Raw genomic sequence first — 112326 nt, 5'->3', positions numbered from 1 at the left:
AGCTGGCGGTGGACGGCGGCGGGACGGACGGCCAGATGCAGGCCGTGGTGGTGTCCGCCTCGCGTTCGAATATCGCGGCAGACAAGGCGCCGCAAACCGTGGTCATCATCAGCAAGGCGGAAATCGCGCGGCAGCTGGCCATTTCCGGCAATTCCTCGGATGTCCTGAGCAGCGTGCTGCCGTCCTACACGCCCAGCCGCGGCAAGATGAATGGCTCGGGCGAAACCCTGCGCGGACGCACACCGCTGATCCTCGTCGACGGCGTGCCGCAATCGAATCCCATGCGCCCCACGGGACGCGAAGCCCATACCATCGACTTTTCCATGGTCGAGCGCATCGAAGTGATCCAGGGCGCGAATGCCATCAATGGCCTGGGCGCCACGGGCGGCACCATCAACATCATCACGCGGCGTCCTGAAAAGGGCAGCTTCAACCAGCACATTGACATGCAGGCGACGGCGCCCACGGCGCAAACGGGTTCCGACGTGATGAATTACAAGACCAGCTACCGCCTGGACGGACGCACGGACAAGCTGGAATACCTGCTGGCCGCCTCGTACGAAGACCAGGGGCTGCATCTGGATGGCAAGGGCCGCCCTATCGGCAGCGACAATACGCAGGGCGACCTGATGGATTCGCGCACGTATGACGTGCTCGCCAAGCTGGGCTATGTCATCGATGACAACCAGCGTCTGCAGCTATCCCTCAACCGCTACAAGATCAAGTCGAAGGCCGGCTACCTGGTCGTCGCCGGCGACCGCGCCACGGGCTTGCCCAGCGTATCGGTGAAAGGCGAGCCGCCAGGCATCGCGCCCTGGAACGATGTCTGGACCTCCAGCCTCAGCTACAGCCACGCCAACCTGGCCGGCATGGAACTGTCGGCCATGGTCTTCAACCAGGAATTCGAAGGCTTGTTTGGCGCGGACAATTCCGCCACCTTCCAGGACGCCAGCATCGCTCCCGTCGGCAAGCTGTACGACCAGTCGCGCGCCGTCGCCTCCAAATACGGCAGCAAGGTCGGCCTGAGCCGCTCGGACTTGCTCGATGGCCGCCTGAAACTGACGGCGGGCTTCGACACCCTGTTCGACAAGGGCAAGCAAGACCTGTACGCGACGGGGCGCACCTATGTGCCCGAGTCCGAATACCGCAACCTGTCATTGTTCCTGCAGGGCGAATACAAGCTGACCAGCCAGCTCACGCTGCACGCGGGCGTGCGCAAGGAAAATGCGGACCTGCGCATCGACAGCTATCAGACCCTGGCGCAGTACAAACGCGTCAAGGTGACGGGCGGCAAGCTGAAATTCAATGAAACCCTGGTCAACGCCGGACTCGTCTACACCCCGCTGCAAGACGTCACCGTGTTCGGCAGCTATTCCGAAGGCTTCGGCATGCCCGATATCGGCAGGGTATTGCGCTCGATCAACACGCCGGGCCTCAGCATCGCCAACATGCACAACCTGGAGCCGATACTCACGAAGAGCATCGAAGTCGGCACGCGCGTGCGCAAGGGCGCGTGGGATGCGGACGCCAGCTATTTCCGCTCCGATTCGGATTTCGGCACGCGCATCGTGCCCATCAATGGCGCCTTCATGATGGCGCGTGAAAAAACCCGCATCGAAGGCGTGGAAGCGAGCGTCGGCCTGCGCCTGAACGCGGCCCAGCGCGCCAAGCTCGCCTATTCCTACACCAAGGGCCGCTATGACAGCGACGAGAACGGCAGCCTGGACGCCCGCCTCGACGGCTTGAACGTGGCGCCCAACCGCCTGATCGCCACCTGGTCGGCCGACTGGAACGCCCAGCTGAAAACCTTCGTGCAGGCGCAGCACGCCTTCCGCCAGTCCTTCGACGACCCGGCCAAGGATTTCAGCGGCTACACGCTGGTCGATGCGACGGCCAGCTACCGCCTGCCCAGGGGCGAGCTGCGCCTGGCGGTGGCCAACCTGTTCGACCGCGACTACATCACGTATTACTCGCAAAGCGCGCTGGTCGAGCCCAAACGCTACTTCGCCGGACGGGGACGCACCTTGTCGCTCGGCTACTCCCTGCGCTTTTAAGGGGCCCGCATGACGACGCGCGCACGCGCCAGCATCGCCAGAGTCGCCGCCCCGGCACGCATGCTGCTGCGCGTGACTGGCGCCGTGGCGGGCGGCTACGCCGTCACGGCGCTGGGCGTGACGGCGGCCGGCGCCGTGCTGGCGCGCCTGGGCATGGCCCGTTCGGAAGCGGTGGTGCTGGCGGCGATGCTGGGCTTTATCGTGTATTTGCTGCTGTTGCTGTGGGGCTTTAGCGTGCCGTCGCTGGCACGCCTGTGGCTGCGCCTGGGCGCCAGCGCCACGGTGCTGGCCGTCCTGCCAACGCTGATCACCTAGGAAACGGCCGCATGGAACGCACGTTTGGCAAATCCATGGTCTGGCTGCACAGCTGGGCCGGCGTCATCCTGGGCAGCGTGCTGTTCGCCATTTTCTGGATGGGCACCCTGAGCGTCTTCGACGCCGAAATCGACCGCTGGATGATGCCGCAAACGCGGCTGGCGCCCGCCACGCAGCCGCTCTCCCTCGACCGTATCGCCCGCGCCGTGCTGCCTGCCGTACCGGCCGGCGCCAGCCAGTGGCGCGTCGACCTGCCCACGCCACGCGAACCGACGCTGGGCTTTTCCTATCGCCTCGGCAAGGACAGCGTGGCGCGCCAGCTCGATCCCGCCAGCCATGCCTTCCTCCCCGAGCAGGGAACGGCAGGAGGATCGGGCTTTATCTTTCCGTTTCACTACAGCCTGCACCTCACCTGGCTGGACATCGGCAAATGGCTGGTGGGACTGGCGGCGATGGCGATGCTGGTGCTGCTCGTTTCCGGCGTCGTCATCCACAAGAAAATCCTCGCGCAATTCTTCACGTTTCGCCCCCGCAAGCGGCTGCAGCGCAGTGCGCTGGACCTGCATAACCTGAGCGGCCTGGCGGCGCTGCCGTTTCATTTCCTGATCACCTTGTCCGGATTGATCATTTTCATCACGATCTACTTTCCGCAGGCGCATGAAGCCACGTATGGCCGCGGCGAACAGGCCAAGAGCGCCTTCATGGCGCAAGCCTATGGCCGCTTCAAGCGCGCCAAGACGGGACAGCCCGGCACGCTGGCGTCGATCGACGCCATGGCCAGGCTGGCCGAACGCGAATGGCATGGCGGACAGCCGTATTTCATGCGCGTCTGGCACCCGGGCGACGCCAACAGCTACGTCGAGCTGCGCCGTTCCTATACAGGCGATATCACGATGAACCTGGACCAGCTGTATTTTGACGCCGGCACGGGCGCGCTGCTGCAGCGTTTCCAGGCCGCGCCCGTGATGACGGCGCAGCGCGTCATGTCCGGCCTGCATTTCATCCGCTTCAACCACTGGACCTTGCGCTGGCTGTATTTCCTGGGCGGCCTGTCCGGCTGCCTGCTGATCGCCACGGGCTACCTGTTCTGGCTGGAGGGACGCCGCGCGCGGCACGCCAAACAAGGCTTGCACGGCGTGCGCGTGGTGGAGGGCCTGGCCATCGGCAGCGTGACAGGCATCATGCTGGCCACGCTGGCCTTCTTCGTTGCCAACCGCCTGTTGCCGCTCGACGCCAGCATCGCTGGCATGCCGCGCGCCAGCCTGGAAATGGCGGCCTTCTACGTGGTCTGGTTGGCCGCCTTCCTGCACGCCTGGCTGCGCGCCGGCCATGCCTGGCGCGAGCAGGCCTGGCTGATCGCCGCCATGGCCCTGCTGGCAGCGCTGCTGAACGCGCTCACCACGGGCGACCATCCGCTCCACGCGCTGGCCACGGGCCAGCATGCCGTGGCCGGCATGGACTTGCTGCTGCTGGCGACAGCCGTGCTGGCCGCGGCCAGCGCACGCCGCCTGGGCCGCAAGGCAGGGAAAGGATTACATGCTTGAACTGTTACTGACCTGCGCCGCCGCGGCAGGCACCTATCTGGCGTTTGCCTTGCTTGCGCTATCACAAGAAGAACACTGGGCAGCGAGCGTCGGCGCGCACCGCGCCGCGCCCTCGGCACGGCTGCGCCGCCGCTGGCGCTACGCTGCCGGCGCCGCCCTGGCGCTGAGCGGCGCACTGTGCGTGGCGGGTCACGGCACCGGTTTTGGCCTGCTGCTGTGGATACTGATGATGGGCGCCGGCATCATGGCCGTGGCCTTCACGCTCAGCTGGAAGCCGCATTGGCTGCGCGGCATCGCGCAAGGCGCAGGCAAATTCGCGCCACGCTGAGATCAGCGACGCGGCTAAACCAATGGAAGAAATGAAGCGAGGACAATCTTGGTGCGGCTGGCGGGGATCGAACCCACGACCCTTGGCTTCGGAGGCCCAAATTAGCACTAGCATCCATGGGCCTTAGCGATATATTTCACCTTTATTGGCACAATTTTGGCACACTGTTGCCTCATTTCAATGCTGCCAACAAACACAATGCCCACCATCCGTAAAAAAGGCGAAGGCCAGTACCACGTACAAATTCGCAAGCGCGGCTACCCTACCCAGACCAAGACCTTCACCAAGGAAGCCGACGCCAGGCGCTGGGCAACCATCATCGAATCCGAGATGGAGCGCGGCGTGTTCGTATCACGCACCGAAGCCGAAGCAACACTCGTCAAAGACGTACTGGAACGATTCGCTACCGAGGTACTACCAACTAAGCGCAGCGAGCAATCAGATAAGTCTCGCATCAAAACATTGGCAGAGGCATTTGGAGATTATCGCCTGGCCAGCCTGAACTCTACTCAGGTTGCAAGGTTTCGTGACCAACGCTTGAAGGTTGTCGGGCCACAGTCCGTAATTCACGAAATCAATCTACTGAACCGGGTTCTTAAAACCGCCACCATGGACTGGGGTATCGCTCTACCTGGTGGATTACCAACTGCCCAGGTACGCAAGCCGATCAAACCCCGTGGTCGGGATCGTAGGGTAACGGAAGAGGAAATTACCAAGATTCTCGAAAGCACAGGCTCTGACGAGTTGCGAACGATTGTTACCTTAGCTGTTGAAACAGGCATGCGCCGGAGCGAGCTGGCCTCACTGACTTGGGACGAGGTTGATCTAAAAAAACAAACAGCACACCTACCTAAGACAAAAACAGATGTGCCTCGCACGGTTCCCCTGTCGACAACTGCGGTCAAGTCGCTAAAGAACTTCGGCGCAAAGATCGAGGGAAGAGTTTTTATCTTACAAGCAGAGTCTATGAGTCAGGCCTTTGAACGAGCTTGCAAACCACATAGAGCAAATATTTCAGGCCTACGCTTCCACGATTTACGTCATGAGGCAACTAGTCGATTATTTGAAAAAGGTTTGAATGTAATGGAAGTGGCAGCGATAACCGGACACAAAACCCTAGACATGCTAAAACGATACACACACCTTCGCGCCGAAGACTTGGCAAAAAAAATGGGTTGAATTGACATAATTTTTAAAAAATGAAATTCAACCCATGTTCAATATAAACCATAACCAACGTTAAAATATTAATTACTGACTTAAAACAATTGTGTCTATACCAATCATATAAGCCAAAAAATCATCTACTTTATTCAAAAGATCGTTTAAGGTCACATCAGAAGCACCGTCGTTATGATGAATGATATTATTTCTCTTCGTTACCATAATCTTTATTATATCTTTTTTAGCCACATACTCGGCACAAGTGGACAAATCAATACCTAAATTCCTAAATACATCACTCGTCTTATAAACATTTGCAGAAAGCTCATCAGAAATTTCACGCTTCTCAATTACTATATTTATTGGTGAAAATTCAAAATCTTTTTCTTTATGTTTTTTTGTTGCAAATTTCCAATGCAAAAAATTGTGCGGAATATTGGCGCTTAAAACCCTATCTGTAATTTTCTTACTGTGCTGCAAACATATTTCCTGCAAGTAAGACTCCATGTACGTACACATATTAATCAAATATGCTTTGACAAAAAAATTCATATTATCTATGAAGAAATTATCTGGCGGCGTTGATACTACACGCTGCTGAGATTCGGCAATAATCCCTTTGAGAGCTTCATACATAGCTATATATTTATCACAAACAGCGCTATTAGCCATTTATCACTTCCTGCAAGCTATCATCCCAAAGTTTTCTACGTCTAACTATTGAAGATTGCTTTTGAAGCCCTTGGGAAACAGTTCGTTTGAAAGGTTCTGATCTACATATACTTTTAAACGCGGCCGCAATTTCTTCAGATTTTTCCTCGATAATTTCATCACTTAATGTCCCTACAGTTGGCATCAATAAATCATAGTAGACCAGGCCTTGCTTAGAGCGAGACTTATTTGTATCTGTAAAGACATCATCTTCACCAAATACGGATATACACTTCTCAAGAGCAGAGTTAAATAAATGGCGCATTTTAGAAATTTGCCTTTTAGCCAGCTCTTTATTTTCCTGCATATAGTCATCTAGAAAATTTTTCAAATTCCCCTCGTACTTTTCCATACCATGATAGAAAGCAAAGAAACGTAAAACTTGCTCTTGAGATTCCCTGCTATCTTTTCTTCTAGAAGAATCTTCTGCCATACCAAAATTTGCAATTAAAGGATTTTCTGCTAATTCATCCAATAATTTATCAAAGCTACCTGGGAATAACGCATGACGTACTTCTTGTGGAGAAAGCTGAACAGCCCCTTGATTCAATCTTGAAAATATTTCAGTGATTAGATTTTTTGGGTTTTCTTTTCTTAGGACAATACAACGAATTGTAGTAGCTTCTAATTCGGCTGCATATTTACCAATTTCCGAAAATTTCTTCCCTTCCAAATCCCTAAAGGTTGTCATTCCCTCCAAAGCAAATTCATCATTAAGGAACTTCATAATAGTCGTTAGCCTTTGGACACCATCTATAACAAGATGTCGTCCAGATTCATCTTCTGCAAAATAGCAAGAAGGCAAAGGAATTCGCATTAGACATGATTCAATAAACTTTGATGCACGCTCCCAACCAATTTTATCCCATTTATATTTTCTTTGAAAATCTGGATCAAGTATCAACTTTGATGGCGTGGAATTTATTCTTGCCACCAAAGTTTCAAATGGGTAATCAATAGGGTATAAATTAAGGGTTTTTTCTTCACTGTTTAACATTTTATTTCCAGAACATGCAGAATTTAGAGGAGAACAATTTAACAAAAATTAAATTAAATATTCCATTTATTGAAATTCCTTAGGCATCTCAAAGCGCACCAGCAAACTAAAAACAAATTATCAAGGACTCATGCGAAAATACGCAAGTGAGCTTACTTCACAAAAATCACGTCCGACTATACGCGGAAAGGTTACTTCCCGCCCAGTGTAACGTCAGAACACTCAATAATTTGGCAGCTAAGCCTACTGTCGCACTATCGCATCGATTACGAACCAACAGTTTATTTTCAACAGCTATTAGTGTTTACGCATTATAGACACCTCAAATTTGCAACGAAAGTTAAAAAGCGACTGAAACCGTGGCTTGCGAAAATTGCCGACCAAAAACGCATAGATGCCAGCGAGAGAAAAAAGGTTCTACTTCGCTCCAACCATCCTAGGCCCCAACTCGCTATTTTTACTGCCTCTAGTTAGCAAAGCAAGCTACGCAGTGAAACGTTTAATCTTCCGACGTGGAACTTTGCCTGCAAGATAGAGGTCGTATCGCAGCTGCATTCCTGCCCATAGTTCAGGGCTTGTGCCAAACGCAGCACTGAGACGATAGGCCATGTCGGGTGATATTTTTGCAGCGCCGGTTACGATACGTTGCAACGTGCTACGACTGATGAGAAGGCCAGCGGCGGCTTCCTTCAGAGTCAAGTCGCCAAGGTACTCTTTAAGCACTGCGCCCGGATGCGGCGGGTTATGCATACGGCTCAATACAGGTTCAAACATCACGACTTCTCCTCTAATTTTTCCAGGCCAGCCTGTCAGTGATGCGCATGACGTTTTTTCGCCTCCGCGAAAATTCAGTGCTAGTCCGGTGAAAATCAATCGAAAGACAAAAAAGGGATATTTTTTGTCTTTTAACTGATTTTTGCTTGTCTCACTGAAGACAAATAAACCTCAAGTTTTGTCTTTCAAGAGCCATACGTTGTCTTTCAGCATCAATAAAATGTATCACCAGACTAGTTCGCAAGTATTGTGGCCCCTACTTTTGTGACCTCCAGTACGAGGACAAGTTGAGACTTACTGGTGGTACGGCTCTTAGCCAGCGCGAAAGGTAAAAATGGCAAACCGGAGCTTGAGCTGTCTTGCTTAGAATCCTCCAACCCAGCAATGACTACTACCTCTCCATCCCTGGCAGTTAAGGACGTACGCAACTCCCTTTTGTTCAAGGTAGGTTGACTAGATCCGCCAACATTCAAAAAAGAGGACACCTGTTGAAACAGCTCAAGATCAATGGCCCCCTCGCGGACGGTAGGTGAAATCTCAAGGATAGTACCAGACTCGACTCGATCAAAAGATTGCTGGGTAGACCCATTTTGATTGCTCACAATCGCTCCCAAGATGGACACCTGAGAACCGGAGACAAAGCGCGCGGTCTTACCAGATCGTACCTTGCGTGTATCCGCCAACACATCGTTGCAGAGCATGTAAGGCTGCTTGCTGATCTCTTTTAGGTATAAGGAAATCGCAGTACTCACCTCGATTGACTGGAAATCAAATCCGTCTCCCTCATTTGGAACAGCAGCGTGACAAGATATGCCCGATGCAGATGATCTTGCCTTTGTAGCAGTGTTTCGCCACGTAGTCGTAGATGGCCTGCTCGTTCAGGCCTTCGATGTTAGTGATGATGAAGCGGCCAGCGGCCACTGCGGGCAGCATAACGTGTTCCATCACGCCATAGGTCTTACCGGTACCAACGCCGCCGCCGAACGCGTTAATCGCCATGGCGATGTCCCAACTTGCGCCACACCCAGACAACACAGAAGCCGATCGCGATGATCAGTAGCTGTATCAGCCATTCATCAAACGGCAACGCCGCGAACATAGAGGAAAGGAGGTCGTCAAGCGACATACGGTAAATCGGAATGTAAGGATGCATTGATTATCCAATCACAGGGATACGACGAATGATGAATCGAGTGACATATGCAGATAAGCAAGCAGAAACACCGAAGTTCACCTTGAACATGTCCAGAAAAAACCAGATACCTGGGGCCTGTAACGAAAATGCAGAAGTCAACGAGGTTGCACCAGGTAGCATCGGAATCACGAGTTGCATGAACTCCGTAGTGATGAAAAAGAGCGCGAAGAAGGCAGCAAATTTAACGAGTACCGACCGCAGCAAGAAGGCTAGCGCGCTAAAAAGCGCAGAGAGAACAATTCCAAACATGTTTAGGCCCTTAACACAATGAAGACGGAAGCCAACGTCCAGCAAAGCAACATCGCCGCTTCGATCAGTTGGCGATTGCTCTCAAGCAAAGCACAATGACTGTTGAGAGCATATGTCGCCCCAAAAGCGACGAAGGAAGGGCTAGGACATAAGCCGGAATGTGAGGGGACTGAAAAAGCTTTTAAATCTGGCATCAACCCAAGCAGCGGCCCTAGAATCTGCTGCGCTGTTGGAATTGTCTCTAGGGTTGGTGCTGGTGTATTAGGGTTTGGCCCTAGATCTACCGCAGTTCCAGATCCCGGTGTAGTAGTCGGACCTTCGGCAGGCTGAGCAGCACCGCCAGGATTGACAACAACTGCGTTGGTGTTGGACACCGGGGCAATTGCATCGCTAACAGTTGGAACCATCGTAGGATTTTCGGCACGCCATACCGCGACATCTGCTGGTGTGACTGGATCGCTAGGAGTCCAAGGAAGCCCACCATTGTTCGGAGCCGCTTTCCAGATCGTGTTAGCTGCAGCTGCCAGGAACTGATCTGAAACAGCTTTGTTAAGTTCCGAAGCAGGAATATTTTCTACCGCCGTAGATGGCTTCGCATTACTCACGCTCTCTGACGAAGCTGATTGAAGTGCGAAGCAAACTCCCTTGTCCGCTAGCATGCCATCGTTACAATTTGTTGAGGCACCATTTGCATGAAGGATCATTGAGAAATTTGTGTATATCCTTCCATTGTGCATTACGTTGTAAGGGTAAATAGTAATAGGAAAACCACCGTTTTCAGTGCCCTGGATGATAGGCTGCGCTTGTAACGACGTTCCAGCGCATTGGTCGTATGGCTTACACGATCGTTGCCAGTTGTCCTCCGCCTGCATTCTTGTGTGAGGCGCAGGATAGTGAAGGCTAGAAACAGTCCCCGATACATATTGCCCCCCTTTCACCAGCGTACCGTTTCCCCCACCACCTGACGTAGTGATAGTTCCGTCCGGGTTGAAAAGCCATTTATACAGGGAATCGAAAGCAAGAGTGATCGACCCTGTTACAACTCCTGCGACACCAGCGGCAACCAGAAGCGCGGGCCAGCCCACTGCAGCAACTGCCCCACCAGCAACCCCCACTGCCACGGTTGTTAGGCCAGTTCCGACACCAGCGAAAGTGGCCGTTACTCGCGGATCGTTCGCGGCGAAGCCCCATTTTTTCACCTTGGCTTGTATGACACCTCCAACCGCATTATTCATCTTGCCGTTATAAGCTGGAGCGGTAGCCGCTAACGCCTGTAGCGACACGAAACAGAGGCACACATACACACAAATTACGCTGACAAACCTTTTATAGTAAGCGCCGCACATACCATTCCCCACACAAAGAAAACCAAGTACCAGAACTCGACAGGCATAGCCCATCCTCCAATGAAAAACGGGGCCGAAGCCCCGTTCAAAAGTTAGCCGCCCTTGACCGCGCGCAGGACAAATTTAGCGCCCTTCCAGGTAACGAACAGCGTAATCAGTGTGCCCGAAACAGCCAGAATCGCCAGCGCTACGTCGGCAAAGGACACTGCGGTCGCCAGTTCTGCGACAGTAGTTGGCGCCGCAGCTACAGCGACACCGGACACGGATACAGCAACGATTGCTGCGGACGTGGCCAGCAGCTTTTTCGAACGAATGTTCATGGGTATTACCTTTCAATAGAAGCTCCGGGAAACCGCCCCGGCGCGGTAAAGCGATCATGCTGTTTTCACCATATTGATGATGCGGCCGATGCCCAAAGCAAACAGCCAAACGAACATCGTGGAGGCAAAGGAGAAACCGAAAAAGGCACCCGCTTGCAATACATCAAACGGCTCCGCCATCAAGTCAAAACGGACGGATTCAGAAGGAGCAATTAAATAAGCTTGCGTAACGCTCTGCACCTGAGCGCTAGGGCATGACCCTTGCGTTCCGGAACTACCGGAAATGCAAACGACAACCGTCTGAACAGTGCCAAGCTGTGCCATTACCATCTCCTATTGCAAAACTTCGGTCACGAAATACCCTTCGTGACAATTCAATGCGGCCGTGTCAGCCGCTTCAGCAAAGCCATCAAAACGTCCTGCCTCATGCGCCCAGGGAGTGAAGCCCACATCCCCTTTGCACGGCATTAAATACAAAGATGATTCTTTGTCCTGGACGATGAATTTGACTTCAACTTTATGCGGCCACATTTTTCGTGCCTTGGCCAGATACCTTCGCTGGTTCGATTGGTTTCAGTGAATGAATAATGGTCTTTTGCTTTTGCCCGTTCGTGACAATCTCCATCTCAGCGATGGCCATAAAAGGAAGCGCGTCTACAAGGTGCTTGTACTTCTGGTATTCCTCTGATTTACCCAGTCCATATTCAGCGCACGCGGTGCCCATTGCGGTGTCTTTGCTACTGTCCAGCTCCGTCTCGACATATACCTTTGTGCTGTCAAATTCTGTGCCGTTAAACGCTTGTTACCAGGCAAGCGACAGATAGGAGGAAGAGCACGAGGGTTGCGTGAAGCATCACTACGAACGCTTGCTGAAGACTTATGTATAAGCTTCGCCAAAATCTCCACCGTTAATAATTCGTCCGATCCCACACCTGAAGGATGGTCAAACACCGCAACGTCGCCCATAATTAGTTCCTGAGACACATCAGACCATCAATGATCGTGCATCGGTTTAGATTAGATAATATATCTTACTTGATGCGACATATTATCTTTCCATACGGAAAAGTCAAGCTATGAATGACAATCTGCGTAAAATTTTAGGCAATTTTTCTGATGCGGCCGAGACGACGCTAGTTGAACGTTTCCAAGCAATAATTGACTATGAGACAAGTAAAAATCAAAGATGGAAAGAACTGGAAGAGATTTCAGGTATTTCGACGCATAGCTGGCAAAAGGCTTACCTAGGCAAGCAAAGGCCTACTAGTGAGATGCTAGAAGCGGTGGCGAAAGAGTGGCCGCAGTACGCGTTCTGGTTGATGTGCGGAATCACATCATTAGATGCAGGCAACGTCTGCCCGCCAGGTGCCGATCCATGGCCTAGTGCGCGAGAAGAGTTGGAAGATCCTCCAAAGAGCAATATCAGCTGGGCAAGATTGATAAAGGTAAAGCCGCATCTGAAGCGTTACCTGAAAGAGGAAGCGTTAAGCAAAACTGAAGAGGAAATGATTGGGAAGCTGCTGTATGACTTAGATGCCGCTTTGGTAGTTTCGACCATCTATAGTCAAGCGCTTGTCATGAACGAAATAAAAAAGGGGAAAGAAGCAAAAGATAGTGCTGACAACTCGACGAGAGGCTGACTGACGCGGTAGGTCAACTACTAAGTGAAAATCAGTGGCACAATTTTGGCACAGTGAGTGTGCCAAAAAATGCAAAATAACGCATTACATCGCAAACAAATGCAATGGCTAAATACTTGATTTGTATAGAGGAAATCTGGTGCGGCTGGCGGGGATCGAACCCACGACCCTTGGCTTCGGAGGCCAATACTCTATCCACTGAGCTACAGCCGCGTAGGGGGAATTTCTGAAGTGATGCGAAGGATACCGTTTTTCTTTACCTACGTCTACGGAAACTGTCGTATCGCTGGCAATTGCATGTCACTGCTCAATTTTTGTGCCTATAATTGTGGGTTTCATAAAGGTTTACATACAAGCATGTAAAAATGCTACCTTACACGGCCATCAGTTTCAAATCTGGACTAAGGACATCATGAGCGACGCACATAACGAACAACAATCAGCGATCAAAACGCCTAAACAATTGCTTGCCGCCGTAGCGGGCTTCTTCCTCGTCACCGTCATCGGCATCATCTTGCTGGTGCAGTTCGTCACGGCGCAAAAACTGACGGGCGCCGGTACGGACAGCCAGTCGCCGGAAGCCATCGCCGAGCGCCTGAGCCCCGTCGCCAACGCCGGCTTTACCTTCAAGGATGCCAGCGGTCCGAAAGTGCTGCAAAGCGGCGAAGCCGTCTACACGGCCACCTGCGTGGCTTGCCATGGCGCCGGCGTGGCCGGTGCACCGAAATTTGGCGACGCGGGCAGCTGGTCGGCCCGCCTGGCCCAGGGCTACGATACGGTCCTGAAACACGCGATCGAAGGCTTGCGCGCGATGCCGGCCAAGGGCGGCAATCCCGACCTCGACGATGTGGAAGTGGCGCGCGCCGTCGTCTACATCGCCAACGCGTCGGGCGGCAAGTTCAAGGAACCGGAAGTGCCGGCACCGGCCGCTGCCGCTGACGGCGCCGCCGCACCGGCCGCGGAACCTGCCAAGTAAGCAGCGCAGCACCCGTCTCCAGGAACCGCCCGCATGGGCGGTTTTTTTTCGCCCGGAGTTTGCGCCAGATCATGCGACGTAAAAAAGCCGCCCGGCTTGCGCGGGGCGGCGGCAACTTACGCTGTCAACAACCGTCTTACCACATGATGACGCGGTCTTTCGGTGGCAGGTACATCTTGTCGCCCGGTTTCACGTCAAACGCCTGGTAGAAGCCGGGCTGGTTGCGCATGGTGCCGTTGGCGCGGAACTGGCCTGGCGAGTGCGGGTCCGTTTTCAGCAAGACCAGTTGCTGCGCTTCGCGCATCTTCATGCGCCAGACCTGGGCAAAGCCCGCGTAGAAACGCTGCTCGCCCGTGAAACCGTCGATGACGGGGGCTTTCTTGCCGTTCAGCGACAATTTGTACGCCTTGTACGCGATCGCCACGCCGGAGTTGTCGGCGATGTTCTCGCCCAGAGTCAGCTCGCCGTTGACGAAGTGGCCAGGAACGGGGCTGAAGCTGTTGTACTGCGCCACCAGCTGCTTGGTTTTCTTGGCGAAGTTTTTATGGTCGGCCTTGGTCCACCAGTCGCGCAGGTTGCCATCGCCGTCGTACTGGGCGCCCTGGTCGTCGAAGCCGTGGCTGATTTCATGGCCAATCACGCCGCCGATGGCGCCATAATTGACGGCGTCGTCCGCGTTGGCGTCGAAGAACGGCGCTTGCAGGATGGCGGCCGGGAAGACGATTTCGTTCAGTTCCGGGTTGTAATAGGCGTTCACGGTCTGCGGCGTCATGCCCCACTCGTCGCGGTCGATAGGCTGGCCCAGCTTGTTCAACTCGCGGTTGTAGTTGAGCAGGTGCGAACGCTGGATGTTGCCGATCAAGTCGTCCGGCGCCACCGTCAGGCCCGAGTAATCGCGCCATTTGTTCGGATAGCCGATCTTGGTGGTGAACTTGGCCAGTTTAATTTGCGCCTGTTTCTTGGTGGCAGGGCTCATCCAGTCGAGCTTGTCGATGCTTTGCTTGTAGGCCGTCATCAGGTTTTTCACCAGCGCTTCCATGCGCACCTTGCGCTCGGCCGGGAAGTATTGCTCGACGTACAGCTGGCCCACGGCTTCGCCCAGCGCGCCTTCGACGGCGCCCACGCCGCGTTTCCAGCGCGGACGCATTTCCGTCACGCCCGTCAGGGTGGTGCCATAAAAGGCGAAGTTTTCATCGACATACGCTTTCGGCAGGTAGCCGGCGTTAGCGTGCAGCAAGTGCCACTGGAAATACGCTTTCCACGTCTCCAGCGGCGTCTTGTTGGCGATCTCGGCAAAGCCTTTCAGGTAGCTGGGCTGGCTGACGATCACATAATTGACCTTGCCGGCGATGCCCGTATCCTTCAGGTAGCGGGCCCAGTCATAGCCTGGCGCCACGGCGTCCAGTTTCGCCAGCTCCACCTTGTTGTAGGTCTTGACGGGGTCGCGGTTCTGCACATTGCTCCATTGCGCCTTGGCCAGTTCCGTTTCCAGCGCGAGGATAGCCTTGGCGTTGGCAGCAGCATTCGCGTCGCCGGCCAGGCTGAGCATTTTTTCCACGTGGGCCAGGTATTTGGCGCGCGTGTCGGCCTTGCCTGCTTCCAGGTAGTAATCGCGGTCAGGCAAGCCCAGGCCGCTTTGCACGATGTCGGCCACGTATTTGGTGGAATCCTTGGCGTCCTGGTGGATGCCGAAGTCGTACGGCGAGGTCACGCCCAGCTTGCTGAAGTGGGCGATCACGCCCGGCAACTCGGCCTTGTCCTGCAGCGCGGCGATCTTCGCCAGCTCCGCGTTCAAGGGGGTCAGGCCCAGGCTTTCCAGCTTGGCTTCATCCATGAAGCTGTTGTAGAAATCACCGATCTTCTGCGCATTCGAGCCGGCCGCGCGGGCCTTGTCGGCCGCCGCGCCTTCGACGATGCCGCGCAACTGCGTTTGCGTATCGTCGGCCAGCTTGGCGAAGCTGCCCCAGCTCGACTTGTCGGCAGGAATCACCGTTTCCGCCAGCCATTTGCCATTCAGGTGCTGGAACAGATCGTCTTGCGCGCGCACGGCAGGGTCGACGTATTCGATGGCGATGCCGGAGGTCAGCGCCGCGCCGGCGACGGCCGTGGCGGGAGCGGCGGCGGCTTTCTTGGCCGTATCAGCGGCGCCAGCCATACCGGACACGCCGGCCAGCAAACTCAGGGTCAATGCACTTAACAAATAACGATTCACGGTTGTCCTCTATATTGTATTGTGTGGAATATAAGGGTCAGAAGGCCCAAGGCTTCTGGCCCGGTTTTTGACTGTAGCATACCGGCCGAAATGACAGAAAGAACTTTGGCCAGAATGCAAAAAAGACCACGCAAGGTGGTCTCTTTTGTTGCTACAGGATTACGTTTTCATCACGACAGGGCTTACCAGATGATGACGCGGTTTTCCGGCGCCACATACATCTTGTCGCCCGGTTTCACGCCAAACGCTTCATAGAAGCCAGGCTGGTTGACCATGGTGCCATTCGCGCGGTACTGGCCCGGCGAATGCGGATCGGTCTTGATCTGCACGATCTGCTGCGCTTCGCGCATCTTGCTGCGCCACACCTGGCCAAAGCCCATGTAGAAGCGCTGGTCGCCCGTCAAGCCGTCCAGCACCGGGGCCGGCTTGCCGCCCAGCGAGATTTTATAGGCTTTATAGGCGATCGCCACGCCCGAGTTGTCGGCGATGTTTTCGCCCAGGGTCAGGGCGCCATTGACGTGGTAGCCAGGCAAGGGGCTGTAGCCATCGTATTGCTTGGTCAGCGCATCGGCCTTGGCCGCGAAATTCTTGCGGTCGGCCGGAGTCCACCAGTCGCGCAGGTTGCCGTCTCCATCGGACTGGCTGCCCTTGTCGTCGAAGCCGTGGCTGATTTCATGGCCGATGACGGCGCCGATGGCGCCATAGTTGACGGCGTCGTCCGCGTTGGCGTCGAAGAACGGCGGCTGCAGGATGGACGCGGGGAAGACGATTTCATTCATCGTCGAGCTGTAATAGGCGTTCACCGTCTGCGGCGTCATGCCCCACTCTTCGCGGTCGATCGGTTTGCCCAGCTTGGCCACCTGGCGGGCGGAGCCGAAGTTGGCGGCACGCATCATGTTGCCCACCAGGTCGCCCTGGACGATTTGCAGCTTCGTGTAATCGCGCCATTTGTTCGGATACGCGATCTTCGGCGTGAACTTGGCCAGCTTGGCTTGCGCTTCCTTCTTGGTTTCCGGGCTCATCCAGTCCAGGGTGTCGATGCTGTCCTTGTAGGCGGCCAGCACGTTTTTCACCAGTTCCTGCATGTGCGCCTTGCGCTCCGCGGGGAAATATTGCGCGACATACAGTTTGCCGACGGCTTCGCCCAGCACGCCTTCGACGGCGCCCACGCCACGCTTCCAGCGCGGCTGGTTTTCCGTCACGCCGCTCAGCACCGTGCCATAGAAGGCAAAGCTTTCATCGACGAAGTTTTTCGACAGGTAGCTGGCATAGCTGCGCAGCAACTGCCATTCGAAGTACGCTTTCAGGGTATCCAGGTCGGCAGACGCGAGCACCTTGTTGTAGCCGGCCAGGTAGCTCGGCTGGTTGACGATGACGTAATCGACCTTGTTGGCGATGCCCAGGGCCGCCAGGCCGGACTTCAGGTCGTAGCCGGGAGTCAGGTCGTTCAGTTTGCTGAGGTCGGTCTTGTTGTAGCGTTTCACCGGGTCGCGGTTCTCGACCTTGGTCCATTGCACTTCGGCCAGGGCCGTTTCCAGGGCGACCACGGCCTTGGCGCGGGCGGCGGCGTTCTTGTCGCCCGCCATGGCCAGCATTTTTTCCACGTGCGCCTGGTATTTTTCCTTGACGCCAGCCTGCTTGGCTTCCAGGTAATAGTCGCGGTCCGGCATGCCCAGGCCGCTTTGGCTGACGTACGCCGCATATTTGGTCGACGCGCGCGCATCCTGGCCCACGTAGACGGCATACGGGGTCGACACGCCCGTCTGGCTCAGGTGGGCGATCAGGGCGGGCACGCCCTTCTTGTCGCGCAGCGAACGGATGCGGTTCAGCTCGCCGGCCAGCGGCTTCGTACCCAGCGACTCGAGCTTGGCTTCATCCATGTAGCTGGCGTACAGGTCGGCGATTTTCTGCGCTTCGGAACCGGCCTTCTTGTTTTTATCTTGTTGCGTGGCTTCGATGATGCCGCGCAACTGTGGCGTGGTGTCATCGCGCAGCTTGGCGAACGAACCCCAGCTCGACTTGTCGGCCGGAATCTCGGTCGTGGCCAGCCACTTGCCGTTCAAATGGGTGAAGAAATCGTCCTGCGCGCGCACGGCAGGGTCGATGTACTGCACATCGATGCCGGAAACGACGCCAGCGGCGGAAGGTGTGACACTGGGCGCCACGGTCGGTGCGGCCACGGCGGAGGCGGGTTCGGCGGCATGGGCAAACGCAGCCAACAGGGTCAGGGTCAGACTGCTTAAGAGATAGCGATTCACGAATTGTCCTTATGGGGCATGTCAAAAAGACCGGGCAGATAGCTGCGGGCGGATAGCCCGCCGCGCCAGGCGCTGCAGGAATGTAGCACGCGACCATGCCATTTGACCATCCTTGCCCGGGGAGTGGCCCCTCAGTTGCCGGGCAGCGTCATGCCGGCACCGCCGCTGCCCATGCTCACGCCCGCGCCGCCCATGCCCCCCTTGCCGCCCTTGCGCCCGCCATGTTCGCCACCGGGCGCGCCACGCGATTCGCCGCGGGGCGCGGCGGCATCCATCACGCGCGCCATCTGGCCGGCGATGAACTGGGCCACCATCTGGCGCTGGTTCTCGTCCAGGGCATCGTTGACGCTCAGCCACCACTCGCGCAGCTGCTTTTCTTCGGCCAGGCTCTGCGTGCTTTCCATGTCCAGGCCGGCGAGCAAATCACGCAGCTCCAGCTGCGGTGCCTGCAAGCCCTGCGTCACGCCCGCTTGCAGCCGTTCGCGGCGCGCCTTGCGTTCGCGCAAAAGTTGGCGCGATTTCCCTTCCACCTGCTGCCACAAGGTGCTTTGATTCGCATTGAGTTTCAATTCCGCCTTGAAATCGGGCGCCATCGGCAGCAAGTCTTCCAGGCGCATCTCGGCGATAGGCACGGCCGAAGCGGTCAAGGCGGTCGCGCCCAGCAGCAAGGCCAGGGCGAGACGGCGCACGGTGGGGAGTAAGGTCAACGAGGTCATGCGGGCTCCGGATAAAAAAAAGCCTGCGTCCGAAGACGCAGGCAAAACCACTTCGGGTCGAGAATGCGAGTCCACTATAGGGCCGCCGCACACGCTTTTTTTCGACTCTTACAAATGCTTACTCCCCTCAAGAGTAACTATACATCGCATACAAAACCGCAACATATGGCAAGCTGGAGAGCCCGTTTTCGCGCGTAGACTGAGCCCAGGCACGCTTTTTCCACGGCCGGCCCACGCCGGCAGAGATTCAGGTCTATACTTTCAGGAAAGCGCCGCTCCACGGGGACTGGCGCTGATGCAAGACACGCTAGCTGCAAAGGTGCAATGATGGGCAAACTCAAAAATACCGGCTTGATCGGCCTGGGCGTGGTGGCCGGCGTCGCCGTGTCGCTGCAATTTTCCGCCATGGCGCAAAAAACCGTCGAGCCGCCGCTGCCGCTGGAAGAGCTGCGCCAGCTGGCCGATGTGTTTGGCCTGATCAAGTCCGATTACGTCGAGCCGGTGGAAGACAAGAAACTGCTGGAAGACGCCATTTCCGGCATGGTCGCCTCGCTCGACCCCCATTCCGCCTACCTGGACAAGAAAGCCTACGCCGAACTGCGCGAAGGCTCCGAAGGCAAGTTCGTCGGCCTGGGCATTGAAATTGGCCTGAGCGAAGACGGCTACATCAAGATCGTCTCGCCCATCGAGGATTCGCCCGCCTACCGCGCCGGCATCAAGTCCGGCGATCTGATCACCCGCCTCGACGGTCAGCCCGTGAAAGGCGTCAGCCTGGACGACAACGTCAAGCGCATGCGCGGCGAACCGGGCACCAAGGTGTCGCTGACCATTGCCCGCAAGGATGAACCGCAGCCGCTGGCCTTCACCATCACGCGCGAGGAAATCCACCAGAAGAGCGTGAAGGCGAAGATCGTCGAGCCGGGCTACGCCTGGCTGCGCGTGTCGCAATTCCAGGAACCGACCGTCGACGACATGGCCGCGCAGATCACGGCACTGTACAAGCAAGACCCGAACCTCAAGGGCATGGTGCTGGACCTGCGCAACGATCCGGGCGGCGTGCTGCAGGGCGCCATCGGCGTCTCGGCCGCCTTCCTGCCGAAGGACGCTGCCATCGTCTCGACGAATGGCCAGTTGCCGGACTCGAAACAGGTGTTCTACGGCCGCGCCGAATACTATACCTTCCGTTCGGAAGGCGATGCCCTGGCGAAATTGCCAGCTGCCATCAAGAAGGTACCGCTGGTGGTGCTCGTCAATACGGGTTCGGCCTCGGCCTCGGAAATCGTCGCCGGCGCGCTGCAGGACTACAAGCGCGCCACCATCATCGGCACGCAAACCTTCGGCAAGGGTTCCGTGCAAACCATCCGCCAGTTGACGGCCGACACGGCCGTCAAGCTGACGACGGCCCGCTACTACACGCCGAATGGCCGCTCGATCCAGGCCAAGGGCATCGTGCCCGACCTGCTGGTCGACGAGAATGCGGACGGCGACGGCTTGAACGGTTTGCGCATCCGCGAAGCGGACCTGACCAAGCACCTGAGCAACGACCGCGACCAAGGGATTGCCAACAACGGCGCCAAGGTGGCCCCCGTCAATGACGAAATGGAAGAGCAGCTGCGCATCATCGCCCTGGAAAAGACCCGCAAGCCGCTGGAATTTGGCAGCAAGGATGATTTCCAGCTGCATCAGGCGCTGAACCACCTGAAGGGCTTGCCGGTACAACTGGCCAAGGCCGAACCGGTGGTGGTGCAAGCCGACGTCAAGAAGGAACAGAAGAAGTAAGTAAGTAGCCAGGGCGGGGGGCGCCATGCCCCCCGTTTGCCCGTCCCCGCGACAAAAATCAATCTTCCGCCACACTTCGCCCTGCCCCGCAACACGAAACTCTCTACGGTCGAGCTCGTTTGTGTAAAATTTGCTTCACTTATCGGCATCGCGCCGATTGCCAAATTTGAAAGCTTAACCATGAAACAAGTCGTCATCAGCGGTACCGGACTGTACACGCCGCCATTTTCGATCTCCAACGAAGAGTTGGTCACCTGCTTCAATGCCTATGCGGAAAAGTTCAATGCCGACAACGCCGACGCGATCGCCGCGGGCACAGTGACGGCGCTGGACCTGTCGAGCGTGGCCTTCATCGAAAAGGCGTCCGGCATCAAGTCGCGCTTCGTGATGGAAAAGGAAGGCATCCTCGATCCGGCCCGCATGGTCTCGCGCATCCCGGAACGGGGCGATGACGAACTGTCGCTGCAGGCGGAAATGGCCGTCGCCGCCGCGCGCGACGCGCTGGCCCGCGCCGGCCGCACGCCGGCCGATATCGACATGGTGCTGGTGGCCTGCAGCAACATGCAGCGCGCCTACCCGGCCATGGCCGTGGAAGTGCAGGATGCGCTGGGCATCGATGGCTATGGTTTTGACATGAACGTGGCGTGCTCGTCCGCCACCTTCGGCATCCAGCAAGCCGTGGCCGCCGTGCAAAGCGGCCAGGCGCGCGCCGTGCTGGTGTTGAACCCGGAAATCACCAGCGGCCACCTGAACTGGCGCGATCGCGACAGCCACTTCATTTTCGGCGACGCCTGTACCGCCATCATCGTCGAAGGTAAAGACACGGCCGTGTCGCAGCACCAGTTCGAGATCATCGGCACGGAACTGAAAACGCGCTTCTCTAACGCCATCCGCAACAATTTCGGCTTCCTCAACCGCTTCGACGAATCCGGCGTGGGCAAAGCGGATAAATTGTTCCGCCAGCAAGGCCGCAAGGTCTTCAAGGAAGTGTGCCCGATGGCCGCCGAGATGATCAAGACGACCCTGACCAAGGCCGGCGTGGAAGTGGCGCAAGTCTCCCGCTACTGGCTGCACCAGGCCAACCTGAACATGAACTTGCTGATCGCGCGCCTGATCCTGGGCCGCGACGCGGAAGCGAACGAAGCGCCCGTGATCCTCGATACCTACGCCAACACCTCGTCGGCCGGTTCCATCATCGCCTTCCATAAATATCAGGATGACATGGCGGCAGGCAGCACCGGCGTCATCTGCTCGTTCGGCGCCGGTTATTCCATCGGCTGCGTGATCGTGCGCAAGGTGTGAGCATCTGGGGTGGCATAGGGTGGAGTCCTTGAATTAGGCGAAGATCCGGGTGGATGGCATGCGTTCGTGGCCACGTGGACGAAGATAGTGCACAGGTTTTTTTGCAATAAAGCCGCAGGAACATTCCGGCAGGGGCTTTGATGCGTTTATACTTGGTCGCTGAGCAACATCTTTTTCCATCCGCACGTCCCCATAAGGAACCCCACACGCATGCCCCATGACATCAGCCTGATCACCACCATCGCCGCCGCCCTCGGGTTCGGCCTCATCTTCGGCTTCATCGCCGCGCGCCTGAAACTGCCGGCCCTGGTCGGCTATCTGGCCGCCGGCATCATCATCGGACCGGCCACGCCCGGTTTTGTGGCGGATGCGGAAATAGCGGGACAATTGGCGGAAATCGGGGTGATGCTGATGATGTTTGGTGTCGGCCTGCACTTTTCCATCGAGGATTTGTGGGACGTGCGCAAGATCGCGCTGCCGGGCGCCATCCTGCAGATCGGCGTCGCCACGGCGATGGGCATGGGCCTGGCCCATTGGTGGGGCTGGACGCTAGGTGGCGGACTGATCTTTGGCCTGGCCCTGTCCGTGGCCAGTACCGTGGTGCTGCTGCGCGCGCTGGAAGAACGGGGCATCCTCGACTCGCTCAACGGGCGCATCGCCGTCGGCTGGCTGGTGGTGGAAGACCTCGTCACCGTATTGGTCCTCGTGCTGCTGCCGGCGTTTGCCAGTGTGCTGGGCGGCAAGGTCGCGCCGGATGCCGAAGCCGTCAGCCTGTGGCAAACCCTGGCCGTGACCCTGGGCCAGGTGGCCGGCTTCATCATCTTCATGCTGGTCGTGGGCCGCAAGCTGTTCCCGTGGATCCTGTGGCAAGTGGCGCGCACCGGCTCGCGCGAACTGTTCACCCTGTGCGTGATCGCCGCCGCCGTCGGCATCGCCTACGCCTCGACCAAGCTGTTCGGCGTGTCGTTCGCGCTGGGCGCCTTCTTCGCCGGCATGGTGCTGCGCGAATCGGAACTGAGCCACCGCGCCGCGGAAGAGTCGCTGCCCCTGCGCGACGCGTTTGCCGTGCTGTTCTTCGTGTCCGTGGGCATGCTGTTCGAGCCGAACATCCTCATCGACAAACCGCTGCAAGTGCTGGCCGTGTGCGCCATCATTATCTTCGGCAAGTCGATCGCCGCCTTCCTGCTCGTGATGGCGCTGCGCTATCCGCCGAAGACGGCCATCATCGTCTCGGCCAGCCTGGCGCAGATCGGCGAATTCTCGTTTATTTTGGCCGCGCTGGGCCTGTCGCTGGGCCTGATGCCGCAGGAAGGGCAAAGCCTGATCCTGGCCGGCGCCATCCTGTCGATCGCATTGAATCCCCTCGTGTTCAGTATGGCCAAGCCGCTGCTGCGCGTGATCGGCAACAGCGATTTCGCGCGCAAGTTCGAACGCACCACGGACCCGCTGGCAGAGCTGCCGATGACGGTGCCGCAGGAAAAGCTGTCGGGCCAGATCGTCCTGGTCGGCTATGGCCGCGTGGGCCGGCGCATCGCCGCCGCCCTGATGGAACGGGGCATTCATTTTGTCGTGGCCGAGGAAAACCGCGAAATCGTCGACCAGCTGCGCAAGCAGGGCATTCCGGCCGTGGCCGGCAATGCGGGCGAACCGGCCGTGCTGATCCAGGCGCACATCACGCACGCCACCATGCTCGTCATCGCCACGCCCGACACCTTCCACGTGCGCGCCATGATCGAGACGGCGCGCGCGCTGAACCCCGCCATCCTGACGGTGGTGCGCACGCACAGCGAGGAAGAGGCGGAATTGCTGCGCGCGGAAAACGCGGGCAAGGTGTTCATTGGCGAGCACGAGCTGGCCAATGGCATGGCCGAGCACGTGCTGCAGAGTTTTGAGACGGCGAAGAAGGGGCATGGCGGGCACTGATGCCCGCTTCCGGGGCCAGTCCCTTCGGGACCGGGACGCGCCCCATTTTTACAGGCTGGCGGCCAGCTCCGCCCCTTCCCGTATCGCCCGCTTGGCATCGAGTTCCGCCGCCAGCGCGGCGCCGCCAATTTTATGGAAACGCGGGCCGCCCGTCTGCAGGGGCTTGCCATCCTTGTCGACGGGCGGCATGAGTTCCGTCAGGCTGTCCTGGCCCGCGCAGATGACCACGTTGTCCACCGCCAGCAGGCGCTGCTCGCCGCCCACGGTGATGTGCAAGCCCTGCTCGTCGATCTTGTCGTACGTCACGCCGGCCAGCATGGCCACGCCGTTTCTCGCCAGCGCCGCGCGGTGCACCCAGCCCGAGGTCTTGCCCAGTCCCGCGCCCACTTTCGACGTCTTGCGCTGCAACAGGAAGATCTGCCGCACGGGATCGGGCGCCACGGGCGGCACCAGGCCGCCGCCGGTCGCCGCGTTCAAGTCCACGCCCCACTCGCCCGCCCACGCCGCCACCGGTTGCGGCAGCGGGTGCGCCGGGTCGTGCAACAGATACTCGCCCACATCGAAACCGATGCCGCCCGCGCCGATGATGGCCACGCGCGCGCCGACAGGCATCTTGCTTTGCAGCACGTCCAGATACGACAACACTTTCGGGTGGTCGATGCCGGGGATGGCCGGCAGGCGCACCTTGATGCCGGTGGCGACGATGACGTCGTCATGGCCGCCGGCCAGCAATTGCTCGCGCGTCACGCGCTGGCCCAGGCGCACGTCGACATTGAGCAGCGCCAGCCGGCGACTGAAGTAGCGTATGGTTTCCGTAAATTCTTCCTTCCCGGGAATTTGCATGGCCACCTTGAACTGGCCGCCCACGCTGTCGCTGCTGTCGAACAGGGTCACCTGGTGGCCGCATTCGGCCGCCACGCAGGCGGCGGACAGGCCGGCCGGACCGGCGCCGACGACGGCCACACGGCGCGCCACGGCCTTTTTCGCATAGACCAGTTCCGTTTCATGGCAGGCGCGCGGGTTGACCAGGCAGCTGGCGCGCTTGTTGGCGAAGGTGTGGTCCAGGCACGCCTGGTTGCAGCCGATGCAGGTGTTGATCTCGTCGGCGCGGCCCGACGCCGCCTTGGCGACGAAGTCAGGGTCGGCCAGGAAAGGGCGCGCCATCGACACCAGGTCGCAGTCGCCCCGCTCGAGGATGGCGTTGGCCTCGTGCGGCATGTTGATGCGGTTCGACGCCACCACGGGAATGCTCACTTCACGGCGCAACCGGCCCGCCACGGATGCGAAGGCGGCGCGCGGCACCGAGGTGACGATGGTGGGGACCCTCGCCTCATGCCAGCCGTAGCCCGTATTGAGAATCGTCACGCCCGCGTGTTCCAGCGCTTTGGCCACCGCCACCACGTCGTCCCAGGTATTGCCGCCCTCGACCAGATCGAGCAGCGAGTGGCGATACATGATGATGAAGTTGGGGCCGACGGCGGCGCGGATGCGGCGCACGATCTCCACGGGCAGGCGCATGCGGTTCTCAATGCTGCCGCCCCAGCGATCCTGGCGCAAGTTCGTGCGCGCGCACAGGAACTGGTTCAACAGATAGCCTTCGCTGCCCATCACTTCGATGCCGTCGTAGCCGGCCTTCTGCGCCAGGCGCGCGCAGCGCACGTAGTCGCAGATGGTGCGCTCTATGCCCCGTTCGCTCAAGGGACGGGGGCGGAAGGGTGAGATCGGCGATTTCTTCGCCGACGCCGAGACGACGAACGGTTGATAGCCATAGCGGCCCGCATGCAGGATCTGCATGACGATCTTGCCGCCCTCCTCGTGCACGGCGCGCGTCACCTTGCGGTGGTTCGGCACGTCGCCGAGGAAATTGAGGGTGCCGCCGAACGGCAACAGCCAGCCCTGGCGGTTCGGCGAGATGCCGCCCGTGACGATCAGACCCACGCCACCGCGCGCCCGCTCGCGGTAAAACGCGGCCAGCTTGCCGTAATGATAAAACCGATCTTCCAAGCCCGTGTGCATGGACCCCATGATGACTCTGTTGCGCAAGGTGGTGAAGCCCAGGTCGAGCGGGGCCAGCAGATGGGGATAGGCAGTCATGGTGATCGGTCCGGTAAGGTGGTTGCAGGCCGTACGGTAGCAAGCATTGCCGATCGCCGCAGCGACTTTCTCTAGACCGGGAGTTCTAAATCGCCCGAAGCGCCCGCCGGCGACGGGTACAGCTTGTGCCGGGCGCAAGTTTCCCGTAGGCTAGGTGGCATGAAGCGACTCTTCCTCTGCCTGTTGATGCTGTGCGCCGTCCCCGCGACCGCGCTGGCACAGGCGATACGCCTGGACAAGTTGAAGGTCGAGGTCAAGCGCATCGAGGTCGACGGGCAGCGCATGTATGAAGTCGATGCCAGCGGCAGCGTGCAGGCGCCGCCGGCGTCCGTGTGGAAAACCCTGACGACGTACGAGCGCATGCCTGAATTCGTGCCCGACCTCAGTTCCTGCCGCGTGCTGTCGCGCAACGGCAATGAAGTCATCATCGAGCAGCAGGGCATGGCGCGCTTCCTGTTCATGAACCACGCCATCCACCTGGTGGTGCGGGCCACGGAAACACCGTTCACGGCCATCGACATCGCCTTGATCTCCGGCGACATGCGGCATTACGAGTCGCGCTGGAATCTGTATCCCGTGCCCGAGACGGGCGGCACGCGCATCGTCTTCTCCAGCCGGCTGATGCCCGGCTTCTATGTGCCCGGCATGCTGGGCACGACCATGATACGCGGCGATATCGAGCGCATGATGGCGGCCGTGCTCGCACGCATCGACAGCCAGTACGCGGAAAAATCCGGCTAAAACTACGCCAAATAGGTATCGCGGTCGCGGATTTCCGCGAAGTTTTCCAGGCTGCCCAGTTTCACCGTGACGGGGTTCAGGCTCGCCTGCGGCTGCATCGAGCGCCAGGCGAACAGCCATTCCTGCTCGGGCGCCTCGGCGCGCGTCTTGGTGAAGGCGGCGCCCAGGGCGGCGCGCTGGCCGTATTCGACCAGACCATCGATGCCTGCCCAGCTGGGCAGGGTGCGCTGCACGGCGCGGTGCAGGCGTTCGCCGAATTCTTCCGTATTGTGGATGATCAGACAGGCATCAGCCGGGGCGAACAGGTCGAACAGTTGCTTGTCCCACACTTGCGAAAAGCTCAGGGTCAGGCAATTGCCCGCCGGCGCCAGGCGGAACTGGCCCAGGCTCAGTGCCAGCTCGAGTTCGCTGCGCTGGCCGTAGCGGTGCAGGGTGGGGGGACGTTTGTAATCGTGCATGCTGGACTCGTTCTTCAATAGTAGGGTAAACCGGCGCGCCGCTCAACGTGGCGGGCGGATATGGCGCCGGATGCGCTGGGCCGTCGCGGCCAGGTAAATTTCGCGCAGTAAATAAATAAAACAGCCGATCAGGCAAATCACGGCCAGCACAAAGAAGGCCGCGATGTATTTATCCAGGGTCAGGTTCAGGATATCGCCCAAAAACAGCATGGCGATGATGACGCAGACGAAGAAACCGCACGCCGTGCTGAGCGAAATCGAATAGTTGATCAGATGGGTACGCCGATACAAGGTATCGAGCTCATCCATATAGAAATCGTTGTAGCCGATGTCGAGCCGGTCTTCCAGCACGCGCGTGCGGTCGATGATGCGGCCCAGGCGGTTGGTCAGCACCACCAGCATGGTGCCGATACCGGTCAACAGGAAAACCGGCGCAATCGCCAGCTGGATGATATGGCCGATGTCGCCGATCTGTATGTTCATGGATAAAAAGTCGTGGGTTCACACCGGCGCCCGACCCTGGCGCCAGCACAGGCCATAGTGTAGCAGGTGGCGCACGCCGGCTGGCCGCTTTGCCGACCGGCGTGCCGGAACGTCATGCGAAGCCGCGCCCCGGCACGAAGCGCTCGGTGGCGCGCACCAGCGCCGAAGCGATGCCGTGCTCGAGCGCGCCATGGCCCGCGTCCGGGATCATGTCCAGCTGCGCGCCGGGCCAGGCTTGCTGCAGGCGGTAGGCCGACAGCGGCGGGCAGATGGCGTCGTAGCGGCCCTGCACGATGACGGCCGGCAAATGCGCGATGCGCCCGATGTTGCGGATCAGCTGGTCTTCCTCGAAGAAACCGAGGTTGGCCATGTAATGCGATTCGAGGCGGCCCACGCCCAGGTCGAGCGCATCGTTCGGCGCATCTTCCGGCTGCGGCATCAGGTACACGCGGCGGCCCTCAAAGCGGCTCCAGGCGCGCGCGGCGGGCCAGTACACGGCGGGGTCGCTGCTGAGGATGCGTTTCACGTAGGCGGCCAGCAAGTCGCCCCGTTCCTCTGCGGGAATAGGCGCGGCGAATTCCGCGTACAGTTCCGGATAAAACCAGCGCACGCCCTCGATGAACCAGTCGATCTCCGCCTGCGTGCACAGGAAAATGCCGCGCAGCACGAAACCGAGGCAAGCCTCGGGATGCGCCTGGCCATACGCCAGCGCCAGGGTCGAGCCCCAGGAGCCGCCAAACACCAGCCATTGGTCGATGCCGAACTGGGCGCGCAAGCGTTCGATGTCGGCGATCAGCAGCTGCGTCGTGTTGTTACGCCATTCGCCCAGCGGCGTGGACTTGCCCGCGCCGCGCTGGTCGAACAGGATCACGCGGTAGCGCTGCGGATCGAAGAAGCGGCGGTGCTGCGGCGACAGGCCCGCGCCGGGGCCGCCATGCAGGAACAGCACGGGAATGCCGTCGGGATTGCCGCACTCTTCCCAATAAATGGTGTGGATATCGTCGACCGCCAGCATGCCGTGCCGGTTCGGCGTCAGGGCGGGAAACAGGGGTGACAAAGAATCGGGCATGGCGGTCCTCGGAGTGGCAGTCAGGGCGCCAGGCAAGAATCCTGGCAACTGTTCCAATTATAGTGCGCCGCCGGCGCCTCAGGCCAGCAGCAAGGGCAGGCGGTTCGACGACTTGATTTCGCGCATCGACAGGCTGGACTGGATTTCCGCCACACCCGGCAAGCGGCGCAGCACGGTCGAGACGAATTCGCCATACGCTTCCAGGTCGCGCGCCACCACTTGCAGGAAATAATCGGCTTCGCCCGCCACGTTGTGGCACGACAGGATCTCGGGAATCGTCGCGATCGCCTGCTCGAACTGCGAAGGCTGCTCGCCGCCATGGTTGGCAAACACGACCCGAACGAACGCGACCAGGCCGATGCCCAGCTTCTTGCGGTTGAGCAAAGCCTGGTAGCCGGTAATAAAGCCCTCCTCTTCCAGGCGGCGCAAGCGGCGCCAGACGGGGGTTTCGCTCAGTTTCAAGCGCTCGGCCAGGCGCGCATTCGACAGCCGTCCTTCGTCCTGCAACAGCCTGAGTATCTGCAAATCAGTGGCGTCGAGGCTAACTTCTGGAATTTTCATCTAATTTTTGTTTTTATACGAGTGGAATCTACCCGAATACTAGGGCATGCAGGGCAGGAAAAGCAAGCACATTTCATCGCAGCAAGAACATAATGGGGCCAGGCGAGCAGGCCGCACCGTGCGCATGCTCCCGCTTTTCTTTTCGACCGAGCCATGTCCGATTCTACCTTCCTGATGTACCTGCTGGCACTGGCCGGCGCCTTTTTATTACCTGGCCCCGACATGGCGCTGGTGCTGGCGACGGGTGCCGCGCGCGGCGTGGCCACGGCGCTGGTGACGGCCGTGGGCATCGCCGGCGCGCGCGCCGTGCACGTGGCGTTGTCGGGCGCGGGCCTGGCGGCGCTGATGGTCACGCATCCGCAAGCCTTGCAGTGGGTCAAGTGGGCGGGCGCCGCCTACCTGCTGTACCTGGCGCTGCGCCTGCTGCAGTCGGCACTGTCGAGCAAAAAGGCACAGGACGCCGCCGCCCCGGCCACGGCGCAGGGCGCCCGTGCCAGCCTGGTGCGCGGCTTCCTGACGAATCTGCTCAATCCGAAGGCACTGCTGTTTTGCAGCATGTTCCTGCCGCAATTCGTCACCGGCGGCGACAGCGTCGGCATGCAATACCTGCGCCTGGGCGCCGTCCTGGTGCTGGTGGGCCTGCTGTTCGATGCCCTGTACGCCGTGCTGGCAGCGCGCCTGGCGCGCCGCCTGCGCGGTAAACCCTCGCCTTACGGCAAGTTCGTGCTGCCCACCGTGTTCGTCTTGCTGGCCGGGCGGCTGGTGCTGGGCTGAATTTGCAGCTGACCTGCCATGCCATCGGCAAAGAAGGCAGGGTAATCGGCCAGCAGGCTACGCTCCAGATCGTTGACCTTGCGAAATTGCCGCAGCGACGGCGCCATGGCCCGGCCCGCATCCCAGCTGCGCCAGGCGTTTTGCGCATCGAATTGCGCCAGCAAGGCGTCGCCCAGGTCCTGGTACACGGCCGCCATCTGCGGTTTGGCCTGCAGCACTTGCAGATACAGCGCGGTCGCTGCCGGCCATTGCCCCAGCTTGGCGCGCAAATTCCCCTCGAACAAGGCCAATACGGGCTGATCCGGCCCCGCTTGCTTTCTCAATTCCTGCACGGTGGCCAGCGCGGCCGCGATGCCGTCCTGGTCCTTGGCCAGCAGCGCGCGCGTCAAATCGTGGATGGGCTCGCATTCCTGCATGGCCAGTATCTGCTGGGGCGACAGCTTGTCGACCAGTTCGCCTGTGGAAAAATGGTCTTCCAGCATGGTCAAAAACGCCTCGAAGGGCTTTTCTGCGGCAAACAGCTTTTCCGCCTCGGCCCGCAGCGCCGGATGCGCCTGCGCTCCCGGCGGCGGCAGCCGCGCCGCCTGCGCCAGCACTCTTTCGAGCACCGGTGCATCGGCCGCCAGCGGGCGGGGTCGGTAGGCGGCCAGCGAATACGTGGCAGGTGCGTCCATGACAAGCCGGCTGATGCGGAAATGGCGCGTGACCGTGCCGCCCACTTCCTGGTAGTGCAAGGTGAAGTCGGCGGGAATGCGCTTGCCGTCGGCCAGCATCTTCAGCACCAGAGGATGACACCCCCAGGTGTAGCGCAGAGCCTGGGCAAACGCCGTGGCCTCGGCGCCGCTGACGGGGCTGCCGGAGATCCCCAGGCGCAGCAGGGGCTGGTCGTCGAGCGACCACAGCACGGCGCCATCGAGCACCTGTGGAACCAGTGCGCCGCGCCGCCTTGCCGCCTGCACCGATAAAGTCTGCTCTTCATACACGGGCAAGGTCGCATGCTGTTCCAGCTTGCCGGCCTGCAGGATGCCGGCGATACCCTGCCGGTGGCGCAGCTCAGCGGCGCGAGAACCCGCCACGTCGAACAGCGAATACGTGTCGTAGGTGGACGCCGCCGTATCGATCATGTAGCGGCGGCGCGTGGCAAAGTCAAACACGGACAAGCTCTTGCCCTCACGCACGCTGAGGTAATGCGGGCCCAGCACGACATCGCTTTCCTGCGTGGCGCGCGCGGGCAGGCCGGTGTTCACGCCGGGTTGGTTGACGCGCTCGGTCGTCACCGTGACGTGGAACGCGACGCCGGCCTGGGCCGCGCTGGCGCCCAGGAAAAGGATGGCGGCCACGCTGGCGCGGCGCAAGACAGGTAAGAGGGTCATGGCGATGATGCAGTGGAGAAATGCTGATTTTAAGGCAAAGGGCACGCTAGCCCTGTTTTGCTCGCCAGCATAAAAAAAGACAGCCGCAGCTGTCTTTTCTGTTTTACAGCAACAACGATTACGACATGTGCTGGCCGCCGTTGATGGAAATGTTGGCGCCCGTGACGAACGCGGCTTCATCGGAAGCCAGGTAGGCCACCAGGCCGGCCACTTCTTCCGGCTTGCCCAGGCGCGCCATCGGAATTTGCGGGATGATTTTGCTGTCGAGCACTTCCTGCGGAATCGCCATGACCATCTTGGTGCCGATGTAGCCTGGCGAGATGGTGTTGACGGTGACGTTCTTGCGCGCCACTTCCAGCGCCAGCGACTTGGTGAAACCATGCATGCCGGCTTTCGCGGCCGAATAGTTGGTCTGGCCGAAGGCGCCCTTCTGGCCATTCACGGACGAGATATTGATGATGCGGCCCCAGCCGCGTTCCACCATGCCGTCGCAGACGGGCTTGGTCATGTTGAAGACGGAATCGAGATTGGTGCTCATCACGGCATCCCAGTTCGGCTTGTCCATCTTCTTGAACGTCATGTCGCGCGTGATGCCGGCGTTATTCACCAGCACGTCAACAGGACCGATTTCCGCTTCCACGGCCGCCACGCAGGCAGCCGCCGAATCGTAGTCGGCAACGTCGCACGGATACGCCTTGAAGTCATAGCCCATGTCCTTGGTCGTCGCCAGCCACTCCTCGACCTTCGGATTGCCCGGGGAATATGTGGTCACCACGCGATAGCCAAGCGCCGCCAGCTTGAAACAGACCGCTTCGCCCAGACCACCCATGCCACCAGTTACCAATGCAACTCTTGCCATTTTCATCCCCTCAGTGTCGTTCTGTTGCTAAAAAATTAATAATTTAGTTGAAGCGATCCGTACCGCCGCGTGACGGCGGCGTACCGCAACAACCCCAAGCCGTCACGCACAGCGCGCAACAGCCTGGGTTCGTGCCAGCTACTTAATCGCGCTCAATCGCAAGGGCAACACCCATGCCGCCGCCGATGCACAGCGCGGCCAGGCCTTTCTTGGCGTCGCGGCGGATCATTTCGTGGATCAGGGTGACCAGGATGCGCGCGCCGGACGCGCCGATCGGGTGGCCGATGGCAATCGCGCCGCCGTTCACGTTGATCTTGCTGGTATCCCAGCCCATTTCCTTGTTGACGGCGATCGCTTGCGCGGCAAACGCTTCGTTGATTTCCATCAGGTCCAGCTCTTCATGCGTCCAGCCGGCTTTTTTCAGGCACAGGCGCGATGCGGAGACGGGGCCCATGCCCATGACGGCCGGGTCCAGGCCCGACGAGGCGTAGGCCTTGATGCGCGCCAGCGGCTTCAAGCCCAGTTCCTTCGCTTGCGAGGCGGACATCATGATGACGGCGGCGGCGCCGTCGTTCAGGCCCGAGGCGTTGCCGGCCGTGACGGTGCCGTCCTTGGCGAACGCGGGGCGCAGGCCGGCCAGCGATTCCAGGGTCGAACCAGGCTTGATGTATTCGTCGCTGTCGAAGACGACGGTGCCTTTTTTGTTGGCGATTTCCAGCGGCAGGATTTCATCCTTGAACTTGCCCGCCTTTTGCGCCGCTTCCGCCTTCAGTTGCGACTGCAGCGCGAATTCATCCTGCTCGGCGCGCGTCACTTCGTATTTCTTGGCGACGTTTTCCGCCGTGATGCCCATGTGGTACTGGTTGTACACGTCCCACAGACCGTCGACGATCATGGTGTCGATCATCTTGAAGTCGCCCATGCGGAAACCGTCGCGCGAGCCGTTCATCGCGTGCGGCGAAGCGCTCATGTTTTCCTGGCCGCCGGCGATGATGATGTTGGCGTCGCCGCACTTGATCGCTTGCGCCGCCAGGTGCGTGGCCTTCAGGCCGCTGCCGCAGACCTTGTTGATGGTAAAGGCCGGAATCGAGCTGGGCAAGCCAGCCTTGATGACGGCCTGGCGCGCGGCGTTCTGGCCGACGGCGGCCGTCAGCACCTGGCCCAGGATCGCTTCGCCGATCAGGTTCGGGTCGATGCCGGTTTGTGCCAGCAAGCCCTTGATTACATGCGCGCCCAGTTCGGACGCAGGAATCTTGGCCAGGCTGCCACCGAATTTGCCGACTGCGGTACGGCCGGCGGCCACGATTACGACATCATCCATTTATTTCTCCGATAAGCAGGCCACGAGGGCCAAGGTCAAGGTGGTAATACAATCCAATTAGAATTCGGGAAGTCACAGCGAGCTGTGTTTCATTCTAGCGCGGCATGCGCCGCAGTTCCAGCGCCGCACCGCAGGCGGCGGCGATGACAGCCTGCTTGCGGTACTGGCGGGCGGACTGGCGCGGCGGATAGCCGCTGCCGGGCCGCAACACGCTTACGCCTGGCGAGCAGGACGCGTGTTTTTATTTTTATCATACCCTTCATCGGCGCCGCCGAAAGTGGTTTTTAGAAAATTATTGAAGGGAATAATCAGGGGCACGGGGGTTTGCTTTACCACCTGCAACAGCTCGCCAAATTTTTGACGCGATGCAGCAAACTCACCCTTTGTCACAGTGTCGAATTTCTCCCTAGTTTCTTGAGCAACTTCCTTTGCCTGGCGGCCATAGGCACCGATGCGTTCGATGGCCAGTTGCGACTGCGTGCGCGACAGTTCCAGCAGCGCTTGCGTATCCTTCGCGGACAGCAGCTGATTGCCCGCCACCGTAGCGGCCGCCAGCGCCGCGCGGGCCGCATCGAGCTGCAAGTCCAGGACGCTGGCGCCGCTGTCGACGGCGGCCTGGACATACGCTTGCGCGCTGATCAATTGTGCTTCCACCACAGCCTTGCCGGCCCGTGCCCATTGTTCGGAAAATGAAAACATGTCGTCCCTCTCCAAAGAGTAGGCGGCGCCATGTTGCGCCGCACAGTGCTCAACTGTAAGCGGTGGTTCATTGCTGAACCTTGATATTTATCAAGGTTTCCTGTTGGTTTGTTTTTAATACAACACCACTTAGGACAACAACTTGATACCGTCCAGCGAGGCCGCACACTGCTCGCGTATCACGCTGACGAAATCGCGCACATACGCCTTGTCCTGCAGGTGATCTGGCACGGACACATACAAATCGCTCCACAGGCCGTGTTCGCCCACCGGGCGGGCCACCACATAGTCGTAATCGACGTAATTCTTGATGGCCCAATTCGGCAAGGCGGCGATGCCGCGCCGGCTCGCCACCAGCTGCAGCACGGCCACGGTCAATTCGGCCGTGCGGCGCTCGAAGGCGATGCCGGCCGGCTTCAGCACTTCGCGGATCAGGTCGATACGCTCTTCCGGCACCGGATAGGTGATTAATGTTTCGCCCGTGAAGTCGGCCGCCACCAGCCGGCGCTGCGCCTGCAAGCGGTGCTTCTGCGCCATCACCACCAGCATTTCAAAGCGGAACAGGGGAAACACGGTGAAATCGGGGCCATACGGCGAGCCGATCACGAGGTCCGCCTCGCCCGAGCGCAGCAAGTCCGCCGGTTCGCTGTGAAAGCCCGACACCAGGTCGATCTCCACTTCCGGCCAGCGCTGGCGGAACGCATCCATCACGGGCATGAGCCAGTCGAAACAGGTATGGCATTCGAGCGCCACGCGCAACTGCCCCGTGTCGCCCTGCGACAGGCGCGCCACGTCGCGCTCGGCCAGCTCGATCTCGGGCAGCAGCTTGTCGGCCAGCTCCAGCAGCCGGCTGCCCGTGGCCGTAAACGCGATCGGCATCGACTTGCGCTCGAACAGGGGCGCCTTGTAGCGCTCTTCCAGCAAACGGATCTGGTGCGACAGGGCCGACTGGGTCAGGTTGAGCAGCTGCGCGGCGCGCACCAGGCTGCCGGACGAACGCAGGGCACTCAAGGTGCGCAGGTGGCGGATTTCTAGCATCGGGGAAATAGATTCTGTACGTGAAATATTTTCATGTTATTCGGCAAAATGTTTCGTTTTGATTATAGATCAAGTTGCCGCACACTCTAGCGCATTCACATTAAATCTCGATGACATCATGACCATCCGTACCCACATCCTTGGCTTTCCCCGTATCGGCGCCGCGCGTGAACTGCAATCGGCACTGGAAGGCCACTGGCGCGGGGAGCTGTCCGAGGCGGCCCTGCAAGCGACGGGCCGGCAATTGCGCGCACGCCACTGGGCCCTGCAAAGGGATGCCGGGCTCGACTACGTCACCGTGGGCGACTTCGCCTTGTACGACCAGGTGGCCAACCATATCCAGCTGCTGGGCTGCGAACCGGCGCGCTTCCACTTTGCGCCAGAGCAATCGCCGCTGGCACGCTATTTCACGCTGGCGCGCGGTGCGCAGACAGAGGCGCAGGCGCAGCACGCGGGCGGCTGCCACGGCCACCAGGCGCACGAGGCCGGTCACCATGCGCTGGAAATGAGCAAGTGGTTTGACACCCATTACCATTACCTGGTGCCCGAACTGTCGCCGCAGACCCGGTTTTCGCTGGCCTGCGAGCGCCTGCTGGCGGAAGTGGCCGAGGCGCAGGCGCTGGGCCACCAGGTCAAGGCGGCCCTGATCGGCCCCCTCACCTTCCTATGGCTGGGCAAGGAAAAGACTCCGGGCTTCGAGCGCCTGGCCCTGCTGGAACAATTGCTGCCCGTCTACGGCGCCCTGCTCGACCGCCTGAAGCGGCAAGGCGTGGCCTGGGTGCAGCTCGACGAGCCGATCCTGGGCCTGGACTTGCCCGGCGCCTGGCGCAACGCCTTTGAAAGCACGTATTGGCAGCTGAACCAGGTAGGCGTGAATATCTTGCTGGCCACGTATTTCTCGCCGCTGGAAGAAAACCTCAGCCTGACCTGCCGCCTGCCCGTGGCCGGCCTGCATGTGGACGGCGTCCGCGCGCCGCATGAGCTGATCAGCGTGACGGACTGGCTGCCCGCGCATAAAGTGCTGTCGATCGGCATCGTCGACGGGCGCAATATCTGGCGTACCGACCTCGACGCGGCCCTGGCCGTGCTGCGGCCGCTGGCGGCCAAACGCAACGGTCATTTGTGGCTGGCGCCGTCGTGCTCGCTGCTGCACGTGCCGTTCAGCCTGGAAGCGGAAACGGCGCTCGATGGTGACATCCAAAGCTGGCTGGCGTTCGCCACGGAAAAATTGACGGAACTGGCGCTGCTGAAAGATGCGCTGGCGGGCCATCCCGATGACGGCGCGCTGGCAATGTCTCGCCTGGCCATCGCCGGGCGGCGCGCCAGCCCCCGCGTCCACCAGGCATCGGTGGCGCAGCGCCTGCAAGCGCTGTCGCCCACCGTGGACCGCCGCGATTCCGGCTTCCCGCAACGCCAGGCCATGCAGCGCGCGCGTTTGCAGCTGCCCGACTTTCCCACGACGAGCATCGGCGCCTTCCCGCAGACGCCGGCCATCCGCGCCGCCCGCGCCAGCCATCAACGGGGCGAACTGAGTGCCGCCGCGTATGACCGGCAGATGCGCGCGGAAATCGCCCACGCCGTGGGCCGCCAGGAAGCGCTGGGCCTGGACGTGCTCGTGCATGGCGCAGCGGAACGCAAGGACATGGTCGACTACTTCGGCGAGCAATTGGACGGCTTCGCCTTCACGCGCCTGGGCTGGGTGCAATCGTACGGCGCGCATTGCGTCAAGCCGCCCGTCCTCTACGGCGACGTGCAGCGCCCGGCCGCCATGACGGTGGCCTGGACAGCGCACGCACAAAGCCTGACGAGCAAACCGGTGAAGGGCATGCTGACGGGGCCGGTGACGCTCTTGCAATCGTCGTTCGTGCGCGACGACCAGCCGCGCGCCAGCACGGCGCTGCAGCTGGCCCTGGCCATGCGCGACGAAGTGGCCGAGCTGGAAACGGCCGGCATCGGCATCATCCAGATCGACGAGCCGGCCATCGGCGACGGCTTGCCGCTGCGCCGCGGCCAGCGGGACGCCTACCTGGACTGGGCCACGCGCGCCTTCCGCATCGCCGCCTGCGTCGTCAGCGACACGACGCAGATCCACACGCACATGGGCGATGCGCAGTTCAACGACATCCTGCCGCAGATCGCCGCCATGGATGCCGACGTCATCACGATCGAGACGAGCCGCTCGGACAGGGAGTCGCTGACGGGCTTAGGCCAGTTCCAGTACCGGAACGAAATCGGCCCCGGCGTGTACGACGTCCGCTCGCCGCGCATCCCCGCGACTCTCGACATGGTCAAATTGCCGCAAAAAGCCAGCGCCGTCATTCCCCCGGCCCATTTATGGGTGAACCCTGACTGCGGCTGGAAGAGGCGTGGCCGGGTGGAAACGGAGGCGGCCTTGAAAAATATGGTGGAGGCGGCACGGCAGATGCGCGCGGCGTAATCGGACATGGCGCCTGAGGGCGCATGGGCGGCGGCTTTCGGGGCGGCGCACCGGTTTTCCGGGGCGCCGCCCGTTTTTTTTGACATGAAGTAGGTGTTGCCCTGCGGAATAGCACGCGCCAGGCCACTGACGCTGATTTTTTTGCAGTAGAATGCAAGAAATTTACTGCTCCCTATTGTTGCCGTACGGAACATCTGGCCTGCCGCAGTTTCACTTTGATAAATGTTTATGTCCAAAAGCCCGTCGCAGAAGCCTATCGAAATCAAGATTTCCACCGTCGTCGCCGTCTCCGCCATCATGCACAGCGCCGATACGCAGGCACTCGATGCCGCCTTGCGCGACATGACGGGCGGCGTGGCGGACTTTTTCGAGGACGACCTGGCCGTGCTGGACGTGGCGGCCTTGCCGCCTGGCAGCGCCCCCATCGACTGGGCCGCCCTCGTGGCCCTGCTGAAAAAATACCGTTTGAATGCCGTCGCCGTGCGCAATGCGCCGGCCGACATGCATGACGCCATCCTGGCGCAAGGCTTGAGCCTCGACAGCGGCAAGACGCGCGACGATGCGCCGCCCAAGGATGGCCCGAAGGATACGCCCACGGCCGCCGCCCAGTCGGGCGCCGACGCCCAGGTGATGGTGATCGATACGCCCGTGCGGGCCGGCCAGCGCATTTACGCGCGCGGCTGCGACCTGATCATCACCGCAGTCGTCAACAATGGCGCCGAAATCATCGCCGACGGCAGCATCCACGTGTATTCCTCGCTGTACGGCCGCGCGCTGGCCGGCGCCTCGGGCAATCCCCAGGCGCGCATCTTCGCGCTGGCCATGGAACCGGAACTGGTCTCGATCGCCGGCGTGTACCGCACGTTCGAGGATGGTTTCCCCGCAGAAATGGCGCGCGGACCCGCGCAAATTCGTTTGGCTGGCGACAGAATCGATATACACTCTGTCCATCCGGTCACTCCCGTGAACCGCTCTTAAGCTGCACAATTCAAGAGATATCTGAAAAGGATTATTTGTGGCAAGAATTATTGTTGTGACGTCCGGCAAGGGCGGTGTCGGCAAGACGACCTCTAGCGCCAGTTTTTCCACTGGCCTGGCCATGCGCGGCCACAAGACAGCCGTGCTCGACTTCGACGTGGGCCTGCGTAACCTCGACCTGATCATGGGTTGCGAGCGCCGCGTCGTCTACGACCTGATCAATGTGATCAACAAGGAAGCCACGCTGAACCAGGCCCTGATCAAGGACAAGCACTGCGACAACCTGTTCATCCTGCCCGCGTCGCAAACGCGCGACAAGGATGCCTTGTCGGAAGAAGGCGTGGAACGCGTGTTGAACGACCTGATCAACATGGGTTTCGAGTTCATCATCTGCGATTCGCCAGCCGGCATCGAGCATGGCGCGCTGATGGCGCTGACGTTCGCCGACGAAGCCATCATCGTCACCAACCCGGAAGTGTCGTCGGTGCGCGATTCGGACCGCATCCTGGGCATCCTGCAAGCCAAGTCGCGCCGCGCGCAGACGGGCGGCGAGCCGGTCAAGGAACATTTGCTGATCACCCGTTACTCGCCGAAACGCGTGGAATCGGATGAAATGCTGTCTTACCAGGACGTGCAGGAAATCCTGCGCATCCCGCTGGTGGGCATCATTCCGGAATCGGAGCAAGTGCTGGCCGCCTCGAACCAGGGCAATCCCGCCATCCATTTCAAGGGGACGGATGTGGCGCAAGCCTATGAAGACGTGGTCTCGCGTTTCCTCGGCGAAGATGTCGAGCTGCGCTTTACCAACTATGAAAAGCCTGGATTACTCCAGCGCATTTTTGGGGCGAAGTGATATGGCCTTGCTTTCTTTCCTGTTCCCCCCCAAGCCGAAGACGGCCACCGCGGCCAAGGAACGCCTGCAGATCATCATCGCCCGCGAACGCAGCGGACGCGATGGTCCGGACTTCCTGCCCGCCCTGCACAAGGAATTGATCGCCGTCATTTCCAAGTACACCAAGGTCAATGCCGACGACATCAAGATCTCGCTGGACCGCCAGGGCAACCTGGAAGTACTCGACGTCAACGTGGTGCTGCCGGACGCGTAAGCGCTAATCCGGCCGCACCGTGAGCAATTCCTGCGCCACCGCGGCGCAGGCGTTCACGTGCTGGTTGCCGATCTGGCGGAACACGGCGTAGCCGATGGCGGCCGCCACCGCCTGGCCGGCGAACGGCACGAAGCGCGCCACCTGCTTGGTGGCTATCTTGACGCCACTGCGCTTGAGCAGGTGGAGGATCAGTTCGCGCGACACCAACTTTCCCACCAACATGCCGCCCATGCCCACCGCCGCGCGGTAGGCCATCATCTTGAACTGCGGGTTGAGGCGCTCGATCTGCTCGGGCGTGAGGCCGAATTCGTGGTTGATATCGTTGATCAGCATGGAAAACAGGCCCACGTCGGACATCAGATCGATGCCAGGAATGGGAATGGCCGAGGCGCCGGCCGACATCACGGCACGCCGCTGCACCAGGCGCCGGCAACGCTCGCGCACTTGCTCGATGTCGGCATGGCTGGCCGGTATCAGGGTCCAATCGGTGGTGCTCTTGTCTGACATGGCCGTTTCTCCGCAGTAAGGGGTAGATGAACAAGTGTAACGTAAAGGCCTGCGCTGCCGATTTCACTGGACACAGTTGCAATCTCTGTTATATTTCACTTGAGCATTCCTTAACATTACGATAAGCAGAGCGGACCGTCTGTTTGTTGCTACACACTCCAGCCCATTATGCGAATTGCCGTACTCGATAGCGACCATAGCCAGGCAGAACTGATCTGCCAGGTGCTCACCGCCGCCGGCCACGCTTGCCACGAGTTTCAGAGTGGCAAGGAAATGCTGGGGCAACTGCGCAAGGACAGTTGCGACATGCTCATCCTCGACTGGCATGTGAGCGATCTGGACGGTGCGGAAGTCTTGCGCCGTGCCCGGGAAAAACTGGCGCCGAAGGCGCCCGTGTTGTTTATGACCAACAGTTCCGGCGAAGACGACGTGGTGGCGGGCATGACGGCGGGCGCCGACGACTACATGATCAAGCCCCTGCGGCGCAGCGAACTGACCTTGCGCACCCAGGCGCTGCTGCGCGTGGCGTATCCGGCCCAGAATGGCGCCGAAACCTTGCAATTCGGTCATTACACGTTTGAAACCCGCCCCGGCCGCCTGCTGAAGGATGGCGAAGTACTGGACGTGACGCACAAGGAATTCGCCCTGGCGCTGCTGTTTTTCCGCAACCTGGGCCGTCCCCTGTCGCGCGCCTACATCCACGAAGCCGTATGGCAGCGCGACACGGCCCTGCCTTCGCGCACCATGGATACCCACGTTTCGCGCGTGCGCAACAAGCTGCAGCTGAAACCGGAACACGGCTACCGCCTCGTGCCCGTCTACAGTTATGGTTATCGGCTGGAAAAACTGGGCGGCTGAAGGGCGGCAAACGGCTGACCTGCTCAAAGCGCGGGCACAAAGCGTTATAATGTCGCCATAAGTCATCCCAACAGCCCTGAAATGCAACTGCTCGCCGTCGGCCTCAACCATACCACCGCACCAGTGTCGCTCCGCGAACAGCTGGCGTTTGCGCCTGAGCACTTGGGTTCGGCGGTGATGGCGGCGCGCACCTGGTTCCAGCGCATCGACTTGCGCGACAACGACGAAGCGGCCATCCTCTCGACGTGCAACCGCACCGAGCTGTATGCGGCCAGCCACGTCCCCAATCCGCTCGACGCGGGCGCGCATTTCCTCGCCGATTATCACAAGCTCAACTACAGCGAGCTGCGCCCCCACTTATATATGCTGCCGCAGCACGACGCCGTGCGCCACACCTTCCGCGTCGCCTCCGGGCTCGACTCGATGGTGCTGGGCGAAACGCAGATCCTGGGCCAGATCAAGGACGCCATCCGCACGGCCGACGAGGCGGGCGGCCTGGGCACGTATCTGCACCAGTTGTTCCAGCGCAGCTTTTCCGTGGCCAAGGAAGTGCGCAGCAGCACGGAAATCGGCGCCCACAGCGTGTCCATGGCGGCCGCCGCCGTGCGCCTGTCGCAGCGCATCTTCGACAAGATCGCCGAGCAGAACGTGCTGTTCATCGGCGCCGGCGAAATGATCGAATTGTGCGCCACGCACTTCGCGGCGCAAAACCCGAAAAGCATCACCATTGCCAACCGCACCATGGAACGGGGCGAGGAACTGGCGCACCGCTTCAATGGCAAGGCCATCCGCCTGGCGGACTTGCCGGAGCAGCTGCACCAGTTCGACATCGTCATCTCGTGCACGGCGTCATCGTTGCCGCTGCTGGGCCTGGGCCTGGTCGAGCGCGCCATCAAGGCACGCCGCCACAAGCCCATGTTCATGGTCGACCTGGCCGTGCCGCGCGACATCGAAGCGGAAGTGGGCCGCCTGAACGACGTCTTCCTGTACACGGTCGACGACCTGGGCAAGGTCGTGCAGACGGGCCTGGAAAGCCGCCAGGCGGCCGTGGCGCAAGCCGAGGCCATCATCGAGACGCGCGTGCAATCCTTCATGAGCTGGGTCGACGACCGCGCCATGGTGCCCGTGATCCAGCATTTGCATGAAAACAGCGAATCGCTGCGCCTGATGGAAGTGGAACGGGCGCGCAAGATGCTGGCCAAGGGCGCCGACATCGACGCCGTCCTGGAAGCGCTGTCGAAAGGCTTGACGGCCAAGTTCCTGCACGGTCCGCAGCAGGCGCTGCACCACGCGCAAGGCGACGAGCGCAAGCAGCTGGTCACCCTGCTGCCGAAACTGTTCCGCCCCCGCCGTTAGCGCAGCCGCGCTGGCCGCCCGCGCGGCCGCCCCCTGCCCGCCAGCCGGGCTTGCCTGACCCGCACCACCCCTACACTCTTTTACCGCGAATCGCTATGAAACCATCCATGCTGGCCAAACTCGATCAACTGGCGAACCGCCTGGTCGAACTCGACGAACTGCTGATGCATCCGGACGCCACGTCGAACATGGACAGCTACCGCAAGATGACGCGCGAGCATGCCGAACTGGGCCCGCTGGTGGCCCTGTACCGTTCCTACCAGGAAGCGGGCAACGACATCGCCACGGCGCAAGAGATGCTGGCGGACCCGGACATGAAGGAATTCGCCCAGGAAGAGATCGAGGCGGCGAAAGCCACCATGGCGCGGCTCGAACGCGAATTGCAGACCATGCTGCTGCCGAAGGACGTCAATGACGAGCGTAATATCTTCCTGGAAATTCGCGCCGGCACGGGCGGCGATGAATCGGCGCTGTTCGCCGGCGACCTGCTGCGCATGTACACGCGCTTTGCCGAACGCAACCGCTGGCAGGTGGAACTGGTGTCGTCGTCCGATTCCGACCTGGGCGGCTACCGCGAAGTGATCGTGCGTATCGTCGGCAATGGCGCATATTCCAAGCTGAAGTTCGAATCGGGTGGCCACCGCGTGCAGCGCGTGCCGGCCACGGAGACCCAAGGCCGCATCCACACGTCCGCCTGCACGGTGGCCGTGATGCCGGAAGCGGATGAAGTGGAAGACGTCAACATCAATCCGGCCGACCTGCGCATTGACACCTACCGCGCCTCGGGCGCGGGCGGGCAGCACATCAACAAGACGGATTCGGCCGTGCGCATCACCCACTTGCCGACCGGCATCGTGGTCGAATGCCAGGATGACCGCAGCCAGCACAAGAACAAGGCGCAGGCGATGAAAGTGCTGGCCGCGCGCATCAAGGACGTGCAATTGCGCGAACAGCAGTCGAAGGAAGCGGCCACCCGCAAGAGCCTGATCGGCTCGGGTGACCGCAGCGAGCGCATCCGCACCTATAACTTCCCGCAAGGCCGCCTGACGGACCACCGCATCAACCTGACCTTGTACAAGCTGGACTTCATCATGGATGGCGATTTGACGGAGTTGACGAATGCGCTGGCGGCGGAGCACCAGGCGGAGTTGTTAGCAGCGCTGGGCGATTAAACGCTGGCGCCGTTGTGTCGGCTTACGCTACGCTATGCCGACCTACACATTCGGTAGGTCGGCTTAGCGCGCAGCGCGTAAGCCGACAGCTTTAAGTAGCGGCTAAGCAATAAAAATCGGCCCTTGTGCGAAAATGACCAGCTCGATTCCATCCACCTCACCGTGTCGCCCATGAAAAATTCACGTACCGTCCTCCTGTCGATCGCCGCCCTGTGTTTCCTGATGCTGGGCGTGGCCATGTACTTGCAGCACGCCATGCACATGGCGCCGTGCCCGCTGTGCGTGATCCAGCGCTACCTGTTCCTCGCCATCGGCATCGCCTGCCTGGCCGGCGCGGCCGCGAACCGCCCGAAGATCGGCGCCGGCGTCGGTGTGCTGGCGGCCCTGGGCGGCCTGGGCGTGGGCGCCAAGCATTTGTACGTGCTGGCCAACCCCGGCTTTTCGTGCGGCATCGACCCGGTGGAAACGGCGCTGAACAAGGTCTTCACGGCCGAACTCATGCCCTTCATGTTTGAATCGTATGGCGCCTGCGAAAACGCCGGCGAGCCGTTTTTCGGCCTGTCGATCCCGCAATGGGCGTTCATCTGGTTCGCCATCTTTAGCGTCGGCCTGCTGTGGACCTTGCTGCGCCGTCAGAAATAATTGAAAGCACCATGCCAGACACCTTGATTCCCGCCGGCAGCACCGTCGGCGCCCTGCAAATCCGTCCGCTGCTCGACCCGCTCGACAACCGCATCCTGCTGGGCCACGCGCTGGGCCTGTCACGCGTGAGCCTGATCACGCAATCGGAGCGAGTGCTCACCAGCGAAGAAGCCGCGCGTTTGTCAGCCTTGCTGGCGCGCCGCCTGCAAGGCGAGCCGATCGCCTACATCGTCGGCCAGCGCGAATTTTTCGGCCTGCCATTCGAAGTCAACGACGCCGTGCTGATTCCACGCCCCGACACGGAAGTGCTGGTGGAACTGGCGCTCGAGCGCCTGCCGCCCGGCGGACGGGTGCTCGACATGGGCACGGGCAGCGGCGCCATCGCCGTCGCGCTGGCGCACACGCGGCCCGACGCCGTCGTCACGGCCCTGGACGTCAGCAGCACGGCGCTGGCCGTGGCGCGCCGCAACGCCAGCGCCAACGGCGTCAACATCACCTTCATGGCCAGCGACTGGTTCGAAGCGCTGGGCACGGAAAAGTTCGACCTGATCGTCTCCAATCCCCCCTACATCGCCAGCGGCGACCGCCACCTGGCCGAGGGAGACTTGCGCTTCGAGCCCACGGGCGCGCTGACCGACCATGCGGACGGCCTGTCGGCCCTGCGCACCATCGTGGCCGGCGCCGCGCGTCACCTGGCGTCGGGCGCCTGGCTGCTGATGGAACACGGCTACGACCAGGCGGCCTGCGTGCGCGGCTTGCTGGCCGACGCCGGCTACAGCAAAGTGCAAAGCTGGCGCGACCTGGCCGGCATCGAACGGGTCAGCGGCGCCCGTCTCGGTTGACCGCGGCCACCTGCGCAAAGCTTGACCCGGCGGCGCGCCAGATCCCCCCGCAGTTTGTTAAAATATCAAGCGAATTCCTGACCGAAGCGCCGTCCCCGTTCCCCGGGGCGGACGCTGGCGACGCGGCGTTTTTTGGGCCGGCGCCGACGCATTTGCCAAAATTCGGTTAATCTCAGCACAAATTATTTATATGCTGCACAAGAAAGGAAGCTCAAATTGCCCAACCTGTTGACTCGCCGCCTGGCATTGCTGACCGAAGATGCCAACCGCGCGCTGCTGGGCGGCTTGCGCGGCATCGAGCGTGAAACCCTGCGCGTCGACCACGCCGGCCATCTGGCTTCCACGCCCCACCCCGCCGCTCTGGGCTCGGCGCTGACGCACCCTGAAATCACCACCGACTACGCCGAAGCGCTGCTCGAATTCATCACCCCGGCCGAACAGGACATCGCCGTCACGCTGGACAAGCTCGATATCGTGCACCGCCACGCCTACAGCCGCCTCGGCGACGAGTTGCTGTGGAGCCAGTCGATGCCGTGCCAGCTGCCGCCCGAAGCGGAGATTGAAATCGCCAACTACGGCACGTCGAACATGGGCATGCTCAAGCACGTCTACCGGCGCGGCCTGGCCTTGCGCTACGGCAAGGCCATGCAATGCATCGCCGGCATCCATTACAACTACTCGCTCGACGAGCAGCTGTGGCAAGTGCTGGCCAGCAACCCGGACACCAGCGCCAGCCCGCACCACGCGGCCGCCACGCCGAAAGACGTGCAGTCGGAAAGCTACCTGGCGACGATCCGCAATTTCCGCCGCTACAGCTGGCTGCTGATGTACCTGTTCGGCGCTTCGCCGGCCCTGTCCGCCGGTTTCCTGCGCGGCCGCGCGCACAAGCTCGACACCTTGTCCGACGACACCCTGTTCCTGCCGTATGCCACCAGCCTGCGCATGAGCGACCTCGGCTACCAGAACGATGCCCAGTCCGGCCTGCGCCCGCACGAAAACAGCCTGGACGACTACGTCAACGCGCTCACGCACGCCGTCAACGACCCGTATCCGCCGTACGCGGCGCTGGGCACAAAGAAGGATGGCGAGTGGATCCAGCTGTCCACCAACGTGCTGCAGATCGAAAATGAATACTATTCGACCATCCGCCCGAAACGCGTGATCCGCACGGGCGAGCGCCCCATCCAGGCCCTGTGCCTGCGCGGCGTGCAATACATCGAAGTGCGCTGCATGGATGTCGACCCGTTCGAACCGGTCGGCATCAGCCTGGAAACGGGCCGCTTCCTCGACGCCTTTTTACTGTTCTGCGCGCTCGACGACAGCGCGCCCATCTCGGCCGAGCAAAGCGCCTGCTACACGAACAATTTCGCCCGCACCGTCAAGGAAGGCCGCAAGCCGGGCCTGACCCTGCGCCGCGATGGCGAAGAGATCAGCCTGCAGGCGTGGGGCGAGGAGTTGCTGGCGCGCATCGCGCCCGTGGCGGCCCTGCTCGATGCGCGCCTTGGCGGCACGCAGCACGCGGACAGCCTGGCGGCGCAGGCAGCCAAGCTGGCCGACCCGGATGCGACGCCATCGGCCAAGGTATTGGCCGAGCTGCGCGCCAATGGCGGCTCGTTTGCCGCCTTCGGCCTGCGCCAGAGCGAACGCCACGCCGCCTGGTTCCGCGCGCATCCGGCGACGCCGGAGCAAAGCGCGTATTTCGACGAGTTGGCCGCCAGCTCGCTGGCCGAACAGCGCGCCATGGAAGCGGCGCCGGCCGGCAGCTTCGACGATTTCGTCGCCGCCTACCGCGCCAGCACCCTGTGTTCGCACACCTGATCCTGCCTGACTTTCCACCTGGCGCCCCATGCTGACCTTCTACAATGAATTGCACGGCCAGCACCGGGGCCGCTTCGAGCTGTTTCGCGGCACCATGGTGCCGTGCTTCGAGACGCCCGAGCGGGCCGACATGGTGGTGGCCGAACTGGGACGGCGCAACCTGGGCCGCATCGTCACGCCGCACGGCGTGCCGCTGACGTCGCTCGAACGCATCCACACGCCCCGTTACCTGCATTTTTTGCGCCACGCCTGGCAAGACTGGCTGGCGCTCGACCCGGACAATGCCAACAAGGACGCGCTGCCCTCCGTCTGGCCCGTGCGCACCTTGCGCAGCGACATCGAACCGGACGACTTCACGGCCAAGCTGGGCCTGTACTCGATGGACAATGGCACGCCGCTGACGGCCGGCACGTGGACGGCGGCCAAGACGGGCGCCGACTGCGCCGTCAACGCGGCCCACGCGCTGCGCCTGGGAGAACGGGCCACGTTCGCCCTGACGCGCCCGCCGGGCCATCACGCGGGCAGCGATTTCTTTGGCGGCTACTGTTTTCTCAACAACGCGGCCCTGGCCGCGCAGCATCTGCTCGACGACGGCGCCCGCAAGGTCGCCATCCTCGATATCGATTACCACCACGGCAACGGCACGCAAAGCATCTTTTACCAGCGCGACGACGTGCTGTTCGCCTCCGTCCACGCCGACCCGCGCGGCGAATACCCGTTTTATCTCGGCCACGCCGATGAAACGGGCAGCGGCGCGGGACTCGGCTACAACGTCAATCTGCCGCTGCCGGCCGGCACGTCCGCTCCCAGCTGGTTCGCCGCGCTGGAAACGGCCTGCCTGCGCATCAATATGTATGCGCCCGACGCGCTGGTGGTGTCGCTCGGCGTGGACACCTTTGCTGGTGATCCCCTCTCGCACTTCTCCCTGCAAAGCGGCGACTACCTGCGCGTCGGCGAGCGCCTCGCGCACCTGAACCTGCCCACCGCCTTCATCCTCGAAGGCGGCTATGCAGTGAAGGAAATCGGCATCAATGTCGTCAATGTGCTCGAAGGTTTCGAGACGGCGGAGTAGGCCTGTGGTGATGTCGGCTTACGCCCTGGCGGGCCTCGGCGGCCCCGCTAAGCCGACCTACATATTGCGGAACAAGGCCATGAACGGCTGGCTCACGGCCAGGGTTTCCGGCCGCGTCTTCAGGCGCAGGGCGCCGCGTCCCACCTCGTCGCGCGTCACCGACGCCACCATCTTCATGTTGACGATGGTGGAGCGGTGGATCTGCTTGAAGATGGCCGGGTCGAGCACGTCGAGCAATTCGCGGATCGGCTTGCGCAGCAGCGCCTCGCCCTCGGCCGTCATGACGGCCGTGTACTTGGTGTCGGATTGAAAATAGGCGATGTCCTCCACCATGATCAGCCGCGTATCCTTGCCGCTGCTGGCCGTCAGCCACACCAGCGGCGGCGACTTGGCCGCCGCCGGCAAGGCGCTGCTCAATTGCTGCAGCAAGCCGGCCAGCGCGCCGTCGCCCGCCCGGGTCTTGCCGGCCCGTGCCTGCACGCGCTGCAAGGTCGCTTGCAGGCGCTCGCGGGCGATGGGTTTCAACAGGTAATCGACGGCGCCCTTGTCGAAGGCCTCGATCGCGTACTGGTCGTAGGCCGTCACGAACACCACCTGCGTGGCGGGACTGGCGTCGAGCGCGCCGGCCGCCACTTCCAGCCCGGTCAAGCCCGGCATGCGGATATCGAGGAAGGCGACGTCGGGTCGCAGGGTGGCGATGGCGTCGAGCGCCGCGCCGCCGTCGTCGCAGGCGGCGACGATGCGCAAGTTGGGCCACTCGTCGGCCAGCAGGGCCACGAGCGCGTCGCGCAACAGGGTTTCGTCTTCGGCGATGACGCAGGTCATGTCAGGCGGATGCATACGACACTCCTTGCGCCGTGCTGTCGGGCACCGTGATGGTGGCCGTCACGCCATCCGGGAAATTGGCGACGATGCCAAACGCGGCGGCATTGCCGTAGATCAGGCGCAGGCGTTCGCGCACATTGCGCAGGCCAATGCCCGTGCCGGCGCCATCGTCGCTGAACCCCTTGCCGTCGTCGGCCACCGTGACGATCACCGTGCCGTTGCCGCTGCGCGCCATGATCCAGATGGTGCCGCCGCCGCTTTTCGGTTCCAGGCCATGCTTGATGGCGTTTTCCACCAGGGTTTGCAGCATCATCGGCGGCAGCTCCGCCTGGCGCAGGTATTGCGGTACCTCGATCTGCAGGTTCAGGCGTGCGCCCATGCGGATTTTCAGGATATCGAGATAGGCGCGCGCCCGTTCCAGTTCCGTGCCCAGGGTCGACATGGCTTGCTCCGTGCGCGGCAGCGAGTGGCGCAGGTACAGGATCAGGTTGCCCAGCATCTCGTCGGCGCGCACGGGATCGCTGCGCGTGAGCAGCTGCGCGCTGGCCAGGGTGTTGTACAGGAAGTGCGGCTCGACCTGCGCATGCAGCAGACTCAGCTTGGCCACCGTGAGTTCCTTTTCCGTCACCGTCTGGCGCGCCTCGGCCTGCTCGCCGCGCCGGCGCTGCGCCACCCGGCGCGTCATCGCCCGCGTCACCGCTTCCGCGTTTTCCAGGTTGCTGCCATGGTCGACGAGGAACCAGTCGGTCCAGGCATTGCGCGCCGGCTCGCAGATCAGGGTCACGCTGCCCGCCTCGCCATTCGGCGTGACGGTGGCGAGGATCTGATTCGGCCGCGGCTCGAGGAAACCGAGCACGCGCATGCGGGGCAAGCCCGTGTGCGTGTAGGGCGCGGCGCGGCGCACGCGGGCCTGCACCTGCAGGCTGTCGCGCGCGCTCTCGACCACTTCGCTGCCCGGCAATTCGCGGATGGCCGCGTCGATCATGTCGAACGCCTCGCCCGCCTCGAACGGGATCTCGATCTGGCGCCGCTGGCGGCTCGACAGGGTGCCGGCATTGACGGCGCCGGCGATCAGGCGCACACGCCGCACGTGCGAAAATGCATTCGTGATGACGGCGCTGGCCAGCAGCGCGCCGACGATGACAAAGAAGCCTTCCGTGTGCCCGAAGATATAGCGCAGGAAATTCTCGACCAGGATCGCCGTGGCGATGATGTAGGTGACCATCGTGGCCAGGGTGATGCGCAGGATAAAGAAGAGGCTAGTCATGATTTTTCCTTGGGGTATGAAGTGGAACCAAGCATAACCATCGGCCCCGGCGACGGTGGCCATTATGCGATGGAAGGGCAATACTGGCGACAAAGGCAAGAAAATAAAGCTTCAATCCGCGCCACCCCAAATAAAATAGCTTGCAATTAAATAGCGCACGATATATATTGAGCACATGGACGCCGCACATTGCTTCTGCAGACGGGCATCCTGGGGCACTAGCCCACGAAACAAGTAGCACACTATTTAGTAGCCAACTATTTATCTATCTAAAGGAAACCATCATGTCGATCAAACAAGTCCTGTACCGCGCTCAAGCTACCGCCACCGGAGGCCGCGAAGGCCGTGCCGTCTCGTCCGACAATGTGCTGGACGTCAAGCTGACCACGCCAAAAGAGCTGGGTGGCAATGGCGCCGTCGGCACCAATCCGGAGCAACTGTTTGCCGCCGGCTACTCGGCCTGCTTCATCGGCGCCATGAAATTCGTCGGCGGCCGCGACAAGATCGCCCTGCCGGCGGACCTGTCCATCGAAGGCAACGTCGGCATCGGCGCCATCGAGACGGGCTTCGGCATCGAAGTGGAACTGAAAATTTCGCTGCCAGGCATGGAACGCGCCGCCGCCGAAGCACTGGTCGCCGCCGCCCACATCGTCTGCCCGTACTCGAACGCCACGCGCGGCAACATCGACGTCACCTTGACGATCGTCTGAGCGCACCTGAACCAGGCTGCTGCGCGTCGCGCTTTGCCATCCAAACCGCACTGCCTTCATGGCAATGCGGTTTTTTTTGCGTACGCCTTTAGAATGACGCTCTTTCCCTGATTTTTCGGAGTATGCATGATCGCCTGGCAATGGAACACGTTCGACGAACTCGGTCCCCACGACTTGTATCAGGTGCTGGCCTTGCGCCAGCGCGTGTTCGTCATCGAACAGCAGTGCATTTATCCGGATCTCGATGGCCATGACCAGCAGGCCATGCATCTGCTGGGCTGGCAAACGGTCGACGGCCAGCGCCGGCTGGCCGCCTATCTGCGCGTGCTGGCGCCCGGCGCCAAGTATGTGGAAATGTCGCTGGGCCGCGTGCTGACGGCGCCCGAAGCGCGCACCACGGGCGCCGGCAAGCAGCTATTGCTGGAGGGCATAGCGCGCGCCGAACGCCAGCACCCTGGCCACGCCATCCGCATCGGCGCGCAGCATTACCTGGAGCGCTTCTACCAGTCGTTCGGCTTTGTCACCGTCAGCGCGCCCTACGACGAAGACGGCATACAGCACGTCGATATGCTGCGCGCGGAGAAACCGGCATGACGACGGCCCTGATTTCCTGGAGCGGCGGCAAGGATTCCTGCCTGGCGCTGTGGCGCGCGCGCAACGCCGGTCTCAGCGTGCCGCTGTTGATCACGGCCATGGATGAAGATGGCCGCAAGTCGCGCTCGCACGGCGTGCCGCCCGAGTTGCTCGAGGCGCAGGCGGCCAGCCTGGGCGCGCGCCTGCAGCGCTATCACGCCAGCTGGGCCAGCTACGAGGAACAATTCATCGCCATGCTGCGCGCGGCGAAGGCCGATGGCATCGAGCACGCCATCTTCGGCGACATCGACTTGCAGCCGCACCGCGACTGGGAAGAAAAAGTCTGCGGCGTCGCCGGTCTGACGGCCCATTTACCCCTGTGGGGCGAGGCGCGGCGTGCGCTGGTCGAGGAATTCCTCGCCGCCGGCTTCAAGGCCATCGTCGTATGCATCAATGGCCAGCACCTGCCGCGCGAATTTTGCGGGCGCGAGTTCGACGCCGCCTTCCTGGCCGACCTGCCGCCCGGCGTCGACGCCTGTGGCGAAAACGGCGAATTCCACACCTTCGTCTACGACGGCCCCGCCTTCAGCGCGCCGGTGGCGCTGCGCCGCGCGCAGGTGCTGCAGTACGACGCGCCGGCCAATCTGGGCGGCGCCACGTATTATTTCCAGGAACTGGCGCCAGTTTGAATTGGCCGCAGAAGCAAAAAGGGCGACTCCATGGAGTCGCCCTTTTTGCGTGCGCCTTGCGCGTGCTTACTTTTTCGTCACTTTTCGCAGCGTGATCTCGAACACCAGGCCGGCGTAAGGCGGGATCACCACCGCTCCCGTCTTGTCGCGGGTACCGCTCACGCCATAGCCCAGGTCATACGGAATGACCAGGCGGCGCGTGCCACCCTCCTGCATGCCGATCAGGCCACGGTCCCAGCCCAGGATCATTTTGCCCACGCCCAGGACAAACGTAAAACCTTCGAGTGGCGGCGACGTTTCGAATTGCACGCCCTTGCCGTCCGGCTTGCTCGCGTCATACAGCCAGCCCGTGTAGACCACCGTCAAGGTATCGCCCGCCGCGGCGGCCGTGCCGGTACCTTTCACCAGGTCGGGAAAGACAAATTCTTTCACCTGCGTGTTCGGGTCAAGCACGACCGGCTTCTCGGTGTTGGCAGCAGCACCGCAAGCGGTCAGGGCCACGGCGCAGATGAGCATGGCGATCTTTTGAAATACCGATTTCATGGTTTCCCTTTAAATATTGGTGTGTGACTAAGGCCCGTACGGTGCGGACCGGTACGGGCTGGAGTTTAACAGGACTCGCGTAGCCCATTTGTAAGCAGACGTAAGCAGGGCAATAAATGTGTCTCGATGCAACGTTGATACAATGTCTATATTTCCACCTGCGTGCCCAGTTCGATCACACGGTTGCTGGGAATCTGATAGTAGTCGGCCGCCGTGCGCGCATTGCGCGACATGGTGACGAACAGGTGCTCGCGCCACGGCATCATGCCGGCGCCCGGCGTCGAGATGATGGTCTGGCGGGCGATGAAGAACGACGTTTCCATCATCTCGAAGTCCAGTCCCTGCTCGGCGCACTGTGCCAGCGCCGCCGGGATGTCCGGCTCATCCTTGAAGCCGTAATGCACATTGACCTGGTAGCACTGGTGGCCCAGCTCCACCACGCGCACGCGCTCGGAAGGCGCCACCCATGGCTCTTCATGCATGAAGACGGTCAGGAAAATCACCCGTTCGTGCAACACTTTGTTGTGCAGCAAATTATGCAGCAGCGCATGCGGCACGCCATCCGTTTCGCCGCGCAGGAAGATGGCCGTGCCGGGCACGCGCTGCGGCGGCGCGATGAACAGCGACGAGAGGAAATCGTCGAGCGGAATCGCATGCTTTTCCAGATTCTGGAACACCAGCTGGCGGCCCCGCTTCCAGGTCAGCATGACAATGAACAAGATCGAACCCAGCAGCAGCGGGAACCAGCCGCCATGGAACAGCTTGAGCGCGGTCGCCGACACCAGGTTGACGTCGATGATCAGGAAAAAGCCCGTGGCGGCCCAGCACAGGGCCAGGTTCATCTTCCAGCGGTAGCGGATGACGAAGAAAGTCAGGATAGTGGTCGACAGCATGGTGGCCGTGACGGCAATGCCGTAGGCGGCGGCCAGGTTTTCCGAGGAACCGAAGCCGATGACGGCCAGCAGCACCACGGCCAGCTGCAGCCAGTTCACGGCGGGAATGTAGATTTGCCCGATTTCGCTTTCCGACGTGTGGCGCACGCGCATGCGCGGCAGGAAGCCCAGCGCGATGGCTTGCTTGGTCATCGAGAAGGTGCCGGAAATGGTCGCCTGCGAGGCGATCACGGTGGCCATGGTCGACAGGATCACCAGCGGATACACGCTCCACGCGCCCAGCTGCTGGTAAAACGGATTCGACACGGCTTCCGGATGGGCCAGCAGCAAGCCGCCCTGGCCCAGGTAGTTCAGCGCCAGCGCGGGAAAGGCGATCAGGAACCAGGCCAGGCGGATCGGCTTCTTGCCGAAGTGGCCCATGTCGGCGTACAGCGCCTCGGCGCCCGTCAGCGCCAGCACCACGGCGCCCAGGGCAACGAAGGCGACAAAGCCGTTATTCATCAGGAAAGTGGCAGCGTGCAGGGGATTGAGCGCGGCCAGGATGGCCGGCGACTTGATGACGTTGACCACGCCCATGCCGGCCAGCGTGGCAAACCACAGCACCATGACGGGGGCAAAATAGCGGCCGATGCCGGCCGTGCCGTGCGACTGCACGGAATACAGGCCCACCAGCACGGCGATCGTCAGCGGCACCACGTACGGACTGAAGGCGGGCGTGGCCACTTCCAGGCCTTCGATTGCCGACAGCACGGAAATGGCCGGCGTGATCACGCTATCGCCATAGAACAGGGTGGCGCCGAAGACGCCGATCACCATCAGCGGGAAATGCCAGCGCGACAGGCGGCTGACGGACGACAGCACCAGCGCCATCAGGGCCATGATGCCGCCCTCGCCACGGTTGTCGGCGCGCAACACCAGGGTCACGTACTTGAGCGAGACGATCAGCGTCAGGCCCCAGAAAATCAGGGAAACGATGCCCAGCAGGTTCTCGTGCGAGAGCAGCAGGCCGTGGGCCGGGTCGAAGACGGTCTTCAGGGTGTACAGCGGACTGGTGCCGATATCGCCGTAAACGATGCCGACGGCCGCCAGCGTCAAGCCGGCAAGGCCGCTTTTTTTATGTTCCGACGTCAAGATTGCACCCGTTTTTGTTTTGTTGCATCGCACAATATGATAGGTATTAGCAAATAGCAAGAGTATTTTTGCATGGTTCCGCAGGTGCCCCAAGGTCGTGGTTTTATGCCGCTCCGCCTTGCTGCGCGGACATGCGGCCATTGATTTGTTGCCATTCTACGCCTCGCCAGCGGCGCCGGGCAGCCCCCGATGTTTTCAGCCATAATGACAGACTGTCTACTCTCCAGCGAAGCCCATCATGAATCCAGGCATGTTGTACGCCTCCCTCGCCTTCCTGTGCTGGGGCCTGTTCCCCCTGTACTTCCACGCCATCGGCGAGATCGCGCCGCAGGAAATCCTGGCGCACCGCATGGTCTGGTCGCTGTTGTTCCTGGGAATCGTGCTGACCGTGCGCCGCCAGTGGAGCTGGCTGGGCAGCCTGAAGGCGCAGCCCCGGGTCGTGGCCAGTTTCGTCGCCAGCGCGTTTTTGCTCTCCGCCAACTGGTTCATCTATATCTGGGCCGTCAACAATGGCCACGTCGTCGACGCCAGCCTCGGCTACTTCATCACGCCCCTGATCAATGTCATGCTGGGCTTTTTGCTGCTGCACGAGCGCCTGCGCCGCCTGCAGTGGCTGGCCATCGGCCTGGCCGCCTGCGGCGTGGCCTGGCTCACTTGGCAGGCGGGGCAAGTGCCGTGGATCGCCCTGCTGCTGGCGGCCACCTTCGGCGGCTATGGCTTGCTGCGCAAGACGGCCGCGCTGGGCGCGCTGGAAGGACTGTCGTTCGAAACCTTGATTCTGTTTCCCCTGGCGCTGGCCTACATGCTGTGGCTGGCCTGGCATGGCCAGAGCGGCTTCGTCAACACGGATTCCACCGCCACGCGCGCGCTGTTGCTGGCGTCCGGCCCCATCACGGCCATTCCCCTGCTGCTGTTCGCGGCCGGCGCGCGCCGCCTGCCGCTGGCCGTGCTGGGATTGTTGCAATACATCGCTCCCACGGGCCAGCTCTTGATCGGCGTGTGGGTCTTCCATGAATCGTTCACACCCGAACGCATGCTGGGCTTCCTCGTCATCTGGACGGCGCTGGGCCTGTATGCGGCCGAAGGCCTGTGGACGGCGCGCCGCGCGCGCGCCACCGCCTAGCGTCCGTTTCCGCAGCGCGCAGCGCTGGCCGGAAGCGGGCGTTTACCGTATCCTGTCCGTCTTTGTATATCACCCGAGATTTCTAATGGCAAATTACGTCTACACCATGAATCGCGTGGGCAAAATCGTCCCGCCCAAGCGCCAGATTCTGAAAGATATTTCCCTGTCCTTCTTCCCAGGCGCGAAGATCGGCGTGCTGGGCCTGAACGGCTCCGGCAAATCGACCCTGCTCAAAATCATGGCAGGCATCGACACCGACATCCAGGGCGAAGCCGTGCCGATGCCGGGCCTGAACATCGGCTACCTGCCGCAGGAACCGCAGCTGGACCCGGCAAAAACCGTGCGCCAGGAAGTCGAGTCGGGCCTGGGCGAAGTGTTTGAAGCGCAAGCCAAGCTGGAAGCCGTGTACGCCGCGTATGCCGAGGAAGACGCCGATTTCGACGCCCTGGCCACGGAACAGGCACGCCTGGAAGCGATCATTTCGACCTCCGACGGCGGCAATCTGAATCTGCAGCTGGAAATGGCCGCCGACGCGCTGCGCCTGCCGCCATGGGACGCCACCATCGGCGTGCTGTCCGGCGGTGAAAAGCGCCGCGTGGCGCTGTGCAAGCTGCTGCTGTCGAAACCCGACATGCTGCTGCTCGACGAGCCGACCAACCATCTGGATGCGGAATCGGTCGACTGGCTGGAACAGTTCCTGCTGCGCTTCCCCGGCACCGTCGTCGCCATCACCCATGACCGCTACTTCCTCGACAACGCGGCCGAGTGGATCCTGGAGCTGGACCGCGGCCACGGCATTCCATGGAAGGGTAACTACTCGACCTGGCTGGACCAGAAGCAAGCCCGCCTGAAACAGGAAGAGGCGACGGAATCGGCGCGCCAGAAGGCGCTGCAGAAGGAATTGGAATGGTCGCGCCAGAACCCGAAAGCGCGCCAGGCCAAGTCGAAAGCCCGCCTGGCCCGCTTCAACGAGCTGTCCGAGCACGAATACCAGAAGCGCAACGAAACGCAGGAGATCTTCATTCCCGTGGCAGAACGCCTGGGCAATGAAGTCATCGAGTTCAAGAACGTGTCGAAAGCGTTCGGCGACCGCTTGCTGATCGATAACCTGAGCTTCACCGTGCCGCCCGGCGCCATCGTCGGCATCATCGGCCCCAACGGCGCCGGTAAATCGACCCTGTTCAAGATGATCACCGGCAAGGAAACGCCGGACAGCGGCGAAGTGGCCATCGGCCAGACCGCGCGCGTGTCCATCGTCGACCAGAACCGCGATAGCCTGGCCGACAACAAGTCCGTGTTCGAGGACGTGTCCGGCGGCGCCGACATGCTGACGGTCGGCCGCTTCGAAATGCCGTCGCGCGCCTACCTGGGCCGCTTCAACTTCAAGGGCTCGGACCAGCAAAAGCAAGTGGGCAACCTGTCCGGCGGTGAACGCGGCCGTCTGCACCTGGCGAAAACGTTGTTAATGGGCGGCAACGTCCTGCTGCTCGATGAACCGTCGAACGATCTGGACGTGGAAACCTTGCGCGCGCTGGAAGACGCCCTGCTGGAGTTTGCCGGCAGCGTCATGGTCATCTCGCATGATCGCTGGTTCCTCGACCGTATCGCCACGCACATCCTGGCCTTCGAAGGCAATTCGCAAGTCACCTTCTTTGACGGCAACTATCAAGAATACGAAGCCGACAAGAAGAAACGCCTGGGCGAAGAAGGCGCGAAGCCGAAACGTATCCGCTACAAGCCATTGACCACCTAAGTTTCAGGTCCGGCAATGCAAAAAGGCAGTCACCTCGCGGTGACTGCCTTTTTTTTCAGCAAACCTCTAAGTGATTAGAAGTTGTAGCGTGCGCCCAAAGCGAGGCCCGTGGCCTTGCGGCCCTGGTCGGCGCTCTTGCCGAAGTGTTCCACTTCCGCCGTCAGCGAGACTTTCTCGTTGATCGCGTACTGGGCGCCGACGGAAGCGTACACGCCCGTCTTGTCGTTGCCGCTGATGCCGCTCGACAGGCCCGTGCCGCTCAAGCTATTCTTGACCTTGGCCACGCCCAGTTTGCCGAACACGCCAACCTTGTCGCTCACCGGCATGGTGGCTTTGCCGGCCAAGTAGTAGCCGTGCGAATCGCTTTTCACGGAACCGTTGCCGGCGCCGGTGACATAGCTGTAATCCTTGCTGCCGAAATCGGCATAGCCGCCTTCGATCGCCCAGGTCTTATCGAAATCGTAACCGGCGAAGATCTTGGCGCCGGCCTTGTAGCCGCTGTGATTATCGGCGCTGGTGGCGCCAGGAATATCGAAGTTATAGCGGTTACCCGTGACGCCGGCACCCACATAGGCGCCTTCGGCGTGCGCGGCGCTCATGCCGGTCAGTGCGGTAACGGAAGCGATCATTGCAAACAGGATTTTCTTCTTCATCATGTTCTCTCTCTCAATTAGTGAATGGTGCCTGGATTCGCAGTTCAGCGAAGTGCGATGACTACACAATAACAGCCGAAAAAAGCTACGTCTTTCACGATTCCGTAAGAACTGTGACAAGATGTAAGTCGACATTGCAAACTGACAATAACCGTAAAATGCGCACCGTTGAGCGAACTTAAGATAGACTTAAGAACATTAGCGATTTTCAGTCCAGAGGAGAAGTGCATGCGCAAACGTCAGTTTCTCGCCGCCGGCATGACCGCCGCGGCCCTGCCCGCCATCGCCCGGGCGGCACCTTCCGGCCCGCGCGGTCCCGCCCTGCTGACCATCACGGGCAGCATAGCCAAGCCGAACCGGGGCCCGTTCGACGCCATGCGCGACCAGATGATGCACAAGCAAAAGATCAGTTTTGAACGGGCGCGGGCCTTCGACTTCGCGGCGCTGGCGAGCTTGCCGGCACGCACCATCCACCCGACCCTCGAATACGATGGCAAGGCGCACGCCCTGCGCGGGCCGCTGCTGGTCGATGTATTGAAGGCGGCGGGCGCGCCCGAGGAAGATGCCGTGCGGCTGCTGCTGCGGGCCGTGGATGGCTATGCGGCGGCGCTGACCATGGCGCAGGCGCGCGCACAGCGTTTTATCGTCGCCACCCACCTGGACGGGCAGGCGATGGCGCTGGGCGGCCTGGGGCCGCTATGGGCGATCCACGATGCGGACCGCATCGCGGCTGTGGCGGCCCTGCCCCTGGCCGAACGGTTCGCCAGCTGCCCGTGGGCGCTGTATCACATTGGAGTGGAGGCGGGTTGACACGAATTACGCGTAGGCTTCCGCCATCGACATCACGCGTGGAGCGATGGTGATGCCGTGTTCCTCGAACAGGGCCGTGATGGCCGCCAGATTGTGCGTGCACTCCTCGGTTTTCCAGCCCTTGAAGATATCCGTGCCATCCTTCTGGAAATGCAGGTCCAGCACTTTGCCCGCATCCTTGTGCAGGTAGGGCGAACTATAGGTGTTCTCGAAGCCGAGCGCCTTCAATTGTCCCAGCAAGGCATGCGGTGGATGGTCGGGATCGGTGGCGAGGAAAATGCCGAAGGTCTTGCCTGGCGGCTTGGCGGCGATGTCGACCTCGTAGATGCCGGGGGCCTTGCTGACGGACGTACTCTTTAAAAATAACATGCAACACTCCCTGCGCGTAATGTCCCGCGCCTGAAACGGGCGGCAAGACAGGGGCGGTGCGCAATGATTCCCCTCATCAAATCTTATTGCTAATTTGCATCTTTGTCGACAAATCGGCACTTTTATTTGGTAAGTCGTGGTTATCTTGTCGCGTTCGCCTGCCTAAATTATCAATAAAGCCAGTTATCATTGCGCCAATACCCGGCCTGCTGCATACTTTTGGCTGCGTCACGATGGCCCTCCCCCCTGCCACTCCTCGTCCCCATGCGTCTTCTGTCGATCAAGTACCGCCTGCTCATCCTCCTGACCCTGATCCTGGGGGCGGGCTTCATGGCGACCAGCCTGGCCAGCTACCTGGCCTCGCGCCAGGCCATCGAGCATGGCATCGCCGACCAGACCTTGCCGCTGACGGGCGACAATATCTATTCCGAAATCCAGAAGGACATGCTGCGCCCCGTCTTCATCTCTTCGCTGATGGCGCACGACACCTTCGTGCGCGACTGGATACTGGCCGGCGAAAACAACCCGGCGCAAATCGTGCGCTACCTGGCCGAGGTCAAGAAGAAATACGGCGCCATCACCAGCTTCCTCGTCTCGGACAAGAGCAGCAAATATTATTACGCGGAAGGCACCCTGAAATCCGTCAGCCCGCAGGCGACGCGCGACATCTGGTACTACCGCGTGCGCGCCATGGACAAGACCGACTATGAAACGAATGTCGACGTGGACATGGCCAACCGCGACAGCATGACCATCTTCATCAACCACCGCGTGGTCGACTACGACGGCCGGTTCATCGGCGCCACCGGCATCGGCCTGACCCTGGCCACCATGAGCCACATCATCGACCGCTACCAGGCACGCTTCCACCGCAACATCTATTTTGTCGACGCCGCCGGCACCCTGGTGCTGGCTGGCAAGACCATGCGCAACGGGCACGGCAACATCCGCAGCCTGCCCGGCGTGAGCGCCATTGCCGGCCAGATCATCAACCACCGCAGCGAACCGACGCATCTGTCGTACCAGCTGGGCAGCGCGCAAATCCTCGTCAACTCGCGCTTCATTCCCGAGCTGGGCTGGTACCTGGTGGTCGAGCAGAACGTCAGCGACGAAGTCCAGTCGCTGCAGCGCGTCTTCATCTTCAACCTGGCCATCAGCTTTGGCGTCACCCTGCTGGTGCTGGTATTGACCCTGCTGACGGTGAACCGCTACCAGCGCCGCATCGAGCGCATCGCCTCGACCGATGCGCTGACCGGGCTATTGAACCGCCAATCGCTGGAATTGCTGTTCCAGCGCGCCATGCTCTTGTCCAAGCGCAACGAGCAGCCCATGTCCGCCATCCTGTTCGACATCGATTTCTTCAAGCGCGTCAACGATACCCATGGCCACCTGTGGGGCGACAAGGTCATCCGTGGCGTGGCCGACGTGGCGCGCGCCACCGTGCGCGAAAGCGACGTCATCACGCGCTGGGGCGGCGAGGAATACCTGGTATTGCTGAATAACTGCAACCTGGCCAAAGCGGCGGTCGTGGCGGAAAACCTGCGCGCCGCCATCGAAGGCCACGATTTCGGCCTGCCCGCGCCGCAAGTGCCCGTGACGATCAGCCTGGGCGTGGCCGAGTACCGGCCGGACGAAAGCGAATCGGCCTTCTTTTCGCGCGCCGACAGCGCGCTGTATCAGGCCAAGCAGAACGGACGCAACTGCGTGCACGCCGCAGACTAAGTTACTGCCCGCGCTTGCGCCTGGCCAGATCCTGCGTGGGCGCCACCAGCGCGCGGTACAACTCGCCCGTGGCGGGATCCCAGGCTTGCACCGCCAGCTGCTGGCGTTGCACGGTGGCCGAATCGCCCCGTGCGATGGGGCCGGACAGCGCGGGCGCGGCGCCCAGGCGGAACACATTCGCCACCGCTTCCGTCACCAGCGGCTGCGCCAGTTCGCGCGCCACAGGTTCGGGGATGCCGGCCGCCTGGTAGGCGCGCAAGGCGGCATCGAGCACCGTCACCAGGTAATTGCTGGCGAAGACGGCGGCCGCGTGATACAGCGTCTTGGCGGCCGGATCGATGGGCACGGGACGCGCGCCGATGGCGTTCAAGGCCGGCGTCAGGAAGGCCAGCGCCAGCGGGTCGCCTTCGACGCCGCAAAACGTGCCGTCAAAGGTGGCGGCCACCTGCCGCGGGTCGGCAAAGCTGCGGATCGGGTGGGCGCTGGCGACAGAGGCGCCGGCCTGCGTGGCCGCCAGCAGCACATTCGAGGCCAGCGCGCCGCTGCAGTGAAACACGATGGCGCCCGCCTGGCGTCCCTCGGCCACCAGCGCCGCGCAGGCCGGGCCGATCTGGTCGTCGGAAACGGCCAGCATCGTCACGTCGGCGCGCCGCAAGGCCGCATAGCTGGCGACGGGTGTGCCGGCGCCGATGAAATCGACGGCCGCCTGCGCCGACGCCATCGAGCGCGTCAGCACATCCTGCACCACGATGCCGTCCACGCCGGCGAACAGACGGCCCAGCACACGGCCCACATGGCCGGCGCCGATGATATTCAGGGTCACGTTCATGGTGATGCTCTAGAAACTCGATCCCGGCTGGCGCAGGAATTCCAGCTCTTGCGGCGTGGCGGCGCGTCCGAGGATGGCGTTGCGGTGCGGGAAGCGGCCAAAGCGGGCGATCACTTCCTGGTGCCGCTCGGCATAATCGAGCATGCCGTCAAAACCGGGCTGCGCCTGTGACAGCAGCTGGAACAGCTCGACGGCGCGTGCCTGCATGGCCAGGTCTTCCGCGTGTTCGAACGGCAGGTAGGCGAAGGCGCGCAGCATCGGCGGCAGCTGCCGGTCCTGCCCCGCTTGCGTCAAGGCGACGGCCAGCGCCAGCGCCTGGCCGTCGCCGGCAAACGCGCGCGGCGTGCCGCGATACACATTGCGCGTGAATTGATCGAGCACGATGAGGCGCGCCAGCGCGCCGTGCGGCGTGCTGTCCCAGTCGCGCAAGCCGCCCTCGATGGCGGCATCGATCAACGCGCCGAAACGCGCGCGTATCTGCGCGTCGAAGCCGTCATCCTTGCGGAACCATTCCACGCGCGACTGGCCATGGTCAGGGTTATCCGGCGGCAGGAACCAGAAATCGAGTACCTCTTGCGCCTGTGCGTCCATGTCCATCCTTTTCAGTTGCGTGCGTGCGACAGCTGGAAGCCAGCGATGCCTTCGAAAGCGGCCAGTTCGGCCGACATGGCCGACAGGCTGGCGCCCGTGTTCTTGCCATGCGCGATGGCGACAAAACGCCACTCCTGCATGCCGTCGGTGCTGCCGATGGTCAGCGAGCCGCCGGCGATGTCATAGCCGCGCTTGGCCGCCATGCGCCGCAGCGCATCTTCGCGCGGGACAAAACCCTGCTTGAAGCGCATGGTGATGGCCACCGCGTGGCGCGACGGCAGCCAGTTCTCCAATTTTGACAGAAAAATCATCGCCATCGCGCAAAGAAAGGCCAGGCCCATGGCCGACAGATAAAAGCCGATGCCGACCATGATGCCGATCACGGACGAGGCCCAGATCGAGGCGGCCGTCGTCAGGCCGCTGATATTGAAGCCTTCGCGCATGATCACGCCGGCGCCGAGGAAACCGACACCCGTGACGATGCCCTGGATGACGCGCGTGGGGTCGCTGCCGACGATGGCGCCATGGCCGCCGTACCAGAACTCGGGATAGCCGCCCAGCACCGTCAGCGCGGCCGACGCCATGCACACCAGGCTGTAGGTGCGCATGCCCGCCGCGCGCCCGTGGTACGAACGCTCGTAGCCCACCAGCAAGCCCAGCAGCAGCGCGCCCAGCAGGTTCAGCAGGATCACGCCATTCGTCGCCAGCTCGGCCGGCGACCAGTAGGCGCGCAGGAAGTCGATGGTCGGCATTTAGTCCTGCGGCTTTTTCGTCAGCTGCTTTTCAAACGCCACATCGAGCTTGCTGACGCGGCGCGCCTTTTGCGGTCCCAGGCCATTGACGAAGGCGACGAAGGCGTCCAGTTCCAGCGGCGGGCACAAAGGCGGCAAGCCGGGGCCTTCCGTGAGAAAGAACAGTTCATCGCCCGTGCGCGCCATCGTGTAGAGGCGATGGCCGGTGCGTTCCTTGAGCCGCTCGATGGCGGACGTGGCGCGGGTCGAGCGCATCAGATGGCTCCCGTGCGCTGTTCCAGCCACGCCAGCGTGTCGCCGGTCAAGTGCGGCGCCAGACGCGCGCGCACGGTGGCGTGGTAGTCGTTCAGCCAGGCCGCCTCGTCGTCGCGCAACAGCGAGCGTTCCACGCAGCGCGTGTCGATCGGGCACAGGGTCAAGGTTTCGAAGCGCAGGAATTCTCCGAATTGCGTTGTCCCCGCCGGTACATTCAGCACCAGGTTCTCGATGCGGATGCCCCACTGGCCGGGACGGTAGATGCCTGGCTCGATGGAAGTGATCATGCCGATCTCCATGGCCGTCTGCGGCTCCGGCATGGCGGACTGCGAAATCGATTGCGGCCCTTCGTGGACGTTGAGGAAAAAGCCCACGCCATGGCCCGTGCCGTGGCCAAAGTCGATGCCTTCGGCCCACAGGGGCGCGCGGGCGATGGAATCGAGCATGGGCGACTTCACGCCGCGCGGGAACTGCGCGCGCGACAGGGCGATCATGCTGCGCAAGACCAGCGTGAAATCGCGCTTGTGTTCGGCCGTGATCGTGCCGACGGGGACCACGCGCGTGATGTCCGTGGTGCCGCCCCAGTACTGGCCGCCCGAGTCGATCAGCAGCAAGCCGTCGCCTTCGATGGTGGCCTCGCTACCCGCATGCGCGTGGTAATGCATGATGGCGCCATGCGCATTGAAGCCGGCGATGGTGCCGAAACTGGGGCTGACAAAGTGCGCGCGGCGGGCGCGCGCGGCCGTCAGGTGTTCGTCGACGCCGATTTCCGTCAACGGTGCGCGTTGCGGGTCGGCCAGGGTGGCGTCCAGCCAGCTGAAAAATTCGCACAGGGCGGCGCCATCCTGCTCCATGGCGGCGCGCACGTGCGCCGCTTCGGCATCCGTCTTGCGCGACTTGGCCAGGGTGGTCGGGTTGATGGCTTCGACCACCTGCACGCCCTCGGCCACGGCCTGGCGCGTGCCGAAGGTGATGCGGCGCGGATCGAGCAGCAGGGTCGCGCCGGCCGGCAGGGCGGCCAGCGCAGCCGCGGTGCGGTCGTACGCGGCCACGTCCACGCCTTCGCTCTCCAGGGTGGCGCGCAGGGACGCCGGCACCTTGCCGTCGGCGACGAACAGGGTGGCGCGCTCGGGGCCCACCAGCGCATGCGCGAGGAAGACGGGGTTGTAGTTGACGTCGGCGCCGCGCAGGTTGAACAGATACGCGATGTCGTCGAGGGTGGAAATCACATGGTGGCTGGCGCCATGCGCCGCCATGCCGGCGCGCAGGGCCGCCAGTTTTTCCATGCGCGACAGCGATGGATACGCGGCCACATGTTCAACCACGGGGGCGGCGGGCATGGCCGGGCGATCCGGCCACACGGCTTGCAGCACATCGGTGTCCGTGCGCAGGGTCACGTGCGCGCCCAGCGCCTGCTGCAGCAGGCGCGCATTGGCCAGGCCCAGCACGGCGCCGTCGACGGCCACCGTCTGCCCCGGCCGCATGGTCTCGCCCAGCCAGTCGATATACAGCACGCTGGCGCCGGACGGGATTTTCTTCAGGACGATGCCGCTGCCGGCCAGTTCATCTTCCGCCTGCTCCCAGTAGCGGCCATCGGTCCACACGCCGGCGAAATCCTGCGTCACGACCAGGGTGCCGACCGAACCCGTAAAGCCCGACAGCCACTCGCGGCCCTGCCAGCGGGCCGGCAGGTACTCGGACAAATGCGGGTCGGCCGAGGGCACGATGCAGGCGTCGATATGCTGCGCGCGCATGGCGCTGCGCAGTTGCGACAAACGGGAGGCGGGAGTGGCTTGGTCAGGTGTCTGCATGGGAGCGAAAATGGAGCGGTGCTGGGAAGTGCCTATGATACCGCGATTAGCCGCCGGGCTGCACTCGGTGCAGCGCCAGCAGCACCCCGGCGGTGGCGACGATTTTTTCCAGCAGCGCCTCGTCGTAGGGCAGCCACGGCACGGCGCCCAGCTTGTTCCCCTTCGCGACCGCCTCGGTCGCCACCTCGGCGCCGTCCAGCGTGACCCTGCCGGTGGTCAGGTGGATCGCGTGCCTGCCAACCATCAGGTGGCGCGCTTCGAGCGCCATTCGGCCATCCTCGATCTGCTGCGCGAATACCTGTTCCAGCACGGCGCGCCGCATGCCAGCCATCGGCCCCGGAGCCAGGTTGGCCAGGTAAAACAGGCGTTCTTCGCGCTGCACGCTTTGCCCGTCTTCCACCAGCGCCAGCGCGCTGGCGCTGACCAGCAGATCCACCGCGCGGCACGCTTCCGAATAGGCCACGGGCGCCAGCGGCAGCATTTGCGCGGGTGCCAGCCCGTTGGACGTGCAGGCGCCGCCCGCGCCTGGATAGACGCGTCCCTCGAGGCGCAGCAATACGCGCCAGGCGCCGAACTGGCGCGACAGGCCTTCATCGTCGTCCAGCCGCCAGCCTTCGCGGCGGGCCAGTCCCAGCAGGGTAGGCAGCGACAGCTGGTAACCGGCAAATGGGGCGCTGCCGTCGCCGGGCGGTGCATATATTTCACGATACACCTGGCGCAGCGGCTGGCGCACGCGCCGCCGTGTGACCAGGGCCTGCCAGGCGGCGCGCTGCTCCCCGCTGGCGTGCAAGGGGTGCCACAGGCCGATCTCCCCTTCTCCCTGTAGCGGCACGTCCGCCGGCTGCCCCCATGCATCGATGGCACCCTCGCCATCGAGCATGAAAGCCTGGCCCTCGCCCGTGCGCCACACCAGCGCGCGCGCCACCGTATCGATATCGGCATCGTCGCGCAGGGCGCGCCATTGATCCAGGCCCAGACGCACATCGCTGGCATAGCCCGCTTCCAGGCGGCGCGCCAGCATGGCCTGGCGCCGCTTGCCCATGGGGCCGGGCATGCCGCCCCTCCAGGCGATATCGGGCCGTTCGGCCAGCGCCCGTTCGGCCGGCTTCAGATTGCGTTCCAGCTTCTTGCGGATGCCCGCATGGCGGACCTGCGCCAGCGCCGTGCGCAGGGCCAGCAAGCTTTCCGGCGTGGGGATGGTTTCCACCGCATGGCCCAGCGCCATCGCCAACGACTGCGACGGCGCACTCTTGGCCACGCCGGGCGCGACGCATGCCAAAGGCAGCAAGACGGTGATCACGGGCCTGAACCATGCATCATCGCGATAGGCGGCGACCCGCGCGGCGCGCGCCAGCACCGGGGAGTCTGCCGTGGCAAAGGCGGCATCGGCCGCATACGGCACGCCGCCGTCATGGATGGCGGCGAGATGGCGTGCCGCCTGTTCCAGCATCGTGCGCGCAAAAGCTACATACGCCGCATCGTCGGCCAGCACGGCGGCGGGATCGGCCTCGCCGATACTGTCGCGGTTCCAGTGGCCGCTGTAGCGCGAGCCGGCCAGCGCCAGCAGGGACGCTTGCGCCAGTTGCGGCAGCAGTTCCAATTCCTGCAAGGTCAATGGCATCGGATAGTGGGCGTGACGCTCCTCCATTGCCTGCGCAAATTGCGCTGGGGCGTCGCCGCCAGCAAGGCGCGCCAGCAGGTAAGCCTGGTAGGGCCGCTCGGCCCAGCCCGAGGTTTTGCCGAGAATGCGCCGCGCCTGTGCCGCCGTGCCTGCCGGTGCCTCGCCCTGCAGGCAGGCCAGGCAGCCGATGACATACTCCCATTCCCGGTTGTAATCGCTGGCCGCGTCCAGCGCATCGAGGAACATCTCGCCGGCCAGCAACGGCGCCAGCCCGGCCTCAGTCACCTGCTCCAACAGCGCCTGCGCCAGATCAAACCGCGCGATGTCGTCATGGCCGAAGCGCGCCGCGCGGTGCAAGGCACCCCAGACGGCGCCCAGTTCTTCGGGTGTCCAGTCCTTGAAATCGACCGGCGGCCCCGTGAATCGCGCATGCTCGACAAAGCCGCCGTCGAGGCGCACGCGCAGCGCTGCGGCACGGGTGGTTTCAGATGGCATCATCGGCCTCGTAGCGGCGCAAGCCTTCCAGATCCAGCACGCGGATGCCGCCGTAATCGAGGCGCAGCAAGCCTTTCTTTTCCAGCACCTGCAAGGCCTGGTTGGCGCGCTGGCGCGAAGAACCGGACAGCAGGCCGATTTCCTCCTGCGACAGCTGCACCAGCGTATCGACGCCGGGGTACAAGTGCGAATTGAACATCGATGCCAGGCAGCGCGCCACGCGCGTGTTCAGGTCCAGCAGGCGCTCGTTTTCCACCATGCCGATGAACTGTCCCAGGCGCTCATTGAGCTGCATCAGCAGGAAGCGCGTGAATGGCAAGCTCGTTTCCAGCAGCCAGTGGAAGGTGGCGCCGGGCAGGCGCGCCACGCGCGTGTCGCGCAGGGCCATGGTGTCGTATTTGCGGATTTCATTCTTCAGCAATGAACCTTCGCCGAACCAGCTGCCGGGCGGTACGCCGATGAAGGTCATGGCCTTGCCGGAGGCGGAAAAATTATTCATCTTGACCATGCCGCTGATGACGCCGATCCAGTTGTCCACCGGCTCGCCCTTGCGGCAGACAAAGCCGCCTTTCGGCACGAAGGTTTCGAACACGTCCGCCTCGACGCGGGCCATTTGCGCGGGGTCGAGCAGCTGCGCCCAGTTGGCCGCGCGCACGGCATCCTTGAGGCTGATATCAGGGTAGGTCATTGTGCGATGCACCATCGAAAAGTGGGTAAATGTCCCCGAAAAGACAACTCGGCAAACTAACGCAAGCTACTATCATTGCACAAACGCCTGAACCATAAAAAACACAGAGCGCCATCCAACGAGGTGGAGCCTGAGACAAGCAACAGGGAGACACTGGTGCAAACGAATACCACAGCAGCCATGCCGACTTTTCCGCGGCGCTTATTGCAACACGGGACAGCACGATCCGACAAGCCCGCCTTTCGCGAAAAACACCTGGGCATCTGGCAAACCTGGACCTGGCGCGAGGTCAACGACGAGGTGCGCGCGCTGGCCTGCGGCCTGGCCGCCATCGGCTTCCAGCGCGGCATGAACCTGGCCATCATCGGCGACAACCGTCCCCGCCTGTACTGGGCCATGCTGGCGGCGCAAAGCCTGGGCGGCGTGCCCGTGCCACTGTACCAGGACGCGCCGGCCGCCGACATGGCCTATGTGCTGCAGGATGCGGAAATCCGCTACGCCATCGTCGAAGACCAGGAGCAGGTCGACAAGCTGCTCGAACTCAAGGCCCTGTATCCGCACGTCGCCCACATCGCCTACGACGACGAACGGGGCATGCGCCATTACCGCCAGCCGGAACTGATGTCCTTTGCCGCCCTGCAGGTGCTGGGCAGGGCCTATGACCGCGAACACCCGGGCTTCTTCGACGCCGCCGTGGCGGCAGGCAGTGGCAGCGATTCGGCCGTCATCCTGTACACCTCGGGCACCACGGGCAAACCGAAGGGCGTGTGCCAGAGCCACACGGCGCTGCTGGCCGCAGGCGTTGGCGGCGTGGCCTTCGACAAGCTGACGGACGAGGAAGACATCCTGTCCTACCTGCCCATGGCGTGGGTCGGCGACTGCCTGTTCTCGCTGGCGCAGGCCATGGTGGCCGGCTTCACCGTCAACTGCCCCGAATCGGGCGACACGGTGATGATCGACATGCGCGAAATCGGCCCGACATGCTACTTCGCGCCGCCGCGCGTGTTCGAGAACATGCTCACCAGCGTGATGATACGCATGGAAGACGCCAGCAGCATCAAGCGCCACATGTTCAGCCATTTCATGGACGTGGCCAAGCGCTGCGGCGCGCAGATCCTGGATGGCAAGCCCGTTCCGCTGGCGGACCGCCTCAGCTACAAATTGGGCGAACTGCTCGTCTACGGCCCCCTGAAAAACGTGCTGGGACTGTCGCGCGTGCGCGTCGCCTACACGGCCGGCGCCGCCATCGGCCCCGACCTGTTCCGCTTCTACCGCTCCATCGGCGTCAATCTCAAGCAGTTGTACGGTTCCACCGAAACCTGCGCCTATGTGTGTCTGCAACCGGATGGCAATATCAAGTTCGACAGCGTCGGCTTGCCGGCGCCGGGCGTGGAAGTCAAGCTGGCGGCCAATGGCGAAGTGCTGGTCAAGTCGCCCGCCACCATGAGCGGCTACTTCAAGCGTCCCGACGCCACCGCCGAAGTGATCGACGCCGACGGCTACTTTCATACGGGCGACGCGGGCGTGTTCGACGGCGAAGGCCACCTGAAAATCATCGACCGCGCGGCCGACGTGGGCAAGCTGACGTGCGGCGCCATCTTCGCGCCCAACTACATCGAAAACAAGCTCAAGTTCTTCCCCTTCATCAAGGAAGTGGTGGCCTTCGGCCATGCGCGCGACCAGGTGTGCGCCTTCATCAACATCGACATCGAAGCGGTGGGCAACTGGTCCGAGCGGCGCGGCATCGCCTATTCGGGCTACACCGACCTGGCGGCGCGCGCCGAGACGTATGGCCTGATCCGCGACTGCATCGAGCAGGTCAACGCGGAACTGGCGGCCGACCCCTTGATGGACCGCACGCAGGTGCACCGCTTCCTCGTGCTGCACAAGGAACTCGACCCGGACGACGACGAGCTGACGCGCACGCGCAAGGTACGCCGAAAATTCATCGCCGAAAAATACGCGGTGCTCATTTCCGCCCTGTACGAGGGCAAGGCAACGCAATACATCGAGACCCAGGTGAAATTCGAGGACGGCCGCACCGGTTCAACCAGCGCCGACCTGCAGATCTGGGACAGCAAAACGTACCGGCCCCAAAGCCTGGCCGCATGATGGAGCACAGCACGATGCAAATGAACGAACCCGACGCCCATTTCGGCACGGCCCGCAAGACGGGTCCCGTGATCCTCGACCTGAAAAACATCTCGCTGTCGTTCGGCGGCGTCAAGGCCCTGACCGACATCTCGTTCGACGTCAGACAGCATGAAATCCGCGCCATCATCGGCCCGAACGGCGCGGGCAAGAGCTCGATGCTCAACGTGATCAATGGCGTGTACCGTCCGCAGCAGGGCGAGATCATCTACCGGGGCGAGCACCGGCGCGGCATGGACTGCTACCAGGCCGCCAAGTCCGGCATCGCGCGAACCTTCCAGAACATCGCCCTGTTCAAGGGCATGACGGTGCTGGACAACATCATGACGGGGCGCAACCTGAAGATGAAGTCGAATTTCCTGCTGCAAGCCCTGTACTGGGGCCCGGCGCGGCGCGAGGAAATCGAGCACCGCAAGAAGGCCGAGGAAATCATCGACTTCCTGGAAATCCAGGCCATCCGCAAGACACCCGTGGGGCGCCTGCCCTACGGCTTGCAAAAGCGCGTGGAGCTGGGCCGCGCACTGGTGGCCGAACCGGACATCCTGCTGCTGGACGAGCCGATGGCCGGCATGAACGTGGAAGAGAAGCAGGACATGTGCCGCTTCATCCTCGACGTCAACGACCAGCTGGGCACGACCATCGTGCTGATCGAGCATGACATGGGCGTGGTGATGGATATCTCCGACCGGGTGGTGGTGCTCGATTACGGCAAGAAGATCGGCGACGGCACGCCCGACGAGGTGCGCAGCAACCAGGATGTCATCAACGCCTATCTCGGCGTGGCGCATTAGACGAGGAATAGCAATGAATATCAATTTTTTCTTTGAAGTGCTGATCGGCGGCCTGCTGTCGGGCGTCATGTACGCGCTGGTGGCGATCGGTTTTGTCCTGATCTACAAGGCATCGGGCGTATTCAATTTCGCGCAGGGAGCGATGGTGTTTTTCGCCGCCCTCACCTGCGTCGGCATCATGGACAAGTTCGGCCTGTCGCTGTGGCTGGCCATCCCGCTGACGATGCTCACCATGATAGCTCTGGGCATGGCGATTGAAAGAGTGGTGTTGCGCCCGCTCGTCAACCAGCCCGAAATCACGCTGTTCATGGCCACCATCGGCCTGACCTTTTTCATCGAAGGCCTGGCGCAGCTGATGTGGGGCTCGCAGGTGCACAAGCTGGACCTGCCCATCGAAGACGTGCCGATGCCCTTCCTGATGGAGCATTTCAATATCATCATCTCGCAGTTCGACGTGGTGGCGGCCGGCATCTGCGCGCTGCTGGTGATCTGCCTGGCCTTGCTGTTCTCGAAAACCAAGGTGGGCCGCGCCCTGCGCGCCGTCGCCGACGACCACCAGGCGGCGCTGGCGGTCGGCATTCCGCTGCAGCGCATCTGGGCCGTGGTGTGGGGCGTGGCGGGCCTGGTGGCCATGGTGGCCGGCTTGCTGTGGGGCGCGCGCAACGGCGTGCAGTTCGCCCTCACCTTCATCGCCTTGAAAGCGCTGCCGGTGCTGATCCTCGGCGGCTTTACCTCGGTGCCGGGCGCCATCGTCGGTGGCCTGATCATCGGCGCGTCGGAAAAGCTGGCCGAAGTCTATCTCGGTCCCATGGTGGGCGGCGGCATCGAAGGCTGGTTCCCGTATGTGCTGGCCCTGCTGTTCCTGCTGGTGCGCCCGGAAGGCCTGTTCGGCGAGAAGATCATCCGGCGAATATAACGCCACCGTAACAGCATCGTAGGTCGGGTTGGCGCATGGCGCGTAACCCGGCAACAGCCAAAACAGCGAGCAAAGGACCACCCCATGATTTACCGTGAAGCAGGACAATTCAAGACCAGCTACCAGGCTGACAACCAGATTTTCCCGATCCGGCAAGACCGCCTGGCGCTGACGGCCACGCTGCTCGTCGCCGTCTTCCTCCTGCCGTATGTCGCCTCGCCCTACATGCTGTCGGCGATCCTGATCCCGTTCCTGATCTTCGCCCTGGCGGCGCTGGGCCTGAACATCCTGACCGGTTACGCGGGCCAGCTGTCGCTGGGCACGGCCGCCTTCATGGCCGTGGGCGCGTTCGCCTCGTATAACTTCATGGCGCGCCTGCCGGGCTTGCCGCTGCTCGTGTCGTTCATCCTGGGCGGCCTGTGTGCGGCCATGGTGGGCATCGCCTTCGGCCTGCCCTCCCTGCGCATCCGCGGCTTCTACCTGGCCGCCTCCACCCTGGCGACGCAGTTCTTCGTCGTCTGGTGCCTGACCAAGATCCCGTACCTGACCAATTACAGCTCCTCGGGCGTGATCACGGTGCAAAAGATGACCATTCTCGGCTACCAGTTCGACACGCCGCAAAGCAAATACCTGCTGGTACTGGCGATTGTCGCCGGCATGGCGCTGCTGGCCAAGAACATGATCCGCTCGAACGTGGGCCGCTCGTGGATGGCCGTGCGCGACATGGACATGGCGGCCGAAGTGATCGGTTTCAGGCTGATGCGCACCAAGCTGCTGGCGTTTGCCGTCAGCTCGTTCTACTGTGGCGTGGCCGGCGCCCTGTATGCGTATGCCTACCTGGGCACGGTGGAGCCGGAAGCGTACAACCTGGACCTGTCCTTCCGCATCCTGTTCATGATCATCATCGGCGGCGTCGGTTCGATCCTCGGCTCCTTCCTGGGCGCGGCCTTCATCGTGCTGCTGCCCGTCTTCCTGAACACCATCGCGCATGGCCTGGCATTGCCAACCAGCGTGGCCTCGAACCTGGAACTGATGGTGTTCGGTGCGCTGATCATCTTCTTCCTGATCGTCGAGCCGCACGGCCTGGCCAGGCTGTGGCAGATCGCGAAAGAAAAGTTGAGACTCTGGCCCTTCCCCCATTAAGTTTTTGCAGTCGATGTCGGTTCACTTGAATACCAAATAAAACAAGAGGAGACACACAATGAAACACATCAAATCGCTCATGCTGGCCGCCGCCATCGCCAGTGCCGCACTCACCATGGCCGGCAGCGCCCAGGCGCAGGACAAGGAACAGTACATCGCCCTGCCGTCCTACCGCGTGGGTCCCTACGCGGCCGGCGGCTCCGGTTTCTACGGCGGCATCATCGATTACTTCAACCTGGTCAACCAGGCCGGTGGCGTCAATGGCGTGAAAATCAGCTGGGAAGAATGCGAAACCGAATACAACCCGTCGCGCGGCGTCGAGTGCTATGAACGCCTGAAAACCAAGCAGGGCGGCGCGACGCTGGTCGAAACCCTGTCCACGGGCGTCGCCTACGGCATCCTGGACCGCGTGGCGCAAGACAAGATCCCCATGACGATGATCGGCTACGGCCGCTCGGACGCCGCCAACGGCAAGGTCTTCCCGTACGTGTATCCGCTGATCTCCAGCTACTGGAGCCAGGCCGCCGCCATGATCAAATACCTGGGCGACAAGGATGGCGGCATGGACAAGCTGAAAGGGAAAAAAATCGTCCACCTGTACCACGATTCGGCCTTCGGCAAGGAGCCGCTGCCCGTGCTTGAAGCGCTGTCGAAACAGTACGGCTTCGAACTGGTGAAAATTCCCGTCGCGCCGCCCGGCAGCGAACAGCAATCGCAATGGCTGCAAATCCGCCAGGCCAAGCCGGATCACGTGATCCTGTGGGGCTGGGGCGTGATGAACTCCGTCGCCATCAAGACGGCGCAGCGCAACGGCTTCCCGCGCGACAAAATGCTGGGCGTCTGGTGGGCCGGCTCCGAGGAAGACACGATTCCATCGGGCGATGCGGCCAAGGGTTACACGGCGATGACGTTCAATACGCCGGGCAATTACCCCGTGCTCGACGACATCCGCAAGAAACTCTACGCCTCCGGCAAGGGCAACCTGTCCGACCAGTCGCGCATCGGCTCCGTCTACCACATGCGCGGCGTGACGGCCGGCATCCTGTGGGTGGAGGCGATCCGCACGGCGCAGGAAAAATTCGGCAAGGGCAAGCCGATCACGGGCGAACAGATGCGCTGGGGCCTGGAAAACCTGAACGTCGACGATGCGCGCCAGAAGGCCGTGGGCGCGCTGGGCATGTTCCCCACCGTGAAAACCAGCTGCGACGACCATGAAGGCTCGGGCGCCGTGAAAGTGCAGCAGTGGGATGGCAAGAAGTGGACCGCCATCACGCCGAAATGGATCGTCGGCGACAAGGCCCTGGTGCGCAAACTCGTCGAGGAATCCTCGAACAAGTACGCGGAAGAGAAGAAGATCACGCCGGCGTGCATGAAGTAAGCGGCTCTCAAAGTGGTGTCGGATTACGCGCGTTGCGCTAATCCGACCTACCTCGATACGACGTAGGTCGGATTAGCCGAAGGCGTAATCCGACAAGCACCAACATCACATGAAAACGAAGCAGCCATGACACCCACTGCCACGCAAACACCAGACACCGCGCCGCCGCCCTACCTGTCGGTGAACAATATCGAAGTCATCTACGACCACGTGATCCTGGTCCTGAAGGGCGTGTCGCTGCAAGTGCCGCAAGGCAAGATCGTGGCGCTCCTGGGCGCCAACGGCGCCGGCAAGTCGACCACCCTGAAAACCATCTCGACCCTGCTGCGCGGCGAACGGGGCGACGTCACCAAGGGCGAAGTCCAGTTCAAGGGCGAGCGCGTGGATCAATTGACGCCGAATGAGCTGGTCAAGCGGGGCCTGTCGCAAGTGATGGAAGGCCGCCACTGTTTCGGCCACCTCACCATCGAGGAAAACCTCTTGACGGGCGCCTACACGCGCAGCCTGTCGCGCGGCGAGCTGAAAGATGCGCTGGACAAGGTGTATCACTACTTTCCTCGCCTGAAAACGCGGCGCAGCAGCCAGGCCGGCTATACCTCGGGCGGCGAACAGCAGATGTGCGCCATCGGCCGCGCGCTGATGGCCAAGCCGTCGATGATTCTGCTGGACGAGCCGTCGATGGGCATCGCGCCGCAGATCGTCGAAGAAATCTTCGGCATCGTCAAGGACCTGAACCACAAGGAAAACGTGTCGTTCCTGCTGGCCGAGCAGAACACCAACGTGGCGCTGCGCTACGCCGACTTCGGCTACATCCTGGAAAACGGCCGCGTCGTGATGGAAGGGCAGGCCCAGGAACTGGCCAGCAACGAAGACGTCAAGGAGTTTTATCTGGGCGTCTCCAGCGCCGGGCGCAAGAGCTTCCGCGACATGAAGTTCTACCGCCGCCGCAAGCGCTGGCTGGCCTGACAAGGGAGCTGCCGTCATGGATCTGGAACGGGCGAAGCAAGTGTGCCGCGGTTTTCCCGGCGCAACCGAAGACATCAAGTGGGGCGACGTGCTGGCGTTCTGCGTCGGCGGCAAGATGTTCGCCCTGTGCGGCGCGGAAGCGCACAGCACGCGCGGCATGAGCTTCAAGGTCGATGCGGAACGCTTCCTGGAATTGACGGACCGTCCCGGCTTTCGCCCGGCGCCCTACCTGGCGCGTGCCAAATGGGTGCTGGTCGCCAGTCCCGACGCCCTCGACGACGACGAAATGGCCGCCCTGCTGCACCGCTCATACAGCCTGATTTTTGCGGGGCTGACGAAAAAAATGCAACGTGACATTGGAGAATCCGCAACATGACCGATACGCTCGACAGTCTGGAAGCACGCGCCCCCGAAGCGCGTGAACGCGAATTGATGGCCGGCCTGCCGCAGCTGATCGCGCGCGCGCAACAGGCGCCGGGCTGGGCCCGCATCCTCGATGGCGTCAACGCGGCCGACGTCACCAGCCGCGCCGCGCTGGCGCAGCTGCCCGTGACGCGCAAGTCCGACCTCAAGCAATTGCAGCACGACGCCCTGCCGTTCGGCGGCTTGAACACGACGCCGAAGAACGCCCTGTCGCGCGTGTTCGTCTCGCCCGGCCCCATCTTCGATCCGGAAGGCCGCGGTCCCGACTGGTGGCGCTTCGCGCGCCCGATGTACGCGGCCGGCGTGCGCGCCGGCGGCTTGCTCCAGAACTGCTTTTCGTACCACTTCACGCCGGCCGCCTTCATGGTCGAAGGCGGCGCCGCGCGCATCGGCTGCACCGTCATCCCGGCCGGCATCGGCCAGACGGAAATGCAGGTGCAGGCGATGATGGATCTGAAGCCGGACACGTATATCGGCACGCCGTCATTTCTGAAACTGATCATCGAAAAGGCGCGCGAAATGGGCGCCGACATCAGCAGCGTCACCAGGGCCGTGATGGGCGCGGAAGCCTTGCCTGAATCCTTGCGCAGCTGGTTTGCCGAGAATGGCGTGCCGCACGTGTTCCAGACGTATGCCTCGGCCGATATCGGCAGCATCGCCTATGAAACGGCCAGCGATGGCAAGCTCAATCCGGGCATGGTCGTCGACGAAAACGTGCTGCTCGAGATCGTCCATCCGGGCAGCGGCATTCCCGTCGCGCCGGGCGAAGTGGGCGAAGTCGTCGTCACCGTCTTCAATGCCGACTATCCGCTGATCCGCTTTGCCACGGGCGACCTGTCGGCCGTGCTGATGGACGCGCCGCAGTCGCCGTGCGGGCGCACGAATACGCGCATCAGAGGCTGGATGGGGCGCGCGGATCAAACCACCAAGGTGCGCGCCATGTTCGTGCATCCGTCGCAGGTGCACGAGATCGCGCGCCGCCATCCGCACATCAGGAAGGCGCGGCTGGTGGTGTCCGGGCGCATGGCCAACGACGAGATGACTTTGCATTGCGAAGTCGATGATCCGCTTGACGCCAGCGGCGTGGAATCCATCATCGGTTCGATCCGCGAATTGACCAAGCTGCGGGGAGAAGTGGTGCTGGTGGCCGTGGGCAGCCTGGCGCAGGACGGCAAGGTCATCGACGACACGCGCGATTACAAATAAGGCCGATTTGCGGGATAATACCGGCATTGACCATCAGCCCCATTCATCGCCATGCAAGAGTCCATGCAAGAATTTCATCACAACCGTGCCCGTGACCTGATCAAGAACGCGGAACTGCTGTTCGACCAAGATACCGTGCAGGCGTCGATCACGCGCATGGCCGATGTGCTCAACACGCGCTTCAACGCCGAAGACTCGAAAGAGTTCCCGCTGGTGCTGGGCGTGATGGGCGGCGCCGTCGTGTTTACGGGCAGCCTGCTGCCGCAACTGAGCTTTCCGCTCGAATTCGACTACATCCATGTGAGCCGCTACGGCGACGACGACAAGGGTGGCGAAGTGGTGTGGAAAGTCATCCCCCGCTCGAACGTGGCGGGCCGCACCGTCATCGTGCTCGACGATATTCTCGACGAAGGCGAAACCCTGGCGCACGTGAAACAGCGCCTGCTGGACATGGGCGCCGCGGAAGTGATCCTGGCCGTGTTTGCCGACAAGGCCATCGGCAAGAAGAAACCTGTGCAGGCGGACATCGTCGGCCTGGTGATCCCGAACCGCTTCGTCGTCGGCTTCGGCATGGATGCGTATGGCTACTGGCGCAACCTGCCAGGGCTGTGGGCCATCAAGCCCGAGGATTTGAAGCAGGAGTGATTGTGGTGTTGTCGGATTACGCGCTGCGCGCTAATCCGACCTACCAGTGCCCGGTGGCGTAGGTCGGATTAGGCCAAAGGCCGTAATCCGACAACGACCACCAGCGTTACAGCTTCAACCGCGCGCGCGCCGCATCGTATTCGGCCTTCAGGCGCGCCACCATCTCTTCCACGCTCGGCACGTCATCCATCAAGCCCACGCCCTGGCCCGCGCCCCAGATGTCGCGCCAGGCCTTGGCGCTGCCGGAGCCGAAATTCATCGCGCTCTTGTCCGCTTCGGGCAAGGCTTCCGGATCGAGTCCGGCCGCGACGATCGATTTTTTCAGGTAATTGCCGTGCACGCCCGTAAACAAATTCGTGTAGACGATGTCCGCCGCGCTGGAGTCGACGATGGCGTCGCGGTAGCCGTCGCTGACGTTCGATTCCTTGGTCGCCAGCCAGCGCGAGCCGATGTAGGCAAAGTCCGCGCCCATCGCTTGCGCGGCCAGCACGGCGTCGCCCGTGGCGATGGAACCCGACAGCGCCAGCGGGCCGTCGAAGAATTTGCGCACTTCGCCCACCAGCGCGAACGGCGACAGGGTGCCCGCGTGGCCGCCGGCGCCGCTGGCCACCAGGATCAAGCCATCGACACCCGCTTCCAGCGCCTTTTTCGCGTGACGGATCGAAATCACGTCATGCAGCACGATGCCGCCATAGCTGTGGATGGCGTCGAGCATTTCCTTGGGCGGCGCGCGCAGCGAGGAAATGATGATGGGGATCTGGTGTTTCACGCACACGGCCACGTCATGCGCGAGGCGGTCGTTCGACTGGTGCACGATCTGGTTGACGGCGATCGGTCCCACTTTTTTATCGGGATTGGCGGCCTGGAAGGCGGCCAGTTCGGCCTGCAAGTCCGTCAGCCACGTGTCAAGCAATTCGGCGGGACGCGCGTTCAGGGCCGGGAAGGAACCGACGATGCCGGCCTTGCACTGCGCCGCGACGAGGGCCGGGCCGCTGGCGATGAACATCGGCGAAGCGATAACGGGTAAGGAGAGGTTTTGCAACGCAACAGGCAATGCCATGGCGGACTCGCTGGAAAGTTGATCGGGATGAGAAACACACTGAGGTTGATTATAGTTCAGAAAAAGTACGATCGTGCTGAATTTATCGCGGGCGTGTTTCAGCCATCGTTAAGTAAGTACTCACCCTCGACCCTTGCCGCCGTGGCCCTCACCAATTGCGACACGGCCCACTCGGCCAACGCGGCCGCCTCCTGGCGCAGGAAGCGCCGGTTGGCCTCTTCGAAGACGGGCATGCCGCGCAGCAGGGCCGGGATCTCGGCCAGGGCGATGCGCTGGCGCTCCAGCAGCAAAAATTTCAGCAGCACCTTCACCGCGTTCTGCGCGTTGCGCACGGGGTCGGATGCCAGGTAATCGAGACGCGAATACGCGAGCTGCAGGGCGCCGGCGACGTCCGTGAACGGCCGTCCGTGGCCAGGGATCACCACGCGCACGTCCAGGCCGGCGATCAGGTCCAGCGTGGCGCGCGCCTCCAGAAAGCCGGAGCCGCCATCGAGTTCCGGGAAGATCACGCCGAAGCCGTTTTCCCACAGGGCGTCGGCGGAGATCAGGATGCCCTCGTCGGCGCAGTAAAAAATCAGCGAGTGCGGATCGTGGCCCGGCGCGCCCAGCGCCTGCCAGCGCATGTCGGCCAACGTCAACGTGTCGCCGGGCGAGACGGTGGTGTCAAAGCCGAAGCGCGGACATTGCTGGCCCGTGGCCTGGAAACTGAGGGCGTCCACGTCCCAGGTTCGCACCTTGTCCGCTTCCGACACGGGAATGGCCGTATGGCAGCCGTATTCGGCTTGCAGCAGCGCGTTGCCGCCGCAATGGTCGGAGTGCAGGTGCGTATTGAACAGGCGCTCCAGCGGCCGGCCCGCCAGGCTGTGGCGCAGCAAGGCCAGCGTTTGCGGCGCATGCGTGACATAACCGCTGTCGATCAGGGCCGTGTCACCCCTGCCCTGGAACAGGATGTTGTTCGACGAGAGCCAGCCACGTTCGAACACCTGCATGGCATCGGGGAACAGCGCTGGCGATCGCGGCATGGGCTTCCTCAGTAATCGGGCTCGAAATCGAGCAGGGATACACGTCCTGGCAATTCGGCCCACACGGCGCGCTTGAAGTCGTCATCGGCCTTGCTCCAGGCGATGATCTCGTCAAGCGTGCGCAGGCAGCCTTCGCACAAGCCGCTGTTGCGGTTCATCTTGCACAGGCTGACACAGGGCGACGGCACCGGTGAGGGCAAGGGGAGCGGAACGGCTAGCGTGGTATCGACCATCATGGAGCGGCATCGGTGTTTGTACAGGCTTGCATTATGCCGCGAAACGGCGCCGGCGCGTCGATCGAACCACCATGCAATGTTTCTTTAAATACATTCTCCGGCGAAAAGCATGCTGAAAAAGCATCGGCCGCCGATTTATTTTCTGCCGCGTTTTCACTCTGCGGGTGCCCGTCCTACAACACGATCAGGCCAGATCCTGCTTGACTTGAGATATTTCACAACTATACTACCATCCATACAGATGGCAATTGGATGCCACGTGGAGTTTTTGGAGAGATATGGCCAAGCAAGACAGCAAGCCCAAAATTGGGGAATCCGAAAAGATCACGATCAACCTCGGCTTGATCGACCTGGGGCAGATCGATCTGCTGGTCCAGGAGGGATTTTATTCCAACCGCACGGATCTGATCCGTACGGCCATACGCAACCAGCTGGGTATCCACGCCGACGTGGTGAAACAAACCGTCGCCCGCAAAAGCCTGGTATTGGGCATGCAGCATTATTCGCGCGCCGACCTGGAAGCGATCCAGGCAGCCGGCCAGCGCCTGCAGATACAGGTGCTGGGACTGGCCAGCATCGCCAGCGACGTCTCCGTGGAACTGGCACTGGCCACCATCGAGTCGATTTTCGTATTAGGTGCCCTGCACGCCAGCACCGTCGTCAAGACGGCGCTCGCAGGGCGAATTCACTAGCGTATTGGTTCGCGGCGATGACCCGGCCGATGCGCGGCACCGTTAAGGATGGTCATGAAACTACCTCTCAACATGTTGGCGCACATGCGCGCCGCAACCCGCAATCTGATGGGCGGCAGTCCCGCCGCCGCCACCGAAGCGATCCAGAAGGCGCTGTCCGCCGCCGGCCTGGCGCCGCAGGCTACGGCCACGCAAGCGCCGCCAGCGCAGACCATGCGCGACATCAATCCGCCACCGGCGGCAGCGCCCGCGCAGGCCCGCGCCGAACAGCCGCAAGCTGCCGCCGCGCCGGAAACGCCGGCCGCACCGCCCACGCCCGCGCAGGCGGCGCAGGACTTCGCGCAGGATTTCATGGCGCGCCTGGGCGTGCCCGCCGGCCTGGGCCAGCACAGCTTCGACATGCCCAGCTTCGAGCTGCCGAATTTCCACCCGCCCGGCTTCAACGCGCCGGCCGCCACGCCGGCGGACATCCCCGCTGGCGCGCAGTTCATCGACGGCGTGTACCGCAACCATGCGGGCACGCGCTCCTACAAACTGTATATCCCCAGCAGCTATCATGGCCAGGCCATGCCGCTGATCGTGATGCTGCACGGCTGTACGCAAAATCCCGATGATTTCGCCGCCGGCACGCAAATGAATACGCTGGCCGAAGAAAAGGAGTGTTTTGTCGTCTACCCGGCGCAGACGCAAGGCGCCAACAGTTCGCGCTGCTGGAACTGGTTCAACGCCATCGACCAGCAGCGCGACCAGGGCGAACCGTCGCTGATCGCCGGCATCGCCCGGCAAGTCATCGACGAGTATCCGGTCAATGAACGCGAAGTGTTCGTCGCCGGCCTGTCGGCGGGCGGCGCCATGGCCGTCATCGTCGGTACCCTGTACCCCGACCTGTTCGCCGCCGTCGGCGTGCATTCGGGCCTGCCGTTCGCCTCGGCGCAGGACTTGCCGTCGGCGCTGGCCGCCATGAAAGGCGGCGCCATGCCCAATGCCCAGCGCAAGGCGCCCGAGGGCGGCGTGCCCATCATCGTTTTCCACGGCGACCGCGACACCACCGTCAACCCGCGCAACGGCGATGAACTGATCGCCCAGGGCGTGCGCAGCCAGGCTGGCGGCAAGGCGGCCAGGGCCGCTTCCATCGACGGCAGCGTGCCGAATGGCCACCGCTACACGCGCACCACGCACAGCCAGGCGGATGGCTCGCCGCTGGGCGAACACTGGGTCATCCACGGCGCCGGCCACGCCTGGTCCGGCGGCAGCGGCAGCGGCAGCTATACGGATGGCAAGGGGCCTGACGCCAGCCGAGAGATGCTGCGCTTCTTCAAGACTGTCAGCTGATGTTTTCGGCGAACGGCGCGATCTGCCGCTGCTTGTCGGCGATCTCGCACACGCCGTCGGCATAGCGGTTGGAGATGGCGATGAACTGGTCCTGGATTTCCAGGAAGGCGTCGACGATCTCGGCGTCGAAGTGCGAACCGCGCCCTTCGACGATGATCCGCACGGCCTGCGCATGGTCCATGCCCTGCTTGTAGATGCGCCGGCTGATCAGGGCGTCATACACGTCGGCCAGCGCCATCAGGCGCGCCGAAATCGGGATGGCGTCGCCGGCCAGGCCTTGCGGGTAACCGCTGCCATCCCATTTTTCATGGTGGCTGTAGGCGATCTCCTTGGCGTACTTGAGGAAATCGACTTCGATGCCCAGCTCGTGCTCGGCCGCCAGGATGGCGTCGCGTCCCAGGGTGGTGTGCGTCTTCATGATGGCCATTTCGTGCGGCTCGAAACGTCCCGGCTTGAGCAGGATATGGTCGGGAATGCCCACCTTGCCGATATCGTGCAGCGGCGCCGTCTTGAACAGCAGTTCGATATTCTTGTCCGTCAAAAAATCGTGGAAACGCGGCAGGCCGCGCACTTTCTCGGCCAGCGCCTTCAGATAATGCGAGGTGCGGCGGATATGGTTGCCCGTCTCGCTGTCGCGCGTCTCGGCCAGCGAGGCCATGGCGTGGATCGTGACGTCCTGCAGCGCCGCCACTTCCTGCACGCGGCGCTCCACTTCCGTTTCCAGGTAATGATTCTGGTCGCGCAAAAAATCCTGCATCTGCTTCATCGCCAGCTGCGTCTTGATGCGCGCCAGCACGATGGGCGCCGAAATCGGCTTGGTGATGTAATCGACGGCGCCCAGGGCCAGGCCCAGCTGCTCGTCGGCCACTTCGCTCATGGCGGTGACAAAAATCACGGGGATGCCGGCCGTGGCGGGATCGGCCTTCAGCGCGCGGCACACATCGTAGCCGCTCATGCCCGGCATCATGATGTCGAGCAGGATCAGGTCGGGCTGGTCGCTGCCGGCGGCGATCTTCAGGGCGCGTTCGCCATTGACGGCGATCTTGGTGCGGTAATCGTCTTCCAGCACCGCGCGCAGCAAGTCGATATTGTCTGGCGTGTCATCGACCACCAGGATGGTTGGCTTGCTTGCGGGCGCTCTCATGCCCGTCCTTCGCTCTGCATAGTTATCCTTGTCACAGTGTCAGCTCCAGCGCATCGGCCACCTCGCCCAGCTGCGCCAGCGCCCCTTCGAAATCGTATTGTCCCAGCATGCGCTTCAACTGGCGCGCGTGTTCCGCCTGCCCCGCCGCGACCAGCACGGGGCCGATGCCGTCCAGGTGCTTGACAGCCTGCGCGTCGTCCTGCTGCAGCAGCTGCGACAATTCGCGCAAGCCCGCTTCCAGGCGCGCCCGGTCCACCGGCGCCACGTGCGCCTGCGCCGCGCCGCCCGCCTCGGCCACATGGCCGCGCGACTGCATGGCCAGCACGATCTTCGGCACCAGCTCGTCGAGCGCCAGCGTGCAGGCGGCCAATGCCTGCGGCAAGCCGTCGTGCGAACCCAGGCTGAGCAAGTGCTCGACCCGCGCGGCGCTGTCGGCCAGGCCCCCGGCGCCGATATTGCCGGCCAGGCCCTTCAGCGTATGCGCTTCGCGGATCGCCGTCTCGAGCTGGTTGTTCTCGATGGCGGCGACGATGCGCTGCATGGCATCGAACTGGGTTTCCACGAAACGGTCCAGCAATTTTCGCATCAAAGCGGCATTGCCGCCCACGCGGCGCATGGCTTCCGCCATTTTCAGGCCGGCGATCACGGGCAGCTCCGCCTCCGGCTGCGCCGCCACCGCCGTCATTGCCTGCGGCGTGGCCGGCGCGATCCAGCGCGCCAAGGTACCGAACAGCTGCGCCACGTCGATCGGCTTGGCGATGAAATCGTTCATGCCGGCGTCCAGGCATTTTTCCTTGTCGCCCACCATGGCATTGGCCGTCATGGCGATCACGGGCAAATTTGAATAGCGGGGATCCTGGCGCAGCTTGCGCGTCGCCTGGTAGCCATCCATCACCGGCATCTGGCAATCCATCAGCACGCCGTCATAGGCGTTGTCCTCGATCTTCGCCAGCGCGATGGCGCCATTGCTGGCGATGTCGACGCGGATGCCGGCATCGTTGAGAATATGCTGCGCCACTTCCTGGTTCACCTCATTATCCTCCACCAGCAGCAGCCAGGCGCCGCGCAGGGCGCGCTCGTCGTCGCGGTAGCTGCTCTGGCGCTGCGTCTTGCGGCTCTGCCCCGTCACGCCGCCAAACACGAACGCTATCTGGTCGAGCAGGGTCGAGGCGCTGACGGGCTTGTTCAATACGCCGTCGAGCGGCAAGTCGCGCTGGCGCGCCGCCTCCAGCAGCGCTTCGCGGTGGAAGGCCGTGACCATGATGCAGGCCGGCGTCGCATCGATGCCGGCGGCGTCGGCGCGGATGCCGGCCAGGGCATCGAGGCCGTTCATGCCCGGCATTTTCCAATCCATCAGCACCAGCCCGTACGGGCGTCCCTCGGCGCGCGCCTGCGCCACGGCGCCGATGGCCAGCACGCCGCCAAACACGGCGCGCGCCTCGAAACCGAGCGCCGTCAGCATGCTGACGAAGATTTCACGCGCGCTGGGGTTGTCGTCGACCACCAGCACGCGCAGGCCCTGGAATTGCTGCTGATGCTGCAATTGCGGCAGGCTATCGCGCGGTACGGCGGCCAGGCCGAAGCGGGCCGTGAAGAAAAAGGTGCTGCCCACGCCCGCTTCGCTGACCAGATCGATTTCGCCTTCCATCATTTCCACCAGGCGCTTGCTGATGGTCAGTCCCAGGCCCGTGCCGCCATGGTGCCGCGTGGTGGAGGTGTCGGCCTGGGTGAATGCCTGGAACAATTTGCTGCGCTGGGGCGGCGTCAGGCCGATGCCCGTGTCGCGCACGTCCACGCGCAGCACTGCCGCATGTTCTTCCAGTTGCTGCAGGCGGATGGTGACGACGATCTCGCCCTTGTCCGTGAACTTGATCGCGTTGTTGGTCAGGTTGATCAGCACCTGGCCCAGGCGCAGCGGATCGCCCTGCAGTGCGTTCGGCACGTCGGGCGCGATGTCGAACAGCAGTTCGAGCCCCTTGTCCTGGGCACGCATCACGGACAGGTCGGCGATCTGCGCCAGCACGTCCTCGAGGAAGAAATCGACTTTTTCAAAGGCCATCTTGCCCGCCTCGATTTTCGAGAAATCGAGGATGTCGTCAATGATGGCCAACAGGTTCTTCGAAGCCGATTCCACCTTTTCCAGGTAGTTGCGCTGGGTCGACGTGAGTTCCGTCTGCAGCGCCAGGTGGGTCATGCCAATGATGCCGTTCATCGGCGTGCGGATTTCGTGCGACATATTGGCCAGGAAGTCCGACTTCATCTTGGTCGCATCCTCGGCCACTTCGACGGCATGGCGCAGATCCTGCTCGACGGCCAGGCTGGTGCTCATGTCCTTGAGCGCCTGCAGCAATTCGCCCGTCTCGTCGCGCGACGTCACTTCGATGACGGAACTGAGGTCGCCATTGGCCACGCGCGTGGCGATCGCCACCGCCTCGCCCAGCGGCCGCGTGATCGAGCGCGCCGACCAGGCAAAGGCGATGCCCGTCAGCAGCGCCGCCAGGCCGATGCCGCCCATCAGCAGCAGCGAGGTATCGATGTCGTTGCGTATCCTGGCCGCGCTGTCGCGGATCAGCTGCTGCTGCAAGTCGTCGAGCTGGCCCACGTACAGCAGCACTTTTTCCAGCACCGGCAAGGTCTGCGTCTGCATGGCCTGTTCGGCACGGCCATCCTCGCCGCGCTCGACCAGTTCGAACATCGTCTTGAGCGACACATAGTACTCGGCGCGTGCCAGGTGCATCTGTTCCAGCAGGCGCCGTTCCTCGGGCCGCGCATCGAGACCATCGAGGATGCGCACCTGCTCGTCGATGCCCTGCTTGATCGCTTCCAGGCGCGCCTGGTTCGCCTGGCGCAGCGCCGACTCGTGCTGGCTTGGCAGGTTGACGATGCGCGTGGCCGCCTCGCGCGCCAGCCCGTGGATCTTGCTGGTGGCCTTGGCGGCGACCCAGTCGCGCTGCAGAATATCGTCGGTCTCGGCGCGGATGGCATAGATGCGGCTACCCGCCAGGACGATGACGACCAGCATCAGCACGATCAGAATGGCATAACCGGCATTGATGCGCACGCCGATGCGGATATCCCTGAAGCGCATAACTTTCCTATAAGAAATTCTTAAAAATCGCAGTCTGAACGTATTCCCCTACAAAATGCAAGGTCTTTTGCAAAGGAAAAAGCGCGCCGATGCGCTTATTTGGCTGGCGTTGCCGCCGCAGGGGTCAAGGCGGCGATGTGCTCTTGCAGGCAGGCCGGGCACCAGCAGCCCGCGGCGGCGCTACCGGGCACGGGAACGGCCGGCGGCAGGGCGATGCACCAGCAAGGTTCCGTGGCGTCCGGATCGAGCTGGCCACACTGGAAGGTGGCGCCGCACAGGCTGCATACGCTCATGGCTGTGTTTGAATTGGCAAGTGTGTGTCCTGCCGCGCCGGGAGGCGACGCAGATGTAACGGGCAGTAAAAGGGCTGGCTGGGGGACATATCGGGCCAGACTATAGGATCATCAGGGAAAATACAACAAGATCGCCCTATAATGCCTCCAAGATTTTCTTCTTCCCTGTAAAATCCCACAAATCTATTTTCCGGACTCGCCATGAATCAACTAGCTAACTTGAACCTGGACATGAATGACGACTTGACGGCGGTGTCGCCACAAATCAAGGCGCAGATTCTGGCCGAGGCCCTGCCCTACATCCGCAATTTCCATGGCAAGACCATCGTCATCAAGTACGGTGGCAATGCCATGACGGACGAACGCCTGAAGCACGGCTTCGCGCGCGACGTCATCCTGCTCAAGCTGGTCGGCATGAACCCTGTCGTGGTGCACGGCGGCGGACCGCAGATCGACAACGCGCTGAAAAAAATCGGCAAGCAAGGCACCTTCGTGCAAGGCATGCGCATCACCGACGAAGAAACCATGGAAGTGGTGGAGTGGGTGCTGGGCGGCGAAGTGCAGCAGGATATCGTCATGCTGATCAACCATTACGGCGGCCAGGCCGTGGGCCTGACGGGCAAGGACGGCGGCTTGATCCGCGCGCGCAAGATGCAGATGCCGGACCGCGAACATCCGGGCGAATTCCTCGACATCGGCTTTGTCGGCGAGATCGACGCGATCAACCCGGCCGTCGTCAAGGCGCTGCAGGACGACGCCTTCATTCCCATCATCTCGCCGATCGGTTTCGGCCAGGATGGCCAGGCCTACAACATCAACGCCGACGTGGTAGCCGGCAAGATCGCGGAAATCCTGAAAGCGGAAAAGCTGATCATGATGACCAACATCGCCGGCGTCCAGGACAAGCAGGGCAAGCTGGTGACCGACCTGTCGGCGCGTGAAATCGACGAGATGTTCGCCGACGGCACGATCTCGGGCGGCATGCTGCCGAAGATCTCGTCCGCGCTCGACGCGGCCAAGTCGGGCGTGAACACCGTGCACATCATCGATGGCCGCATCGAACACTCATTATTGCTGGAAGTGTTGACCGAGCAGGCTTTTGGTACTATGATCCGTTCGCACTAAAAAAATCGCAATGCATCACAGCGAGTAGTTTGGCGGCGCAGATCACCTGGCGCCGCTTTTAATTTGCCCTTGTAGCTCAGTGGTAGAGCACTCCCTTGGTAAGGGAGAGGCCACGTGTTCGATCCACGTCAAGGGCACCATCGATTTATCCCCGTATCTGAAAAATGTCCATGGCCGCGTTGCCTCGCCTCGCCGTACATGCGTACTGTCTTCGGCTCGACGCCTTGCCCTGAACACTTTTCATCTACTCTGCCGTCATCTCCCCATAGTAAAAATGTCCATGGCGGCGTTGTCCTTCCTCGCCGACCATGCGTACTGTCTTCGTCAGTCCGCCTTGCCCTGAACACTTTTCCATCTGCTCTGCTAGCTGTAGCCCGCGCCTACTCCACGGTTCAATACACCCGCTCTACCTTCAAACCTTTCTTGCGCAGCAGATCGGGTACGCTCTTTGCTCCCACCAGATGCAGCACGCCGATGGCGGCCAGGCTGGATTTTTCGCGCGCCAGCAGTTTGGCGATGCCGTCGGCCAGGGCCGGGTTGCGGCCGTCGAGCAGCACTGTTTGCACGAACTGCGCGGCGAACGAGGGGTCTTGCGCGGCCTTTGCCGCCAGCTTGTCGAAGGCGGCCGCGTCGGCCGTGCGCCAGGCGTTGGCGATCTCGCGCGCTTCCTGGCTTTGCTCCTGGTCTTCGATCGACGCCACGCCGTCTTCCAGGAAGCGGCATTGGTCGGCCGGCGACATCGCGCCAAACAGCGCCATCTGGCCTTCCATTGACTCGAGTTCCACCACGGGGATCTTGCGCGCCTTGGCCTGCTGCGACAGATAATTATCGACCGCCAGATCCGAGCGGTAGCCCAGGGTGGAAAATTCGCCGATGGCCAGCATGCTGGCCAGCATCCACGGCTTCATCGGCGCCACCGCTTCGGGCGCTATACCGTATTTTTGCAACAATGGCGCCAGGCGCGGGGCCAGGGTCTGGCGGCAATCAAGCGGCACTTGGCTGCCCGGCGCCTCCATGCCGTATTTCAGCACGGCGCCCAGGGCTGCGCGCGGATCGGCGCCCGGATCGATCTCCAGCGCCAGCGCCCCGGCGCCTTCCAAGGCCAGCGTCACCGTCGGCTCGAGCGGATAAAAATCGGGCGCGCCGACGTGGATGGTGCCGAACAAATACAGGGTGTGACTGGCGTCCTGCACCTTGAACAGGGCGCCCCGGTTTTGCGCCACGGGCGGCGCGTCGGCGAAGGCCGCCTGCAACGGCAGCAAGAATAATCCGCAAAACATCACTATAATCTGGCGTCGCATGGTTTTCCTGATTGTTGAATTTCTCATCTTCTCTCGTTAGCAAAGACTCCTGTGCCTGTGTCCCATCTTAACCGCTCGTCGCCGGTCTGGCTGTTTGACCTAGACAACACGCTGCACAATGCCTCGCACGCCATCTTCCCCACCATCACGGCCAATATGAACACCTATATTGCCCGCGTGCTGGGCGACGGCGTGACGCCGGCCGACGACGCCATCGTCAATGCGGCGCGCGCGGCCTACTGGCGCCGCTATGGCGCCACCTTGCTGGGCATGGTCAAGCACCACCAGGTGCAGGCCGCGCACTTCCTCCACGAGACGCACGCGTTCGACGATTTGCGCGCCATGATACGCGCCGAACGGGGGCTGGGGGCTTTACTCAAACGCCTGCCTGGCCGTAAAATTTTACTCACCAACGCACCGCTGCGCTATTCGAGCGACGTGATGCGCCACCTGGGCTTGCGCCGGCATTTTTCGCAGCATATCTCCATCGAGGCGATGCATGTGCACCGCCAGCTGCGGCCCAAGCCATCGACCCTGATGCTGCGCAAACTGATGCGCAAGCACCAGATCCGCCCTGGCCGCTGCATCCTGGTGGAAGACACCCTGGCCAACCTGAAGGGGGCGAAAAAACTGGGCCTGCGTACGGCCTGGGTCACGCAATACCTGAAAATGGCCGATCCGATCGGCGTGGCGAAATTGCCCAAGGCGTTAAATCGCCCCGCTTACGTCGATGTCAAAGTAAAATCTGTCCGGCATTTGGCACGCCGCCTTCACCGTCTGCGTTGAAGGGGACTCCTGAGCTTCCGGTTGACGCCGGAGGCCGCACCGCTAGCGGCGGTGACGGAACTTCCCATCAAGGCAGCATTTTTTTTAACGACAAGAGAAAATATGGCAAGCACACCGCCGGGCCAACGCAGGCTACAAATTCTTCAGGCCCTCGCCGCAATGCTGGAGCAGCCGAAAGGCGAAAAGATCACCACTGCCGCACTGGCGGCCAGACTGGCCGTGTCGGAAGCGGCCCTGTACCGCCATTTCGCCAGCAAGGCGCAAATGTTCGAAGGACTGATCGAATTCATCGAGTCGAGCGTCTTCGGCCTGATCAACCAGATCGCGGAAAAGCACAGCGACGGCATGACGCAGACGCGCGACATCGTCGGCATGCTGCTCAATTTCGCCATCAGCAATCCGGGCATGACGCGCGTGCTGATCGGCGACGCCCTGGTCAATGAGGACGAGCGCCTGCAAGTGCGCATGAACCAGTTCTACGACCGCGTGGAACTGGCGCTCAAGCAGGCCTTGCGCGTGGCCGCCGCCGAAGGCCATGGCAAGGAAAGCGAAGTGGCGGCGCGCGCCACGCTGATCGTCGGCTTCGTCATCGGACGCTGGCACCGCTACGCCAAGAGCGGCTTCAAGATCAATCCGTCCCAGGAAGCGGCGCTGCAAATCGCCATGCTGCTGGGGTAAATCACCGCCGCGGCTGTCCCCATGCATACCGACTGTTTCGCCCTGCTCGACGACGCCAGCACCCCGGGCGCCGGTTCGCGCCTGTACACGGGCCTGGCGGCGGTCTTGCGGTGCACCGAGGGTCAGGCCTGGCCCGCCTTGCTGGAAGGCCTGCAAGCGGCCTTGCAACGCGGCCAGTACGCCGTCAGCGTGTGCAGCTACGAGCTGGGGGCGCATTTGCTGGCCATGCCGCCGCGCGCGGCAGGCATCGACGCGCCGCCGCTGGCGCAAGTGCTCGTCTTCGACCATTGCACGCAGCTGTCGCAGGACGAGGTGGCGCGCTGGCTGGACGCGCGCGTCCGCGCCGACGCCGCGCCGGCCGGCGTGGCCGGGATCCGCGCCAACGTCGACCAGGCGCAATTCACGCAGGCGCTGCAGCGCATCCACGACTACATCGTGGCCGGCGACACCTATCAAGTCAACTACACCTATCGCTTGCGCTTCGACGCCTTCGGTTCGCCCCTGGCCCTGTATGCGCGGCTGCGCGCGCGCCAGCCCGTGCCGTATGGCGCGCTGGTGCTGCTGCCCGATGGGGGCGCCCTGCTGTCGCTGTCGCCGGAACTGTTCGTGCGCCATGCGCAAGGAGAGCTGATGGCGCGTCCCATGAAAGGCACGGCGCCGGCCGCCCCGCCTGAGCAAATGGAAGAAAACGCGCGCCGCGCCGCCGCCCTGGCCCATGATCCGAAAAACCGCGCGGAAAACCTGATGATCGTCGACCTGCTGCGCAACGACATCGGCCGCATCGCCGTCACGGGCTCCGTCAAGGTGCCGGCCCTGTTCGAGGTGACGCGTTACAGCAGCGTGCTGCAAATGACCTCCACCGTGCAGGCGCGTTTGCGCGAGGATGCCAGCCTGGCCGATATCTTCCAGGCCTTGTACCCGTGCGGCTCGATCACGGGCGCGCCGAAACGGCGCACCATGGAAATCATCGCCGAACTGGAAGAGGCGCCGCGCGGCATCTACACGGGCGCCATCGGCTGGTTCGATCCACCAGCCGCCGGCGCTGTCCATGCGGTGGGCGACTTCTGCATGTCCGTGCCGATCCGCACCCTGGCCCTGCTGCCGGCTGGCCCTGGCGGCATCCGGCGCGGCGAAATGGGCGTGGGCGCCGGCATCGTCCTCGACAGCGACCCGCAGGAGGAATTTGCGGAATGCCAGCTCAAGGCCCGCTTCCTGACGGGTCTGACGAATGACTTCGAACTGTTCGAAACCCTGCACGCCAGCCGTGCCGGCGGCTGCCGCCAGCAGGAACGCCACCTGGCGCGCCTGGCCGCTTCCTGCGCCTACTTCGGTTTTGCCTGGGATGCGGACGCCGCGCGCGCCGCGCTGCAGGCGGCTTGCGCCGCACGCCCCGACGATGCGCCCTTCCGTCTGCGCCTGGCGCTGCGCCAGGATGGCCGGTTCACGACGCAAAGCGGTGCGCTCACCGCCTTGCCGGACACGGTCACCATCCTGCTGGCGCCCGACGCCACCGTGGCGGACGACCTGTTCCTGCGCCACAAGAGCAGCGTGCGCGCGCGCTACGACGCGGCCTGGCGTGAGGCCGAGGCGCAAGGCGGTTTCGACATGCTGTTTTTTAACGAACGGGGCGAACTGACGGAGGGTGGGCGCAGCAATGTCTTCGTCCGGCTCGATGGCCGCTGGCAAACGCCACCCCTGTCCTGCGGCCTACTGCCCGGCGTGCAGCGCGCGGCCATGCTGGCCGATCCCGCCTGGGATGCGCAGGAAACCATCATCACGCGCGCCATGCTGGCGCGGGCCGAGGCGATCGTCGTGTGCAATGCGCTGCGCGGGGCGTTACTGGCAAAGCTGGTTATTTGATATCAATTTGCATTTCATAACCGCCGTAGATCATCCGCTTGCCATCGAACGGCAGCTTGGCCGGGTCCATCATCTCGGCCAGGCGCGGGTCTTTCATGACCTTGTCGTTGATTTCATCGCGCCTGGCGCGCGACTCGTAGACGATCCAGGAAAACACCACCACTTCGCCATCCTGCAAGTCCACCGCCTGCGGGAACGACGTCAGCTTGCCCGGCTTGACATCGTCGCCCACGCATTCGCGAAATTCCAGCGCGCCATATTCGCGCCAGATGGCGCCGCAGGTGCGCGACATGGCCAGGTAGGCATCGAGCTTGGCTTTCGGTACGGGCACCACAAATCCATCGACATACGCCATGATGTTCTCCTTGGTTGTGACAAACGCGAACAACCAGCTTAGGACAATGATGGCAAGACGACAAGCGCGGCATTAAAAAAAAACAGGCGTTCCAGCCTGCCTGGGTGCCGGCAACTTACATCGCCAGCGCCTTTTCCACCGCGCCAACGAGTTTCTTGTCGTCCGGCGTCACCTTGCTGGGGAAGCTTTCCACCACTTTGCCGTGGCGGTCGATCAGGTATTTATGGAAATTCCACGCCGGTGTCTTGCCCGTCTGCTTGATCAGGTCCACGTACAGCGGATTCGGTGCGGGGCCGGACACCACCGATTTGGCAAACATGGGGAACTTCACGCCATAGGTGTTGTAGCAGAAATCGGCGATTTCCTTGCTGTTGCCGGGTTCCTGCTTGCCGAAGTCGTTCGACGGGAAGCCCAGCACCACCAGGCCCTTGCTGCCGTACTTGGCGTACAGCGCCTCGAGCCCTTCATATTGATTGGTAAAACCGCAATAACTGGCCGTATTCACCACCAGCACGACCTTGCCCGCGTACTGGCACAGGTTTTGCGGCGCTTCATCCTGCAGGCGGTTGAAGGTCTGCTTGAGGATGGCGGGACAGGCGGCCGGCGCCGTGGCGGCGGTGTCGGCGGCATGGGCCGGCATGGCCAGGCTGGCGCCGGCGGCAAGGGTGGTGAGCGCAAACAGCTGGGCAAGGGTCTTGGACATGAGGGGCACCATGGTTGAACGGAAAAAAACCATTCTATGTCAAACGCCGCGCACGCGCATGCGGGCCACAACAACAGCGAATGCTTGACCGGCATCAAGAACGGTGCAGTACTTGCCCAGCGCACAGTTTTTTTACCTATGCTCGGCCTTCCTGCCCTTGCCTTATGGAGTTGCCATGCCCTTCCCTTACCTGACCGCACTACCCACCGCCCTGCTGGCCGCCAGCTTCGTCGCCCTGGCGCCAAGCGGCGCGCACGCCGCCACGACGGCCAAGGCCGTCAAAGCCGCCAAGCCCGTCGCGACCAGGGACGCCGCCGCCCTGCCCGGCTACCAGGCTGACCTGAGCCAGACCACCGTGTCCGGCCTGTCCTCGGGCGGCTTCATGGCGGCGCAATTTGCCGTCGCCTATTCGGCCACCGTGGCCGGCGCCGGCATCATCGCTGGCGGCCCGTATTTCTGCTCGGGCCAGCCGGGCCGCTTCCCCTACATTCCCTACCTGACGAATGCCCTGACCACCTGCATGAATCCGGGCAGCGCGCAGGTGGCGCCGCCCGTCGCCAGCGAATTGCTGCGCGCGGCGAACGATTTTGCGCGCGCGCGCCTCATCGACGACACGGCCAACCTGAAACGCCAGCGCGTGTATCTGTTCAGCGGAACGAAAGACCAGACCGTGACGCGGCCGGTGGTGGAACAGGTGGGAAAATTCTATCAACTGGCGGGCACGCCGGCGGAGCAGATCCGCTTCGTCGACACGGTCGGCGCGGGCCATGCCATCATCACCGACAACAACCAGGACAAGGCCTGCGACGTGACGGCGTCGCCCTTCATCAACGACTGCGACTTCGTGCAGGCGCGCGACATCCTGCAGCACCTGTACCCGGACCTGCAGCCTTCGTCGACCACCCTGACGGGCAAGCTGATCGCCTTCAACCAGCGCAGCTTCATCCAGAACGCCTACTCCAGCATGAACAATACGGGCTACGCCTACATCCCGAAAGCCTGCGACAGCGAGAGCTGCCGCGTGCACGTGGTGTTCCACGGCTGCCTGCAAACGACGCAAGCGATCGGCGACCGCTTCTATACCAGCACCGGCTACAACCAGGTGGCGGACGCCAACAAGATCATCGTGCTGTATCCGCAGGCCGAACCGAGCGCCGTCTACCCGTACAACCCGAAAGGCTGCTGGGATTTCTGGGGCTACACCAGCCTCAATCCGATCGACCCGGATTTCTACCGCAAGAGCGGCACGCAAATGGAAGCGGTCAAAGGCATGCTCGACCGCCTCGCCGCGCGCCGCGGCTCACGCTAGGCGGCCTTAGATACCGCCCATGCAGATATATTTAATGACTAAATAATCTTCAATACCGTAGGTCGACCCTTCACGGCCCAGGCCCGATTGCTTGACGCCGCCGAAGGGGGCAATCTCGGTCGAGATCAGTCCCGTGTTGACGCCGACCATGCCCGTTTCCAGGCCTTCCGCCACGCGCCAGATGCGGCCGATGTCGCGCGAATAGAAGTAGGCGGCCAGGCCGAATTCCGTGTTGTTGGCCAGGGCGATCACTTCCTCGTCCGTCTTGAAGCGGAACAGGGGCGCCAGCGGGCCGAAGGTTTCCTCGGTGGCCACGCGCATGTCGTTCGTCACGTCGGCGATGATGGTCGGCTCGAAGAAGCCGTTGCCCAGCGCATGGCGCTTGCCGCCGGCCAGCAGGCGACCGCCCTTGGCCAGCGCGTCGGCCACGTGCTCTTCCACCTTGGCGACGGCCTTGGCGTCGATCAGCGGGCCTTGCGTGACGCCCGCCTCGATGCCATTGCCGACCTTCAGCTTGGCCACGGCGGCCACCAGCTTCTCGGCAAACGCGTCATACACGCTGTCCTGCACGTACAGGCGGTTGGCGCACACGCAAGTCTGCCCCGCATTGCGGTACTTCGAGGCGATGGCGCCTTCCACGGCGGCGTCCAGGTCGGCGTCGTCGAAGACGATGAACGGCGCATTGCCGCCCAGTTCCAACGACAGTTTCTTGATCGTCGGCGCGCACTGTTCGGCCAGCAGGCGGCCCACCTGGGTCGAACCCGTAAACGTCAGCTTGCGCACGATGGGGTTCGACGTCATTTCGCCGCCGATGTCTTTCGGCGCGCCCGTGACGATGCTGAACACGCCCGCAGGCACGCCCGCGCGCTCGGCCAGCACGGCCAGCGCCAGCGCGGAAAACGGCGTCGCTTCGGCCGGTTTCAACACCATCGGGCAGCCGGCGGCCAGGGCCGGGCCGACTTTGCGGGTGATCATGGCGGCGGGGAAATTCCATGGCGTGATGGCGGCGCACACGCCAATCGGCTCCTTGGTGATGACCAGGCGGCGATCCGGCCATGGCGACTGCAGGGTGTCGCCCGCAACGCGCTTGCCTTCCTCGGCAAACCATTCGATGAACGAGGCGCCGAACTGCACTTCGCCTTTCGCTTCCGGCAGCGGCTTGCCCTGCTCCGTCGTCATGATCAGCGCCAGGTCGTCGGCGTTTTCCAGGATCAGGTCATGCCAGCGACGCAGCACGGCCGCGCGTTCCTTGGCCGTCTTCTTGCGCCAGGCGGGCCAGGCGGCATTGGCCGCCTCGATGGCGCGGCGCGTCTCGGCCGCGCCCATCAGGGGCACCGTGCCGATATGCTCGCCGGTGGCGGGATTGCTCACATTAATCGTCTGGCCACCATCGGCGTCCATCCAGGCTCCATTCACGTAAGCCTGGTGACGCAACAAGGTAGGATCTTTCAACTGCAGCATATGGATCTCCGGTCTGGTTTGAATTATCGACGAGGGATACTATGCCACAGCGCGGCCGATTCCGCAGGCGGACAGCCGAATCGCCCGCGTAGTTACTCGACCTTGAACGACGACAGTTTCGGGTCCGGCGCCGGGTATTCCAGCTTCATGCCCTGCAGGGTTTCCAGCAGCAGGGAGGCGACCACCAGGTTGCGCTGGGTCTTGGAGTTCGACGGCACCACGTACCACGGCGCATGATCGGCATCCGTCTCGCGGATCGCCGTTTCATAGGCGCGCTGGTAGCCATCCCACTTCTTGCGCTGGGCGATATCGTTGGGATCGAACTTCCACTGGCGGTCGGGATCGTCGAGCCGCTCCTGCAGCCGTCCGCGCTGCTCGTCCTTCGAGATATGCAGGAAGACTTTCAGGATGACGGTGCCCGTTTCGCTCAGCATGCGCTCGAAATCGCGGATATGCGCGTAGCGGCGCCGGCATTCGGCCTTGTCGATCATGTCCTGCACGCGCGTGATCAGCACGTCTTCGTAATGGCTGCGGTTGAAGATGGCGATCTCGCCCTTCACGGGCACGTGCTGGTGCACGCGCCACAGATAATCGTGCGCCAGTTCGATATCGGTGGGTCCCTTGAACGCCACGGCGCGGATGCCCATCGGGTTGATGTTGCTGAAGATGGCCTTGACCGTGCCATCCTTGCCCGACGTGTCCATGCCCTGCAACACCAGCAGCACTTTTTTCTTGTGCTGCGCATACAGCATGCTCTGGCACTCGGCGATCTGCGCCGTCAGCGCCACGGTTTCCTCGATGTCCAGCGCCTTGCACTGGAGCGCCGTCAGCTTCTTGTTCGCCGACTTGGTGGCTGCGCCCAGCAGGCGCTTGCCGGCGAAGTCTTCGTTCAGGTCGAAGCCCTGGCCGGCGCGAAATTGCGTGCGCGCCTTCATGCCGCCACTGCCAGCTTGCGGTGCTCGATTTTTGTGCAATGGTCCATCACCACGTCCAGGCCTGCCACCCGCGCCAGCTGCGCCGCCTGCTCGTTGATGACGTCGAGCTGCAGCCACAGGCAGCCGGCCTTGACGGCGATGGCTTCCTCGGCGATGGGCAGGATATCCTCGGACTTGCGGAAGCAGTCGACGATGTCGATGCGCGCCGGCGCCACGGCCGCCGCAGCCTGCGTCAGGGTGGCGTAGGCACGCTGGCCCAGCACCTCGCGCCCGGCGATGGCCGGATTGACGGGCAGCACGCGGTAGCCCTGCCGCAGCAGGTAATCTGCCACTTCATGGCTGGCGCGTTCGGGCTTGTCGGACATGCCGACGATGGCGATGATGCGGCTCTCTTGCAGGATACGGGCGATGTTGGACATATTCTGTTCGTGGTTAGGCGTGCGACATTGCCCGCCTAGCGTAGCAGAATTATCCGGCGCAGGGAGCTATCCAGAAGTCCTGGAAGTCCGCACGGCCTCCATCTTCGCCACGAAAGCCTGTGCGCGCGCCGTCACGGCCGCGTAATCTCCCGTGGCGCCCGGGCCACTCAGGCTGCTGCCGATGCCCACGGCCACGGCGCCGCTGGCAAACCATTCGTCGAGGTTCTCCACCGTCACGCCGCCCGTGGGCATCAATGGCGCCTGCGGCAGGGGCGCGCGCAGCGCCTTGATGTAGGCAGGGCCGAACATCTCGGCTGGGAAGACCTTGACGATGTCGGCGCCGGCCTGCAGGGCCGTGACGATCTCCGTCGGCGTCATCGCCCCCGGCATGGCCAGCACCTGGTAGCGCTGGCACAGCGTGATGGTCTCCACGTTGACGCCGGGCGAGATGATGAACTGGGCGCCGGCCAGGATGGCGGCGCGCGCCGTCTCCGTATCGAGCACCGTGCCCGCGCCCAGCAGCACCTCATGGCCATGGCGTTCGCGCAGGATGCGCAGCACGCCCAGGGTGTCGGGCGTGGTGAACGCCACTTCCAGCGCCGTGATGCCGCCGGCGATGCATGCCTCGGCGATCTGCACGGCCGCCTGCGCCGAAGGGGCGCGCACGATGCCGACCATGCCCCGCTCGATAATGCCCTCGAAAACCGCGTGCTTTTGCATTTGCTCTCTCCTGTCAGGCCGGCAGGGCGCCAAAGCGCACTTCCGGCAAACCACGCACGTCCACCTGGCGCGCATGAAACAATCCCCCGGCCAGCGGTTCGCTTTCCAGCTGGGCCGCGCTCAAGCTCTCCTGCGCCGTGGTGACGAACAATTCGTCGTAGTGCGGGCCGCCCAGGCTCACGCAGCTGGGCTGCGACACGGGCAAGGCGATCGCGCGCTCGACGCTGCCGTCCGGCGCGAAGCGCAAGACCCTGCCGGCGCCCCACTGCGCGCTCCACAGGTGGTCATCCGCATCGATGGTGGCGCCATCGGCGGCGCCCGGACCCGGATCGAGCACGGCAAACACGCGCACCCGGCTGGCGTCGCCCCCCAGGTAATCGTCCCAGCGGTAGATCGCCTTCTTCATCGAGTCGCAGAAATACATGGCCGCGCCATCGACGCTGAAGCAGATGCTGTTCGAGATGGCGATCGGCGGCAGCGGCAGGCACTCCAGCGTCAAGTCCAGATTGAGGCGGTAAAAGCTGCCGATGGCATCGCGGCACGGGCGCTCATCGAGCGTGCCGAAGACAAAGCGCCCCTGGCGGTCGCAGCGACCATCGTTCAGGCGCGTCATGGGCAGGTCGCCCTCCACCGTGTGCAGGGGCGTGACGGCCCCGCTGCGCGCGTCAAACCAGGCCAGTCCGGACGCCAGTCCCAGCAGCAGCACGTCGTCGCTGTCCGTCAGCGCGAAGCACGCCAGGCGCTCGGGCATGGCCCAGCTCTGGCGCTCGCCCGTGGCCAGCACCAGCGCATGCAGCTGGCAACCTTCGATATTCGTCCAGAAAACCCGGCCGCTGCGTTCGCACCAGCGCACGCCCTCGCCGAGAAAATTCTGCGCATCGACCAGTAATTGGGCCCGTGTCCCCATCATTTTTTCCTTGTTTTTCAATGTGATTCGCGCGGCACGGCCGAACCCCTGCAGCCGACGAGGAAATCGAGGTCCGCGCCTTCATCGGCCTGCGTCACGTGCTTGATGTACATGGCCTGGTAGCCGCCCTTCATGGCCGGCGGCGGTGCGCTCCATTCCGCCCGCCGGCGCGCCAGCTCGGCCTCGTCGACGTCCAGGTGCAAGCGGCGTCCCGCCACGTCCAGCTCAATCATGTCGCCATCGCGCACCAGGGCCAGCGGCCCGCCCACGGCCGCTTCCGGCGCCACGTGCAGCACCACCGTGCCGTAGGCCGTGCCGCTCATGCGCGCATCCGAGATGCGCACCATGTCGCGCACGCCCTGCTCCAGCAGTTTTTTCGGCAATCCCATATTGCCCACTTCGGCCATGCCAGGATAGCCCTGCGGGCCGCAATTTTGCAGCACCATCACGCAGCTGGCATCGATATCGAGCGCGGGATCGTCGACGCGTTTCTTGTAGTGTTCGATGCTGTTGAAGACGACGGCGCGGCCACGGTGCTGCATCAGTTCCGGCGAGGCGGCGGACGGCTTGATGACGGCGCCGCGCGGGGCCAGGTTGCCATGCAGGACGGCGATGCCGCCCTCGTCCTTGAACGGCTGCGCCAGCGGCGTGATCACTTCGGGATTGAAATTTTCCGCTTCGGCCACGTTGACGGCCATGCTGGCGCCCGTGACGGTGAGCGCCTCGCCATGCAATTTGCCCAGCAGGTCGCGGATGATCACGGGCAGGCCGCCCGCATAGTAAAAATCTTCCATCAGGTACTGGCCCGACGGCATCAGGTTCAGCAGGCAGGGAATGTCGCGGCCCAGGCGGTCCCAGTCGCCCAGGCGCATGTCCACGCCGATGCGCCCGGCGATGGCCAGCAGGTGGATCACGGCATTGGTCGAGCCGCCGATGGCGCCGTTGACCATGATGGCGTTTTCAAACGCGTCGCGCGTGAGGATCTGCGACAGTTTCAGGTCTTCATGCACCATGTCGACGATGCGCCGGCCCGTCAGCTGCGCCTGCAGCTTGCGGCGCGCATCGACGGCGGGAATGGCCGCGTTGCCGGGCAGGGTCACGCCCAGCGCCTCGACCATGCTGGCCATGGTGGAAGCCGTGCCCATGGTCATGCAGTGACCGGCGGAGCGCGACATGCACGATTCGGCCTGCTTGAATTCGTTGGAGGTCATGCGCCCGGCGCGTACGTCTTCGGAGAATTTCCACACATCCGTGCCCGAGCCGATCGGTTTGCCACGGTAGTTGCCGTTCAACATGGGGCCGCCCGACAGCACGATGGTGGGCAAGTCCACGCTGGCCGCGCCCATCAGCAGGGCCGGGGTGGTCTTGTCGCAGCCCGTCAGCAGCACCACGCCGTCGATCGGGTTGGCGCGGATCGATTCCTCGACATCCATGCTGGCCAGGTTACGGAACAGCATGGCCGTCGGGCGCAGATTCGTCTCGCCCAGCGACATGACGGGAAATTCGACGGGAAAACCGCCCGCCTCGAGCACGCCGCGCTTGACCATCTCGGCCAGGTCGCGGAAATGCCCATTGCAGGGGGTCAGCTCGGACCAGGTATTGCAGATGCCGATGACGGGACGGCCATCGAAGGCGTCACTGGGATAGCCCTGGTTCTTCATCCAGCTGCGGTGAATGAAACTGTCCTTGTCGTCGCCGCCAAACCACGATTGCGAACGCAAGGGACGCTTGTTCTTGTTGTCACTCATACTGTCTCCTGCGGGGAAATCAAGCCGCGCGCGGCGGCGATCAGCAGCGCACCGTGACCGGCCAGATTGGCTTGCTGCTGGTCGTCGACGATGATGCGCTTGCCATAAAAAAATCCATGTTCTTCGATCAGCAGCCCGAGCGCCTGGCGCAGCATGGGCTTGCCCGTAATGACGAGCGGGCTATCGGGCCGCATCTGGATGGCGGTGCTGTTGCGCAGCGCCAGCAAGTCGCCGCTGAGGACGGCGCCCATCAGAAAATTGGCCCGCTCATTGCACTCGACGGCGCTGAACTGGCCCAGGGTGCGCACGCTGAAACAGGCGCGTGCCAGCCCCGTTTTTTGCGCCGCGGCCGCGCCGGCCAGCAGCATTTTCGGCACCAGAGTCTGCGCAAAACCGCCATCGACCGATTGCTTGATCAGGGTGTGCTGCGTGATCGCCTGCAGCAGTTCGCCCGCGATGGTGGTGCTGCAGCCGAGGATGCGGCGCTGCTCGTCCACGCTGATCAATTTGGTATGCGAGCCGGGCATGATCAGGGTCGCCGCGCCGCGCAACTGCAGGCGCTCGAGCAGCGCGATGACTTCCGTCTCTTCGCCGCGCATCATGTCCATCGCTTCGACGTTATGCAGGCCGACGGCGCCATGCTGATTGCGCACGCCGGGGATCAGCCACAGGGGCCGCGCCAGCACGTCGGGCAAGTCCACCGCCAGCATGCCTTGCGCCAGCTGGGCCAGGCCGGCGGGCGCCGGCACATGCGGCACTTCCCGCACGCCCATGGGCGAGGTGATCATGCCCGACGCCAGCGCCAGGTCCACCTCGGACGGCGCGATCCCCGCGCTGGCCAGCACGCTGGCGATGGTGTCGCGCAGCGCCTGTTTCAGCGCGCCGTTATGGCCATCGATGGCGGTATTGCGCACGCCCGTTTCCAGCTGCGCCTGGGCGACGACGGCGCCTGCGCGCCACAGCAAGGTACGCGTATTGGTGGTGCCGGCATCGATGGTGAGTATGTTCATGGGCAGGTTCGCAGCGTCGGTCAGGACAAAAATAAATGAGGGAAAAACTACCCCATGGTAGAACTGCCCCGCATATCTGACCAATCACTTATTTGACATCATTGATACCGGTTCGGATATGTCAAACGCGTCGATATCCTGCACACCCAGACGGTAGGCGAGCGTGAAGCGCATCGCCTGTCCCGGCTGCACTTCCACGCCCTGCGCCAGCAGCGAAAAACAGCGCAGATCGGAATACAGATGGCAGCTGTCCTGGGTGCTGGAAAAACGCAGGACCCTGCCGGAAGCGGGATCGGCAACCCGCGCCGCTTCGCGCAGCTGGCCGCCGCCCGTCCAGCAAAACTCATGCCGGAATCCCGGCAAGTTCACCAGCGCGGGCCAGGCCAGGCGCGACGCGAGCGGCGCCGGCTGGCGGAAGTCAAACGCGCTGCCCGCCACATCGAGCGCGGCGTCGCCCGCGCAGCCGCCAGGCCAAGGCCGGTAGCGGTCGGCGGCCAGGCGCAGCACGTGGTCGCCCACGCCGGCACGGCGGCCCTGCAGGTTGAAGCGGGGCGCGGCAAGGGAGAAACGGGAAACCGTATCGGCCGTGGCGACGCAATCGAGCTGCAGGCTGCCATCGTCGTCAAGCCGGTAGGTCAGGCGCACCGACAGGCCGTCTTGCGCCAGCTGCAACTGCAAGTGGCCGTCGCCGGGCGATGCGCATTGCCAGCCGGCGCAGGACTTCGCCGCTGGGGGCACCGCGCCCAGCACGTCGGCCAGGCGGCCATACCGGTCCGGCGCCCACCAGGCCCGCACGCTGGCATCGTGCGCGTCGATGGCCACGCGCATGCCGCGCGCATTACGCAGCAGATGCATCACGGCGCCGGCCCAGGCGCTGGCGGTGGCCGGCTGCGCTGCTGGAATTCGCGCGGCGTGCAACCAAGTTCGCGCTTGAAGACGGCATGCATGTACTGCACCGTGGTAAAGCCGCAACGCACTGCCACGTCGGCCACCTGGCCCGGTCCGCGCGCCAGCAGGGTCTTGGCCGCATCGAGCTTGAAATGCAGGATCTCGTCGTGCACGCTGCGACCCAGCTCGTGGCGGAAGTGCGCTTCCAGCGAGGAACGCGACACGCCCACGTAATCGGCCACCTGCTCCGTCTTGATGCCCTGGCACGCGTACTGGCGGATGAAATGGCGCGCCTGCATCACCTGCGGGTGCTGGAAGGGCTGATGGCGCGTGGAGGCGAGCACGTTCAGGCCGGCCGGCGGCACCAGGATGCGCGTGCCGGACAGGCGCGCGCCGTTCAGCATCTGGTGCAGCAGATGCGCCGCCGTGCGGCCCATTTCCTCGGTGCCCTGGATCACGGAACTGAGCGGAATACGCGTGAGCATGCGCGCCAGCGGGTCGTTGTCGATGCCGATCAGGGCCACTTGCTCCGGCACGGCGATGCCCGCATGCATGCACGCTTGCAGCAGCTGGCGCGCGCGCGCGTCGCTGACGGCGATGATGCCGACGGGTTTTTCCAGGCTGTTGAGCCAGGCGATCTGCTGCTCCACCGCCTCGTCCCACGAGGGCGCGCTGGTGGCGACGCCACGGTACACGTCGGCGCGCATGTGGTCGCGCTCCATCAGCGCGCAAAACGCCGTTTCGCGCTCCTGCGCCCAGCGGTTGACATCGGCCTCGGGCAGGCTGAAACAGGCAAAGCGGCTCAATCCCGCTTCCACCAGGTGTTCATAGGCCAGCTTGACGATCTTGAAATTATCGGTCGCCACATACGGGATGCCGGCCGGGTAATCCTCGGCGCGCGCATACGAGCCGCCCACGGCCACCACGGGCAGGCGGCTGTGCGCCAGCGCCGCGCAGACGGCGGGATCGTCGAAATCGGCGATGATGCCGTCGCCCTGCCAGCGCTCGATGCCGGGCAGGCGGCAGCGAAAATCCTCTTCCAGGAACAGGTCCCACGACACGCGCGTGGTGTTCAGGTAGGCGGCGATGCCCGCGATGATGTCGCGGTCGTAGATCTTGTTCCCGTTGAACAGCAGCGCGATCCGGTGCGCGGTCGGTAACTTCATGCTGGTGTCTCCTCCATGTGGCGGCCGGGACGTATTTTCGTCCCTGGCTGCCGGTCACGCATCGGTCTTACCGGCGTCCCGCCCTTGTACTGACATCGACCCAGACGGCGAGGGTCAGAATACTGCCTTTCACGATCATCTGCCAGTAGGTGTCCACGTCCAGCATGGACATGCCGTTATCCAGGCTGGCCATCACCAGCGCGCCGATCAGGGCGCCGTACACGGTGCCCGAGCCGCCGCGCATCGAGGTGCCGCCGATGAAGCAGGCGGCGATGGCATCGAGTTCGCTGAAGGTGCCGGCCGAGGGCGAACCGGCCGCCAGGCGGCCCGTGTTGATCAGGCCCGCCAGCGCGCACATCAGGCCCATGATGCCGAAGATCCACAGCTTGACGGCTTTCACGTTGATGCCGGACAAACGCGTCGCTTCCATATTGCTGCCGACGGCGTAGATGCGCCGGCCGAACACGGTCTGGCTGGTGATATAGCTGAACAGTCCCAGCAAGGCCAGCAGCAACAGCACGGGCAGCGGGATGCCTTCATAGCCGTTCAGGGTTTGCACGAAGGCGTACAGCACGGCGCCGATGACGGCCAGGCGCAAGCCGTCGGCCCAGGGCGCCGTCTGCGGCAAGCCATGCTGCGCACGGCTGGCGCGCGCGCGCCACGTCAGGAAGGCGGCCAGCAGGAACAGACCGATGCCCAGCACGATGCCGGGCACCGCGGGCAGGTAGCCCTGTCCCAGGTAGACCATCGGCTCGGAGACGGGCGCGATCGTGATGCCGCCCGTGATGCCCAGCAGGATGCCGCGATACGCCAGCATGCCGCCCAGTCCCACGATGAAGGACGGGATGCCCCGGTACGCCGTCAGGTAGCCGTTGAGCAGGCCGATCACCAGGCCGCAGCCGAGTACCGCCGCCAGGTTCAGCGCCAGCGGCCAGTGCTGCGTCACGTCCAGCACGGCGGCGATGCCGCCGAGTAAGCCCAGCAGGGAGCCGATCGACAGGTCGATCTCGCCGGCGATAATCACCAGCACCATGCCGCAGGCGAGGATGCCGGTGACGGACATCTGGCGCAGCAGGTTCGACAGGTTGCGCGGCGTGAGGAAACTGCCCTGCGTCTTCCACGAAAAGAAGGCCCAGATCAGCGCCACGGCGATCAGCAGGGCCAGCATCTTGTATTGGGTGAACAGCTGTTTGATACTGTGCGGTTTCATGCTGCGGTTTCCTTGTTTGCGGTAGGGGCGGCGGGGGCCGGGCGCTGGTCCAGCGCCGCCGCCAGCACGGTTTCCTGGCTCAGGCCATCGTTGATAAAGTCGCCGCGCAGGCGGCCTTCGCCCATCACCAGCACGCGGTCGGACACGCCCAGCACTTCGGCCAGTTCCGACGAGACCATGATGATGGCCACGCCCCGGTCGGCCAGCGCCAGCATCAATTTGTAGATTTCATATTTGGCGCCCACGTCGACGCCGCGCGTGGGCTCGTCGAGGATCAGCACGCGCGGGCGCGTCAGCAGCATCTTGGCCAGCACGGCCTTTTGCTGGTTGCCGCCCGACAGACTCGTAATGGGCAGCGACGGGCTGGCCGCCTTCAGTTCCAGCTGGGCGATCTCGCCGCGCACGGCCGCCAATTCCGCCTCGCCATCGATGCGCGTGGCGCGCGCGAATTGCTCCAGCACGGCCAGGGTGATGTTCTGCCCCACGTCGAGGTCGGGCACGATGCCGTGGTGCTTGCGGTCTTCCGGCACCATCGCCAGCCCCATGGCAATCGCCTTTTGCGGCGAGCGGGTATCGATTCTCCGGCCATCGAGCCACACTTCGGCCTGGTACGGCCCCTGGTAGGCGCCGAACAGGGCCGAGACGAGTTCCGTGCGCCCTGCCCCCACCAGGCCGGCGATGCCGAGGATCTCGCCCTTGCGCAGAGTGAATGACACATCGTCGACCCGCTTGCGCTGAGGGTTGTCGGCATCGATGCAGCTCACGTGGCGCGCCTCGAACAGCACCTCGCCGATCGCCGCTTTTTTCTCCGGCGCGCGCTGCGGATACAGCTGGTTCATTTCGCGGCCCACCATCTGCGCGATGATGCGCTCGACGTTCATCTGCGCCATCGGCGTGGTGGCAATATGCTTGCCGTCGCGGATGACGACGATGGTGTCGCAGATGGCCGCCACTTCATCGAGCTTGTGCGAAATGTAGATACAGGTGACGCCCTTGGCTTTCAGCGCGCGCAGGATATCGAGCAGCACGGCGATTTCCGACGCCGTCAGCGACGACGACGGCTCGTCGAGGATCAGCAAGCGCGCATTCTTGTTGAGCGCCTTGGCGATTTCCACCAGCTGCTGGTGGCCGCCGCCGTAATTCATCACGGGCTGCGCCACGTTCAGTTCGGGAATTTTCAATTCGCGCAGCAGCTCGTCGGCGCGCTGGTACATGGCTGCGTAATGCATGCGCCCGCCCGGCAGGGTGAGCTCGCGGCCCATGAAGATATTCTCGGCCACGGACAACTGCGGCACCAGCATCAGTTCCTGGTGGATGATGATGATGCCCGCGTCTTCCGTGTCGCGGATCGATTGCGCGCGCAGGGGCTGGCCATCCCACAGGATGTCGCCATCCCAGGTGCCGTGCGGGTACACGCCCGACAGCACCTTCATCAGGGTCGACTTGCCGGCGCCATTCTCGCCGCACAGGCCGATGCACTCGCCGGCCCGCACCTGCAGGTCGATGCCGTCAAGCGCGCGGACACCGCCAAACTGTTTGACGATGCCTTTCATTTCAAGCAGATAGTCGGACATGCTCACTCTCGTTGCGGATTACAGAAACTACACCGGTTGTAGCTGGTATTCCAACTCCAACGTCGAAAGACCGGGGTCGGACCCTAAGGGTCCGACCCCAGATTCTGCCGTTGGGGTGAAAGATGAAACAGGCGATCAATTACCCAGCTGCGCCTTGGTATAAAAGCCGTCGTCGACGAGAATGTTCACGTTCGCCTTGGTCAGCGGCGTTGGTTTCAGCAGCACCGTGCTGACCTTTTTCAGGCCGTTGTCATAGCTGGAGTTGTAGGCCGGCTTTTCATTGCGCGCCAGTTGCACGGCCAGCTTGGCCGCCTCCGAAGCGATGGTTTTCAATGGCTTGTAGACGGTCATCGATTGCGTGCCGGCGATGACGCGTTTCACCGCCGCCAGATCGGCGTCCTGTCCCGAGACGGGCACCTTGCCGGCCAGCTTTTGCGCGGCCAGGGCCTGGATGGCGCCGCCGGCCGTGCCGTCGTTCGAGGCGACGATGGCGTCGATCTTGTTGCCGTTGGCCGTCAGCGCGTTTTCCACGATGGACAGCGCTTCGGTGGCGCTCCAGTCCTTCACCCACTGCTGGCCGACGATCTTGATGTCGCCCTTGTCGATGAACGGTTTGAGCACCTTCATCTGGCCTTCGCGCAGCATCTTGGCGTTGTTGTCGGTCGGCGAGCCGCCCAGCAGGTAGTAATTGCCCTTCGGCTGCAGCTTGGTCACGCCTTCGGCCTGCATCTCGCCCACTTTCTCGTTGTCGAACGAGATGTACGCGTCGATATCGGCGTTCAGGATCAATCGGTCATACGACAGCACCTTGATGCCGGCCTTTTTCGCTTCCTTGACGGTGTTGTTGAGGACTGTGGCGTTGAACGGCACGATCACCAGCACGTCCACGCCGCGCGAGATCAGGTTTTCGATCTGCGAAATCTGGCGCTGCTCGCTGGCGTCGGCCGATTGCACGAAGACCTTGGCGCCCTGTTTCTCGGCGGCGGCGATAAAGAAATCGCGGTCGCGCGTCCAGCGTTCCACGCGCAAATCGTCGATGGAAAAGCCGATCTTCGGATTTTTCGCATCGGCCAGGGCGGCGCTGCTGGTCAATGCCAGCATGGCGGTCATGATGGCTGCACTGATGATCTTGTTCATTGTGTGTCTCCTTGTGGATTTTATTAACAACGTTTTTTCACTGCGGGTGTTGCGGCTTCAAAAATCAATGGTTGTGGCGCGGCAGGGTCTGCCCCACGGCGCGGTATTTCAGGGCCAGCTCCATGCAGGCGCCCGTTTCCAGCTGGCCCACGCTGGCGCGGTACAGCTCCTGCCATGGCGTGGCGCTGTCGTTGACGGGCGGCGGCAGCTCGTTGGCGCGGCGCGCCAGTTCCTGTGCCTCGACCAGCATGTCGCAACGGCCCGCGTTCAAGTCCACGCGGATGATGTCGCCCGTGCGCAGCAGCGCCAGGCCGCCACCGACCGCGCTTTCCGGCGATGCGTTCAGGATCGAGGGGCTATCCGAAGTGCCCGACTGGCGCCCGTCGCCCAGGGTCGGCAGGTTCAAAATGCCGGCCTTGAGCAAGGCATCGGGCGGCTGCATGTTGACCACTTCGGCCGAGCCGGGCCAGCCGACAGGGCCGGCGCCGCGCATGACCAGCATGCAGCTGTCGTCGATATTGAGCGCCGGGTCGTTGATGCGCGCGTGGTAGTCGGTAGAACCGTCAAAGACGATGGCGCGCGCCTCGAACACGCCTTCGCTGCCGGGGCGCGACAGGTAGCGCTCGCGGAAAGCGGGCGAGATCACGCTGGTCTTCATGATGGCGAAGTCGAACAGGTTGCCCTGCAAGGCCATGAAACCGGCCTTTTCCTTCAGCGGCGCGGCAAACGGACGGATCATCTCGCGGTCCGCGCTTTCGCGCCCGGCCAGGTTCGCCGCCATCGTCTGGCCCGTGACGGTGGGCCGCTCGGCATGCAGCAAACCCGCCTGGAGCAACTCCCACATCACGGCCGGCACGCCGCCGGCGCGGTGGAAACGCTCGCCCAGGAATTTGCCGGCCGGCTGCATGTTCAGCAGCAGCGGCACGTCGTAGCCGTGTTCCATCCAGTCGCTCGAATGCAGTTCCACGCCCGCATGGCGGGCCATGGCCATCAAATGGGGCTGGGCGTTGGTCGAGCCGCCGATGGCCGCGTTGACGATGATGGCGTCCAGGAACGCTGCGCGCGTGAGGATGCTTGAAGGACGGACGTCCTCGAACGCCATGTCGACGATGCGGCGTCCCGTTTCATAGGCGATCTGGCCGCGCTCGCGGTACGGCGCGGGGATGGCCGAGCAGCCCGTCAGGGACATGCCCAGCGCCTCGGCCAGCGCATTCATCGTCGATGCCGTGCCCATGGTGTTGCAGTGGCCGGCCGACGGCGCCGAGGCGGCGGCGATCTGCAGGAATTTGTCGTTGTCGATCAAGCCGGCGGACAGCTGGCGGCGACCCTTCCAGATGGCGGCGCCGGAACCGACCAGTTCGCCGTCCATCCAGCCGTCGAGCATGGGGCCGCCCGACAGCACGATGGCGGGAATGTCCACCGTGGCGGCGGCCATTAATTGGGCCGGCGTGGTCTTGTCGCAGCCGGTGGTCAGCACCACGGCGTCGATCGGGTAGCCATGCAGGATTTCCACCAGGCCCAGATACGCCAGGTTGCGGTCCAGTGCGGCCGTGGGACGACGGCAGTTCTCGAAGATCGGGTGCAGCGGGAATTCCATCGGGATGCCGCCCGCGTCGCGGATGCCGTCGCGCACGCGCTGCGCCAATTCCAGGTGGATGCGGTTGCAGGGACTGATGTCGCTGCCGCTTTGCGCGATGCCGATGATGGGACGGCCCGAACGCAGCTCCTCGGCCGTGATGCCGTAGTTCATGAAGCGCTCCAGGTACAGCGCCGTCATGTCGATGTGCTCGGGATTGTCGAACCAGTCCTGCGAGCGGAAGCGCCGCGACGGGCGTTGGGCAGGAATGTTCATGCGCCGTACCAGCCTGCGTCGACGTAGTATTCGCGGCCGGCGCACTTGGCCGCATTGTCGGACGCGAGGAACAGCGCCAGCGCCGCCACGTCTTCCGGCTCCACGCGCGTCTGCAGGCACTGTCCCTGCAGGATCACGGCTTCCGCTTCCGGCGTATGCCACAGCCGCTCCTGGCGCGGCGTGCGCACGGCGCCGGGAATGATGCAGTTGACGCGGATGCCGTCGACGCCCAGGTCGCGCGCCAGGCCGCGGGTCAAACCCTCGATGCCGGCTTTGGCCGTCATGTAGATCGACAGCCGCGCTTGCGCCAGGTGCCAGGAAATCGACCCCAGATTGAGAATCACGCCGCCGCCCTTGGCGCGCATGGCCGGCGCCACTGCCTGGGCGCAGAAATACTGGTGGCGCAGGTTGACGGCAATACGCTCGTCCCAGTAGGCGGGCGTGACGTCCTGCAGCTGGTGGCGGTCGTCATTGGCCGCGTTGTTGACGAGGATATCCGTGGCGCCCGCGCCGTGCTCGATCGCGGCGAAGGTGGCGGCCAGGGCGGCCAGGTCCGTCAGGTCGCAGTAGCGGAACACGGGCGGCTGCGGCAGGTGCGCCAGCTTTTCCTGCAGCGCCAGCGACGCTTCGCGGGCGATGTCGAGAAAGGTGACGTGGGCGCCCTGGCGCGCGAACGCCTCGACGATGGCCACGCCGATGCCGGTGCCGCCGCCCGTGATGACGACGCGTTTATCAGCCAGGCTGGGATAGGTTGCATGCTGCATGGTGTCTCTCTTTTTAGGAACGCATAACCAAACCTACTGCGCGTCGAGATTTGCGGCCTCCGATGCTCACTGTGCATGCGCACAGCTCCGCGTCTCAGCCACAACTCTCATCCGCTCGCTACGGTTTTGTTAAGCGTTCTTAGTTGATAAATAATCAAAGCAAGCCGCGACGGCCCAGGTTCTGGTACAGCGCGCGCACGCCGAACGTCCAGGGGGCGATCGCATCGCAGCGCTGCACGTCGTTGACCAGCGCGCCCAGCGCGGCGCTGGCAATCGTCACGCGGTCGCCCAGGTGATGCGTGAAGCCGCCGCCCTGCGCGCCGCGGTCCTTCACGGGCGAGAACATGGTCCCCAGGAACAGCATGAAGCCGTCCGGATACTGGTGGTACTGGCCTGCCGTCTGGCGCACCAGGTCAAGCGGGTCGCGGCTGATCTCGCGCATGAAGCTGGCGCCTTCGAGCACAAAGCCATCGTCCGCGCCTTCGATCAGCAGCGACACTTCCGCCTGGCGCACGGTGTCGAGCGTGAAGTGGTCGTCGAACAGGCGGATGAAGGGGCCGATGGCGCAGGAGCCGTTGTTATCCTTGGCCTTGCCCAGCAAGAGGGCGCTGCGCCCTTCGATGTCGCGCAGGTTGACGTCGTTGCCCAGGCTCGCTCCCAGCACCTCGCCGCGGCTGTTGACGGCCAGGACGATCTCCGGCTCCGGGTTGTTCCAGGCGGACGATGGCAGCAAGCCCACCGGCGCGCAGCAGCCCACCGACGACATCGGCTGCGCCTTGGTGAACACTTCCGCATCGGGGCCGATACCCACTTCCATGTATTGCGACCAGGCGCCGCGCTGCTGCAGCTGCTGTTTCAGGCGCTGCGCCGCCTCCGAGCCGGGTTTTAAGGCGGACAAGTCGCCGCCCAGGGTCGTTTGCAGGGCGGTGCGCAGGCTCGCCGCGCGCGCCGCATCGCCGCCCGCCTGTTCCTCGATCACCCGTTCGAGCAGGCTGACGGCGAAGGTCACGCCGCACGCCTTGACGGCCTGCAGGTCGCACGGCGCCAGCAGCAACGGCTGGCCCGCCGGCGCGGCCAGCGCCTGCTCCAGCAGCGCCTGCACGGGGCCGAGGGCGATACCGGGCGCATGGCGGGCGATATCGAGCGCATCGCCGCGTTCGAACAGCTCGGCCACGGTCGCCACCGTCTGCGTGATGTCGACCACCTCGCCGCCGCGCACGACGACGACGCAAGGGCCGTCACGCCAGATGCGGCCGATGAGGAGGGCCTGCGCCAGGTCGGCAGGCAACAGGGAGGCGGGGGAAATCGGCTGCATGGCAAGCTTTCAAAAGGTCGTGGCGGAATGACTGGGCTTCAAGTCCGGACCGATTCTGCGCGCCGCCCTGTGTCGCCGCAATTACGAAAATCACCAAATTGAATGATGATTATTGGTATTGCAGTGCACCAAAAAAAGCCGCCGCCCGGCCCCTGTTTCCGCCCGGGCCGCAGGCGGGCAGGGGCGGCATGGCGCATTGCATCAATTGGCCCATCGATATCGTTTTGGATATCGGCTATGCGAAAAAAGTGATTGGTGAGGGATGGATGGACAAACTAGTATCAGCCGTGGCCTGCAATCGGCCATCCGCACGGAGCCCGCCCACTGGGACGACGGCCCTGGCACATTCAACTATCGAAGACGGTGGAGACCTGAAATGAAAACAACAATGAAAATGCTGACCGCGAGCCTGGCGCTGGCCATCTCCGGCATGGCGGTAATGCCCGTGGCAAG

The 112326-nt window shown here is 62.7% G+C and carries 109 protein-coding genes and 2 tRNA genes (2 of these 111 only partly in view); 48 read left to right on the top strand and 63 right to left on the bottom strand.

Features of this window, described 5'->3' with window-relative positions; all coding sequences use genetic code 11:
- The 5 genes from GCN78_RS10375 to GCN78_RS10355 form a co-directional block, all read left to right on the top strand.
- Positions 1-2054: the 3' portion of a TonB-dependent receptor gene (locus tag GCN78_RS10375; RefSeq protein WP_226939562.1), read on the top strand. 88 nt of this gene lie to the left of the window's left edge; only the last 2054 of its 2142 coding nucleotides appear in the window; the start codon falls outside the window, past its left edge; the stop codon is at positions 2052-2054.
- A 9-nt stretch (positions 2055-2063) separates the two neighbouring features.
- A complete protein-coding gene (locus GCN78_RS10370) occupies positions 2064-2369 on the top strand; it encodes a hypothetical protein (RefSeq protein WP_226939561.1) in 306 nt (101 codons plus the stop codon).
- Between the two features lie 11 nt (positions 2370-2380).
- Positions 2381-3913: a PepSY-associated TM helix domain-containing protein gene (locus tag GCN78_RS10365; RefSeq protein WP_152251627.1), complete on the top strand. Its 1533-nt coding sequence runs from the start codon at positions 2381-2383 to the stop codon at positions 3911-3913.
- A complete protein-coding gene (locus GCN78_RS10360; RefSeq protein ID WP_193316679.1) occupies positions 3906-4241 on the top strand; it encodes a DUF3325 domain-containing protein in 336 nt (111 codons plus the stop codon). Before GCN78_RS10365 ends, GCN78_RS10360 begins: the two co-directional genes overlap by 8 nt.
- A gap of 198 nt (positions 4242-4439) precedes the next feature.
- The gene (locus GCN78_RS10355) at positions 4440-5420 is read left to right on the top strand and encodes a site-specific integrase (protein WP_152251625.1); all 981 of its coding nucleotides are present in this window, start codon (positions 4440-4442) and stop codon (positions 5418-5420) included.
- Between the two features lie 72 nt (positions 5421-5492).
- Here GCN78_RS10355 and GCN78_RS10350 read toward each other — a convergent pair whose 3' ends face one another.
- The 11 genes from GCN78_RS10350 to GCN78_RS10305 form a co-directional block, all read right to left on the bottom strand.
- The gene (locus tag GCN78_RS10350; protein ID WP_152251624.1) at positions 5493-6077 is read right to left on the bottom strand and encodes a HEPN domain-containing protein; all 585 of its coding nucleotides are present in this window, start codon (positions 6075-6077) and stop codon (positions 5493-5495) included.
- A complete protein-coding gene (locus GCN78_RS10345) occupies positions 6070-7113 on the bottom strand; it encodes a DUF262 domain-containing protein (RefSeq protein WP_152251623.1) in 1044 nt (347 codons plus the stop codon). The genes GCN78_RS10350 and GCN78_RS10345 overlap by 8 nt, the downstream gene beginning before the upstream one ends.
- A gap of 483 nt (positions 7114-7596) precedes the next feature.
- A complete protein-coding gene (locus GCN78_RS10340) occupies positions 7597-7872 on the bottom strand; it encodes a HigA family addiction module antitoxin (protein WP_152251663.1) in 276 nt (91 codons plus the stop codon).
- Between the two features lie 248 nt (positions 7873-8120).
- Complete coding sequence (locus tag GCN78_RS30025; RefSeq protein ID WP_152251622.1) at positions 8121-8588, bottom strand: type II secretion system protein GspD; 468 nt, start codon at positions 8586-8588, stop codon at positions 8121-8123.
- Positions 8589-8670: 82 nt separating this feature from the next.
- Entirely contained in the window at positions 8671-8886 is a 216-nt protein-coding gene (locus GCN78_RS10330; RefSeq protein WP_152251621.1) for a zonular occludens toxin domain-containing protein, read from the bottom strand.
- Complete coding sequence (locus GCN78_RS29280) at positions 8876-9040, bottom strand: hypothetical protein (RefSeq protein WP_193316677.1); 165 nt, start codon at positions 9038-9040, stop codon at positions 8876-8878. Before GCN78_RS29280 ends, GCN78_RS10330 begins: the two co-directional genes overlap by 11 nt.
- A gap of 3 nt (positions 9041-9043) precedes the next feature.
- The gene (locus tag GCN78_RS10325) at positions 9044-9331 is read right to left on the bottom strand and encodes a DUF2523 family protein (RefSeq protein ID WP_152251620.1); all 288 of its coding nucleotides are present in this window, start codon (positions 9329-9331) and stop codon (positions 9044-9046) included.
- A gap of 2 nt (positions 9332-9333) precedes the next feature.
- Positions 9334-10677, bottom strand: coding sequence for a hypothetical protein (locus GCN78_RS10320; protein WP_152251619.1), 1344 nt, complete (start codon positions 10675-10677; stop codon positions 9334-9336).
- 92 nt (positions 10678-10769) lie between these two features.
- Positions 10770-10997 carry a hypothetical protein gene (locus GCN78_RS10315; protein ID WP_152251618.1) on the bottom strand — a complete coding sequence of 76 codons (228 nt, stop codon included), beginning with the start codon at positions 10995-10997 and terminating at the stop codon, positions 10770-10772.
- A 54-nt stretch (positions 10998-11051) separates the two neighbouring features.
- Complete coding sequence (locus GCN78_RS10310) at positions 11052-11321, bottom strand: hypothetical protein (protein WP_152251617.1); 270 nt, start codon at positions 11319-11321, stop codon at positions 11052-11054.
- 9 nt (positions 11322-11330) lie between these two features.
- A complete protein-coding gene (locus GCN78_RS10305) occupies positions 11331-11528 on the bottom strand; it encodes a hypothetical protein (protein ID WP_152251616.1) in 198 nt (65 codons plus the stop codon).
- A 545-nt stretch (positions 11529-12073) separates the two neighbouring features.
- Between GCN78_RS10305 and GCN78_RS10295 the strand changes: the two genes are divergently transcribed.
- The gene (locus GCN78_RS10295) at positions 12074-12637 is read left to right on the top strand and encodes a hypothetical protein (RefSeq protein WP_152251615.1); all 564 of its coding nucleotides are present in this window, start codon (positions 12074-12076) and stop codon (positions 12635-12637) included.
- Between the two features lie 137 nt (positions 12638-12774).
- Here the strand turns inward: GCN78_RS10295 and GCN78_RS10290 are convergent.
- Positions 12775-12850, bottom strand: a tRNA-Arg gene (locus GCN78_RS10290).
- Positions 12851-13049: 199 nt separating this feature from the next.
- Here GCN78_RS10290 and GCN78_RS10285 point away from each other — a divergent pair.
- On the top strand, positions 13050-13613 hold the full coding sequence (locus GCN78_RS10285; RefSeq protein WP_152251614.1) for a c-type cytochrome: 564 nt from the start codon (positions 13050-13052) through the stop codon (positions 13611-13613).
- 136 nt (positions 13614-13749) lie between these two features.
- Here the strand turns inward: GCN78_RS10285 and GCN78_RS10280 are convergent, their stop codons facing one another.
- The 3 genes from GCN78_RS10280 to GCN78_RS10270 form a co-directional block, all read right to left on the bottom strand.
- The gene (locus GCN78_RS10280; protein ID WP_152251613.1) at positions 13750-15825 is read right to left on the bottom strand and encodes a M13 family metallopeptidase; all 2076 of its coding nucleotides are present in this window, start codon (positions 15823-15825) and stop codon (positions 13750-13752) included.
- 182 nt (positions 15826-16007) lie between these two features.
- Positions 16008-18083, bottom strand: a complete 2076-nt coding sequence (locus GCN78_RS10275; RefSeq protein WP_152251612.1) for a M13 family metallopeptidase — start codon at positions 18081-18083, stop codon at positions 16008-16010.
- 131 nt (positions 18084-18214) lie between these two features.
- Entirely contained in the window at positions 18215-18799 is a 585-nt protein-coding gene (locus GCN78_RS10270) for a hypothetical protein (RefSeq protein ID WP_152251611.1), read from the bottom strand.
- Between the two features lie 324 nt (positions 18800-19123).
- Between GCN78_RS10270 and GCN78_RS10265 the strand changes: the two genes are divergently transcribed.
- The 3 genes from GCN78_RS10265 to GCN78_RS10255 all read left to right on the top strand — a co-directional run bounded on the left by GCN78_RS10265 (position 19124) and on the right by GCN78_RS10255 (position 23803).
- Positions 19124-20578 carry a S41 family peptidase gene (locus tag GCN78_RS10265; protein WP_152251610.1) on the top strand — a complete coding sequence of 485 codons (1455 nt, stop codon included), beginning with the start codon at positions 19124-19126 and terminating at the stop codon, positions 20576-20578.
- 180 nt (positions 20579-20758) lie between these two features.
- Positions 20759-21880, top strand: a complete 1122-nt coding sequence (locus GCN78_RS10260) for a beta-ketoacyl-ACP synthase III (protein WP_152251609.1) — start codon at positions 20759-20761, stop codon at positions 21878-21880.
- A gap of 210 nt (positions 21881-22090) precedes the next feature.
- Positions 22091-23803 carry a cation:proton antiporter domain-containing protein gene (locus GCN78_RS10255; RefSeq protein WP_152251608.1) on the top strand — a complete coding sequence of 571 codons (1713 nt, stop codon included), beginning with the start codon at positions 22091-22093 and terminating at the stop codon, positions 23801-23803.
- Between the two features lie 48 nt (positions 23804-23851).
- On the opposite strand, the gene GCN78_RS10250 is transcribed toward GCN78_RS10255, so the two are convergent.
- On the bottom strand, positions 23852-25897 hold the full coding sequence (locus GCN78_RS10250; protein ID WP_152251607.1) for an NADPH-dependent 2,4-dienoyl-CoA reductase: 2046 nt from the start codon (positions 25895-25897) through the stop codon (positions 23852-23854).
- A gap of 159 nt (positions 25898-26056) precedes the next feature.
- Between GCN78_RS10250 and GCN78_RS10245 the strand changes: the two genes are divergently transcribed.
- Positions 26057-26638: an SRPBCC family protein gene (locus tag GCN78_RS10245; protein WP_226939560.1), complete on the top strand. Its 582-nt coding sequence runs from the start codon at positions 26057-26059 to the stop codon at positions 26636-26638.
- Between the two features lie 2 nt (positions 26639-26640).
- Here GCN78_RS10245 and GCN78_RS10240 read toward each other — a convergent pair whose 3' ends face one another.
- The 4 genes from GCN78_RS10240 to GCN78_RS10225 form a co-directional block, all read right to left on the bottom strand.
- Positions 26641-27096: a hypothetical protein gene (locus GCN78_RS10240; RefSeq protein ID WP_034752899.1), complete on the bottom strand. Its 456-nt coding sequence runs from the start codon at positions 27094-27096 to the stop codon at positions 26641-26643.
- Between the two features lie 42 nt (positions 27097-27138).
- Positions 27139-27579 (bottom strand): DUF2721 domain-containing protein, encoded by a 441-nt coding sequence (locus GCN78_RS10235; protein WP_034783716.1) that lies wholly within the window; start codon positions 27577-27579, stop codon positions 27139-27141.
- 112 nt (positions 27580-27691) lie between these two features.
- Complete coding sequence (gene pip / locus GCN78_RS10230; protein ID WP_152251606.1) at positions 27692-28648, bottom strand: prolyl aminopeptidase; 957 nt, start codon at positions 28646-28648, stop codon at positions 27692-27694.
- 78 nt (positions 28649-28726) lie between these two features.
- On the bottom strand, positions 28727-29209 hold the full coding sequence (locus GCN78_RS10225) for an Lrp/AsnC family transcriptional regulator (protein WP_034783718.1): 483 nt from the start codon (positions 29207-29209) through the stop codon (positions 28727-28729).
- Positions 29210-29362: 153 nt separating this feature from the next.
- On the opposite strand from GCN78_RS10225, the gene GCN78_RS10220 reads away from it, so the two are divergent.
- Positions 29363-29983, top strand: a complete 621-nt coding sequence (locus GCN78_RS10220; RefSeq protein WP_226939559.1) for a LysE family translocator — start codon at positions 29363-29365, stop codon at positions 29981-29983.
- Here the strand turns inward: GCN78_RS10220 and GCN78_RS10215 are convergent.
- The 5 genes from GCN78_RS10215 to GCN78_RS10195 form a co-directional block, all read right to left on the bottom strand.
- The gene (locus tag GCN78_RS10215) at positions 29920-31356 is read right to left on the bottom strand and encodes a tetratricopeptide repeat protein (RefSeq protein ID WP_152251605.1); all 1437 of its coding nucleotides are present in this window, start codon (positions 31354-31356) and stop codon (positions 29920-29922) included. The two genes, GCN78_RS10220 and GCN78_RS10215, sit on opposite strands and share 64 nt — an antisense overlap.
- Positions 31357-31474: 118 nt before the next feature.
- Positions 31475-32215 (bottom strand): acetoacetyl-CoA reductase, encoded by a 741-nt coding sequence (gene phbB / locus GCN78_RS10210; RefSeq protein WP_152251604.1) that lies wholly within the window; start codon positions 32213-32215, stop codon positions 31475-31477.
- A gap of 142 nt (positions 32216-32357) precedes the next feature.
- The gene (locus GCN78_RS10205) at positions 32358-33536 is read right to left on the bottom strand and encodes an acetyl-CoA C-acetyltransferase (protein WP_034783723.1); all 1179 of its coding nucleotides are present in this window, start codon (positions 33534-33536) and stop codon (positions 32358-32360) included.
- Between the two features lie 213 nt (positions 33537-33749).
- Positions 33750-34235 (bottom strand): phasin family protein, encoded by a 486-nt coding sequence (locus tag GCN78_RS10200; protein ID WP_152251603.1) that lies wholly within the window; start codon positions 34233-34235, stop codon positions 33750-33752.
- A 129-nt stretch (positions 34236-34364) separates the two neighbouring features.
- On the bottom strand, positions 34365-35273 hold the full coding sequence (locus GCN78_RS10195) for a LysR family transcriptional regulator (RefSeq protein ID WP_152251602.1): 909 nt from the start codon (positions 35271-35273) through the stop codon (positions 34365-34367).
- Positions 35274-35391: 118 nt separating this feature from the next.
- Between GCN78_RS10195 and metE the strand changes: the two genes are divergently transcribed.
- The 4 genes from metE to minE all read left to right on the top strand — a co-directional run bounded on the left by metE (position 35392) and on the right by minE (position 39794).
- Positions 35392-37710: a 5-methyltetrahydropteroyltriglutamate--homocysteine S-methyltransferase gene (gene metE, locus GCN78_RS10190; RefSeq protein ID WP_152251601.1), complete on the top strand. Its 2319-nt coding sequence runs from the start codon at positions 35392-35394 to the stop codon at positions 37708-37710.
- Between the two features lie 228 nt (positions 37711-37938).
- Positions 37939-38688 carry a septum site-determining protein MinC gene (minC, locus tag GCN78_RS10185; protein ID WP_152251600.1) on the top strand — a complete coding sequence of 250 codons (750 nt, stop codon included), beginning with the start codon at positions 37939-37941 and terminating at the stop codon, positions 38686-38688.
- A gap of 37 nt (positions 38689-38725) precedes the next feature.
- A complete protein-coding gene (gene minD / locus GCN78_RS10180) occupies positions 38726-39541 on the top strand; it encodes a septum site-determining protein MinD (protein ID WP_071325832.1) in 816 nt (271 codons plus the stop codon).
- Between the two features lies 1 nt (position 39542).
- On the top strand, positions 39543-39794 hold the full coding sequence (gene minE / locus GCN78_RS10175) for a cell division topological specificity factor MinE (RefSeq protein WP_034752886.1): 252 nt from the start codon (positions 39543-39545) through the stop codon (positions 39792-39794).
- A 3-nt stretch (positions 39795-39797) separates the two neighbouring features.
- On the opposite strand, the gene GCN78_RS10170 is transcribed toward minE, so the two are convergent.
- On the bottom strand, positions 39798-40301 hold the full coding sequence (locus GCN78_RS10170; protein WP_152251599.1) for a hypothetical protein: 504 nt from the start codon (positions 40299-40301) through the stop codon (positions 39798-39800).
- A 168-nt stretch (positions 40302-40469) separates the two neighbouring features.
- Between GCN78_RS10170 and GCN78_RS10165 the strand changes: the two genes are divergently transcribed.
- The 7 genes from GCN78_RS10165 to GCN78_RS10135 all read left to right on the top strand — a co-directional run bounded on the left by GCN78_RS10165 (position 40470) and on the right by GCN78_RS10135 (position 48061).
- On the top strand, positions 40470-41159 hold the full coding sequence (locus GCN78_RS10165) for a response regulator transcription factor (RefSeq protein WP_077398501.1): 690 nt from the start codon (positions 40470-40472) through the stop codon (positions 41157-41159).
- Positions 41160-41240: 81 nt separating this feature from the next.
- The gene (gene hemA / locus GCN78_RS10160) at positions 41241-42515 is read left to right on the top strand and encodes a glutamyl-tRNA reductase (RefSeq protein ID WP_046681909.1); all 1275 of its coding nucleotides are present in this window, start codon (positions 41241-41243) and stop codon (positions 42513-42515) included.
- A gap of 95 nt (positions 42516-42610) precedes the next feature.
- Complete coding sequence (gene prfA / locus GCN78_RS10155) at positions 42611-43687, top strand: peptide chain release factor 1 (RefSeq protein ID WP_152251598.1); 1077 nt, start codon at positions 42611-42613, stop codon at positions 43685-43687.
- Positions 43688-43858: 171 nt separating this feature from the next.
- Positions 43859-44329 carry a disulfide bond formation protein B gene (locus GCN78_RS10150; RefSeq protein WP_152251597.1) on the top strand — a complete coding sequence of 157 codons (471 nt, stop codon included), beginning with the start codon at positions 43859-43861 and terminating at the stop codon, positions 44327-44329.
- Between the two features lie 11 nt (positions 44330-44340).
- Entirely contained in the window at positions 44341-45171 is an 831-nt protein-coding gene (gene prmC / locus GCN78_RS10145; RefSeq protein ID WP_152251596.1) for a peptide chain release factor N(5)-glutamine methyltransferase, read from the top strand.
- Positions 45172-45387: 216 nt separating this feature from the next.
- Complete coding sequence (gene gshA / locus GCN78_RS10140; protein WP_152251595.1) at positions 45388-46989, top strand: glutamate--cysteine ligase; 1602 nt, start codon at positions 45388-45390, stop codon at positions 46987-46989.
- A 28-nt stretch (positions 46990-47017) separates the two neighbouring features.
- A complete protein-coding gene (locus GCN78_RS10135) occupies positions 47018-48061 on the top strand; it encodes a histone deacetylase family protein (RefSeq protein WP_152251594.1) in 1044 nt (347 codons plus the stop codon).
- A 57-nt stretch (positions 48062-48118) separates the two neighbouring features.
- Here the strand turns inward: GCN78_RS10135 and GCN78_RS10130 are convergent, their stop codons facing one another.
- Together GCN78_RS10130 and GCN78_RS10125 are read right to left on the bottom strand one after the other, a co-directional pair.
- Complete coding sequence (locus GCN78_RS10130) at positions 48119-48901, bottom strand: LytR/AlgR family response regulator transcription factor (protein ID WP_152251593.1); 783 nt, start codon at positions 48899-48901, stop codon at positions 48119-48121.
- Positions 48888-50153, bottom strand: a complete 1266-nt coding sequence (locus GCN78_RS10125; RefSeq protein ID WP_152251592.1) for a histidine kinase — start codon at positions 50151-50153, stop codon at positions 48888-48890. The genes GCN78_RS10130 and GCN78_RS10125 overlap by 14 nt, the downstream gene beginning before the upstream one ends.
- A gap of 284 nt (positions 50154-50437) precedes the next feature.
- On the opposite strand from GCN78_RS10125, the gene GCN78_RS10120 reads away from it, so the two are divergent.
- The 3 genes from GCN78_RS10120 (at position 50438) to GCN78_RS10110 (ending at position 52125) form a co-directional block, all read left to right on the top strand.
- Positions 50438-50863 (top strand): organic hydroperoxide resistance protein, encoded by a 426-nt coding sequence (locus GCN78_RS10120; RefSeq protein WP_034783746.1) that lies wholly within the window; start codon positions 50438-50440, stop codon positions 50861-50863.
- Positions 50864-50989: 126 nt separating this feature from the next.
- Positions 50990-51457: a GNAT family N-acetyltransferase gene (locus GCN78_RS10115; protein WP_152251591.1), complete on the top strand. Its 468-nt coding sequence runs from the start codon at positions 50990-50992 to the stop codon at positions 51455-51457.
- Positions 51454-52125, top strand: a complete 672-nt coding sequence (locus GCN78_RS10110) for a Dph6-related ATP pyrophosphatase (protein ID WP_152251590.1) — start codon at positions 51454-51456, stop codon at positions 52123-52125. Before GCN78_RS10115 ends, GCN78_RS10110 begins: the two co-directional genes overlap by 4 nt.
- 66 nt (positions 52126-52191) lie before the next feature.
- Here GCN78_RS10110 and GCN78_RS10105 read toward each other — a convergent pair whose 3' ends face one another.
- Complete coding sequence (locus GCN78_RS10105) at positions 52192-52668, bottom strand: FKBP-type peptidyl-prolyl cis-trans isomerase (protein WP_152251589.1); 477 nt, start codon at positions 52666-52668, stop codon at positions 52192-52194.
- Between the two features lie 146 nt (positions 52669-52814).
- Entirely contained in the window at positions 52815-54692 is a 1878-nt protein-coding gene (locus GCN78_RS10100; protein ID WP_152251588.1) for a potassium transporter Kup, read from the bottom strand.
- A gap of 238 nt (positions 54693-54930) precedes the next feature.
- Between GCN78_RS10100 and rarD the strand changes: the two genes are divergently transcribed.
- Together rarD and ettA are read left to right on the top strand one after the other, a co-directional pair.
- Positions 54931-55815, top strand: coding sequence for an EamA family transporter RarD (gene rarD / locus GCN78_RS10095; protein WP_152251587.1), 885 nt, complete (start codon positions 54931-54933; stop codon positions 55813-55815).
- Between the two features lie 85 nt (positions 55816-55900).
- Positions 55901-57568 carry an energy-dependent translational throttle protein EttA gene (gene ettA, locus GCN78_RS10090; protein WP_034752850.1) on the top strand — a complete coding sequence of 556 codons (1668 nt, stop codon included), beginning with the start codon at positions 55901-55903 and terminating at the stop codon, positions 57566-57568.
- A gap of 74 nt (positions 57569-57642) precedes the next feature.
- Here the strand turns inward: ettA and GCN78_RS10085 are convergent, their stop codons facing one another.
- Positions 57643-58224 (bottom strand): porin family protein, encoded by a 582-nt coding sequence (locus GCN78_RS10085; protein WP_152251586.1) that lies wholly within the window; start codon positions 58222-58224, stop codon positions 57643-57645.
- A 225-nt stretch (positions 58225-58449) separates the two neighbouring features.
- Here GCN78_RS10085 and GCN78_RS10080 point away from each other — a divergent pair, with 225 nt between their 5' ends.
- On the top strand, positions 58450-59031 hold the full coding sequence (locus GCN78_RS10080; protein ID WP_152251585.1) for a putative pterin-binding protein: 582 nt from the start codon (positions 58450-58452) through the stop codon (positions 59029-59031).
- Between the two features lie 6 nt (positions 59032-59037).
- On the opposite strand, the gene GCN78_RS10075 is transcribed toward GCN78_RS10080, so the two are convergent.
- A complete protein-coding gene (locus tag GCN78_RS10075; RefSeq protein WP_077398469.1) occupies positions 59038-59400 on the bottom strand; it encodes a hypothetical protein in 363 nt (120 codons plus the stop codon).
- Positions 59401-59664: 264 nt separating this feature from the next.
- Between GCN78_RS10075 and GCN78_RS10070 the strand changes: the two genes are divergently transcribed.
- Complete coding sequence (locus tag GCN78_RS10070) at positions 59665-61122, top strand: sensor domain-containing diguanylate cyclase (protein WP_152251584.1); 1458 nt, start codon at positions 59665-59667, stop codon at positions 61120-61122.
- Between the two features lies 1 nt (position 61123).
- On the opposite strand, the gene GCN78_RS10065 is transcribed toward GCN78_RS10070, so the two are convergent.
- From GCN78_RS10065 to GCN78_RS10035, 7 genes are read right to left on the bottom strand one after another with little or no spacing between them, the layout of a single operon-like run.
- Positions 61124-61951, bottom strand: coding sequence for a Rossmann-like and DUF2520 domain-containing protein (locus tag GCN78_RS10065; RefSeq protein WP_152251583.1), 828 nt, complete (start codon positions 61949-61951; stop codon positions 61124-61126).
- A 9-nt stretch (positions 61952-61960) separates the two neighbouring features.
- Positions 61961-62548: a DUF924 family protein gene (locus GCN78_RS10060; RefSeq protein WP_152251582.1), complete on the bottom strand. Its 588-nt coding sequence runs from the start codon at positions 62546-62548 to the stop codon at positions 61961-61963.
- Between the two features lie 5 nt (positions 62549-62553).
- On the bottom strand, positions 62554-63294 hold the full coding sequence (locus tag GCN78_RS10055; protein WP_101483406.1) for an MgtC/SapB family protein: 741 nt from the start codon (positions 63292-63294) through the stop codon (positions 62554-62556).
- Positions 63295-63549 (bottom strand): hypothetical protein, encoded by a 255-nt coding sequence (locus tag GCN78_RS10050; protein ID WP_077398459.1) that lies wholly within the window; start codon positions 63547-63549, stop codon positions 63295-63297.
- Positions 63549-65360 carry an aminopeptidase P family protein gene (locus GCN78_RS10045; protein WP_152251581.1) on the bottom strand — a complete coding sequence of 604 codons (1812 nt, stop codon included), beginning with the start codon at positions 65358-65360 and terminating at the stop codon, positions 63549-63551. Before GCN78_RS10045 ends, GCN78_RS10050 begins: the two co-directional genes overlap by 1 nt.
- A 46-nt stretch (positions 65361-65406) precedes the next feature.
- Complete coding sequence (locus GCN78_RS10040) at positions 65407-67479, bottom strand: DUF4132 domain-containing protein (RefSeq protein WP_152251580.1); 2073 nt, start codon at positions 67477-67479, stop codon at positions 65407-65409.
- Positions 67466-68164, bottom strand: coding sequence for a Crp/Fnr family transcriptional regulator (locus GCN78_RS10035; RefSeq protein ID WP_152251579.1), 699 nt, complete (start codon positions 68162-68164; stop codon positions 67466-67468). Before GCN78_RS10035 ends, GCN78_RS10040 begins: the two co-directional genes overlap by 14 nt.
- Positions 68165-68344: 180 nt before the next feature.
- Here GCN78_RS10035 and GCN78_RS10030 point away from each other — a divergent pair, with 180 nt between their 5' ends.
- From GCN78_RS10030 to GCN78_RS09990, 9 genes are all read left to right on the top strand, one after another.
- Positions 68345-70276, top strand: coding sequence for an AMP-binding protein (locus GCN78_RS10030; protein ID WP_152251660.1), 1932 nt, complete (start codon positions 68345-68347; stop codon positions 70274-70276).
- A 14-nt stretch (positions 70277-70290) separates the two neighbouring features.
- A complete protein-coding gene (locus GCN78_RS10025; protein ID WP_226939558.1) occupies positions 70291-71106 on the top strand; it encodes an ABC transporter ATP-binding protein in 816 nt (271 codons plus the stop codon).
- Between the two features lie 19 nt (positions 71107-71125).
- Entirely contained in the window at positions 71126-72022 is an 897-nt protein-coding gene (locus tag GCN78_RS10020) for a branched-chain amino acid ABC transporter permease (protein WP_193316686.1), read from the top strand.
- A gap of 84 nt (positions 72023-72106) precedes the next feature.
- The gene (locus GCN78_RS10015; RefSeq protein ID WP_100428692.1) at positions 72107-73165 is read left to right on the top strand and encodes a branched-chain amino acid ABC transporter permease; all 1059 of its coding nucleotides are present in this window, start codon (positions 72107-72109) and stop codon (positions 73163-73165) included.
- A gap of 58 nt (positions 73166-73223) precedes the next feature.
- Entirely contained in the window at positions 73224-74543 is a 1320-nt protein-coding gene (locus GCN78_RS10010) for an ABC transporter substrate-binding protein (protein WP_099665905.1), read from the top strand.
- A gap of 126 nt (positions 74544-74669) precedes the next feature.
- On the top strand, positions 74670-75509 hold the full coding sequence (locus tag GCN78_RS10005; RefSeq protein ID WP_070218968.1) for an ABC transporter ATP-binding protein: 840 nt from the start codon (positions 74670-74672) through the stop codon (positions 75507-75509).
- A gap of 16 nt (positions 75510-75525) precedes the next feature.
- Positions 75526-75885, top strand: coding sequence for an MmcQ/YjbR family DNA-binding protein (locus tag GCN78_RS10000; RefSeq protein ID WP_152251576.1), 360 nt, complete (start codon positions 75526-75528; stop codon positions 75883-75885).
- On the top strand, positions 75882-77138 hold the full coding sequence (locus tag GCN78_RS09995) for a phenylacetate--CoA ligase family protein (RefSeq protein WP_152251575.1): 1257 nt from the start codon (positions 75882-75884) through the stop codon (positions 77136-77138). Before GCN78_RS10000 ends, GCN78_RS09995 begins: the two co-directional genes overlap by 4 nt.
- A gap of 63 nt (positions 77139-77201) precedes the next feature.
- Positions 77202-77783 (top strand): hypoxanthine-guanine phosphoribosyltransferase, encoded by a 582-nt coding sequence (locus GCN78_RS09990; protein ID WP_152251574.1) that lies wholly within the window; start codon positions 77202-77204, stop codon positions 77781-77783.
- Positions 77784-77889: 106 nt separating this feature from the next.
- Here GCN78_RS09990 and GCN78_RS09985 read toward each other — a convergent pair whose 3' ends face one another.
- From GCN78_RS09985 to GCN78_RS09975, 3 genes are all read right to left on the bottom strand, one after another.
- Complete coding sequence (locus GCN78_RS09985; RefSeq protein ID WP_152251573.1) at positions 77890-78843, bottom strand: NAD(P)H-dependent flavin oxidoreductase; 954 nt, start codon at positions 78841-78843, stop codon at positions 77890-77892.
- Positions 78844-78941: 98 nt separating this feature from the next.
- Complete coding sequence (locus GCN78_RS09980) at positions 78942-79865, bottom strand: MBL fold metallo-hydrolase (protein ID WP_152251572.1); 924 nt, start codon at positions 79863-79865, stop codon at positions 78942-78944.
- An 8-nt stretch (positions 79866-79873) separates the two neighbouring features.
- Positions 79874-80101, bottom strand: a complete 228-nt coding sequence (locus tag GCN78_RS09975; protein ID WP_152251571.1) for a DUF1289 domain-containing protein — start codon at positions 80099-80101, stop codon at positions 79874-79876.
- A 278-nt stretch (positions 80102-80379) separates the two neighbouring features.
- Between GCN78_RS09975 and GCN78_RS09970 the strand changes: the two genes are divergently transcribed.
- Together GCN78_RS09970 and GCN78_RS09965 are read left to right on the top strand one after the other, a co-directional pair.
- Positions 80380-80793 (top strand): CopG family transcriptional regulator, encoded by a 414-nt coding sequence (locus tag GCN78_RS09970; RefSeq protein WP_034783786.1) that lies wholly within the window; start codon positions 80380-80382, stop codon positions 80791-80793.
- Positions 80794-80847: 54 nt separating this feature from the next.
- Entirely contained in the window at positions 80848-82125 is a 1278-nt protein-coding gene (locus GCN78_RS09965; protein ID WP_226939557.1) for an extracellular catalytic domain type 1 short-chain-length polyhydroxyalkanoate depolymerase, read from the top strand.
- Here GCN78_RS09965 and GCN78_RS09960 read toward each other — a convergent pair.
- The 3 genes from GCN78_RS09960 to GCN78_RS09950 form a co-directional block, all read right to left on the bottom strand.
- Complete coding sequence (locus tag GCN78_RS09960) at positions 82118-83269, bottom strand: response regulator (RefSeq protein WP_152251570.1); 1152 nt, start codon at positions 83267-83269, stop codon at positions 82118-82120. The genes GCN78_RS09965 and GCN78_RS09960 overlap by 8 nt on opposite strands.
- A gap of 31 nt (positions 83270-83300) precedes the next feature.
- Positions 83301-86357, bottom strand: a complete 3057-nt coding sequence (locus tag GCN78_RS09955) for a response regulator (protein WP_152251569.1) — start codon at positions 86355-86357, stop codon at positions 83301-83303.
- A gap of 95 nt (positions 86358-86452) precedes the next feature.
- Complete coding sequence (locus tag GCN78_RS09950) at positions 86453-86650, bottom strand: cysteine-rich CWC family protein (RefSeq protein ID WP_152251568.1); 198 nt, start codon at positions 86648-86650, stop codon at positions 86453-86455.
- 231 nt (positions 86651-86881) lie between these two features.
- Here GCN78_RS09950 and argB point away from each other — a divergent pair, with 231 nt between their 5' ends.
- Complete coding sequence (gene argB, locus GCN78_RS09945; RefSeq protein ID WP_152251658.1) at positions 86882-87775, top strand: acetylglutamate kinase; 894 nt, start codon at positions 86882-86884, stop codon at positions 87773-87775.
- A gap of 65 nt (positions 87776-87840) precedes the next feature.
- Positions 87841-87915 (top strand) — tRNA-Thr (locus GCN78_RS09940).
- Between the two features lie 252 nt (positions 87916-88167).
- Here GCN78_RS09940 and GCN78_RS09935 read toward each other — a convergent pair.
- Positions 88168-89037 carry a TraB/GumN family protein gene (locus tag GCN78_RS09935; protein WP_226939556.1) on the bottom strand — a complete coding sequence of 290 codons (870 nt, stop codon included), beginning with the start codon at positions 89035-89037 and terminating at the stop codon, positions 88168-88170.
- A gap of 90 nt (positions 89038-89127) precedes the next feature.
- Here GCN78_RS09935 and GCN78_RS09930 point away from each other — a divergent pair, with 90 nt between their 5' ends.
- The 3 genes from GCN78_RS09930 (at position 89128) to pabB (ending at position 92400) form a co-directional block, all read left to right on the top strand.
- Entirely contained in the window at positions 89128-89862 is a 735-nt protein-coding gene (locus GCN78_RS09930; protein ID WP_152251566.1) for a pyrimidine 5'-nucleotidase, read from the top strand.
- 102 nt (positions 89863-89964) lie between these two features.
- Entirely contained in the window at positions 89965-90540 is a 576-nt protein-coding gene (slmA, locus tag GCN78_RS09925) for a nucleoid occlusion factor SlmA (protein ID WP_099665918.1), read from the top strand.
- A gap of 21 nt (positions 90541-90561) precedes the next feature.
- Positions 90562-92400 carry an aminodeoxychorismate synthase component I gene (gene pabB / locus GCN78_RS09920; protein WP_152251565.1) on the top strand — a complete coding sequence of 613 codons (1839 nt, stop codon included), beginning with the start codon at positions 90562-90564 and terminating at the stop codon, positions 92398-92400.
- Here the strand turns inward: pabB and GCN78_RS09915 are convergent.
- Complete coding sequence (locus GCN78_RS09915; protein WP_152251564.1) at positions 92393-92755, bottom strand: DUF1428 domain-containing protein; 363 nt, start codon at positions 92753-92755, stop codon at positions 92393-92395. The genes pabB and GCN78_RS09915 overlap by 8 nt on opposite strands.
- Positions 92756-92870: 115 nt before the next feature.
- A complete protein-coding gene (locus tag GCN78_RS09910) occupies positions 92871-93458 on the bottom strand; it encodes a glutathione peroxidase (RefSeq protein WP_152251563.1) in 588 nt (195 codons plus the stop codon).
- A gap of 175 nt (positions 93459-93633) precedes the next feature.
- On the opposite strand from GCN78_RS09910, the gene GCN78_RS09905 reads away from it, so the two are divergent.
- A complete protein-coding gene (locus GCN78_RS09905) occupies positions 93634-94767 on the top strand; it encodes an extracellular catalytic domain type 2 short-chain-length polyhydroxyalkanoate depolymerase (RefSeq protein ID WP_152251562.1) in 1134 nt (377 codons plus the stop codon).
- Positions 94768-94773: 6 nt separating this feature from the next.
- On the opposite strand, the gene gabD is transcribed toward GCN78_RS09905, so the two are convergent.
- The 15 genes from gabD to GCN78_RS09830 all read right to left on the bottom strand — a co-directional run bounded on the left by gabD (position 94774) and on the right by GCN78_RS09830 (position 111873).
- Positions 94774-96228 carry an NADP-dependent succinate-semialdehyde dehydrogenase gene (gene gabD / locus GCN78_RS09900; RefSeq protein ID WP_152251561.1) on the bottom strand — a complete coding sequence of 485 codons (1455 nt, stop codon included), beginning with the start codon at positions 96226-96228 and terminating at the stop codon, positions 94774-94776.
- Positions 96229-96320: 92 nt separating this feature from the next.
- Complete coding sequence (locus GCN78_RS09895) at positions 96321-97163, bottom strand: PPK2 family polyphosphate kinase (protein WP_152251560.1); 843 nt, start codon at positions 97161-97163, stop codon at positions 96321-96323.
- Complete coding sequence (locus GCN78_RS09890; protein ID WP_152251559.1) at positions 97160-97582, bottom strand: CoA-binding protein; 423 nt, start codon at positions 97580-97582, stop codon at positions 97160-97162. The genes GCN78_RS09895 and GCN78_RS09890 overlap by 4 nt, the downstream gene beginning before the upstream one ends.
- 66 nt (positions 97583-97648) lie before the next feature.
- Positions 97649-98302, bottom strand: a complete 654-nt coding sequence (locus GCN78_RS09885; RefSeq protein WP_152251558.1) for a bifunctional 2-keto-4-hydroxyglutarate aldolase/2-keto-3-deoxy-6-phosphogluconate aldolase — start codon at positions 98300-98302, stop codon at positions 97649-97651.
- Between the two features lie 13 nt (positions 98303-98315).
- Entirely contained in the window at positions 98316-99212 is an 897-nt protein-coding gene (locus tag GCN78_RS09880; RefSeq protein WP_226939555.1) for an SMP-30/gluconolactonase/LRE family protein, read from the bottom strand.
- A gap of 14 nt (positions 99213-99226) precedes the next feature.
- Positions 99227-100957 carry an L-arabinonate dehydratase gene (gene araD, locus GCN78_RS09875; protein ID WP_152251557.1) on the bottom strand — a complete coding sequence of 577 codons (1731 nt, stop codon included), beginning with the start codon at positions 100955-100957 and terminating at the stop codon, positions 99227-99229.
- Positions 100954-101967 carry a 2-dehydro-3-deoxygalactonokinase gene (locus tag GCN78_RS09870; protein WP_152251556.1) on the bottom strand — a complete coding sequence of 338 codons (1014 nt, stop codon included), beginning with the start codon at positions 101965-101967 and terminating at the stop codon, positions 100954-100956. The genes araD and GCN78_RS09870 overlap by 4 nt, the downstream gene beginning before the upstream one ends.
- 84 nt (positions 101968-102051) lie before the next feature.
- The gene (locus GCN78_RS09865; RefSeq protein WP_152251555.1) at positions 102052-102822 is read right to left on the bottom strand and encodes an aldose epimerase family protein; all 771 of its coding nucleotides are present in this window, start codon (positions 102820-102822) and stop codon (positions 102052-102054) included.
- The gene (locus GCN78_RS09860; protein ID WP_152251554.1) at positions 102822-104021 is read right to left on the bottom strand and encodes a XylR family transcriptional regulator; all 1200 of its coding nucleotides are present in this window, start codon (positions 104019-104021) and stop codon (positions 102822-102824) included. Before GCN78_RS09860 ends, GCN78_RS09865 begins: the two co-directional genes overlap by 1 nt.
- A 67-nt stretch (positions 104022-104088) precedes the next feature.
- Positions 104089-105231 carry a sugar ABC transporter permease gene (locus tag GCN78_RS09855; RefSeq protein ID WP_152251553.1) on the bottom strand — a complete coding sequence of 381 codons (1143 nt, stop codon included), beginning with the start codon at positions 105229-105231 and terminating at the stop codon, positions 104089-104091.
- A complete protein-coding gene (gene xylG / locus GCN78_RS09850; RefSeq protein WP_152251552.1) occupies positions 105228-106805 on the bottom strand; it encodes a D-xylose ABC transporter ATP-binding protein in 1578 nt (525 codons plus the stop codon). Before xylG ends, GCN78_RS09855 begins: the two co-directional genes overlap by 4 nt.
- 135 nt (positions 106806-106940) lie before the next feature.
- Positions 106941-107915: a D-xylose ABC transporter substrate-binding protein gene (xylF, locus tag GCN78_RS09845; RefSeq protein ID WP_152251656.1), complete on the bottom strand. Its 975-nt coding sequence runs from the start codon at positions 107913-107915 to the stop codon at positions 106941-106943.
- 91 nt (positions 107916-108006) lie between these two features.
- Positions 108007-109794, bottom strand: a complete 1788-nt coding sequence (locus tag GCN78_RS09840; protein WP_152251551.1) for an IlvD/Edd family dehydratase — start codon at positions 109792-109794, stop codon at positions 108007-108009.
- Entirely contained in the window at positions 109791-110558 is a 768-nt protein-coding gene (locus GCN78_RS09835) for an SDR family NAD(P)-dependent oxidoreductase (protein ID WP_152251550.1), read from the bottom strand. Before GCN78_RS09835 ends, GCN78_RS09840 begins: the two co-directional genes overlap by 4 nt.
- A 154-nt stretch (positions 110559-110712) precedes the next feature.
- Positions 110713-111873, bottom strand: a complete 1161-nt coding sequence (locus GCN78_RS09830) for a fumarylacetoacetate hydrolase family protein (RefSeq protein ID WP_152251549.1) — start codon at positions 111871-111873, stop codon at positions 110713-110715.
- A 430-nt stretch (positions 111874-112303) separates the two neighbouring features.
- Here GCN78_RS09830 and chvE point away from each other — a divergent pair, with 430 nt between their 5' ends.
- Positions 112304-112326 carry the 5' portion of a multiple monosaccharide ABC transporter substrate-binding protein gene (chvE, locus tag GCN78_RS09825; protein ID WP_226939565.1) on the top strand. It continues 1000 nt past the right edge of the window, so 23 of the gene's 1023 nt are visible here — the first part of the coding sequence; the start codon lies at positions 112304-112306; its stop codon lies beyond the right edge, outside the window.

This window comes from Janthinobacterium rivuli (genome assembly GCF_009208735.1).
Classification (GTDB): Bacteria; Pseudomonadota; Gammaproteobacteria; order Burkholderiales; family Burkholderiaceae_D; genus Janthinobacterium.
Note: the sequence above shows the minus strand (reverse complement) of the source record. Positions and strands in the feature narration are given on the sequence as shown.

Excerpts from the sequence above, each read along its gene's own strand:
- GCN78_RS10370 (WP_226939561.1), top strand. The coding sequence starts at position 2,064 with ATGACGACGCGCGCACGCGCCAGCATCGCCAGAGTCGCCGCCCCGGCA.
- GCN78_RS10365 (WP_152251627.1), top strand. The coding sequence starts at position 2,381 with ATGGAACGCACGTTTGGCAAATCCATGGTCTGGCTGCACAGCTGGGCC.
- GCN78_RS10360 (WP_193316679.1), top strand. The coding sequence starts at position 3,906 with ATGCTTGAACTGTTACTGACCTGCGCCGCCGCGGCAGGCACCTATCTG.
- GCN78_RS10355 (WP_152251625.1), top strand. The coding sequence starts at position 4,440 with ATGCCCACCATCCGTAAAAAAGGCGAAGGCCAGTACCACGTACAAATT.
- GCN78_RS10350 (WP_152251624.1), bottom strand. The coding sequence starts at position 6,077 with ATGGCTAATAGCGCTGTTTGTGATAAATATATAGCTATGTATGAAGCT.
- GCN78_RS10345 (WP_152251623.1), bottom strand. The coding sequence starts at position 7,113 with ATGTTAAACAGTGAAGAAAAAACCCTTAATTTATACCCTATTGATTAC.
- GCN78_RS30025 (WP_152251622.1), bottom strand. The coding sequence starts at position 8,588 with ATGCTCTGCAACGATGTGTTGGCGGATACACGCAAGGTACGATCTGGT.
- GCN78_RS10330 (WP_152251621.1), bottom strand. The coding sequence starts at position 8,886 with ATGGCGATTAACGCGTTCGGCGGCGGCGTTGGTACCGGTAAGACCTAT.
- GCN78_RS29280 (WP_193316677.1), bottom strand. The coding sequence starts at position 9,040 with ATGCATCCTTACATTCCGATTTACCGTATGTCGCTTGACGACCTCCTT.
- GCN78_RS10325 (WP_152251620.1), bottom strand. The coding sequence starts at position 9,331 with ATGTTTGGAATTGTTCTCTCTGCGCTTTTTAGCGCGCTAGCCTTCTTG.
- GCN78_RS10320 (WP_152251619.1), bottom strand. The coding sequence starts at position 10,677 with ATGTGCGGCGCTTACTATAAAAGGTTTGTCAGCGTAATTTGTGTGTAT.
- GCN78_RS10315 (WP_152251618.1), bottom strand. The coding sequence starts at position 10,997 with ATGAACATTCGTTCGAAAAAGCTGCTGGCCACGTCCGCAGCAATCGTT.
- GCN78_RS10310 (WP_152251617.1), bottom strand. The coding sequence starts at position 11,321 with ATGGCACAGCTTGGCACTGTTCAGACGGTTGTCGTTTGCATTTCCGGT.
- GCN78_RS10305 (WP_152251616.1), bottom strand. The coding sequence starts at position 11,528 with ATGTGGCCGCATAAAGTTGAAGTCAAATTCATCGTCCAGGACAAAGAA.
- GCN78_RS10295 (WP_152251615.1), top strand. The coding sequence starts at position 12,074 with ATGAATGACAATCTGCGTAAAATTTTAGGCAATTTTTCTGATGCGGCC.
- GCN78_RS10285 (WP_152251614.1), top strand. The coding sequence starts at position 13,050 with ATGAGCGACGCACATAACGAACAACAATCAGCGATCAAAACGCCTAAA.
- GCN78_RS10270 (WP_152251611.1), bottom strand. The coding sequence starts at position 18,799 with ATGACCTCGTTGACCTTACTCCCCACCGTGCGCCGTCTCGCCCTGGCC.
- GCN78_RS10265 (WP_152251610.1), top strand. The coding sequence starts at position 19,124 with ATGATGGGCAAACTCAAAAATACCGGCTTGATCGGCCTGGGCGTGGTG.
- GCN78_RS10260 (WP_152251609.1), top strand. The coding sequence starts at position 20,759 with ATGAAACAAGTCGTCATCAGCGGTACCGGACTGTACACGCCGCCATTT.
- GCN78_RS10255 (WP_152251608.1), top strand. The coding sequence starts at position 22,091 with ATGCCCCATGACATCAGCCTGATCACCACCATCGCCGCCGCCCTCGGG.
- GCN78_RS10250 (WP_152251607.1), bottom strand. The coding sequence starts at position 25,897 with ATGACTGCCTATCCCCATCTGCTGGCCCCGCTCGACCTGGGCTTCACC.
- GCN78_RS10245 (WP_226939560.1), top strand. The coding sequence starts at position 26,057 with ATGAAGCGACTCTTCCTCTGCCTGTTGATGCTGTGCGCCGTCCCCGCG.
- GCN78_RS10240 (WP_034752899.1), bottom strand. The coding sequence starts at position 27,096 with ATGCACGATTACAAACGTCCCCCCACCCTGCACCGCTACGGCCAGCGC.
- GCN78_RS10235 (WP_034783716.1), bottom strand. The coding sequence starts at position 27,579 with ATGAACATACAGATCGGCGACATCGGCCATATCATCCAGCTGGCGATT.
- pip (WP_152251606.1), bottom strand. The coding sequence starts at position 28,648 with ATGCCCGATTCTTTGTCACCCCTGTTTCCCGCCCTGACGCCGAACCGG.
- GCN78_RS10225 (WP_034783718.1), bottom strand. The coding sequence starts at position 29,209 with ATGAAAATTCCAGAAGTTAGCCTCGACGCCACTGATTTGCAGATACTC.
- GCN78_RS10220 (WP_226939559.1), top strand. The coding sequence starts at position 29,363 with ATGTCCGATTCTACCTTCCTGATGTACCTGCTGGCACTGGCCGGCGCC.
- GCN78_RS10215 (WP_152251605.1), bottom strand. The coding sequence starts at position 31,356 with ATGACCCTCTTACCTGTCTTGCGCCGCGCCAGCGTGGCCGCCATCCTT.
- phbB (WP_152251604.1), bottom strand. The coding sequence starts at position 32,215 with ATGGCAAGAGTTGCATTGGTAACTGGTGGCATGGGTGGTCTGGGCGAA.
- GCN78_RS10205 (WP_034783723.1), bottom strand. The coding sequence starts at position 33,536 with ATGGATGATGTCGTAATCGTGGCCGCCGGCCGTACCGCAGTCGGCAAA.
- GCN78_RS10200 (WP_152251603.1), bottom strand. The coding sequence starts at position 34,235 with ATGTTTTCATTTTCCGAACAATGGGCACGGGCCGGCAAGGCTGTGGTG.
- GCN78_RS10195 (WP_152251602.1), bottom strand. The coding sequence starts at position 35,273 with ATGCTAGAAATCCGCCACCTGCGCACCTTGAGTGCCCTGCGTTCGTCC.
- metE (WP_152251601.1), top strand. The coding sequence starts at position 35,392 with ATGACCATCCGTACCCACATCCTTGGCTTTCCCCGTATCGGCGCCGCG.
- minC (WP_152251600.1), top strand. The coding sequence starts at position 37,939 with ATGTCCAAAAGCCCGTCGCAGAAGCCTATCGAAATCAAGATTTCCACC.
- minE (WP_034752886.1), top strand. The coding sequence starts at position 39,543 with ATGGCCTTGCTTTCTTTCCTGTTCCCCCCCAAGCCGAAGACGGCCACC.
- GCN78_RS10170 (WP_152251599.1), bottom strand. The coding sequence starts at position 40,301 with ATGTCAGACAAGAGCACCACCGATTGGACCCTGATACCGGCCAGCCAT.
- GCN78_RS10165 (WP_077398501.1), top strand. The coding sequence starts at position 40,470 with ATGCGAATTGCCGTACTCGATAGCGACCATAGCCAGGCAGAACTGATC.
- hemA (WP_046681909.1), top strand. The coding sequence starts at position 41,241 with ATGCAACTGCTCGCCGTCGGCCTCAACCATACCACCGCACCAGTGTCG.
- prfA (WP_152251598.1), top strand. The coding sequence starts at position 42,611 with ATGAAACCATCCATGCTGGCCAAACTCGATCAACTGGCGAACCGCCTG.
- GCN78_RS10150 (WP_152251597.1), top strand. The coding sequence starts at position 43,859 with ATGAAAAATTCACGTACCGTCCTCCTGTCGATCGCCGCCCTGTGTTTC.
- prmC (WP_152251596.1), top strand. The coding sequence starts at position 44,341 with ATGCCAGACACCTTGATTCCCGCCGGCAGCACCGTCGGCGCCCTGCAA.
- GCN78_RS10135 (WP_152251594.1), top strand. The coding sequence starts at position 47,018 with ATGCTGACCTTCTACAATGAATTGCACGGCCAGCACCGGGGCCGCTTC.
- GCN78_RS10130 (WP_152251593.1), bottom strand. The coding sequence starts at position 48,901 with ATGCATCCGCCTGACATGACCTGCGTCATCGCCGAAGACGAAACCCTG.
- GCN78_RS10125 (WP_152251592.1), bottom strand. The coding sequence starts at position 50,153 with ATGACTAGCCTCTTCTTTATCCTGCGCATCACCCTGGCCACGATGGTC.
- GCN78_RS10120 (WP_034783746.1), top strand. The coding sequence starts at position 50,438 with ATGTCGATCAAACAAGTCCTGTACCGCGCTCAAGCTACCGCCACCGGA.
- GCN78_RS10115 (WP_152251591.1), top strand. The coding sequence starts at position 50,990 with ATGATCGCCTGGCAATGGAACACGTTCGACGAACTCGGTCCCCACGAC.
- GCN78_RS10110 (WP_152251590.1), top strand. The coding sequence starts at position 51,454 with ATGACGACGGCCCTGATTTCCTGGAGCGGCGGCAAGGATTCCTGCCTG.
- GCN78_RS10105 (WP_152251589.1), bottom strand. The coding sequence starts at position 52,668 with ATGAAATCGGTATTTCAAAAGATCGCCATGCTCATCTGCGCCGTGGCC.
- rarD (WP_152251587.1), top strand. The coding sequence starts at position 54,931 with ATGAATCCAGGCATGTTGTACGCCTCCCTCGCCTTCCTGTGCTGGGGC.
- ettA (WP_034752850.1), top strand. The coding sequence starts at position 55,901 with ATGGCAAATTACGTCTACACCATGAATCGCGTGGGCAAAATCGTCCCG.
- GCN78_RS10085 (WP_152251586.1), bottom strand. The coding sequence starts at position 58,224 with ATGATGAAGAAGAAAATCCTGTTTGCAATGATCGCTTCCGTTACCGCA.
- GCN78_RS10080 (WP_152251585.1), top strand. The coding sequence starts at position 58,450 with ATGCGCAAACGTCAGTTTCTCGCCGCCGGCATGACCGCCGCGGCCCTG.
- GCN78_RS10075 (WP_077398469.1), bottom strand. The coding sequence starts at position 59,400 with ATGTTATTTTTAAAGAGTACGTCCGTCAGCAAGGCCCCCGGCATCTAC.
- GCN78_RS10070 (WP_152251584.1), top strand. The coding sequence starts at position 59,665 with ATGCGTCTTCTGTCGATCAAGTACCGCCTGCTCATCCTCCTGACCCTG.
- GCN78_RS10065 (WP_152251583.1), bottom strand. The coding sequence starts at position 61,951 with ATGAACGTGACCCTGAATATCATCGGCGCCGGCCATGTGGGCCGTGTG.
- GCN78_RS10060 (WP_152251582.1), bottom strand. The coding sequence starts at position 62,548 with ATGGACATGGACGCACAGGCGCAAGAGGTACTCGATTTCTGGTTCCTG.
- GCN78_RS10055 (WP_101483406.1), bottom strand. The coding sequence starts at position 63,294 with ATGCCGACCATCGACTTCCTGCGCGCCTACTGGTCGCCGGCCGAGCTG.
- GCN78_RS10050 (WP_077398459.1), bottom strand. The coding sequence starts at position 63,549 with ATGCGCTCGACCCGCGCCACGTCCGCCATCGAGCGGCTCAAGGAACGC.
- GCN78_RS10045 (WP_152251581.1), bottom strand. The coding sequence starts at position 65,360 with ATGCAGACACCTGACCAAGCCACTCCCGCCTCCCGTTTGTCGCAACTG.
- GCN78_RS10040 (WP_152251580.1), bottom strand. The coding sequence starts at position 67,479 with ATGATGCCATCTGAAACCACCCGTGCCGCAGCGCTGCGCGTGCGCCTC.
- GCN78_RS10035 (WP_152251579.1), bottom strand. The coding sequence starts at position 68,164 with ATGACCTACCCTGATATCAGCCTCAAGGATGCCGTGCGCGCGGCCAAC.
- GCN78_RS10030 (WP_152251660.1), top strand. The coding sequence starts at position 68,345 with ATGCCGACTTTTCCGCGGCGCTTATTGCAACACGGGACAGCACGATCC.
- GCN78_RS10025 (WP_226939558.1), top strand. The coding sequence starts at position 70,291 with ATGCAAATGAACGAACCCGACGCCCATTTCGGCACGGCCCGCAAGACG.
- GCN78_RS10015 (WP_100428692.1), top strand. The coding sequence starts at position 72,107 with ATGATTTACCGTGAAGCAGGACAATTCAAGACCAGCTACCAGGCTGAC.
- GCN78_RS10010 (WP_099665905.1), top strand. The coding sequence starts at position 73,224 with ATGAAACACATCAAATCGCTCATGCTGGCCGCCGCCATCGCCAGTGCC.
- GCN78_RS10005 (WP_070218968.1), top strand. The coding sequence starts at position 74,670 with ATGACACCCACTGCCACGCAAACACCAGACACCGCGCCGCCGCCCTAC.
- GCN78_RS10000 (WP_152251576.1), top strand. The coding sequence starts at position 75,526 with ATGGATCTGGAACGGGCGAAGCAAGTGTGCCGCGGTTTTCCCGGCGCA.
- GCN78_RS09995 (WP_152251575.1), top strand. The coding sequence starts at position 75,882 with ATGACCGATACGCTCGACAGTCTGGAAGCACGCGCCCCCGAAGCGCGT.
- GCN78_RS09990 (WP_152251574.1), top strand. The coding sequence starts at position 77,202 with ATGCAAGAATTTCATCACAACCGTGCCCGTGACCTGATCAAGAACGCG.
- GCN78_RS09985 (WP_152251573.1), bottom strand. The coding sequence starts at position 78,843 with ATGGCATTGCCTGTTGCGTTGCAAAACCTCTCCTTACCCGTTATCGCT.
- GCN78_RS09980 (WP_152251572.1), bottom strand. The coding sequence starts at position 79,865 with ATGCCGCGATCGCCAGCGCTGTTCCCCGATGCCATGCAGGTGTTCGAA.
- GCN78_RS09975 (WP_152251571.1), bottom strand. The coding sequence starts at position 80,101 with ATGATGGTCGATACCACGCTAGCCGTTCCGCTCCCCTTGCCCTCACCG.
- GCN78_RS09970 (WP_034783786.1), top strand. The coding sequence starts at position 80,380 with ATGGCCAAGCAAGACAGCAAGCCCAAAATTGGGGAATCCGAAAAGATC.
- GCN78_RS09965 (WP_226939557.1), top strand. The coding sequence starts at position 80,848 with ATGAAACTACCTCTCAACATGTTGGCGCACATGCGCGCCGCAACCCGC.
- GCN78_RS09960 (WP_152251570.1), bottom strand. The coding sequence starts at position 83,269 with ATGAGAGCGCCCGCAAGCAAGCCAACCATCCTGGTGGTCGATGACACG.
- GCN78_RS09955 (WP_152251569.1), bottom strand. The coding sequence starts at position 86,357 with ATGCGCTTCAGGGATATCCGCATCGGCGTGCGCATCAATGCCGGTTAT.
- GCN78_RS09950 (WP_152251568.1), bottom strand. The coding sequence starts at position 86,650 with ATGAGCGTATGCAGCCTGTGCGGCGCCACCTTCCAGTGTGGCCAGCTC.
- argB (WP_152251658.1), top strand. The coding sequence starts at position 86,882 with ATGAATGACGACTTGACGGCGGTGTCGCCACAAATCAAGGCGCAGATT.
- slmA (WP_099665918.1), top strand. The coding sequence starts at position 89,965 with ATGGCAAGCACACCGCCGGGCCAACGCAGGCTACAAATTCTTCAGGCC.
- pabB (WP_152251565.1), top strand. The coding sequence starts at position 90,562 with ATGCATACCGACTGTTTCGCCCTGCTCGACGACGCCAGCACCCCGGGC.
- GCN78_RS09915 (WP_152251564.1), bottom strand. The coding sequence starts at position 92,755 with ATGGCGTATGTCGATGGATTTGTGGTGCCCGTACCGAAAGCCAAGCTC.
- GCN78_RS09910 (WP_152251563.1), bottom strand. The coding sequence starts at position 93,458 with ATGTCCAAGACCCTTGCCCAGCTGTTTGCGCTCACCACCCTTGCCGCC.
- GCN78_RS09905 (WP_152251562.1), top strand. The coding sequence starts at position 93,634 with ATGCCCTTCCCTTACCTGACCGCACTACCCACCGCCCTGCTGGCCGCC.
- gabD (WP_152251561.1), bottom strand. The coding sequence starts at position 96,228 with ATGCTGCAGTTGAAAGATCCTACCTTGTTGCGTCACCAGGCTTACGTG.
- GCN78_RS09895 (WP_152251560.1), bottom strand. The coding sequence starts at position 97,163 with ATGAAGGCGCGCACGCAATTTCGCGCCGGCCAGGGCTTCGACCTGAAC.
- GCN78_RS09890 (WP_152251559.1), bottom strand. The coding sequence starts at position 97,582 with ATGTCCAACATCGCCCGTATCCTGCAAGAGAGCCGCATCATCGCCATC.
- GCN78_RS09885 (WP_152251558.1), bottom strand. The coding sequence starts at position 98,302 with ATGCAAAAGCACGCGGTTTTCGAGGGCATTATCGAGCGGGGCATGGTC.
- GCN78_RS09880 (WP_226939555.1), bottom strand. The coding sequence starts at position 99,212 with ATGATGGGGACACGGGCCCAATTACTGGTCGATGCGCAGAATTTTCTC.
- araD (WP_152251557.1), bottom strand. The coding sequence starts at position 100,957 with ATGAGTGACAACAAGAACAAGCGTCCCTTGCGTTCGCAATCGTGGTTT.
- GCN78_RS09870 (WP_152251556.1), bottom strand. The coding sequence starts at position 101,967 with ATGAACATACTCACCATCGATGCCGGCACCACCAATACGCGTACCTTG.
- GCN78_RS09865 (WP_152251555.1), bottom strand. The coding sequence starts at position 102,822 with ATGCATCTGCTGCGTAATGCGCGCGGCATGCGCGTGGCCATCGACGCG.
- GCN78_RS09860 (WP_152251554.1), bottom strand. The coding sequence starts at position 104,021 with ATGAAGTTACCGACCGCGCACCGGATCGCGCTGCTGTTCAACGGGAAC.
- GCN78_RS09855 (WP_152251553.1), bottom strand. The coding sequence starts at position 105,231 with ATGAAACCGCACAGTATCAAACAGCTGTTCACCCAATACAAGATGCTG.
- xylG (WP_152251552.1), bottom strand. The coding sequence starts at position 106,805 with ATGTCCGACTATCTGCTTGAAATGAAAGGCATCGTCAAACAGTTTGGC.
- xylF (WP_152251656.1), bottom strand. The coding sequence starts at position 107,915 with ATGACCGCCATGCTGGCATTGACCAGCAGCGCCGCCCTGGCCGATGCG.
- GCN78_RS09840 (WP_152251551.1), bottom strand. The coding sequence starts at position 109,794 with ATGAACATTCCTGCCCAACGCCCGTCGCGGCGCTTCCGCTCGCAGGAC.
- GCN78_RS09835 (WP_152251550.1), bottom strand. The coding sequence starts at position 110,558 with ATGCAGCATGCAACCTATCCCAGCCTGGCTGATAAACGCGTCGTCATC.
- GCN78_RS09830 (WP_152251549.1), bottom strand. The coding sequence starts at position 111,873 with ATGCAGCCGATTTCCCCCGCCTCCCTGTTGCCTGCCGACCTGGCGCAG.